Here is an 87,268-nt window from a genome sequence, read left to right as displayed (position 1 = left end):
GGGAATTACCTGTACCGAAAGTTGTGACCAAATCGGGGTTTAATTCTAATAATCTTTCAATATCAATATTGGCATTATTACCTACTTCCAGAATTTCACCTGCTTGGATTCTCTCTACCACTTCTGGAGTATTGACTTGTTTACTATTACTCACGCCAATTAATTTATCAACTACACCTAATTTGGCTAAATGAGGTAAATGAGTCGTAGAAAGAGTAACTATGGAATTAACGGGTACTGTAATTATTTGTGCTTGATTAAATCCTGGTGGTGGTGGAGTTCCACATTGAACTAAAACATATTGAAAGTTAGTTTTAGTATTTTGCCAGGGGTTTTTAACGGTGACTATTTTGTAGTTGTGATGATACTCTACTACCAATCCTGTGGCATGGTTAATTTGAATTTTATGGGGGAAGTAATCGGTATTCGGGTCATAGTTTTCGATACAAGCAGGGTTATGAGTGATTGTTGGGGTATGGTTGCAAGCGATGATTAGTGTGGTAATGAAGATTAATAGAAAAGAAATTAATTTTGAGTGGGGAAATTTTACCAGATTCATGGAATTTTGTCTCACGCAAAGACGCAAAGACGCAAAGACGCAGAGAGTATGAGGAGTGAAAAAGCAGGGCAAAGGGGAGAAAGCAGGGGAGAAAAACTACCCACAATTCTACTCGGTTTTAAACCTTATATTTTGGTAAATTAAGAACTACGAATTACAAATTATTCCCTTGGGGGATATAGGTTTTCGCTGACTTTTTTACCTTGTGCTAAGTGTTCGTTGACGATAATTTCAGCTACGTTTGGGTTAACGCGGGTGTACCAAGTTCTATCATCGGAATAAAAGACTACTGGCCCTTGTTGGCAAACTTCTAAGCAGCCGGATGTTCTTACTTCTACATCTACACCTGCTGTTTCTACTGCTGATTTTAAAGCATCAAATGTAGGTTGCCATTTACGGGAAGGAAGACAACGAGTAGAAGTACAAACTGAGATATAAGAATGTTTCAGAGGATTTTTAATAAATGGAATCGGTTTATTACCTAACACATAAATTTCTCTGAGTTCTTGATAAAGAGCTAATTTTGATAAATCAGGTTTACCCTCTGGTAATAAATTTTCCCCATCTACCAAAGGATTAGGTAGTAAAATCGTCATTAATTTTTCATCTGCACCATTCCAAAATTGAATCCCCCAACTTCTAGGATTTCCTTCTGGATTAAATCGCCGATAAAAAGCCGCACGACTAACTTGACGCTGCTTTCTTAATTCTTCAGGCGTTTTACAAAGCGGCCCACCTAAATTAGCCTCAATACATAAATGTAAATGCCAACCTTCAGTCGCTACTGTCAAATATCCATCATAGAGAATACAAAGCTTTGGTGGTGCATTAAACTCTAATTCTAAAACACTACCTTGAACAATATGAGCCACCCCTACCTGTTGCCAATTTTGCTCAAATAAAGTGTAAACCAGCGATGCCAAAACATCACTACCACAATCAAAATATTCATACTCAATATACCCCCCTGTAGATAACTCCTCAGTCACCACCTCATTCATCGATTTCACCCAACAATTAAACTCAGTCATAAAAACCTCCTTTCTACCTTTGCGTCTTTGCGTGAAACTTAAAACCGAGAACTCAACCCCACCTGAAAAACCCTCCCCCCATCAGGAAACCCCGGAAACAACTGATAACGCTGATTAAATATATTATCTACACCACCAGTCAATACCAAACCATCCGTGAGAGGTATACACATTTTCACATCAAAAGTAGTATAACCAGACAAAAACTCCGTATTAATATTATTAGTAGGATATCCACTCAAAGAATTCATCAACACCCCCAAATACAAACCCAAAGGATTTTCATAAGAAACACCTAAATTCAACTTATTCGCACCTGCAAACCTTAACTCCTTACCGATTTCTTCCGGATTAGTACTTTCTAAAATCTGTGGAGCATTCAACGTATAATTAACAAAACCATAGACATTCCTCGCTAATTGTAAATTTAAAGAAGCTTCCAATCCTGTAGTTCTGACCAACCCAATATTTTCAAATGTACCTGTATTTCCATTCACAGGCGGAATCAACCTTGTAAAAGCAATAGTGTCAGATACTCTGTTATGAAAATAAGTCAAACGTAATAAACCAAAATTACCTAACCTTTGGTCAACACCCACATCAAAACTATCACCTCTTTCTGGTCTGAGTTCTGGATTACCAATATTAGTCAGATTGTTGTTAAATAAATTGGCAATAGTCGGGGCGCGGAAATTTCGGATATAGTTAGCTCGTAGTGTCGTTGAATCTGCGACTGCTAACTTTGCACCTACAGACGGTGATGTAAATGAACCATTCACCAAACTACTAAAATCTTGTCGAATGCCTAAATTCACGTTGAAGCTAGGTGACAAATCCGTGTCATATCTGGCAAAAATTGCTCCTTGATTAATACCATTATTGTAATTTTCTCGCGTGAGATTTGTTCCAAAATTAAAAGTCGTATTTCGGACATTCACAGTCCGATAATCAAAGCCATAGACTAAAGTCTGATTATTAGTAATATTCCAACTATGTGTAGCTTGAAGTCCATACGACCTTTGTCTGGTATCAAATCTATTTTGTGATGCTAGTGCGCCACTACGATTATCAAAACGAGTCTTGAGAAAATCGGCGTAACCTCTAGCAATTAATAGGGAATCATTACCGTTTCCTAGTTGAGAATTCCAAGTTAAATCTGTGAGTACTTGGTCTGTGTATTTACGATTATTTTCCGTCAGATTGTTAAAAAATCCCTGACCGAATTGAGGTTCAGGAATGGGTACTCCGCCTGGTACTCCTTGCACTTTACTTAAATATAAGTTTGATAAAGTTAAAGTATTGCGTGTACCTAAATTCGCTTCTAGTTTGACATTAAAGTTATTGTAGAGAGCATCATTATTACTTCTCTCACCCTCAAAATTAGCTTCAGGTATTGTAAACGGATAATTATTTTGCGCTTGAGTGCGGTTGTAACCTACCACCCAGGAAAAATCGCCTGTTGTACCACTATTTTGAATACTTTGTTGGTTGAGTCCATAAGAACCAAGGTTAACTCTGGTATCTGTGGTAATTCTCTCGGTAGGACGACGAGTGACAATATTGATTACCCCTCCTATAGCATCAGAACCATAAAGAGTTGAACCGCCTCCGGGTAATACTTCTACTCTTTCAATATTGTTAGTAGTAAATTCGGATAGGTCAAAACTACCACTACCAACATTATTGATAGGTCTACCATTCAGTAAGATTAAGACCTGACTCGTATTAGAACCCCTGATAAATTGACCGCTTAAGGCGTTAACTTCCGTCCCCACTGTCCCATCACCCAAAATACCCGGAAGAAAACGTAGTGCTTCTCTGACAGTTCTTGCACCTTGCGCTTCCATTTCTTCGCCGGTAATGACGTAAACCGGACGGGTGGAATCTTGTACTGTTCCTTCACGACGAAAAGGGGAAAATACAGGTTCATTCAGTAACTTGTCAATGACTGTCAGTTCAATATCAACTTCTGAGGCGATGGCTTTGTATTCCCATAACATCCCTACAGTCAAACTCAAAATGATTAGTTGAATTCCTTTTCTGGTAATAAACTGATTACGCATCGGTAATTTAAGCCACCTGTATAACTAAAACTTGGTCGCCAGCAAAAATCTGAGCTTTTTTAGCAAAAAACTCTACGCCAGAAGGAATGGTATCGGACAGCAACTTGATAATGATTATTATTATCACATAATTTGGTAATTTACCAATTAACGACTTGAATAGAAAATTTAGTTTGCAATTCCCAATCTTGTGCAAGTTACTGAAATTGCTGTAATAATTGCTATCCGCCACTTGTACCAACTCGCTGGACGTCTTGCCATAAACTGGCACAGGTCGTGCAGACAAATATAGTATGGTGTTTGTTGTTCATTGATTTTCAATGCTTAAAAGGTATGAAGTCTGAAGCGCAGATATTGTCATAACCTGCGGTAACGCTAACGCTTATGTAATGAAGATGACTATATGTAATGTGAGTCTTTAGTTCTATGGCAAAACTGGTAGGCTAATACACCGTTAATTTGCCATGACAACTTGATCTCTGTGACATGCAAGTTAAATGTCTAAAAGCTGATGAGTAGACAAATATCTACAATCTCATAGAAACTTGTAGCGTGTCGTAAATTTCCAACACTATGAGACAATAGTTATATTTGATTGCGTCAATATTCATAGTTATATTCACCTGTACCTCGCAGATGGATGTGGGTTTGTCTGTTACTTGCGGCGGGCATTCTGACTTTGAAGCCGGAACTTCATTACAGCTGCGGGACAGCGCCGGATTTACACCGGACTTTCCCCCTTACGTCTGATGGCTGACACCCACCAGAACCGAATTTTTTACTGATGAAACAATACCACAGCAATGATGCTGAATTTCTGTGCTACTTAAAACGTAACGTAATCTGAAGCATACCAAAAACCGAGATCGCCTTTTAAGGACATCGCTAAAGGTTAGAATCAAGACTACAAGGGACTAATACTATAATTGTTGGTCAAAAATTAATTGGCGTTGAGGAGTGAGTCGATAACCTTGAGCATTGAATAATGTATTTAGTCATAATTTTAGGTGCAATGACGAGGTAATCGAAATAAATAATAAAGTAATATATAGGGTCTAGAAATATTACAAATTCACCAGTTTTATATTAGTTTGTGATTACTTTATGTATGTGCAAGTAAAAGTTCTGGTAACTTCTCTAAAATCATAGAATCAGCCATCGGCCCCAGAATAGTACCACCCCATAGTGTGTAATCCACAAAATAGACTCGACCTTCTTTCCAGGCTCGTGAATAATGCAAGAGGGGATTTTTAGCCCATTTTTGTTGGAGTGCGGCTAATGGCACGTTATAAGTAGATGTGCCATCCCAATTATCAACCCAGCTAGAGACAATGATAATATCTGCATCCAGTTGAGATAAGGTTTCAATGGTGACTTTGGGGTGTACTCCTGGCTTGCGTTCTACATTTTCCAGCAACACAGATTCAAATCCAATTTCTTCCAGGAGTTGAACGGAAGCTCCACTGTATCTAATGTCAATGTAATCCATTGATTGACTGCAAGCTACATTCAGCACTCGCGGATGAGTTTTGACAAGTGGGGTTAATTGGGTGCGAACTTCCGTAAGTTGTTTTTGATGTGAGTCAATGACTTGTTGTACATTGTCTTCACGATCAAGTGCTTGCGCCACAATGTGAATGTTGTCTTGCCAGTTTTCGATGTGATCTACTAGGACAGTCGGAGCAATAGCAGATAATAACTTATTCTCCTGCCATTTCATCCCCAAAATTAAATCTGGTTTGAGTAAAGTCAAAGTTTCTAGAGAAGGACGACTGCGATCGCCTACATTAATCGGTTGAGTTGTGACAAAATTACCCAAGTATGGAATTTGTTGACTAGGGTTGTCGAATTGGCGAGATTTCAGCAAATAAGTCTCCGCGTAAGCAAAAGGTTGGACATCCAGCGCCAGCACCATATCAAGCATTTTTGGTTCTAGTGCAACTACTTTCTGGGGTTGACCGCAAATAGTAGTTTCACCGCCAGCGTGTTGCACAACACGACAATCATTGGATGTTCCTTGTAAATGCTCCAATTTGGGGCTATTGGGAACACCACTTTGACAAGCCGTAATTAAGATAACTGTGACAATGACCAAGCCAATGTATTTATGCATAGTCAGTATTATCTGGCGGCGAATTTCAAGAAACAACTTACCAACTCCAACGGTAATTTAAAATAATTGGCTGTCACTTGCAGTCGCTGTTGCGAACCCAAATCAAAACCTAGCTTACCCAAAACGTTGATAGAAGCACTATCAGCTTCCGAAACTAATGGAATGCGATCGCCTTCCGCATCAAACGCTTGACCATAACTATCACGGGTGAAAGAAGCGGTAAAATCTACATCACCTTGTCTAGCGGAAATTCCATAGTTAATCAAATTGCCAAAACTACCAGATTTGAAGTTACCAACAGAACGCACTCTAATTTCTGCCTCGGAAACTACCCTATCTTGAATAGGTCGTCGGGTAATAATGTTAATTACCCCACCTGTTGCACCATCACCATAAATTGCACTCCGACCTCTTAGCACTGCCATAAATAGGAATTATTATTATTAAGCTCTATGGCTAGATTACCATGATCAGCGATGTCTTGGCAGTAAGCTTCTAAAGATCCTGAAGGCGAGAAATCTCTGATTCTGCCTATACAAGATGCAATCCCATCCTTAGCCGCTAGCTTCTAACTCCAACAAACCCAACAACTTCTCCTCCAACGCCAAATAAACCCGATTGAGCTTCCCCAGCGACTCCAAAGTTCAAGGTAGCCGCCAAGACGAGCTACAGCTTCAACAGCCCAGCTAACTGTTAGCACTTTGGGGAGTTTGGGAGACTTAGCTTTTAAAATCTTGAGTTCAAGGGGATTGAGAATTTCAATTGCGGGGGCTAAGGGCTGAGTACGGTGTAGATAAGTTAACTGCAACAGTTCTACCGCAATCACACTCAAAAAACCAATTAGGGTTTTCATACCCTCAGCAGCAAGCCTGTATTTTTCTACCTGACATCCCGTTTTATCTAATACAGGACTTACGCAACTGGCACAAGCAATGGTGCGCTTCGCGCACCGAGCGCCCAAAAACTACACAAAAGACATAGCAATATCTGGACGTTTTAGTTGCCCAATTAATAAGTAACAATATACTGAATCCAAAGTCATTCAAAATACTTAGCAACACCTTCAATACTTGAGTGTCTCAGTGAATAATTGTATAGATAATAATAATCGCGCTCCATTAAGATAGATCTAGATCGCATCTGGAATTTGCAGTTGGCTACCGAGGGCGGCAATGACTATACCACCCATCAAAAAGCCGAGTGTCGGGGACTTCCACTGAGACCCAAGTCCCGCAAGCAAGAAATACGGCTACTAAAAACCGGGGTCATGCCCCGGTTTTTTAGGTCTGTGTCGTCTCAATTCAACAGCCGTCTGGTCCACAGAAACTGTGCCCGTACAGTACCTCTGCGTCACAGATATAGATCATGCCCGCAAAATCGAGGAAAAACTTCACTGCGACCTGATCCGCAATATTCTCGGCCATATCCCGATCCGGGGTGAGCACCTCGAATTTTATATTCACCTGGGTGTCAGAAACGTTGGGTTGTCCCGTCGAGCGCACGTTGCGACTGCCTTTACCGCCAGTTTCCAGAACCGTATAACCGTTTGCCCCGGCTTCTTCAATGATCTTGGCGATCTTTTTCAGCAGAATCTTTTCCGTGACTATGACGAGCTTTTTGGCTGGCTTGGCCATGTTGCTTACCTCCTTACCGTAATTTATCTTATATATTGAGTCGCTTGGTCTGTCAGGTCAAGGGAGGGCCGACAGAACGCAACCTGTCTGGAATTAGCTGCCCATCAGCGCCTGGGCGAGTCCGATGTAGAGCGGTATTCCCAAGGCAATCGCAACTGGCGTGCCGACAGCTGTAGACGCGCCTATATAGGCGGAGGGATTGGCAGACGGGATACCAGCTCGTAAAGTGGGCGGCCCTGAGATATCTGAACTGGAGGCGGCAATGATGGCCAAAAGAGCTACACCGCCAGGGCTGAATCCCGTGGCGTAGTGGGCAATCATGCCGAGACCGAAGGCGATAAACCCATGCAGCAGCGGAGCCACCAAGGCATATACGGCGTACCACTGGGCTACTTTGCGTAGCTCGCCAATCCTTGACCAGGCCTCCATACCCATTACCAGCATCAGTATTGAAAGCAGTCCGCGGAAGAGGGGCTCATAAAAGCTTTCAAAGACACTTTCAGGACGGGTTATTATGCCTAGAGCAAGGCCGAGCAGCAGTGCCGATAGAGCAGATCCCTGGAGGCTTTCCTTGATGATGGGCCAGATCTCGACCCGCTTGCCTGCGTTACCGTGCTGCTGAGTGAGATACTCCTGCCTGGTGCTGGGATACTCCTGCTCGCTGGGATACTTACCTGCGGCAACCGGCTGCTGGCTGAGATACTCCTCCTGACTGAAATACTTGTCGCGCTGCTTGCTGGTATGGATGCTGGCCACGACGATCGCAGTCACGAGCGCTGGGATGTCCATGAAGGGATAAAGTGCGCCGGCCCAGGGTTCGTATGCCATACCTTGCGCTTCCATTACCGTTATGCCGGCGGCGAGGGTAGAGCCACTCACGGCACCGAACAAGCCCGCGGTCGCAAGGGCATCCACGGTTCTGACTTTTGGCAGCTTGCCCAACGTGTAGCGCCCGATGAACACGATCAGTATCCCCGTTACCACGGCGAACAGTGCGGGCAACAGCATCTCCGTCAGATTGGAATTGCGGATCGCAATGCCGCCGCTCAATCCAACTTTGATGAGCAGCATGAAGACGATGAACTTATAGATCGCATCTGGAATTTGCAGTTGGCTACCGAGGGCGGCAATGACTATACCACCCATCAAAAAGCCGAGTGTCGGGGACTGCAACTGCGCCCCGAATTTCGTCAAAAAATCGGATAAGAAATCCACGTTGTAATTCCTCCTTGATTCAGATATTAGGGGTTAAAACAATTCAAAATTATCAATTCAAAATTGCAATTATTAGGGGCTTGAACCTACTACTGATTGTTTGTGTAGCGTCCCGTAGGGAAGACCACTGAACGAATTTTAGTGGAGGCTTGTACCCAGAATTAATTCAAAATAAATCTTCTTCTTAATTTTGCATTTTGCATTTTGAATTCAAAAAACTCAGGAAGACAGACATGTGTTTAACTTTATCTTAAAGTCTGTACAAATTGGCGATCTCTCTACATGGATCTGCTAAGTAATTTCAAATTCAAATCATATCATAAGTTTTCCTTTTATTCTCAGAAAATTTATATATCTCTGGTCAATGTAAATAGCGATCGCAGAATTTTCTCTTTACGTTGTTGTTATTCAGAAATGGCTTTCTATGACTGCACTTTTTTGTCAAAGTTATCCTGGCTCGATCTGCGGGGGACTGCCCTGCTCCATCCTACTTGTCCAGTCGAACCGGCCAGCGTCTGCTTGTTTTCACCAGAGAACGGTATGGGGATGACCAAATCGGAAGAGTTGCGTGGGCACCACTCTTCTAGCAATGGCTGAGCTAATCAATCCACATTTCGGGGGGAGTTGTTGACTGCACATCAGTCGTGGACGGACTGTAACTGGCGAGGTTAAACCACCCCACAGCCAGTAGGAGACCGAACCCACAGCCCAACAAAAAAGTCCAGGCGTGAGACGAGTCGAGCACGCAGAGCAGGCGGCGGTCGCCGCTATATACCTGCACTAGCCAGCCTTCGCTGGTGTTGTCAAATTTGGTCGGCAGTTTAGTTGAGTCAAACTTGTTCATTGTGTACGCTCCATGCTGATCGAACGTGTGTGGCGGTGGCGGGCAATTGCCCGCCGCTACGGAAACACTTGTCAGAAATTCACCTGTGAATGGAAAGTGTCTCAAAGAGAAAGACTGAGTCGCTCAAACCTGACATTGATGTCGAACAGAAAACAGACATCTATGCTTTCACCTTGAATGATATTCTTAAGTTTATATTTAGAAGCGCATCAAGAAATCGGACAAAAAATCCATGTTGTAATTCCTCCTTGATTCAGATATTAGGGTTCCAAACAATTCAAAATTATCAATTCAAAATTGCACTTATTAGGGGCTTTTACCACTACTGATTGTTCGCGTAGCGTCCCTTAGGGAAGATCACTGAACGAATTTCAGTGGAGGCTTGTACCCAGAATTAATTCAAAATAAATCTTCTTCTTAATTTCGCATTTTGCATTTTGAATTCAAAAAAGGTTAGGAAGGCAGACATGTGTTTAACTTTATCTTAAAATTCGTACAAATTTGCCATTGCTCTACATGGATCTGCTAAGTAATTTCAAATTCAAATCATAAGTTTTCCTTTTATTTTCAGAAAACCTGTATATCTCTGGTTAATGTAAATAACGATCATAGAATTTTCTCTATACGTTGTTATCCTTTAAGAAGGGCTTTCTATGACTGCACTTCCCAAATTGCGAGGAGCATCCCAAAGGATAAGTGTTTTTTATAAAATACTTCCGCTAATCTGAGTCAATTTTTCTCAACAGAGGTTAGTAGATTCGCCGATCTTTAGCATAATTCTAAAGATATGATTCAAGGCAAAACCATAGAGTCTTACCTTGAATTGTCGTAATAGAACGTATCAGGAGGTAAACCACATGACCCAGAAAGCCAGTAAGCTCGTCATCGTCACGGAAAAGGTGCTGCTGAAAAAGGTCGCCAAGATCATCGACGAAGCCGGTGCTACCGGTTATACGGTGGTGCCCGCTGGAGGTAAAGGCAGTCGCGGCGTGCGCTCGTCGGGACAACCCAACGTTGGCGACATCTACACTAATGTAAAGTTCGAGGTGCTCACCCCCAATCGGGATATGGCCGTAAAGATTTCGGATGAGGTCGCAGCGAAGTTTTTCGACAATTATTCGGGCATCACCTATATCTGTGACGTGATGGAGGTACTGCACGCGCACAAGTTCTGACTCAAAACCCCAGCAATTCTCATTTTGGCAAGAAGCTGTTCAAGCACTGGGAATCTCGGTATTGTAATGACATCTGAGAGATCCAATACTTTTGTTGAGTTTTGCAATAGGCGCATAAAATTATGACAAAATCAACTTGTTAACTTTATATAGAACTTTGAATTTATCAACATTTAATATTATGAAAATAAATTATGGTTTCCTGATCTTAGTCTTATTAAATTGTGCTATTGCACCCCAAAAAGCTTTAGCTGATGAGGTTTGGACAACAGAAGAATACAATGTTGTCTATCAAGAAGATCGCAATAAAACTGCCGTGTGGCACTATGGTGAAGATGGAGTTATTTTCATTGATGGTTTAGCAGGAGTGTTTTCTGACCGGGGTTCATACAATGGCTATTGGGTACAGAATTCTTCATCGGTACGTTGCGATACCTATAGAGAAGGGGCTGATGGTAAACCTACTTATCATTGGGGCAGATTTGAAATCACTTTCATTGATTCAGATTTTCCCTCTCGTTGGAAAGCTAATATTAGTCTTTGCGATAGCGATCCCGTGATGACTTTAAACGGTATCCCTGTCACAAAGTAATTAGCTAGTTGACATTCTAAACGTTTATATTTTCAGGTAAGAAAAATATCTTGATTTCATATTTTTTATCTATGATTTATGGAGAAAAAAGCTACATATGATGCCCAAGATATTGAAAAGGTTGCTGACAAAATTAAAAAACTATTGTCCCTTTCTCAATCTCCTAATGAATCAGAAGCATTCGCAGCTTTCTCTAAAGCTCAAGAGATGCTAACTCGCCACAACTTGTCAATGGCAGACTTAGCAGATTCTACACCCCAAGAGATAGAAGAACAAATTCTCAACGAATCCCAAAGGCAAAGCTCTTGGAAAGGGATATTGCTAAATGCAGTTTGCAAAGCAAACTATTGTTTTGCTTATCGGGTTAAACAAAAAAACCGAATCAAGCAGATAATTTTTGGGCGACCTGTTAATAATGAATCAACCCGAATACAGTTTGAGTATTTAGCCGAAACAGTTGACCGACTGGCGAAACAGGTGAATGGCAACCGTACTTTCAAGAATGCTTTCAAGTTAGGTGCTGCACATCGGCTTCATGCCCGAATTTTGTCAGGCATAGAGAAACAAAAATGTGAGGGTGTAGCAGCTTCCGAAAATTCAGCAGCAATTTCAGCTATTGTTATGCGATCGCTCTATGAAAAGCTGGACGCAGAGTTAAAAGCATATTCTAAAAAATTGAATCTAAAAAGCCGAAATCAAAGGTTTTCTTGTAGTTCAGAAGACGGATTTATTGCTGGACAGATGGCGGGGGATAAAGTTTCGCTCAACAAGCAGATTGGTGGGCAAGGTCAACGTTATCTGCCCAAAAGTTGGTAAAATCTAATTTCAGAGCATCAATAAAAAAGGGTTTATGACTACCGCAGTCAAAAAACTTACCCTACTTGAACAGTACCTGGCTTATGGTAAATTTTTCATGCAGGTTCATCTGAAACTTTAATAATCAGTTTTCCCTTTTTGTTGCCATCGAAAAGTTTTAGGATCGCCTTGGGTGCATTTTCCAAGCCTTCGACAATCTCAACAGCATATTTAATTTTCCCCTGGTTTAGCCACTTTCCAATTTCCGCGATCGCTTCATGAAATCGGGGAATATAATCCAAGATAATAAATCCCTGGACGAGAGCGCGTTTCATGAGAATTTGGCTGTAATTATATGGGCCAGGAACAGGCTTTGAAGCATTATAAGTTGAGATTAAACCGCATAAAACCAAGCGTGCGTGCAGATTAATTTTGGTTAGCACGGTATCAAGGATTATTCCGCCAACATTGTCAAAATACACATCGATTCCATTGGAACAAGCTTGAGCTAATGCTTTTTCTAAATCCCCAGTTTTATAGTTAATTGCTGCATCAAAACCAAGTTCTTCTGTAAGCCAACGGCACTTTTCATCACTGCCAGTTATACCAACTACCCGACAACCCTTAATCTTGGCAATTTGTCCAACAATGGAACCAACTGCGCCGGATGCGGCTGAAACGACCACAGTTTCTCCAGCTTTTGGCTGTCCTATATCTAATAACCCAAAATAAGCTGTAAAACCAGTAGCTCCCAGTGGCCCGGTAAATGCGTTGAGCGGACAAGGTAGAGGATCAGGTAATCGCGTGATTGAAAAGCCGCTGTTTCCAAGGGCGATGGCGTAATCTTGCCAACCGAGCATCCCAGAAACCAAATCTCCCTTTTTAAAATTGGGATTTTTGGACTCTTCAACGACACCTATAATACCGCCACGCATAACTTCCCCAATTTCCACAGGAGGCATATACTGCTCGATATCGCTCATCCAGATCCGATTGGTAGGATCTAGTGACAGATATATAGTACGTACCAGCACTTCATCATCTTTGGGGCTGGGAATTAGCTCTTCTCGGTACTCAAAATCGCTTTCTTTAATGTCGCCAACTGGACGAGCAGCCAAGCGAAACTGTCGATTTATCGCTCTAGTCATAAGTTTTAATTGGATTTGACTGAGAGTTGATTAGAGACAATACAGGTTTCCTTGGAGTTTTTTGAGTTTTTTAGCATTATTTTATTTGGGTCGTTTACACTAGTTGCCATGTCATTTCCTGCCCCGCCCCCAAAGGTACAAGCCCAGATTCCATAAATGGAAGTTCATCAGGAACGCGCCAAGTCGTTTTGGACAAGGTAATTCGCTCGGTATTACGCGGCAGTTGATAAAAATCTGGGCCATAGAAGCTAGCGAATGCCTCCAGTTTATCCAGGGCTTTCACGCTTTCAAATGCTTCGGCATACAACTCAAGGGCGTGCAGAGCCGAAAAGCATCCCGCGCAGCCACAGGAACTTTCTTTGCTGGTGCGGGTATGGGGAGCGCTATCGGTACCTAGAAAAAACTTCGGATTCCCCGATGTCGCCGCTTGCAACAAAGCCTGACGATGCTCCTCCCGTTTCAAAATGGGCAGGCAATAAAAATGGGGGCGAAGGCCGCCTTTGAATAGGGCATTACGGTTAAACAACAAATGTTGGGGCGTAATTGTTGCCGCGATGGTGTTGGCAGACAGGACATACTGCACCGCATCGGAGGTGGTGATATGCTCAAGCACCACCCGCAGTTTGGGAAATCGTTGCTTGAGGGGGATTAAATATCGCTCGATAAACACCTTCTCGCGATCAAACGTATCAACATCGTTATCGGTCACTTCCCCGTGCAGTAATAACGGCATGTCCACCTGCTGCATTGCTTCAAAGACGCGATCGCTCTTTTGAATATCCGTCACACCGGAGTCTGAGTTAGTCGTTGCACCGGCTGGGTAGTACTTGACCGCTTTGATAAACTGGGATTCTTTCGCCCGCAGAATGTCGTCGGGGCTGGTGTTGTCGGTGAGGTAGAGCGTCATCAATGGCTCAAACTGTTGGCCCTCCGGAATGGCGGCGAGGATGCGATCGCGATAGGCTGCCGCATCTGCCACCGAGCGGATAGGGGGCTTCAAATTCGGCATGATGATCGCGCGGGCAAACTGACGCACCGTGTAGGGCAGAACCGCTTTCAGTGCTGCACCGTCGCGCAGATGCAGATGCCAATCGTCAGGTCGGGTGATGGTAAGCTTTTGCATCCTTTCATTATAAAACGGCAACCAGGTTCTCATGAGAATAGGGGCGATCATCACATATTTCAATTCAGACTCAGAGTAAGTGTAAACAACAAAATATCTTTGAAATTTTAATTCGAGCAGCCACACAAAGGGATAGTCTTGAAAAAATAACCAAGACTACATGACCAGGACTGAATTTTTCTCCTTTTTCCTCTCCTATTAATTCATTTATTGTTTCTACTAATCCTATCGCGTCTATGATTCGCTACTATCCGTGACATACTCCTACACTGATGCTATCGCATACAGTGTAGGCTTCTCACCAAATCCAGCTATGGCTTCGGATACTCGATGAGCTTTAAGAACCGGATGCCCCTCGGCTCTATTTTTTATATTTATTGCTGCGTTGTGGTCACGGTCAAGACTGCATCCGCAATGTGGACAATCGTGCCATCGTTCAGGCAATTTTTTTGGTACTTTTGCACCACAACTAGAGCATTCTTGACTTGTCCCAGATGCTTTAACAGGTATTACCAACAAACCAGCATTTTCGGCTTTGTTTGTCAGTATTGATAAAAAGTTACCCCATCCAGCATCATGTACAGACTTAGAAAGTCTAGACTTAGAAAGTCCTTTGATGTTTAAGTCTTCATGTGCAATTACATCATATTTTTTCAGTAAGTTATGAGCAGTTTTAAAGTGAAAGTCTTTACGTTTGTCAGCAATTTTTTTATGTTGTTTACCTAGTTGCTTGACAGCTTTATGCCTACGGTTACTACCTTTTTTACGTCGTGAAACACGCTTCTGAATAACTCTCAGGCGTTTTTGAGCCTTACGGTAATGTTGAGGAATAGCAACTGTTTCACCATCAGCAGTTGTCAAAAACTCTTTTAATCCCATGTCAATACCAGTTATTAATTCTGGATTAATATCTGGCTTGATTTCTGGAACTGTAGAATCTTCTAGGCTGAGAGTTAAATAATAACCATCTGCTTTTTTAGTAACAGAAGCAGTTTTAATCCTGAACCCGTCAGGTAATGGACGATGCAATATAACTTTAATCTGTCCCAGCTTTGGAAGATTGATTAAGCCATCTTGTAAACATCCATATTTCATCTGAGGATAAGTAAAAGTTTTGTATCTGCTACGAGATTTAAACCTTGGCTTACCGCTTCTTTTGCCATTGCTATCACCTTTGAGAAATCTATCAAAAGTTACCTTAACTCGTTTAACTACATCCTGGAAAACTTGTGAATAAATATCACCATAATGAGGATGAGTTTTCTTGAGTTCAGGTAATGTTTTCTTTTGAGAGTAATAGTCTGGATTATCTCTTAACTCTGGAAGATGACAAACAAGAGGACAAGCGTTAACCGAACAACGATTTTGCTCATACCAATTAAATCTATCAGCCAACAAATAATTATATTGAGCGCATAGCATAGACAGCCATCGGTCTATTGCTGCTGCTTGTTGTTTTGTTGGGCGTAATCTGTACTGGTATGCTGTTCTCAACTGTTTATCACCACCTTTGTAAATCAGTGTTATGTTTTTAGTATACACTGATTTTAATTTAAGTCTACATCCAATGAAAAATGACTTTGTTTCCAAAGGGAGGTCTGTTAGTGACCTGAAAGCTCACTTAGTTTTAACAACAAAATACAGACGCAGAGTATTTAACGCAGCAATGCTAGAACGCTTACATACTATCTTTGAGGAGTTGTTGGCAAAGTGGGATTGCAAGCTTGTTGAGTTCAATGGCGAAGATAATCATGTACATCTTCTTTTTCAGTACCACCCTGATCTAGAACTTAGCAAGTTGGTCAATAACTTAAAATCTATTTCGTCTAGAAAATTGAGGCAAGAATTTTCTGAACATTTAAAAACTTTTTATAGCAAAGATGTTTTTTGGAATGGGTCTTATTTTATCGCTAGTTGTGGTGGCGTTACCGTTTCAACTCTGAAAAAATACATTGAAAATCAGCAACAACCAGAGAATTAAAATTTGTTCGTTTCCTCCATATCTCCCTCCCTCGCTGTCGCATTGGTGAGGCAGTGCGTTGGGCGGCTCTGCCGACTTGTAGCAACTGCCGTCGGGAGATTGTCGTCAACTCACGCGCAATTCATCTCATCACTCAGTCCGAAAGGACGAGTGAGAGGCTTCTTGCTGTTCAAGCTAAATGATCTATGTTCTGAATTGCAATGTCTTTGGTATTCAAAATCACAACAGTATTCTCCATGACTTCTGTTGCAATTCTCTCATTCATCTTTTTGTTATCAATTAATTTTTTTCACTGGCGAGTGTCAAGGGACGGGCACTCAATGACCATTTGCTCGACACCTTTATTTCACAGGCGATCGCTTTTCCCAGGTCTATAGAAGTTGATTTTGTTGCTGGCAGGGTCTTTATTGTTAGGAAGTCTGCCAGAGCTGAGAAAGCAAACTCCCACTCACGTAAACAATATACAACTCGGTCAGGTATACTCTTTTCGAGGCTCACAAATCCGTTAATAAAATTATCACACAAGCTCCTCTAAAGTAGGAAATAATAGCTTCTCTGCTTGCTGGCGATCGCTAAAATCTTGCACTTTCACATCACAAATGCAAGTCACATCAGTAATCTGACCGCGCAAAGACTGTACACTCTGAATCACTAAATAGGCTGCAAATGTAGCTATCAACACTGCCACAATTAAACTGATAACACCATCAGCCCAAGTCCAATTGAGCCAGATCACTGCAATGGCTGCTAATACTGCTCCCACTGAACTGGCTATATCTGCTAGCAGATGCAGTAAAGCTCCTCTCATATTGAGGTCATGATGACTACATTTGTGCAAACACTTAGCGTTAAAACCGTTAACAAGTAGACCAATCAGGGCAGTTATTAACATCGGTACACCATGAATCTCTATGACGGGAGATTGCAAGCGCACCAGAGCTTCTTGAATAATCCAGCCAGCAACAGCCGCTAGACTGATGCCATTAATCAAGGCTGCTAGGACTTCTAAACGATAGCGTCCAAGTATGCTTTTCTGGGATATGAATTGAGATAACCAGGCTGTAACCAGTGCTAAACCTAACGCTACTACATCTGAAAAAATGTGTTCAGCATCAGCTAAAAGCGATAAGCTATGACTCCAAATTCCCGTCCCTAGTTCTATGCAAAAAAAAACACCAAGTAAAACTATGGCAGTCCAAAGAGCCTGAACTTTCTTCTGCACTGGGGTTGATGACATGAGATCTGACCCTCTGACTTGATTGGTGCTTAACTCCAACCTTGAGCGTTTCAATGAACGTCCTTGTGCTAACCGCACCATTCTCAATCCTGGAATATCTGTATTTTTCTGCATAAAAAGTCTGTTATCAAATTAGCTTTAACTTATCAATAGCTAATTTATACTATTCAAATTCACTTCTAGAAGTCCATCATGAAAGTAAAAGCTAAAACATCCATCGTGAGATAGATAATTTCTATATTCCTATTGCTAAGGCTAAAAATAAAGTTCTCAAAAATAAACTAGCTAATATTTATATCCAAATCATAAATTTTACTAATATAAAAAGATCTAGTGTAAATTAACAAATAGTCATACAATAGACTGTTAATTGCTGCTGGTAGCAATTCAGTTTTCATTGACTGAAATTTGAGAGTTATTAGGTTAAGTAAAGCGAAAGGTTAAAACTTTTGTTTGATATTTTCGATTTACTCCACCAAATAAACTTGGAGAACTATTAGGTATCAAGAAATAATGTTGAAACGTCGTGCAATACTAGCAGGTTTAGCTGTGCTTGGCTTAACGTTAGCTGTGAATACAAAAGTCTATGGTAGTTTCACTAGCGGGCCAGATGCTTGGGAGACTGTATACAATGATGCGGTTGCTGGGGCAACAACGACAATTTCAGTTCCACTTTTGGGCTTGTTGTTATCATCTATTTTGCAAATAGTCTACAGCTTAACAGGGTTTTGGGGCGGTTAATTCTTTACCTCAGATCTCAACAGAAAAATAGTCGAAATAGAGGCTTTTGCAGTGTAGTTTTTCGGTAATTTGTCTGCCTGTGTAGATGCTCTGCGTCTTTTCACCAGACATAGCCTCAACATATCTCGCATTCATTAACGCAGATTATCCCATAGCCAAATATTCCATAACCCGTGAGGACTTTTCTTCCTATGTTCAAACCTCGCACAGTTTTTAGTGCCTTAACTGCGATTATCCTTGCGTTTGCAATCAGCACACAGATATATATACAACCCGCAGTAGCTGTCGGAGTAACGTGTAATCCAACTGTAGGAAACCTACCTATATGCCCAAGTACTGCACCTTCCGAGTCAGCTAGTTTCGTTGACCCAACTGCAATCATCACCAATCCCACAAATATTACCTTGGGCGAAAAAGTCTATGTTGCACCATTTGCTCAGTTAGACGCTACTTATGCCCCCATTAGTATTGCCGCAGATTCTAATGCTCAAGACCAGGTAAAAATCATCGCTTCGGGAACAGGAGTACAGATTGGCGAGCGTGTGATTATGGCACACATGGCTGTTGTTAAAGGTGCAGCCACAATTGGTACTCAAGGCTCAACCGGGCCTTTTACCGACCCAGTTACCAATACTCAGTTCAGTAATACTACTCCAGAGACATTTCTTGCCTTCAACTGTGAAATAGATGGTGCAACCATACAAAGAAACACAGTGGTCAACTTTCTCTCGCGGGTTGGCCCTGGTGTTACTTTACCTGCGGGTAAAGTTGTGTTGCCTGGTAAAAATGTCACAACTAATTTACAAGCTAGTAGTGGCAGTTTGGGGAAAGTAGTCAACCTGACACAAGCAGACGTTGCATTGATGGAAGGCATTATCGAAGTCAATGAAGCATTTGCCAAAGGTTATACAGACTTAGCCAGAGCAGACTTGACCAACGTAACAGGAATTAATTACGCTCCAGTCACAGCTTTTAACCCTGGAGGTCTGCCGCAGATAGGTGGAAGTCCAACTCGTGATCCGAACTACCGTAACCGGATTATCGGCAATCTCACTTTTCAAGATTCTTTAGCAACGCTCAATCATAACCTAGCTAATAGAATTTCGCTACGTGCTGACGAGGGTGAACCTTTTAATGTTGGGTCAATTGCTGGGATGGCAAATGATGTTGTCTTTCACGCTTTAGAAACAACTAGTTTGACTCTGGGTAATGGAGTTGGTTATGGGCCTCGCACTCTAATTCATGGTGGTAGGCAAGTTGTAAATGGTGTTGCTAACGGCCCTGAGACCAGCTTAGGTGATGCCGTAGGGCTAGGGCCGAACTCTGTGATATTCCGCGCCAGCATTGGCAACAATTCAGCAGTTGGGCAAAGAAGCGCAGTCTTCAATTCGACATTAGCTCCTAGAACGCATATCCGTTCTCGCACAATCTATGCCGACAACGGCAGCCTGATTTTACCTGTGGAGTGGTAATCAATTTTGCATAATTTATGAATCGGAAAATCTTGTCGGTGCAGTTACAATGCCTACAATTGATTGTGCTTTTCACTTTGATATTTGGGCTGGTACTAAGTTTTGATGGCAGTTCATCTATAGCTGCTGACATATCCGCCAATCAGCCTCAAGTTGTACAACCTCCAATCACCGGACTTGTTTCTACATTGTCGGATGAAGTCGAGGAATTACCATCAGACTTAATTCGCTGGTCAACTTACTGGCAACTTTGCTGGGAACCATATCCCGAAGCTAAAGAATACGAACTACAAACGGTGTTGATGGAGGGAAAATCTCCAAAATTGAAACGTCAAAGCGATCGCTGTTTTCGTATACAAGCTGCATCTAATGAAAACCAAAAATCACAAGGATTACTCAATCGTGATTTAATCTTGTTAATGCACAAGATTCAGCTTGGTTATCGAGTGCGTGCTGTTTTAGATAGTAACCGTGTCAGTGAATGGTCTCAAGTAATGGCAGTTGGTGCAACGACTGTCTCTGAATGAAAATTTATCTCAGGAGCAAGTTCGACGGCATCATAGAGAGAAAATTGTCTGATGAGCGCAGCATTAATTCTAAAGCTAGCAACTCCTTTAACACTCTCTCGATAGTTTAAATTTCGCTGCGCTCATTTAAACAATTGGGGGATTCTTAAGAGTCCACAAACGAACTCTTAATAGCGTCGTCAATGCACCTCTACTGACTGATTTAATTAATTCAGGTTGCTAATTTCTCCAATCATTTAACTGTGTTACTAAAAAATAGTGTACATGATCAACGAAAGAAGAACCCCATTTATTCGTACTATGTCCCATACCAGGAACAACATAACAATCACCATCACTAAAGCACTTAGTACATTCAATAGCATCTCTAACGCTGACAATGATTTATGCAGATAAATACATGGTATTGATGCAACAAATAGTATAAGTTAAGCTGATTAAACATAAAAACTACTTATATTTCAATCCTATTTACATTTCCAAAAATTATCTATAAACTGCTTAATAGTAGTTTATAAATACAGACAAATGTTGAATTTAACCTGGTCTAAAGTTGATAATTTCGATATTCTTCAACCAATTCGCATCTGGCTTAATGGCATTGAAATAGATAATCCCCAAATTGCCCACCTTTTGTGTAGATTTATTCCAGTGCAGTGTCCATTTGCGCGAGATATTTACTTATTTGGTCAAAAAATTGCTCATATTCCCCCCTTGTGTAAACTCAATCCCTTGTATGAACAAATAATTAGTCTGCGGTTTCGTGCCCTTTGTTACCTTGCTGATGTCTGCGGTGAAGATGTGGGTTCTTATTGCTAGAACTTATCCCCATGTCGATATTTGCGTCTGACAAATTTGGGCAATATAGTTTCTAGTAATATTTCTATATATTTATTTGTGGCTTTTTTATGGTTTCCCTTCATCCTCTCATCTTTTAGGCTTTCTAGATTCTCTGTGTCTCCATGAACACAGCAATATAATACTTTCTTTAAAGAACAACCCAAAAAATCGAGCATCAAAATTACCAGAATCAAATGCGATCGCTTGCTTTAAATCCTTTAGTAGTTTATGCAAATAAAAACTGTGCAGTATTATCGGTTGCTAAATTCAAAGCAAGATTATCTGAAGTGAAGCCAGTTACACCGCGTAACTCTGCTAATAACTCACCGGAACCAAATCCAGTATTTCCAGTCACGCCATCACCCAAGTGGAAATAGGTATTGCGGCCATGCACCACGACATCGATCGCATCAATACCTTCAAATTGCAATAAATCGCCACCTTCACCACGCCGGAACTGATGGATCACATCACTGCCATCACCTTGGCGATATAATACTTTATCAATTTGGCGATCGCTTCCCAAATACAGCATATCGTTTCCCAGCCCACCTACAAGAATATCTGCACCAGTGCCACCATGAAGTGTGTCGTTACCTTCACCACCGCGCAAAATATCATCGCCACTCAAACCCCAAATAATGTCATCACCACCTTGACCGTTGATGACATCATCGGAGTTGTCAAAGCCACGTACATGATTATCTAAATCATTCAAAAAGGTGACTGTATTACGATTCCAAATTCTGTTTTGGGTGGAGTCAACGTTAAAAACATCAAAACTGTCTTGCAGGGTAGTGTCACCATCAAATATGATATTACCAATTTGACCGTGTTGACCACCAGGAATCGGCAAATTATCCAGGTTTTCTAGAGCAAAGTCCTTGAGAATCACTTGGGTATCATCAACCCCTTCAAAACTGACAACTAAATCATCACCAGTTTGGGTAAGGAGCAAGTTTTTGGCAACTAAACCCTCTCCTGTAAATATGAGTTCGTCAAAGGTTTCCTTCACTTCCACTGAGGGATTGCTTCCCCGACCTACACCTGTAAAGTCTTCTACCTCAATAGTGCGATCGCCTCGGTTGACTTTGACTGGATAGATATTGCTATCAGGATTCGCCGTTGATGCAGAATTTTGGATGAAACTTACTCCGCCCATATCCCGCAATGTACCACCTGACTGAACGAAGATTGCACCACCATGTCCTTGACCATTCTGAAAGCCAGTACCACCAGCGGCAGAATTGAAGAGAAATGAACTGTTCCTGACGTTGAAAGTGGCGTTGTTAGAGACAAAAACTGCACCGCCTAAACCTGCGCCACCGCCGCCTTGTCCTCCGACACCGCCGCTACCTGGACTGTCACCTGTAAAGGTGGCGCGACCATTACCCCCATTCGCTCCAGCGCGTCCAGCCCCAGCAAATGCGCCAGCTGCGCCCCCAATACCACCAGCACCACCAGGGCGAGCTTGTCCTCCCAACACATTGGCACCGCCGCCACCACCACCGCCGCCGCCACCTCCGCCACCGCCGTAGCTCCCAGAAGCACCACGGCCGCCGCCACCGCCACCAGTCGCATCTCGGAAAGCACCAGCACCACCAGCACCACCACCACCACCTCCTCCACTACCTCCACCAACACCAAAGCCTGCGAAGAAGGTACCACTAACACCGCCACCTGCTCCCAAGCCTGTAGTTCCGACTATCCGACCGCCAGCACCACCGCTACCGCCGCCACTTGGGACTATACCTCCAATGGCAAAGAAACTTGGTAAGCCACCACTACCACCCGGAAAGCCATTGCTTCCAGCCGAGGAATCATTGCCACCCCGTCCACCGTCGCCACGACCAGCGAAACTATTACCCCCGATTGCCCGGTTATCAAAAAACACGACATTATTTGCTGTGACATTAGCACCTGGATTCAGAAACAGGCCTCCTCCAGCGCCTAAACCGCCACCACCGCCTCGACTGCCGTTTCCTCCTTGAGCCAGACCCCTGTTAATATGCAAATTATTAAATATAACGGTGCTGTTATTAATGAGAAATAAGGAGGTGCGCCCCTGTCCATTAAAGCCAGTAAAGCTAGTCCCATTCCCCTGGAAGTTAATGTTATTGCCTGGTCTGATGACAATTGGGTTATTTAAGAGAGCAATACTATTGATGACGATGGTATCCGTTCCAGGTAGGGCTTCTGCTGCTGTGACAGCTTCTCGTAGGCTCAACAGCCCATCTGTGGAACTAACAACATCATTTAATGTAGTAACGGTGAAAGTTGCCATTTGAGTATCCTTTGATTAGTAAATTTAGGCAGAATAGGGAATACCACCGCCTTTGTGGAAGCGGCGTTACATTTAGTTTTAATTTGTGGATTTTAAGAAAAATTAAGAGTAAATCACACCACGATATTTTAAACTTCTCCGTGGTTGGGAAATTGTAGAGATAACTTGGTTTTTAATATAAAGTGCGCCACGATAAATTAGAGTTTGATATGTTGGTACATTTTGGTTAACAACTGAACAATTAATATTGTAAGCAGCACCACGATACTTTAAAGATACTTTCACTGCTGTTTCTTGAGATAAAGAATAATCGCACTCATAGGGGAATGATTGATAATTTATTTCCATTTTTCTAATCCTCATTGTAAGTGAATAAAATGCTAGCTTGCTGTAACATTTGATTGTGTGTTTCAGCAATGATTTATTTATAGGATTTCTAGAAATTAATGTCGATGTATAAAAGTTAAGGATTTAACACAGAGTCGATTTACTTAACTTTTCGCCCTCTTTCTCAGCTACAGAAGCAGTTTCTTGCTGTTTCACCCAATTAAGTTAAGTCAGTTAAGCCAGATAAGTCCTTAGCTTTTCTGTATCGACAATTATTTGCTCTCATTCCATTATGGAAATTGTGAAGCAGAGAGAATCAAGCTTCAACAAGCAAAAATAACTCAAAGTAGGATGTTAATGATGAATACTCAATCTGTAAAAAATTCCAATAACGACACTAAAATCAATATCCAAAATACTGTTAAGTACCCAGAACTTAACGACTCAGAATTAGAGGTTGTTTGCGGAGGTGGAAATTTGATTGGACGTAGAAGGGGTTTTTCAATTCATGTCAAGTAACTCAGTCATTGAAGTAGAGACTGAAGCAGCTTGACTGTCAAAGTAGATGATGACGTGAACTCTGATAAGTCAATAGGAACGGGAGTAAAGAATATGGGTAAAATTCCATGCGTTGAAACGGTGAAATCATATCAATTGACTTTGATTGATACAACCAATGCCTCTGTTTATGAAGAATTTACCTATCCTCACTTCCGTTCCCTGTTGCAGAACTTGACACCCGATGTCCCTGTTGTGGGCATTGGGGTTGAGTTAGAAGGAAATCCCATTGGGTTAGCTTTAGCTCGTTATAGTCCACAAGTTTATGGGCAAATACTTTCTTTATTTGTTGTCCCTACCCATCGTAGCCAGGGTGTGGGTACAGCATTAATGGCGCGAATGGAAACAGAACTTCAGCACCGAGGCTGTACTGAAATGGAGATTAACTATCTCACAAGTTCTAATTCTCCGGCTTTGGAAGGTATTCTCAGCCATCAAAAATGGTCTACACCCAAAGCTACAGCCTTGGTCTGCTACGCTTCCACAGATAGAGTTGAACAAACCAAGCAATCGCACTTGACGCAATATTTAGATCGTTTACTTACCAATCTCCCAGCAGATTACAGCCTTTTTCCTTGGAATACTTTGACAAATAAAGAACGAGAAGAAATCGCACAGCAAGTAGAAACTGATGCTTTGGTGCGTCGATTTAATCCATTTTCAGAAGAGAAGAAGCTAGAACCCCTAAATAGTTTGGGCTTACGCTATCAAAATCAAGTAGTTGGCTGGATAATTACCCATCGCACTGCACCTGATGCTATCCGCTACACCCAAATGTTTGTAAATCCCAAATCTCAACCTTTGAGCCGCAGTACTTTATTATTAGCTAGAGCAATTCAACTACAAGTGGAGAATCTTCCCCATACCAAAGGCACTTTTCGGGTGGATATAGACAATACCCCAATGGTGAAGTTTGTGCATCGTCGCCTCAAACCATATTTGGACGAGATTCGCTATGCCTGGAGTGCAACTAAGGTTTTGTCATGAAGTACCATTGGGTAAAACAACATAGTGGGGAAGACTGTGCAGCTGCCAGTTTAGCTATTGTCGCCAAACATTATGGCCGCTGTTTAAGAATTAACTATATTCGAGAATTGGTAGGCACTCGGCAAGGGGGAACTACCATGTTGGGGTTGAAATATGGCGCACAAGCTTTGGGATTTGAGACGAAAGCGATTAAGGCATCCCCCGACATTTTAGACGAACTGCACGAGCTAAGTTTACCTGCCATTCTTTACTGGAAAGGTTATCACTTTGTGGTGTTCTACGGGCAAAAAGGTAGGAAGTTTGTAATTTCCGATCCCGCAATGGGTATTCGCTATCTCACCCGCCAAGAACTCCTTAAAGACTGGCAAGGCTATATGATGTTATTGCTAGAACCAGAACCACAGCGTTTTGCAGCTCAAGCTGAAGACCCAACTCCGATTAATCCATTTGCCAGTTTGCTGCATCGTCTCTGGCAACAACGGGGAATTTTGCAGATTTTGCTACCTTTAAATTTAGGGGTGGGATTATTAGCTTTAGCTACTCCATTGTTGTTGCAATTCCTCACCGACCAAGTTTTGGTAGAAAATAATAGTCAACTGCTGACTCTGGTGGCTGTGGGAGTGATGGGGTTAACCCTAGTAAATAGTGGTTTGACTTGGACGCAATCGAATTTGGTGGCTGCATTTGCAGAAAAGTTGCAGAAAGAATTAAAACTGGATTTTGGTAAACAAGTGCTGCATTTGCCTTTGTCCTATCATGAAGCTCGTCGCAGTGGTACGGCAATTCGCCGTCTGGCTGATATTCAACAGATTAATTTACTAATTTCTCAATTGGTGATTGAGTTACCAATTAAAACTTTTATTGGCTTGGTTGCTGTTAGTTTTATTTTTGTTTATAGCTGGCAGTTGGGATTAGTGACTGTAGGATTAGGCATTGCCATGATCTTCGCAACCTTGGTTTTTCAACCGAAAATTAAACAAGTAACTAACCGTTCCTTTGCCGTTGCAGGTGAAAATGCTGGGGTATTATCTGAAGCATTTAATGGAGCATTAACCCTGAAAACAATGGCAGCTGCACCGCAACTATGGTCGGAAATTCAAGAGCGTTCACAACGAGAATCAAAATACAACTTACGTGCAGCGAAAATTCATGTTAGCAATCAGACAATTTCCGAAGCGATCGCAGGTGTCGGTACAGTTATTTTACTTTGGTTTGGTAGTTTGCTGGTTTTTCAGGATCACCTCACCATTGGCAGGTTAATTGCCATTTACGGCTTGAAAGAAGGCTTTTTGCAGTTTGCGATCGCATTTGTTAAATTCATCAGCGAGTGGACGGAAATTAAAGCCATCACCAGCTTACTGGCTGAACTGTTTGAATATATCCCCGAACATCAAGGTGATGCGGCTAAACCCTGGGTTCACTTGTCAGATACAGCCGACATTCAACTCAAAAACCTGACTTTTTACTATCCTGGTCGGTTAAAACTGCTAGAAAATTTATCCGTGACTATTCCTGGTGGTCAGGCGATCGCTCTTATGGGTAAATCTGGTTGTGGTAAAAGTACCATTGCTAAGTTACTCACTCGCCTTTATTATCTAAATTCTGGGGAAATTTTCATAGGGAATCATGCTTTGTCTGAGTTACCCCTCGATTGTTTACGTCAGCAAGTGGTTCTCGTTCCTCAAGATAGTTTCTTTTTACATCGTTCCATTATTGATAACTTCCGGCTGAGTGTCCCCAATGCCACTATTGAAGAAATTATAGAAGCTTGCCGAGTTGCGGGAGCCGATGAATTTATCTGTCAGTTTCCCCAACAATATGAAACAATCTTGGGAGTCGTGGGTGCAAACATCTCTGGTGGGCAAAAACAGCGAATTGCGATCGCACGCGCTGTTTTAAAGAATCCACCAATTCTGATTTTGGATGAATCTACGGCTAATCTCGATCCAGTTACCGAAACTGAAGTACTCGATCGCATATTAAATCATCGTCGGGGCAAAACTACTATTCTCATTAGCCATCGTCCCCAAGTTATTCTGCGTGCAGATTGGTTGGTGATGCTCAATCAAGGGCAGTTGCAATTTAATGGTAAACCCGAATATTTCCCAGCTGCTAATTTGCCTAATACAGCGTTTTGCATGTGTTTATAATTTCACCTGATAATGAAGTAACAAGACACCATTTTTATATATCTTGCTCTCAGTAAGTTCTAGATTAGTTTGCTGAATTACTCCAGAAAAAAGCGGAATACCTGAACCCATGAGAAATGGATTTACCTTGAGAATGAGCTGATCAAGGCTAAGGATCATACAACTGAAAGATGGATTAGTTTACCCACCAATGGGAGCAACTACCGCGTCTTCAAAGGCAGTATTAATTCCGATTTCTTTCCAAGACTGAAATTCCTCACGTTCCTCTGTCCGTTTTTGTTCCCACAAACCGTAAGCATCCGAGCCGAGTATCAACCTCAGTGGTGGATTCTCCGATTCAATAGCTTGAATCATTGCCAGTGCTGCCTTTTTCGGATCACCCGGCTGTTTGCCGTTACCACCATAGAGATATTCTCTAATGGGCTCAATCACTGCTTTGTAATCATCAATTTCCGTTTCTGGCTGCATATTGGCATCACCGGCAAAGTTGGTGCGAAACGCTCCCGGCTCGACAATTGTCACGTTAATACCCAGTGGTTTAACTTCATCACGCAAGCCTTCAGCAAAACCTTCGACTGCAAATTTGGTCGCGCAGTAGAGTGCAAATCCGCCTATCGAAGCCAAACCACCAATAGAAGTAATATTGACAATATGACCAGATCTTTGGCGGCGCATCACAGGTAAAACTGCGCGTGTCATTTCAATAACGCCGAAGCAGTTAACTTCAAACTGTTTTCTGATCTGCTCGGATGAAAAACTTTCTAAAGCACCGAGAGAACCTTGCCCTGCATTGTTTACTAGAACATCAATGCGGCCAAAGCGTTCTAAGGTGGCTTTCACAGCTGCGTCTCGTTCTTGGGCGTTTGTTACATCCAGCCGAACGGCAATTGCATTTTCCTGGTTAGCTTGTGCCAATTGTGCAACTTGTTCGGGTTTTCGTGCCGTCAACACAACTTTGTCGCCGCGCTCTAAAACTGCTTCTGCTAGGGCGCGACCGAATCCGGTTGATGTGCCGGTGATCAAATAAACTTTACTCATAGAGCTTTAAAGAGTAAATGGCTTTTGACTGAGTATAAACACTGGTATTGTCAAATTAAGACGGCTCAAAGTCAAGCAGCTAATATCTATCTTTTGGTAGAACTTTTCGATTTTATAGCAACAGATATATTGGTTAGGACATTATATTTTAATTTCTAGGGAACAGGGAACATAGATGGCTACTGCTATATAAGTTCAGTTTATTATGGCGTAGACGCAACGCAGCTTGTCATGAGATATCGCCAGCAATCTATTAGAAAAAGTTAACCCACTGCACCCAAAGATTGCAACGTCAAAATCGTCGCATCAGTTAACCCTTTCACACGAGCAATATTCATCCCTTCATAAAGTCTCTTCGCTCGCAAAATCTTTAAACACTCGCCTGTTTTTGCATCCCAAATTCTCACAGTTTGGTCTTGAGAACCACTAGCGACAACTTCCCCATGTGGACTAAAAGCTACGGAAGATACTAAATGTGTATGCCCAACGCAGATATGATGACATTCGTCTGTATTCACATCCCAAATTCTCACAGTTTGGTCATGGGAGGCACTAGCAAGGGTTTTACCATCAGGACTAAATGCAACTGCGAATACCCAATTGGTATGTCCAGTCAATGTTTTGAGGCATTTACCTGTCTTCCAGTTCCATATTTTTACTGTTTGGTCGGTGCTGCAAGTAGCGATAATTTCACCATTGGGACTAAAAATAGCTGAATAAACACGACTATCGTGTCCTTGTAATGTGTTGATGCAATCACCTTGACAATAATCCCACACTTTTACAGATTGGTCGGCACTGGCACTAGCTAAAACTTTCCCGTCTTGACTCCAAGCAATTCCCAGGATTTTATCGGTATGTTCACTCAAAGTTTTGAGACATTGACCTGTGCTAATATCCCATAGCTTAACTGTACAATCTGCGCTACCAGTAGCGAGAATTTTACCTTGGGGATGAAAAGCAACAGCATATAGCCAATCTGTATGTCCGAGTAAAATCTGGAAACATTTTCCTGTACTGATGTTCCACAATCTTACTGAGGAATCTGTACTCGCACTTGCTAAAATTTGTCCATCTGGGCTAAAGGCAATACCATAAATAAAATCTGTATGTCCTTGCAAGCTGCTAATGCAATTGCCAGTCTGCCAATCCCATAGCTTAACTGTTTTGTCGTTACTACCACTGGCTAAAATTAGCCCGTCAGAACTAAAAGCTACAGGTAAAGCCCAATCTGTATTTCCGTACCAAGTTTTTAAACATTGTCCAGTACGAGAATCCCAAAGTCTAACACTTTGGTCTAAACTAACACATACTAATATATGACCATCTGGACTAAAGGCGACGGAACAAACTTCATTGGTGTGACCATGTAGAGTTTTAATGCAAGTGTTGGTCTGACAATCCCAGAGTTTGATAGTGCGATCGCCACTACCACTGACTAAAATTTTACTATCAGAACTATAGGCAATAGAATAGATGCTGTTAGTATGTCCGGTGTAAGTTTGCAGACATTTACCTGTATGATAATTCCAGAGTTTGATGGTGCGATCGCCACTTGCACTAGCCAAGGTTTGCCCATCTGAACTAAACGCCACCGAACGTACCCATCCTGTATGTGCTTTTAAAGTTCTCAAACATTTACCCTGATGCACGTTCCACAGTTTAATTGTGTGGTCAGCACCACTACTCGCTAAGGTTTGCCCATCTGGACTAAAAGCAACGCAACGTACCCAATCTGTATGTTCTGTAAGGGTGTGCAAGCACGTACCACTGCGGATATCCCAAAGTTTTATAGTGCAATCCCCACTAGCACTGGCTAAAGTCTCACCCTTTGGATGAAACGTTACAGAAAATACTTCATGATCATGACCAGTAAACGTTTTTATACAAACACCATCTCGGACATTCCAAAGTTTAATCTTCTGGTCAGCACCGCAACTCGCCAAAATTTCCCCATCTGGACTAAACACGACAAAGCGCACCCAGTTAGTATGTCCTTGACAAATCAGCAATAATTTACCTGTTTTCACCTCCCATACACGAATATGACAATCAGTGTCGCAGGTTGCTAAAAGTTGAGCATTTGGACTAAAAGCAGCAGATAAAATATTACCTAATGTTTCCGTAAAAACACAGCGAGATAAATCTGAGCCGACAAAATTAACATCATGCAGGTTTACGCCCTGAAGATAAGCTTGCCATACAGTTAAACCCGAAAAGTCAAAGCCAGTAAGGTCAATTTCTGCTTGATGTAGCAGATTCAAAGCATTGCCACCAGCATAGCCCGTTACTTGAGGAGACTTATTACGTAGGTTGGAGAGAATTTGAGTGAGACAATTAGCTATATTTTCCAAACAGCCCACTTCTGTAATTAATTTATCGATAACAGGCTGAACAATCAGACTAATTTGTGTCTCCCGTACATAATCTTTAGCTTGTGCCTTAATGAGTGCATGAGTGGTAAATAAGGGAGTAGGGGAAGTCCCTTGCTTTTCTATTCCCCATTGCTTGATTTCCTCACAAACTTGCTCAATTAACTGATTAGTGACATACTCCATCACCACAGGTTGTTGAGTAAAGCCACCAGCATTTTTTTCAATTACAGAACGCCTTTGCAGTGACGAGAGTGATTCTAGCAATTCCCGAAGTGGAACATGAGCTACAAAATCTGCTTGTAACTCTCCTAAAGAAATAGGTTCGCGGTTGATGGCTAACCAGTACATAATCTCTCGTTCCAAGACTGTGAGACGATGGAACTGTTGGTCAAGCAGGTCACGAATATCGTCAAAGATAAATGTACCTTGCTGAGAAAGTGCTAAAAATTTGTCAACATTACCATCAAAAAAATCATGGATAGAAGAAGCTACAATCTTCAGAGCTAAAGGATTACCGCCATAGCGTGAAACTAAAACTTGCCATTGGTCTGGGGAGGCTGTAAATTTACCTTTAACATTAAATAATTCCCGTCCTTCTTTTTCTTGTAAACCTGTAAGTTGTAGAGAACGTACTGGTAAACTCTCCCCTTCATACTTAGCGAGTCCTTGGGGTTTTTCCCGCGAAGTAAGTATTAAACAACTTTGATGAGAAGTTTCGGCTACACATTGCAGGAGTTGACCGTAACCTTCACATCCAGCACGATAACGACCAGTGCGATCGCCTGCTTGTAAAATTGACTCAGCATTATCCAGAATTATGAGACAGCGCGACGAACGTAAATACTTGAGTAAAAGCAAGATTTTCCCATTTAACTGATTTGGTAAACTTGTTTCTTGCTGTTGAGATACAAATTGAATCAATTGAGCCAAAATATCTTCCACTGGCGGCGCATTGCGGAGACTACGCCAAATGATGTATTGAACTGGAGATGAGGAAGATAAAATTCCCCCTTGTTCCCTTGTCCCATTCTCCCCTCGACTGCCAATAATTGCTTGTGCCAGCTTAACTGATAGAGTCGTTTTACCAATTCCACCCATTCCCAGCAACGTCACTAGGCGACAGTTGTCCTGCGTCACCCATCGCTTCACAGTTTCCAGTTCTTCACTGCGACCGTAAAAAATAGATACATCTGGTGCTTCACCCCAATCTTTGGAAGGATTAAGTATAAAGAATGAAGTATGAAGTGAATTATTTTCATCCTTGATCCTTTTACCTTCAATCTTTGTCTCGGCCACCTCTTCCCAATTCAGCCCAAGCACCTGACAATAGGCTTTAAACGCCTCAGCATTAATTGCTTGCTTTCCGGCTAAGAAACGTTTCCATGTTCCTTCTGATACACCAACAGCGAGAACACCATGTTCTTGCCAAGAGACACCTAAAACTTCACTGGCTAATTCCATCCATCTGAAATCATCAACAGACCAACCCTTTTCACTTCTAGCTTGTTTAATGCTTGCGAGTCCCTGTGGAGAAGCTTTGAGAGTAGCCACAATTTTTGAGTGCGTCTTGCTCTGAATCATTTATAGATATATTTGCAGAATGACAAGGTTTTTTGCAATAGCATAAAATTTTGCGATCGCCAAGATCATTTATCCTTGTTGCAGTAACTCCGAAACTGATCTTGAAAATTTAAGACTATATAACGAATATTAAATAAATGTATAGAAATTATACAATATCATTTCTTAATTACGAATTAATACAATGTCTTTCCATTCTGGAGAAATTAGAGTCCAAACTCAGGCGGGAGTGCGAGAAGAGGCGCAACGTCTTTGTAATGTTATTAGTAGTACAATCAAATCATCTGCTAAAGAATTCCTGCATACGCAACAATTAGCAATTGCTAGTACAGTTGATAGTAAAGCTAGAGTTTGGGCATCTTTGTTAACAGGAAACCCTGGTTTTGTAGAGATATTAAACACGCAAACTATACAGATTAATACTACTCCCATACAAACCGATCCATTACACCAAAATCTGCAAACTAACAATGATATTGGGCTATTGGTAATTGATTTAGCAAACCGCAGGCGCTTGCGTTTGAATGGCAAAGCAGAGGTAAATCAGGAGAACATAAAAGTACAAATTCAGCAGGTATTTTTTAACTGTCCTAAATATATTCAGATACGTCATATAGAAAAAACTATAATTGATTCACTAAAACTACCTGAAACTTTTATCAGAGATGCTTTGAGCGAGACAAAGCAACTTTGGATAACTCAAGCTGATACCTTTTTTATCGCTAGTTATCATCCAGAAAGTGGGGCTGATACTTCCCACAGAGGAGGACTTCCGGGATTTGTACAAGTTTTGAATAGTAATAAGCTTGTGTTTCCCGATTACTCTGGTAATAATATGTTTCAGACCTTCGGTAACTTGATTGTAAATCCCAATGCAGGTTTATTATTTATCGATTTTGAACAAGGTCACACATTACAACTGACGGGAAAAGCAAAGGTGATTTGGGATGTAGAAAGATTAAATGAGTTTGCTGGGGCGCAGCGTATAGTAGAGTTTGATATTGAGCAAGTTTTGGAAATTAGAAATGCTTGTTCTCTGCGTTGGCACTTTGGCGAATATTCTCCAGCGAACCCAAGATAAGCTGTTGATAAGTTCGTACTAGGAACTTTAGCTCTAACTCAACCACCACCAAATCTTGTCAACAACTCCTCACGGGATAATTCGAGTAAGAAGCGGCTATACTCTTGCGGTGGTAATTGTAGTAAAGGCTCAATTACTTGTTCTAATTCTTCATCTAGCGAACCAAATCGGACACGCAACAAATTTTCTACCACTTGGCGACGTTCATCTTTTTGCCCTTCTTGTAAGGTAGCTTCCCGCCATTCTAAGTAAGCTTGCGATAAGTTCATAATCACCTCTTGGTCATCTTCCGTAAGATTTTCCTGGTTTATAACAGTTATCCGCCAACTGGTAATCAGTTCTTGGATATCTCGCCGTAATGGGTTGTTTTGAGGAAGTGAAAGTAATTCGCTGACGGCTTGACGTTGGGTTTCTCCTTTTCCTAAAATCCTCAGCCATAGGGTTTCAACAGTCAATGGTAACTGGTTAATTGCTACTATTGCTGTTTTGAAAGAGTCCGGTAGAAAGTAAACACCTGCTAGCCAATTATCTGTATCTAATCTAGCGCCAAAACTCTCAAGTAAACTCGTTGAAGCTGTAGTTGCCAAAATCCATAAGCGCGGTAAGTTATTCTCTGGTAAAGATGTATTTTCACGCTTGGCTTTACGTTGTAATTCTCCATACACAGAAAATAGCTTCAGCAGGCAATTACGCACCTCAGTTGGCTCAGAAATGGCGGCTGAGACTGAAATAATTGGATCTTAGGTATGGTACGGCAAATATACACATATTTATAATTTCGTCAAGACCAGTTTTCCAAGTGCTGCTGCGCTACAAAACTGATCTTTCGTCATGTGGTGCGATCGCCTAATTTGAGAAAGATATAGATCCAAACACTCCCCACATAGACGTTGATGACATGGAGTAAATCATGCCCCAACATCCCCTTGATATCAGTTACGAAGCAGTCACCGTTAAAATTGTTAACTTCACTGCTTTCAAAAATGCAGGTAGTAATAATGTTCTCATGCCTTTTCCTGCCAGACTAGCCCGGAATCAGGTAAAACACAAAACTCAGTCTTACTTGCGAAATACCGAAAAGACTTTAAGAGCAGAAGTTGTTGCTTTGCAACAGGAATTGGCAATTGTACAACAGGAAAAAGCTGAATTAGAAAGTCTATTGAAACAGCAGCAAGAGACTAGAAAACTTCAACTCCAAGAGATGCAAATCGAAATTGATTTACATAAAGTCGCACATCAGGTAGCAGAAATTACTCAAACTGATTATTTTCAACAATTACAAATAGAAATTGCATCCCTTCGTAATACCAAGACATCTTAATTACGAATTACGAATTACTCCTCTATGTCTAAAATTATCGCGATTCACTCATTCCGTGGCGGAACAGGTAAATCTAACTTAACAGCAAATTTAGCGGTAACAATGGCACTACAAAATAAGCGAGTGGCCATTGTAGATACTGACCTGCAATCTCCTGGAATTCATGCTCTATTTGCTATTAATGAAACAACTACAGGTAAGACATTAAACGATTATTTATGGCATCGTAATTCCATTGCTGATACTGCCTGTGATGTGACTTCTGATCTAGCGATCGCGCAAGGGAAGGTTTTCCTCATACCTTCAAGTATCAATGCTGATGAAATTGCCAAAATAATCAGCGAAGGATACAACGTTAGTTTACTTAATAGTGGATTACAAAGATTAATTAGAGAGCTAGAATTAGATTACTTATTTATTGATACTCACCCCGGACTTAGCCGAGAAACTTTACTATCTATAGTTATTTCTGACCTTTTAATTGTGATTATCCGTCCAGATCGCCAAGACTTTCAAGGTACTGCGGTAACAGTTAATATTGCTCGTCAACTTCAAGTCAGCAAAATGATGATGATCGTGAATAAAACACCCAGTCGCATGGACTTTTCATCGCTACAGCAAAAAGTAGAAAAAACTTATAACGTCCCAGTTGCAGGGATATTTCCACTTTCAGAAGACATGGCACAACTCGGTAGTAGTGGAATATTTTGTTTGCAATACCCTGAACATACATTGACTCAAATGGTACAACAGGTGGCAGAAAAAGCCAGTTGAAAATTTTAAAACTCAAATTTAGATAAATTAAAATATTCAGATAACTTAGTTAAATAAACTTAAGATAATGACTGAAAGTATTCAAGAACAAACACTAACATTCGAGACAGCTTTAAAAGTAGCAAATAAAGCAGTTTTTGCTAAGAATCAAAGACATCTAAAAAATATTGAAGTAGCTGTATTGCGCGGAGCTTTACTAGGGCAAAAATATGACAAAATTGCCGCAGAATGTGACTATGCTCCAGAATATATTAAGCATGATGTGGGGCCAAAGTTATGGCAGATACTATCAGCTAGTTTAGGAGAAAAAGTCAGTAAAACTAATTTGATGGCTGTTTTAGCACAACGAGCCTTTGAAGAACTTACAATTCAAGAGTTTTCTTCTTCTCTCTCAGCAACCAGTCCCCAACCCCTAGAATTAGAATCACCAGTTGGAGTCATACCATTGAACTCTGCTTTGTATATGGAACGTCCTCCGGTAGAGTCTCGCTGTTATGAGGAAATTACCAGAGATGGGGCATTGATTCGTATTAAAGCATCCAGTCAAATGGGTAAGACTTCTTTAATGGTAAGAATTTTAGCCCATGCTCAACAACAAAATTCATCAGTACGTACTGTAGCTTTGAGCTTACAGCGAGCTGAAAGTGCTATTTTTAATGACTTAGATAAATTCTTGCGTTGGTTTTGTGCTGCGATTACTCGTAAGCTTCAGTTACCCCATCGAGTCGAGGATTATTGGAGCGCAACTTTTGGCAGTAAAAGCAATTGCACCGCTTATTTTGAAGACTGTGTGCTACCAGATATTAATGGTGTTTTGGTCTTAGCTTTAGATCAAGTTGATGAGGTGTTTTTACATCCAGAAATTGCTGATGATTTCTTCACTTTATTGCGTTCTTGGTATGAAGAAGCTGCTTATGGAGATATCGGTAATCCTCTGTGGCAAAATTTGCGTTTGGTAATTGTTCATTCCACAGAAGTATATATTCCTCTAGATATTAACAAATCACCATTTAATGTGGGTTTAGCAATTGAATTGCAAACATTTACACCTGTGCAGGTATGCAATTTAGCTCAGTGCTATGGAATTCATTTATCTGAAAATGAGTTATCAGAATTGATGCAGCTTGTGGATGGACATCCGTATCTAATACAGCAAGCTTTGTATCATTTAGCGCAACAAGACTTGACTTTCAAGCAGTTAATCCAAACAGCAGTTACAGATGCAGGTATTTATGACAATCACTTACATCGTCATTTACGTAGCCTACAAGAACATCCTCAATTAGCAGCAGCGTATGAAGAGGTAATCAAGTCATCAACTCCTGTAGAATTAGAACAGACTGTAGCATTTAAGTTGCACAGCATGGGCTTAGTCAAGCTGCAAGGAAATCAGGTTATATCCAGTTGTGAGCTGTATCGACAGTATTTTGAAGAAGCCTTGCGACCTACTGCTACACGTAATATGTAGATACGTGATTAGATTCACTGGCGTTAGCGTTAGCAATTATGCTTCATGCACCATCTCTAAAATCTGATTGTATAGAAGCCGTTTAACAGCATTACGATTCATAACTTGTTTGACTTCCAGCCAAGAAGCAGCTTAAACTTCGAGGGTTTCTGGAACAGGGGATCAATGTCTGCAAGTTCAAGATATACTACTTCGGGCTATGTAATTTGCGATCGCCCTCGGATTTTATCCCAGAAATCTATTGTATTTTTAGTAGGCGATCGCTCACAGCAAAGAATAACTCAACCTTAACCACGGAAGCGAGTGTATGTTAGCCAAGCAAACATGGTTGTATGCGGTAGTGTTACCGGAACCTTCATTAATGCGCCATTCACCGGCTAATTTATTGCGATCGCTATTGAGATGCCAGCCCCTCTACGTATCATTCTCACCTGGGAAGAAGACTTGACCTTAAATGAACTGCGTCATGCTGGATATGTTCCTAAACGAACCCGTGACCGGGCGCAAATGTTGCGATTGAATGCCAAAGGCTGGAAAGTAGCAGTAATTGCCAAGATATTTGAGTGTCATCAACATACACAGGACTTACGCAAGTGGCACAGTTGCGTAAGTCCTGAGAGTTATGGGAGAGGGTTAGGGTTGATAGCTTGAGAATCTTCCGGGACAATTATGGGCAAGTCGGGAAATTAGCCAGTAAAACAGGCTGTTGGCACAGATGAAAAAATTCTCCAACCACAGAGTGGAAACAAATCCCCCATTTCATGGCATAAAACTCTTGAGTACAGATGATATATAAACAGCAGCATTGATCCCTGAAGATTGAATCATGACTAACATCACTTCTTGGCTAGAAAATTTTGCAGTACCATTGCCTATTTCCCAAGCAGCCCGAACCACAGCACAGTTATTTGCCGACCAACAGCCAACTCTAGCAAAAGCAGAACAAGTCCGGCTAAATACGCTAGCTGTATTAACAGTCAATGACTACTTACAGATGATGGAAATTCCTACTGACCTCAGCGGTAGTGATAGTTGGAATTTAATTGTGCGACTCTGTGCCAATGTAGCTGACCTAGAAATCCCCTCAGTTGGTCGTTTAGAATGTCGTCCTGTGAGGTTACATGAACAGGCGTGTATAATTCCCGCAGAAACTTGGGAAGAACGAGTAGGTTATGTAGTGGTGCAAATTGATGAATCGCTTCATGAAGCAAAGCTGCTGGGATTTATTAAAAATGCCACAACTGAGACATTACCTTTAAATAAATTACAACCCCCAGAAACATTAATTGATTGTTTAGCAGAACTCAAAACATCCCCAGTTAAAACGCTAGTGAATTTGAGTCAGTGGTTTGTTGGTCAATGTGAGGCTGGTTGGCAAACCTTGGAATCTTTGTGGAACTCTCTAGGATCTATACCCGCCTATGGCTTTCGTAGTGCAGTAATGACGGAAAACACACCTCTTAACCAAGCAGAAACGGTTACCAGAAGGGCGAAACTGATGGACTTGGGTATTCAAATAGATAACCAACCCGTGATGTTACTTGTAGAAATTAACCCTGAGGCTAACCAACAAACCAGTATTCGTCTACAGTTACATGCCACAGGTAATCAAATTTATTTACCCGAAAACGTCCAACTCACAGTTTTAGATCAATCGGGATCAGTATTTTTAAAAGCGGCTGCTAGAAGTGCAGATAACTACATTCAATTGCAATTTAGAGGTGAAATTAAAGAACAATTTAGCGTTCAGGTATCATTCGATGATATGAGTATTACAGAACACTTTATAATCTAGAACCAATATTTATTGAAATTTTTTAGATTTTAGAGAGGTGAGATAGGCATTATTGAGGCGTACGCAGCGCAGCAAATATTTTAAATTGTCAATTAAAATTTGACTGGGAGTGACATAACAGTCATGACTAAATTAGTAGTTTTAAAAATCGGAGATAGTAGTTTTGAACAGGGGTTTACCGTCACTCTGCAAATAGGTGAAGAAGGCGATCGCCCCTTTACAGAAATTACGGGAAAACTGCCACCATGCGCGGAAATGCCGCTTTATTATGACCGTTGGCAATCTAGCTATTTACAATTGGGTAACCAATATCGCCTAGATGCTGAAAAAATACAGGTGACGAATGTGTCCATCACCCAGGATTGCCACAGTATGTCCCATCTGTTACGGGCACGTTTTAATACCTGGCTACGTGCTGAGGAATTTCGCCCCCTGAGAGAAAAATGGTTGGAAAAATTGTCATCTACCGACGAAATCCGCGTAATTTTACAATCAGAAAATAACCAATTGCAGAGATTACCTTGGCACTCGTGGGATTTACTAGACCGCTACCCCAAGGCAGAAATTGCTTTAGCATCGCCAACCTACGAGTATATTATTCAGCCACGCACATCCAAACCAGTGGTGAATATTTTGGCGATTTTGGGTAGTAGTCAGGGCATTGATATCCAGGCTGACCAAGCTTTATTAGAGAAATGTCCTCATGCCGATGTCAGCTTTTTAGTAGAACCACAACGCCAGGAATTAACAGATTATTTGTGGAAAAAAAACTGGGATATTTTATTTTTTGCTGGGCATAGTTCTAGTCAACAGCATGATAGCTGTGGTCGCATTTACTTAAATAAAACTGATAGCCTCAGCATCGGCGAATTAAAATATGCCTTACGAAAAGCCATTGAACGCGGCTTACAATTGGCAATTTTCAACTCTTGTGATGGTTTAGGACTGGCGCGAGAACTGGCTGATTTGCACATTCCCCAAATGATTGTCATGCGCGAACCTGTGCCAGATCAAGTGGCCCAGCAATTCTTGAAATATTTTCTCGAAGGCTTTGCCAATGGAGAGTCTTTATATCAAGCAGTACGACAAGGACGAGAACGATTGCAGGGAATGGAAGATCGATTTCCTTGCGCCACTTGGCTACCAATAATTTGCCAAAATCCAGCACAGATACCACCCACTTGGCAAGATTTAGTCCAAATCCAAAAACCAGAACCAGATTTACATCAGTCATTGCGACCCAAAATTAACAAAGCTTTGTTATCCAGTTTGGCGATTACTGCCTTAGTTTGTGGAATCAGGTGGTTAGGAATTTTGCAAAGTAGTGAACTCCAAGCTTATAACCAAATGATGCGATCGCGTCCTGATGAGGGAACAGATCAGCGTCTATTGGTGGTGACAATTGATGATACCGATTTAATGAATCAACGACGCAATCAGGAGTTATTAAAAGGTACTTCTATTTCTGATACATATCTCGATAAACTACTCACAAAATTACAACAATACAAACCCCTAGCCATTGGGTTAGATATTTATCGTGATTTTCCTGCCGAAAACCCAGATTTAATTTCCCGTCTACAAAAAAGTAATAACTTAATTGGTGTTTGTAAAGGTAGTGATACTAAAACCGAGAATAAAGGTATCCAACCACCGCCAGAAATTCCCCAACAACGCTTAGGATTCAGTGACTTTATTCACGATGCTGATGATGTAGTGCGGCGGCATTTGTTATATATGAACCAAGAAACTGCATCTGTGTGTTCTGCTAATTATGCACTGAGTACACAACTGGCATTTCGTTATCTCTTATCTAAAGGAATTGAACCGAAGTTTACATCAACAGGAAATTTACAGCTAGGTAAGACTGTTTTTTCTCGCCTTTCATCCCGCGCTGGTGGTTATCAAAGTATTGACGCTAATGGTGGTCAAGTTTTACTTAACTACCGTTCCACAAAACAAATTGCCGAACAAATATCACTCACCCAACTATTATCTAATCCCATTAATCCTAAAGCAATTCAAAACCGGATTGTTTTAATTGGTGTAGTCGCCAAAGGAGATTTACCAGACTACTGGGCTACTCCCTATGGCACTCGGTTAGATGAACAAATGTCAGGAGTTTTGGTACATGCCCATAAAGTTAGCCAAATTCTCAGTGCTGTTTTAGATGGGCGACCCTTGCTGCGAGTTTGGTCACCTTGGTTGGAAGTGATTTGGATTGGAAGTTGGTCTGTAGTCGGTGGTGTACTTGCTTGGCAATGGCGTTTACTTCCTCGATTAGCTTTGACTTTGGGTGTAGCTTCTGGTGTTTTGTATTTACTATGTTTTGGTCTTTTAATTGGAGGTCTTTGGGTACCATTTGTACCGTCAGTTTTATCTTTAGTAGCCAGTGCTGGTGTGATATCAAAATTCACAATTAACTACAATCAAAAAACATAAATATAACTATGTTACACAAAGTAAAACTATTTTTAGTCTTAGCTTTTAGCTACACAGGTTTTGTTACTTACCAGACTTTAGGTTTAGCAACTCCAGCACCTACATATATTGCCCAAACTATTAACTTTATCCCGCCACCACCACCAGCAGATCCGCCACCTGGAGGACGCCTACGTGGGGGAGCAAGACGCGATACTTGTCCCGCAATCAAACCCGAACTCACTGCCCTGGTACCATCGAATCAGGAACCGCCTTCAGTCACAAATGTGTGGGGGTTAGCTACAGAAACACATCCTACTTTCTGGTTTTATATGCCATACACCAAAGATGTTGATTACCCCACAGAATTTATCTTACAAGATAAAGATTTAAACCCAATTTATCAGCAGGCGATCGCCCTACCAAATCAACCAGGAATTATCAGTATTTCTCTACCTAGTAATGCTCCCCCATTAGCTTTAGAAACACGATATCGATGGTTTTTAACTATTAATTGTAACCAGCAAAAGCAATCTCCTCCCATATATGTAGAAGGGGTAATTAAACGCATTAACTTAAATCAGAAGATTACCCAACAGATAAAAACAGCAACACCTTTACAACAGGTTGCTATTTATGCCGAAAATGGCATTTGGCATGAAGCACTTACAACCTTAGCTAAATTGCGGCAGCAAAATCTTCAAGATGTCACACTTAAAACTCAGTGGCGAGATTTACTCAACAGCATTGGCTTGGATGACATTGCCGAAGAACCGATTCTTGGGGAAAAAAATTAGATGATGTTTGTCCTGTGAAATCTTCCTAATTCTTCTGCCTGGGATACCGGGGACGACAAGGACTACCAAAACACACCTGTCCAGATGGCAAATCAGTAAAAACACTGCTGCGAGCGCCAATCACGGCATTAGCCCCAATTTGTACACCCGGCCCCACAAAACAATCGGCTGCTACCCATACCCCATTATCAATGGTGACACTCCCAGTTTTCAAACCAAAAGCCGGGTCATGCATATCATGATTACCAGTACACAGATAACTTTTCTGGGAAATTACGCAATTATTACCGATAGTAATTTCATCCAGACTGTATAAAACTACATCATCACCAATCCAACTGTAGTCACCAATGGTGATTTTCCACGGGTAAGTAAAACGGGCAGTAGGTCGAATTAACACACCTTGGCCAATGTTAGCGCCAAAGAGACGCAAAATAGCACAACGCAGTCCACTAAAAGGATGAGGAGTTAGAGGAAAAGCGATCGCCTGTACAAACCACCACCACAAAATATACCAACCAGGTCTTCCCCGATCAAACCACGATTGGTCATACTTACGTAAATCTACAAAAGATTCGTCATTAATCATTGGTCATTTTTTTAACATAAAATTATGGTTTCTTATTTGGGGATATTAAGCCTTGAATAGCCGCATTTAAGTAACCTATTTGACCATAAGCATAAACAAGATTGTCAAAGCGTTCTGCTGGATGAGAAAAATATTGTAATGCCTTATATAAACCCCGTAGCAGTCGCTCACTACCCCGTTGCAATTGACCAATATCGGCTTTACCAGCTAGTTGTTCCCGATAGCATTCACTTATACCTTGCCACCAGCCTCGATTTAAAAACCAGGAGCGTTTAAGACGTTCTGGGGCAACATTGTGAGCTACTAAAGCATCGGGAAGGTATGCAACTTGCCAACCCCGTTGGAGGGCTAATTCTGTCATTTGCAATTCTTCATTAGATAATAAGTTTTTTCCGACTCTACCGAGATGGGGATCAAAACCACCAATTTCCTCTAAGAAACTGCGGCGGATGGAGTAATTCAAACCTCTGGGAGTCAAACCTGGTTTCTCAATGTAGATCATACTGTCGCCCAAGTCGTATGCGCCTAAATTGCTAGCTAACCCAGTAGATAGCCACTGTGGTGGTTGGATATCTGGAGGCCATAAAAGAGTAACTTTGCCACCGGCGATGGCCAGTTGAGAATTATCCTCATAGGCAGCATACAAGACTTGCAGCCAAGAAGTACTGGCAACGGCATCGTCATCTAAATAAGCCAAAATTTCCGCCCTAGCAACTTTGGCACCAGTGTTACGGGCCACCGATAACCCAAGGGTGGGTTCAAAGAAGTACTTGACACGGGTATCGCCAAGTCTTTGTTCTACAACTTCACGGGTGCGATCGCTAGATCCATTATCTATGACCACAACTTCAAACTCAGCGGCAAAATCTTGTGCCAACAAGCTATCAATCGCGGCGCCTAAATAGGTATCTCGATTATGAGTGCAGATAATGGCAGAGATTTGGGTGTCGGGCATAGGACGAATGGTAAATTCGGTGGTTTTTGAGTTATTTCGGAAATAATCGGCCAAACTTCAAGTTTGCTGGATATTGCTATGTAAAACTACCAAAGTTTCAGCCAATTGACTAAGACGAGTTTCTAAATATTGCTTGCGTCCCAAAAGTTGACGCAACTTTTGATGCCGGGCAATGGCCATACTGACAATGGGTAATTGTTCTGGGGGACAAGGACGTGACCAGACTTTACCCGCAGCATCCAAACCACAAAGGCGATAACCAGTATGAGCAGATTTATAAGAGACTTTGCCACTAGTTGTGCAAATTTCTTCTACATAATCCATCAAACGGTCAACTTCCGCATGGCGTAGTGTAGCAGTTCCTCCCTGTTCTGGTTCCTGATCCTTATCCTGAATATTAATATTGGATTCTAGCCAGCCATTAACTATGGGGCCTTCTAGGTAAATATCTTGAATTTGCTGCATGATTGTCTGTAGTTCTATTTGCCAACCTGCAACATGTTCTTGAATTTCTTGTAAAATATTCATTGCTAGTGCCGGATTAGCACCGTGGCGATGGCTACTGAAGCTAGGATTTTTAAACTTGGGTAAGCTAGGTGTTTTACCATCTATTTCTTGTGCTGGGAATGTCTGCACAGATTGATGTTGCGGAAATAAATTTTGCTCTACCCCATGCCCACTTTGGTATTCTGTATCCAGTTCAGTTGTCTGTTTCTCAGATGATGTCTGAGTAACTGCTGTAGATTCTGTGGCGCCAACACTAATTCTAAAGGAGAAAGACTGCTTGATGGGATCGCCGCCTTCAGTGGGGACAGTACTACGATTCCCTAAATCATGTAAAGTTGCTTCAATCCGTTTTAAACCTGTTTTCATAACAATATCCTGATGTTTGCTGTCCCCAAAGGTGTGGTATGGGGTTGTTGGGATTTATCGCTTTTGCCAATTTTGGCATAAATAATCTGATGATGGTGCTAATTTTATCTCGTTAAAGTTATTCGTCTCAACAGTCGCAAGAAGGAACAAGTTTTGGGTAAAGTTATTTTAGTCACAGGCCCCGCCAGATCTGGTAAAAGTGAATGGGCAGAAACTTTGGCGATACAGTCAGCAAAAGCTGTTGTTTACGTGGCCACAGCTACGGAAAACCCCAGTGATGCCGAGTGGCAACAGCGCATTCAACAACACCAAGAACGCCGTCCTCAAGATTGGGTGACACTGTTAGTACCTGTGGAATTATCTGCTACCCTTGCTGATGCCAAGCCTAATAGCTGTCTTGTGGTTGATTCTTTGGGAACTTGGGTAGCTAATCTTCTAGAACAAGATGAAGATATGTGGAAAAATACTCTGGCAGAATTGTTAGAGACAGTGCAATTAGTGGCTGCTGATATGATATTTGTCGCCGAAGAAACAGGTTGGGGCGTAGTTCCAGCTTATCCTTTAGGCCGGGAGTTTCGCGATCGCTTGGGTACTTTAGTCCGCCAGTTAGGTAGGTTGTGCGAATCTGTTTATTTAGTCACTGGCGGTCATGTTTTGAATCTCAGTGTTTTGGGCGCACCATTACCCGCACCCAAAATTTAATTTAAAATTAGGTATTCAACCGAAAAAATAGCCTGGCAAAACTTTAGAATTGTGGTATGGCAAGCAAACAAGAAGTTAAACAGTATTTAGCCTACTGGTTTCAGTTAGGTAAAAAAGTGGTGACGAGCAATGGGAAGGAAAGCTTTTTGCCCCAACCAGTGCTACAAGGCGATCGCTATAGTGCCGAATTTGAAGAATGTTGGCAAAAGATCCTCTCACAACCCACAGGTGATTCCTACCTAGAAGGCACTCATGAAACCATTCACGAACTGTTAACCCCTGCTTGGGAAATGTCCCCTTGTGGTCGTTGTGATATGCCAGTACCTATCCGCAGCTTGGGGATGCCAGCTTTGTCTTGTCCCTGCAATAATTTACCCAACTGGCCTAATACCGAACTCCCATCCCCACGTTCCCCCATCAGTAACGAAGAGCAATTGATGGTTATTCGGGCAAGGTTGCAAAATGCTCATGACATTTCAGTAACCTCTAAGGAACAAGAATTAAATAACACGCAAGTCTAGTTTTTGACCTCACCCCGCCTTTGACTTGCGTCAAAATCTCCCCTCTCCTTGGTAAGGGTGAGGTTCTGTATTTTACTAAATCCATATTCCTAAGTAGGCTTTTGAATCTTATCTAAGTGGAGCGCCTAACTCATGACTAGAAGTCACGCGTGTTCGGCTTGCAGTCAAAAAAAAACACATACATTTTCTTGAAAAACGCGGTTTTGGGCAAAGTCTCAGACTGCGTTTTTTCGCTTTTTCTCGCCGCAGAACTGGAGATTCAATATTCAAGAAGGATTATTATTACTGTTGCCTGCTGTGAAATCAGTAACCTCCCTAGGATGATGATTACGTTTTGTTACTAGCAATTGGCGAATCGATGATTGATGACATTATGATTAATCATTTTCATGGGAAAATACTCACAAATTGTTGATTGAATCCTTCATATTCATTTACAAACAGTGTCTTAAGAAGGTATTAAATTCTTCAAATTCGGTTGATATAATTTGAATTGTATAGCATGATGCAATTATCGCTTTACTATCTAAATATTTCCCGGATTTAATTTAATAAGGCAACTGAAATTTGTTGGCTGCTGTTTATTTGTTCTTGGTAACAATTTGTTAAAAATCATAATTTTTCCGGAATAGATTTCTGTGACTGTGTGGTGAAACAACATAGCTCAGGTTCAAAATTTAGTTCCTTGGGAATAGATGGAATCAAGGAATATTGAATATTTGTATAGCCTTGATTCTCAAATTGACAGAAAAAAGAAAAATTATCAGGAGATATAGTCATGTTTGGAATCCCGTGGCATAAACTACCGACTCCTCTGGCACTTTTAAAATTAGTTCAATTCCGTGGCAAGCTACGTAAAGACAACCTCCACGATACGGCACAATTACCCGACACTAGCAAGTTACCACAGCCTACTCCTAGTCTCGACGGCAAGCATTTAAAGGTTCGCACAGCAGATGGCAGCTATAACGACCTCCAGAAACCAGAAATGGGTATGGCAGGAACTCGGTTTGGGCGCAATGTGCCACTGCAAGATGCCAAAGCAAATGAAAAAGATTTACTCACACCCAACCCCCGGACTGTTAGCCGAATTTTATTAGCACGCGATGAATTTCAGCCCGCGACAATTTTGAATTTGATGGCTGCTTCATGGATTCAATTTCAGACTCATGATTGGTTCAGTCATGGTAATAATCAGCCGAATAAAAAAATTGATATTCCGGTAGAAAAGGATGACCCCTGGTCAGAAGAACATGGGGAAATGCCAGTTAAGAAAACTTTAGATGACCCTACTCGCACAGGAGATACAAAAAAACCTGCCAGTTTTATTAATGAAGTGACTCACTGGTGGGATGCTTCGCAAGTTTATGGCAGTAACCAAGAAACTATTGACAAACTACGTTCCCATGTTGACGGTAAATTACGCGTTAGTGATAATGGCTTATTACCCACCGAAAATGGCATTGAGGAACAAGTAGGCTTTGCTGGTGCTTGGTGGATAGGACTCAGCATGTTGCATACTTTATTTGTCAAAGAACATAACCATATCTGCGAACAATTACAGAAAATATATCCAGAGTGGACAGATGACGAATTATTCGACCATGCGCGACTAATTAACGCTGCTTTGATGGCGAAAATCCACACTGTAGAATGGACTCCAGCTATTCTTCCCCATCCAGCTACAGACATAGCCTTAAATGCCAACTGGTGGGGGTTACTGGGACAAGATGTTAAACGGCGCTGGGGGCGAATTGGTGATAGTGAATTGTTGAGTGGGATTGTTGGTTCAGCTACTGACCATCATGCTGCACCTTATTATCTTACCGAAGAATTTGTCTCTGTATATCGGATGCATCCATTAATTCCCGATGATTTGGAGTTTCATGCAGTCAGCGACGGTAAGTTAATCAATACCAAAGAATTTCCCGAAGTAGCGGGTAAGAACACTCGCAAATTTCTAGAAGAAATGCAGATGGAGGATTTATTTTACTCCTTTGGTGTTAGTTACCCCGGTGCTGTGCGGTTACATAACTATCCCCGCTTTTTGCGACAACTGTCGGGAGACTTGCTAGGAGACGACACAAAAGCCTTTGATTTAGCCGCTATTGATATTTTGCGGGATAGAGAAAGAGGTGTTCCTCGTTATAATCGTTTCCGGGAATTGTTAGGTCGTGGTAAGGTCAAATCTTTTGACGAAATTACCAGTAACCCACAATGGGCGAAGGAACTCAAAGAAGTTTATAACAACGATATTGACAGTGTAGATCTGATGGTGGGTTTATTTGCTGAAGATCTACCAGATGGCTTTGGTTTTAGTGATACAGCATTTCGGGTGTTTATCTTAATGGCATCCCGGCGTTTAAAGAGCGATCGCTTCTTTACGAAAGATTATACATCTGAGGTTTACACTCAATTTGGCTTGGATTGGATTGACAACAATACTATTTTGACAATTCTCCGTCGTCACTATCCTCAGTTAGCGCCAGCTTTGCTTGGTGTGAGTAATGGTTTTGCCCCTTGGAGAAAGGTACGTTAACAATTTTAGTCCTGGTAATGTTTCCTAATTATCTAGGAAGAGGAGACGAACCACACAAGACACTAAGAAAACAGAGAAAGAAGATATGGAGAGTTTTATGGTTACGCCAACTCCATGAACTCTGTGTCTTTGTGGTTCAAGCATTAACTTTACCAGGACTAGTTAATCATATTTTAGGAAATTTCAGATGTATTCACTTGTTCTCATTGAGGGAGGATATTATGCAACATTTAGCAGAGATTCAGCAATTTTGGCATCATGCCCAAGATTTGGGTGTCTTACCTGAAGATTATCAATCATGGTCGGCTGAGAAAAAACAAGATTATTTATGGAACTATAGAATTTTAAAATCTCGCTATGAGCAACTTCCTCCCCTAAAAAAAATTGATATTATTGGTTTATTTTTGACTGCCCTAAAAGCTAAAATGGATCGTCAAGAGGATGAAGTACCTATTAATTGGAAAAAGGCGATTCATGCTCATGGTAGTGTGGCAAAAATTAAGTTTATTCCTACAAATGATACACCATTTACAGGATTGTTTAAAAAAGCAGATTATGGACTTTTACGCTTATCTGTAACTGGAGATCCAGCAGACCGAGGTTTTGCACCAGGTTTGGCTATGAAGTTATTTGTCGATGGTAAACCATCAGCTAATTTTTCTGCTTTAGTATCTTTAGTGGGGCAAGAGCAAAATTATAATTTCTTTGCCAATGAATTATCTAATATAGTGCCAGTGGTGAAGAGTTTTGGCCCTGTTATTATCAACTTAATTTTTAGTCGCGTGACGCGGTATCCCACAAAGCTTTATTTAGAGCAGTTAGGAGAAATAAACCAGCAGGGACAACCAGAAACTCAGGCTTATTATCCGGCGCAGATTTTTTTGGTTCCTCATCCTGATTTGCAGTTTCCTGAAAGTCCTCCCCATGATTTTAGAAACGACTTAGCAACAATTCCTCAGGGGACAGTTTTATATTCTGTTTATGGAGTGAAGCCGGAAGAAGTTGCAGATAATAAGTTGAGTCAAGGGGAAATTCGTGAGCGATCGCAATTGATTGGACATATTGAAACTACATCGGAATTTGCCTCTTCATTTTACGGTGATAGTCAGCTATTTTTTAGACATCAGCGTTTTCGTAATCGTTAACATAGCAGAGAGTGGGGAGTAGGGGCAAACCTTTTGATTTTGTACTAAGGCTGTTCATCAATCAAATAGGAATCCTCTACAGAGGTACAAGTTCATCGGCGTTTATCTGCGTTCATCTTATTCTATCGGCGGTTAATTCTTTTTTGTTGTACCTCACCAAATGAAAGAATTTTCTTCAACTAACCACAGAGGACACAGAGAATGAATAATAAAGAAGCTGAGTATGATTATATTGTTGTTGGTTCGGGTGCTGGAGGTGGCCCTTTAGCGGCAAATTTAGCTAAAGCAGGTTATAAGGTTTTACTGTTGGAAGCAGGTGGTGATCCTTTGCGTGACGAGGGAGAAACTCAAGACAAGGAACGTTACACTTACTCGGTACCAGCATTGCACGCACGAGCCACAGAAGACAAAGATTTACGTTGGGATTTCTTTGTTAAACACTATTCTGATGAGACACAGCAACGGCGTGATTCTAAGTTTAGCCCGGAGCATCAAGGAATTTTATATCCACGGGCGGGGACGCTGGGGGGATGTACGGCTCACAATGCCATGATTACGGTGTATCCCCACAATAGTGACTGGGACAAAATCGCGGAAATTACCGGGGATGCTTCCTGGAACAGCGATCAAATGCGGAAATATTTTGAAAGGTTGGAACGCTGTAATTATCTTGACCGCCCGATTAATCCCAATAGTAATCCGAGTCGGCACGGCTTTGATGGCTGGCTGACAACTAATTTAGCAGATCCCAAGTTAGTAGTGCGCGATCGCCAACTCTTAAAAGTGATTTTAAAGTCAGCTTTGCAAGCTTTGGGGGAACAAGGTAAAAGTTTACTGCAAATTATTAAGGTAGTTTTCCAGAGTTTTTTGGCTAATGTCTTAAATTTACTGAAATTAGGACAGGGTGATCCTTTAGAGTTCATTGATCAACTTTTAGACCCCAATGATTGGCGAGTTGTCAAAAGTAGTGGTCAAGGAGTGTTTTCTGTACCACTAGCTGTGAAAGACGGTAAGCGGACGGGAACGCGAGAATATATCCGCGAAATCGAACGCCAGTATCCTGAGCGATTAATTGTCAAAACCCATGCTTTGGTGACCAAGGTAGTTTTGGATGAGCAAAATCAGGCGATCGCAGTGGAGTATCTTGAAGGTAAACACCTCTATCGTGCTGATCCGAGAGCAAATCAAACTGATAACTCTCAAGTTAAACACACAGTTCCGGTAAAAAGAGAAATCATCCTCGCTGGGGGTGCTTTCAATACTCCTCAATTACTTAAGTTATCGGGAATTGGCCCCAAAGAAGAATTATCACAGTTAGGAATAGCAGTGCGGGTAGATTTACCTGGGGTGGGTGCAAATTTACAAGACCGTTACGAAGTGGGTGTAGTCAATGAAATGAATGAAAATTTTACCATTCTGGATAATTGTACATTCACAGAACCCCAACCAGGACAGAAAATTACTGATTCTTGTTTATTAGAATGGAATCGTTCTAAAACAGGTGTCTATACTACTAATGGTGCGGTGTTAGGTATTATTAAAAAATCACACCGCGAGCGACCAGAACCAGACTTATTTATTTTTGGTTTACCTGCTTATTTTAAAGGTTATTTTCTCAAATATTCTGAAGAAATTGCCACCAATAAAAACTTATTTACTTGGGCCGTACTGAAAGCCCATACCAATAATACAGCTGGTACAGTTACCTTGAAAAGTGCTGATCCGCAAGATGTACCAGAAATCAATTTTCGCTACTTTGACGAAGGTAATGATGTCAATGAAGAAGACTTATTATCTGTAGTCGAAGGTGTAGAATTTGTCAGACGTATGACCCAACGTACTCGCTTGTTTAAAAAATCAGAAATGCTACCTGGAAAAAGTATAGATGAGCCGCAAAAAATTAAGCAGTTCATTAAAGATGAAGCCTGGGGACATCATGCTTGCGGTACTTGTAAAATTGGTCGCCCTGAAGATAAAATGGCAGTCCTAGATAGTGAATTTCGCGTCTACGGCACACAAAATTTACGTGTGGTAGATGCATCAGTATTTCCTTTCATTCCTGGCTTCTTTATAGTGACCTCCATATACATGATTAGTGAAAAAGCTAGCGATGTAATTTTGCAACACGCGGCCACTCATCCAGTTGCTTTATAAAGTAAAGCTAAACTCTCTATATCTCATATCTTTATGTACTTTGCGTTCTTTAAGGAACAAAAAAAATGGCAGAAAAACACCCACCTTTTGAGATTGGTTTAGTCATGGCTGGCGCTGTCTCTGCTGGTGCTTATACCTCTGGTGTCATTGATTTTTTATTTGAAGCTTTAGATCAGTGGTATCTGCAAAAAAATGCCCAGCAGCAGCAGTATGGTGATGATTTTGCCCAATGGGAAATTCCCCCACATGATGTTTCAATTAAAGCTATGTCTGGGGCGTCAGCTGGTGCGATCGTTGCTTCTTTAACGGCATCTTCATTGTATGGTGAAATGGTTCCTGTAATTGAAGATCCAAAAAATCAATCAGTTAAGAATCAACTATATACAAGTTGGGTACAAAGAATTGATATTTCTCATTTTTTAAAAGCACATGATTTAGAAAATCCCCAATCCCCAGTGTTGTCATTTCTCGATTCCACCATCTTGAAAGATATTGCTCAAGACGTTCTCAAGCGGGAACCTCTGCGTGCGCCAAGACCTTACGTTGCTGATCCTTTACATATCTATTTGTGTGTTACCAACCTGCGTGGTGTTCCTTATGTAATTCAGGCGCAGACAGCCAATGCCAACATCCCAGGACATCTGATGATTAAACATGCCGATTATATGCACTTTACTATAGGGCAAAATCGGACGACAGCAAACGGTGCGATCGCTCTCAATCCCGATAAAAGTGACACTGATAATTGGCAATTACTGATTAATGCTGCATTAGCCAGTAGTGCCTTTCCCATAGGGTTAGCTCCTCAACAACTAGAAAGGGATAGTATTAATTACTACGATAACCGTCTGTGGGAAATGCTGGTTTGTGGTGGGGATGCCAATCAATCTTCCAAGTCTGGTTTTCGCACCATCATTCCTAATAAAAAAGACTTAGTTAGTGAAGTCCCTTATAAGTTTACAAGTGTGGATGGCGGCATTATTAGCAATGAACCCATAGAACTTGTTCGTGCTGCACTCAGAGGTAATGAAGAACGTAATCCACAAGATGCACGGCAAGCAAAACGCGCAACTTTGTTGATAGATCCATTTCCCAATGATGTGAATGCAGTTAATCCCGACAATAATTTACTCAGTTTAGTGTCGCGGATGTTTAGGAGTTTAGTCAATCAAGTAAGATTCAAGCCTGATGAGTTAATTTTAGCGATGGAGGAAAATATTTACAGCCGCTTTTTAATTGCACCTGAACGCAGTGGTCGGCCTGTTGACAAACCTTTAGCTTGTGGTAGCGTTAATGCCTTTGGTGGTTTTCTTTCACATGAATTTCGACATCATGACTACATACTTGGTCGTCGTAATTGTCAAAGATTCTTACAGAAGCATTTCGTGTTATCTGCTGATAATCCATTATTTAATTCTTGGTCTGAATCACTAAAAAATAATCCTAAATGGCAAGTGCAAGCAGCAGGTGAAACAGATAGTTTTTTGCCAATTATTCCTCTTGTAGGTTCGGCTACAAAGGTAGTCAATTTACCAGCTTGGCCTCAGTATCGTCACGACAATTTAAGAGTTCTAGAACAACAAATTGAAAAACGAATGCAGGTGATTATCCCGCGCCTGATCAATCTATCCATTAATGATGGATTCACCCGTAATGTGCTTAATTTTCTCTGGTTCATGAAACGTGGACGTTTAGTAAATACAATTAAATCTCAGATAGAGGCAAATTTGCGGAAATACGGTCAGTTGTAGGGAATGACAGCATATCATTAAAAGCTTGCTGAAACGGAATAGATCGAGTTTAACAGAGTAGATGAAAAACCACCCCAGGTAAACCTAGAGCAGTTTTATACTGACACTCTGACGCTCACCCAATGATGCAAGTTATATAACTTGGTGTGCAAAGCATCAGCAATGTGACATGGCCAGTCAGCCGAGAGAGGGATAGGACTAAACTTGAAGCGGCTAAGTGGTGCTGTGACAACTGCAAGGCAAATTAACACACACAATCATTGCCGAATTTTAATTATGAGAGTTTCTTGTTCACTTTGAAGCGATCGCCGCTAAACGTAGTCTTAAATACAGATACAGTACCAAAAAAGTGTTTATCCTGGATTAACATCTATCTAAAGAGATAAATATTGTCGTCTGCCCAATTTTATCTTATAAATAAAAAATTACTCGGAAACTCAATTACCTTTGGTTTTCTTGTTCCCCATTCCCCTACCCTTCCTTCGGGAAGCTACGCTAACGGCTGACACTCACGGCGAAGCCTGCTCTAAAGGATGAAATATTGGATCACAAAGTTAGTCATCTTAATAGTATTATTGTCTAATTTAATACTAAATATTGATTACGCAGCAGCCAGCCAGCGTACTACTGCTGATGTGCAGCAATTCAACGTAATTGCAGAAATTGAGAACTTTGGCAGACAGAGAAAGGAAGATTTTTCCCGATGGCGTGAGGTGATCAAAGCCACAGATAAACTAGAGGGACTGTTCACACTTTATAGCAGCGAAGAATCAGGCAAGGTTTACTTAGAAATTAAACCAGAGCAACTGAATCAAAACTACTTGGCTACGGTGACATTAGAATCGGGTATTGGGGAAAGTGGTATTTATAGTGGACTACCACTGAATGATTTTCTCTTTTACTTCCGGCGAGTCAATCATAATTTGCACTTTGTGGTGCGTAATGTAAAATTTCGGACACAACCTAGTGAACCAGAACAGCGATCGCTTGATCGTTCATTTAGCGATTCTGTGCTATTTTCGCTACCAATAGAGAGAGTTAATCCTGACAATCAAAATATGATTATTGATCTGGATCATCTGCTCATGCAGGATTTTCCCGGATTAACACCTTTATTAAAATACTCATTGCAGGCTGATTACCGCCTCGATAATAGCAAGTCATATTTTGGTGGTATTAACAGCTTTGCAGAGAATCTAGAAATTGATGCGATTTACGGCTTTTACTCACAAGATCCAGCAAATTTAATTACTTTACCTGATAGCCGGGCACTGAGCTTGAAGGTACACTACAGCTTTTCCCTGCTGAGAGAAAACAATAATTATATTCCCAGACTTGCCGATGACCGAGTAGGATATTTTATTACCGCCTTCCAAAATTTTGCTGATCACAACGCGCCAGAATTATTTGTCAGATACATCAATCGTTGGCATCTAGAACCATCTGATATTAATGCACCTTTGTCTCCACCCAAAAAGCCAATTGTGTTTTGGATTGAAAATGCTGTACCTTTATCTTACCGCGATGCCATTCGTGAAGGCGTTTTGATGTGGAATCAAGCATTTGAAAAGGCAGGATTCCAAAATGCCATTGAAGTGCGGCAAATGCCAGATAATGCTGATTGGCAACCCGCAGATATTCGCTACAACACTATTCGGTGGTTTAATTCTGTGGATGCAGGTTTTGCGAGAGGGCCAATGCGCGTCAACCCCTTCACTGGGGAAATATTGGATGCAGATATCATCGTCGATGCCAATATGGTGCGCTCAATTCAGCATGAATATCGTGCCATGATGGAAACACATGCACAAACAAACCAGTGTCACAGTTCTATATCTGCAAAAGACACACAAAATTTACTAGCAGACAGTGAAATTTGCTATGGGATGGAGTCTACAGAACAAGTAGCAATGGGAGCGCTAGCATTATCACTTTTGCAAAACACTACACCGAGTAGTGAAGTGATGCAGGAGTATATACATCAATATTTACGTTCCTTGATTGCCCATGAAGTCGGACATACCCTCGGTTTACGTCACAACTTTCATGGCAGCAGTATGTTAGCACCCGCAGATTTAAATAATCCGCAAATTACCCACACCAAAGGGTTAGTAGGTTCAGTCATGGACTATTTACCTGTGAATATAGCACCACAGGGAGTCCAGCAAGGCGATTATTTTCCAGAGATTATTGGCCCTTATGATGAATGGGCGATTATGTATGGTTATAAACCCAACTCAAATCTAGAAATAGAAAAAAGCTTTTTAGAACAAATCGTCTTAGCCTCGCCTCAACCCGAATTATTTTACGCCACTGATGAAGATATTTGGGATATTAATCCTTTAGCAAATCTTTGGGATATGAGTAGCGATGTCTTGCTGTATTCCCAATGGCAAATGGATAATGCTCGTGTAATGTGGCAAAAGCTTGATCAGCATTATCTCGCACCAGGAGAGAGTTATAGTCATCTCCGCATCTTATTTAATAAAATACTCAAATATTATTTTCGTAACGCCAACTTAATTGTTCAATATATTGGCGGACAATCATTTCAACGGTTGCATGTCAGTGATGAGCCTTCCTGGACATTTGTACCTGTTACTCTGACAGAACAACGTCAAGCATTAGCCAAATTACAAGAATATGTATTTGCCGAAGATGCTTTTAATTTTTCATCGCAATTACTCAATCAATTAGCACCATCCCGTTGGCAACATTGGGGTAGCTTAGTTCCCCAGAACCGTCTAGATTATCCCATTCACGAAAGAATTATCAGATTTCAAAGCCAAATATTACATTCATTACTAGACAGCGATCGCCTAAATCGGTTAAGAGATATAGAGTTTAAAACTCAACCCGGACAAGCACTCTCTATGCCAGAATTATTTGACACCCTACAACAAAGCATCTGGACAGAAGTTATAGCCCCAAACACACCAAAATTAATTTCTAGTCTCCGCCGTTCATTGCAACAAGAACATTTAGACATTTTGCTAGAAATTATTAAGCATCCCACAGAGACAACCAACGATAGTCAAACCCTTGCTTGGTACCAATTGCGCCAACTGCAAAACGCCATCGATGTCCAACTCCAGCAATTTCGAGAACAACTAGATACTTACACCATAGCCCACCTAGAATTTACAAGCGATCGCATCAGCAAAACATTCAAAGAATAAGGTTTGCGCCTTTCTGCGCACCAGTTGCTACAAGTCGGGGAACCCGCCCAACGCACTGGCTTGACTTTGCGTGAGATATAATCCTCTATCAAAAACCTTCCAACCCCACCGCCACCTCATCAGCGAGTAACTTTTCCGCCGCCTCCAACATCAAGCCAGCAATATCCCGCAAATCTTCCCGATTATTTAAATAAGTTTGCAAAGCCGTGCGAGGATCAATACTACTACTAGCAGTCAACTCAGGAATACGTGGCCGAGCCAACTGACTCACTAATTCTGCTTGAATAGTATAGTTGTGCGCTGGACTTAAAGCAGCATGGATAGCAGCAGTATCAATCGTATCCATTTGTTCTGATTGCAGTTTATAAATTAACCGCACCACCGCATCTTCAAGATTATACTTAGCGATCGCCTGCATTAAAACAGCTTGCGGCTCATCTGTTTTAGAAACATCCACATCAATTGTCCGAAACACCCGCACCTCTAAAGGACAAAATTCCCAATTAGCACTACCCCGCGCCAGTTCGATCATCACATAACCCTTGTCTTCTTTTTCTTCGCTAAAATCCACCCGTTCAATACTTCCGGGATAAATTACAGGGGGGTTATTAGATTTATTTAAATTTTGGTGGCGATGCACATGTCCTAATGCTACATAATCAAAACAAGGCCGAATCAGCAAAGACAAAGGTAGAGTAAACCCTTTACCCACAGCCAAAAAGCGTTCAGCGCCTAAAGTTGCATTATCAGCCATCAAATGCGCCAAAAGCACAGTTGGTACATCAGGATCAAGACGGCGAATTTCTCCTTCTAAAACAACTTGTAGGCGATCGGTTAACAGTTGATTGACTTCCGCTAAAGACAAACTTTCAGTTTCCTGACGAGTCATCAAAGTTGAACGAGTCAGCCAAGGTAGGGTAATTACTTGCACCTTACCATTGCGAGTATTGATGTTGTGCGTGGTTAACGTATCACCTACAACAAAACCCCTAACTCCCAAAGTACGGTAAATATTTAAACTTGCGCCTCCCATTCCTTGGGAATGTTGGTCATGGTTACCTACCAATAGTACTGTAGGGATATCTGCATCAACCAGCCGCCGAAACTGACTTGCAAAAGCTTCTTGCACATATGGCGGTGGGGTAGCATCTGGGAAAGCATCGCCACCGAAGATTACCAAATCCACTGGATCTGTCAACGCCCGGTCAATACATCGAGATAATGTCTTGACAAAATCCTCTAAGCGTGTATTCAAGCCCGTAGCTGGATTCATGCGTCCGTGGGAGAAACCGCTTCCCATATGGATGTCAGATAAGTGGAGGATTTTAATCATATTGATTTATCAGGTTTCAGTATATCTGTGTTTAACATACTAATGATTAATTGGCTGGAAATTACCTACCTTTCCTCGCCAGTCTCTGGCATTTTTATCTTCTTTTCTACATTGGTTATTGCAGAAAATTATGTAATTTATACAAAACTTTGCCAGTAACAAGAAAATTTACTTAAAATAGATAGTATAAAAAAACGCCTATTTTGATTAGCTGCTAGTAATCGGAAGCCAATGAGTAACAGCATGAATCTGGCAATTTTGGAAAAGATCAAGGTTTGGAAGGATAAACTTGCAGATTTCAGTAGCAGTAACCCTCTGCTTAATTTTAGTGAAAAGAGCAAAAAACCAAGGGTTAATATTTTTACACCACCTCTAATCCTATTTCAAAAATTTGTAGAAAGCGACTCTGGTGAATTTTCTGTCAAAGATTTGAGAACTGAACAAACAGATATTGACCTCATCAAGCTGCTTGATAAACTATGTGGTGAAGCCAAGAAAACAGTAGAGGAAAAGGGTTTTGTTAGTTTATTCTTAGTCCTGGGTACTTTAACTTGGTTTGATACTGCAAATCATCAGGACAGGGGGGAAAAGCTAGTTTCCCCTCTGTTGTTGATTCCCTTAGAATTACAGAAAAAAGGTAAAAAAACACCAGAATATACACTTTATATTGCTGATCAGGAAATTTCTGTTAACTTTATTTTAGCAAATAAGTTACGGGATGAATTTAATATCATATTACCTGAGTCTGAAACAATTCAAGACTTAGGATACGAAGGATTTATGAATACGGTACGTTCTATAGCTGAAAAACAGGATTGGGAATTAGAAGAAATCGCTTATATTACCTTGTTCGAGTCCTTCAAAACAGCGATGATAAAGGACTTAGAACAACATCAAGAACTCATTGCTAGTCATCCTATTCTGCAAGGAATTGCTCTGAAAGAACCATTAGAAAATCGCGTTGCTTTCACCAAGACCACCATAGACAAGGAACTGGATACAATTAATCCTGAATTAGTCTATCAAATATGTGATGCTGATTCTAGCCAGCAAGTAGTAATCGAAGCTGCCAAAGCAGGATTTAGTTTTGTAGTTCAAGGCCCGCCAGGAACCGGTAAAAGTCAAACTATCGCTAACATCGTTGCTGAATTAATCGGAAAAGACAAAAAAATTCTGTTAGTTGCTGAAAAGCAAACTGCTCTTGATGCTGTATATAAAAAATTACTGGAATCTCAGCCTTCTCTTAAAGAGGTCTGTTTAAATTTGCATCATAGAGGTACAAACAAGATACATGATTTGCTAAAAGAATTAAATAAAACCAAAAGTCTGCTATCGCAAAGAAATGAATCAAAATCACAAAATTCTAATGGGGTTTTTTTTCAAGAATTGCAAGATTGCCGATCAACTATAAATAAACACAATGAAATGTTACATAAAACATATCAGCCAATTAATAAATCGGCTTTTGAAATATATGGAGAAATTATTAGGCTAGAAAATGAAAAAGTTCCAACATTAGATTTTAATATTTATAACTTAGAAGATTGGTCAGAAAAACTTTTACTGGTGCAAGCAACTCCCTTAGTTAATGAGCTGCGGCAATTTGAGTCTATTTTTATGGGAACACAAAACACTATCTGGTCAAATAGTGGAATAAAAATCTGGAACGCTGATGTTAGCAGTAATTTACGTCAAAGTATTAATGCGCTTCGTGATGCAATTAATCTGGCGCTCAATACAATAAATGATGTACAGAAATTATTACAAATAGAATCTAATTATAAAATATTTGATTTAAATTTACTAGGTTTAGATATGCTTCAACCAGTAATAGCACATCTTGCTGAGGTTCCTCAAAATTTTCCGCTGTGCTGGTTAGAAGACACAAATTTAAGTTATTTGCAACACAATTTTTCTGAACTTGAAAAGGATATTTCTTATTTTAAATATATAATGAGTGATTTAAATAATACTTACTTTAAAGAGTTCTTCAATTTAAATTTATCTAAATTGCAAGAATTTAAGCAAAGATTAGAAACTCATAAAAGCATCTGGGGATATTTTAAATGTGTTTATTGGCGCACTCGGAAAAACATAATCAAATTTCGATACCATAAGAAATGGATGACAAAAAAAGAATTAGTTGAGGATATTAATAAAGCAATTAAATGTCAAGAAATTTTACAAAAATTAAGGAATTTAGAGCATCCATATAATCAAAACTTTGGCTTGTATTTTGATGATGAAGAGATGCCAGATTTAAATGCTATTCAACAAGCATTAAATTGGTTAAAACAACTACAAAATTATGGGTTAAATTTTCAGACAGTAGCAGCAGTTATTTGTTCACAAGATAATTCAAAAGAACTGAGCAGGTTGCTAAAAGATTTAGTAAAATCTCAAAATTCAATTAAAGATGGCTTCAAATTTATTAGGCAACATTTTCCACAGCATCCAATGATAAAAGTAGGCGACTTGGAAGAAAATCTTTTACCAAAGGTAGAAGATTTTATTAATAAAGCACAGAGTGAACTAAGTATTTTTCAACAATATTTAGATTGTCAGCAACTAATAGAAAAACTTCAGGATATTGGAGCTAAAGATTTTTTATCAAAACTGAAACATTCTACGATAGTAGCAGATTTTTGGGTTTCAACATTACAAAAAGGCGTTTATCATAACTGGCTACAATACATATATGATAGTTGTGAACTGCGAAACTTTAATCCAAAAATGTATGAAGAGAAAATAGAAAAATTTTGTAACCTTGATGTTCAACAATACCCAGTAGCAATAGAACGACTACAACAACTCCATGCTAAACGTTGGCAGCAATGGTCTATTCAGCCAGAGGCGAGAAAACAAATTCAATCTCTTGAAAGCCAAAGTAAATTAAAAAAAGGTCATCAAAAAATTCGTCAATTCATCAAAAACGCCCCTCAACTTATTACTACCCTCAAGCCTTTTTGGCTAATGAGTCCACTAGCCGTTAGCCAGTATATAGATCCAGATGCGGTAAAGTTTGATGTTGTAATCTTTGATGAAGCTTCCCAGATATGTACTGAAGATGCGGTAACCGCAATTATGCGAGCAAAGCAGGTAATTGTGGTTGGTGATGATAAGCAACTACCACCAACCTTTAATCCTAAAGGTAACGCTTCTGGTAAGTCAGATGAGGAACAAGAAGTATATGAAAGTTTGCTCAATGAATCTTCGATTGTTCTAGAAAAATTTACTTTAAAATGGCATTATCGTAGCAAACATGAAAGCTTAATTGCTTTTTCAAACCAAAAATTTTATGACTCAGAGCTTTTAACTTTCCCAAACCCGCTCAAAGATTCTAATCTTGGTGTTCATTTCCATTATGTTGAAGAGGGTATATATACACCTGGTGATAATGGGCGAAATAATATCCGTGAAGCACAAATTGTAGCCGAAATTGCACTAAAGCATTTGGAGGAAAATAAACAAAACCCCAATTTTTCTCTAGGAATTGTTACTTTAAATGATCAACAGGCAGAAACTATCCAGGAACAACTAAAAGAACTTATTTTAAAACATCCAGAAATAGAAGAATCTGGTAAATATTTTATTAAACCACTGGAACGGGTTCAAGGTGACCAACAAGAAGTAATTCTTTTCAGTTTCGGATATGGATTTAATGCTGAAAAGAAGTTAAGTTTCAATTTTGGACCTTTATCTAAACCAGGAGGGAGACGGCGCTTAAATGTAGCAATAACTCGCGCTCGAACTAAGTTTGTGTTAGTAGCTTCCATACAAGCAGCTGATTTGCAACCGACAAAAGAAAACGCAGAAACAACGCTGGTGAAAGAGTATTTTGAATACGCTCATAGTAAGGGTGAAAAATTAGAAAAACAGAATCATTTTTATTTTTCAGATTCTGATTTTCTTTTTGAAGAATATATATATCAAGCCTTAACTGAACAAGGATACAAAGTGAAAAAACGGGTAGGTCGTTCAGCCTTTCCTATTGATTTAGCAGTGATAAATCACCGAAATACAGAGACAGAAGAGTTTATTTTAGGTATTGTCTGTGATGGGAAAATTTACCATAAATATTCTACAGCAAGAGATCGAGATCGCCTGCGTATTCAAATTCTCAAAGATTTGAAATGGAATATTTACAGAGTTTGGTCTAGTGAATGGTTTCATGACCGAAATGGTCAAATAGAAAAGCTTGTGGGACACATAGAAAATCTACTGAATCCGAAATAGCTACAGATGTTAGTCTAATCCTTAAATACAAAGTTGCCAGGAAATTACAATTTCTGAAATGGAATCTACAGAATTAGAAGAACTTTTAACAAATATTCAAAAACTCCAATCGGTAATGATTGGAGTTGCTACTAATCAACAGGAATATCGGATTCAAGATTATGAGGAGGAATACAAAGAACTTTATGGAGAAATAGTATCGCAAATAGAAGATTTTCAATCTGAGGGACTATCTATCGAAAATCCTAACAATTTTCATTCCCTCTGGGATTGGTCTAAGCATTGGAAAGCTAATTTAAGCACATTAGCTTGGCGAGGAGCATATATTCACAACCTTTATCAAAATATTTATCATCAAATCAACGTTATTGTATGCAAAAACTATATCAAACTAACTTCGCTAGAAATGTTAGATCATGAGATAGAACCTTCACCAATAGAAGAACTAAAAGTCAAAATAAAGACTATACAATCTATGATGATAGAGGTTGCTAGCGAAGGAAATGCTATTTCTTTAATTCAGTATTATGAAGAAAACTATAATCAAATATATAGAAAAATTTATTTTAAGATAGAAATTCTTAAAGCAAGAGGAATATCAGTTTGTAATCCCAATCAATTTTGGTCACTTTGGCAATGGTACAGTTTTTATTCAGAACAGTTAGAGAATGTAATATCTGTCCGCCAAGAATACATAGATAACCTTTATGTAAATGTTCTCAAACCGATAGAGAGAGCATTAAAACAACACCGGAAAAAAACAAGTTCTATTCAAGAATTTACTCAAGATTTACAGCGTCGATTTAACCAACCAAATGCTATTCAACCTATTAATTGCACAGAAATAAGTACAAATTTTAGGAAAACTGTAGAAACATTTAGCCAGAGCATCGATACTTGCTTGCAGGAACAAGGTTCAAAACAGATTCTCAATACATTCTCTGTTGCACCTACTCAATCTGAGGACAATGTGTTACTGGAAATTGTAAATAATACTTCAATCTGGAGAGATGAAAATATTATGAATCCGGAAATATTTTTAGATGATCAAGATGTTATACCCTTAATTAAAGCAGTAAATAGTTTTGCTCTCAAATTTAATGGAGCCAGTGATCGCCAAGATGTGTTGGAAAATTCTGGTATTGATACTGCATTTTTGAGTAGTTTAAAATGTGATGAGCAACCTAATAAATTTGCCCAAGCATTAGTCTCAAGATTCAAAACTTATCAAATATCTAAGAATCAATTTAATTATCATCCATTAGTAAATTTACTTAAACATCTAAGCAATTTAACACCTATCTATGGATTCTCAGACCCAGAGGTAGAATTATTTATGAGATTAGTGGAAAAAGGTCAAGAAAACTTCAAAGCCTTAGCTGCTAGGAATGCAGTTGCTAGAATCGAATCCCCTATAGGAAATGCGATAGGTACAGGGCTATTAATTAAAAATAATTTCTTATTAACTTGTAATCATATTTTCACCAAGAGCCAAATAACAAAAGTATGGGTACGCCTTGGCTACAAAGCTAGTAATTACGAATCAGAAAAAGATGTATTAGAAGTAGAAATTATTAAGATAAATTCTCGTTTTGATTATGCTTTACTGAAAATCAACACTCCAACACAACATAAAGCTATTTCTATTAATGAAATTTCGATATTAGATAGCGGACAAGAAATTCGTATTATTCATCATCCGCAGGGAAATCCTGTAGTAATTTCGGGCTTGGGACAGATTATGCAAGTAGGAGATGATTACATTGACCATAATGTGAAAACAGATCATGGCTCCTCTGGCGCACCAATTTTGAATCGCCAATGGGAACTGATTGCAATTCATCAAGGAAATCCCGGTATAGGACGTGCCGTGACTCCAGGTTCAACAGGAGGTATTCCCATTCGCGCTATTTGGAATGAAATATCAACATATTTAGGTTAATTGAACAGAGAAATAAATTTATGAATTTTCCCCAAAGCTTATTTGAAACTTTTAGCCGTGAGGCTCCAAAATATAAAGCCCTTTTCTTGCCAAAATATCGAGTAGATGTGGATTATGATGACAACCCCATCGTTGCAGGTGAAGCCTATTGTCGGATTTGGCTAGTGGAGATGTGCTTGGCGAAAGATATGGAATGGCTCAAGCAACGGTATCCCCTTGTTCATGTGGCTGTTCGATTCAATCATGCTGGTGAATGCGTAATAATTCCTTATCTAGCTGCACCGGGGCAATTAGAAAAATCAATAAAAGATAATTTGGATAGAGTCATTCAGTGCAACTATCCTGTGACATCCTTATTTCCTTTCAATAGTGGCTTAGTCGAGTTACAGGCAGGTTTATTTAGTGTAGCTAGTCATGACTCCATCGGAAAATTTATTAAGGCGATGGGTAGATTTTCTGAATTGCTACCTGTGCCAGAACTTTCAAGCGTTATCAAGCTAGCAGAACCAGTATATCGAGGTATTGAGGATTTACTCGATATTGGCGAGCGTCGCCTAGAACTAGGCTATCAACAAACTTTTTCTGAAGCTAATGGAGGTGGTAGCAATTCCCTGAAGGCGGGTTATTTTGCCGCGATCTTAGCACAGGAACACAAAATTAATAGTGATAACCTTTGTATTGTCAATGATAGCCTTTGTCTTGGTTCACCTGGTACTACAAAAACTTTTGTACGTGACCGCAAACCCCTAGAAGGTTACAGCTATATGTTATTTCGTATAGAAAAGCGCAAAGACCAAGATTGGGAGTCATTAAAAAGTATAAAAGAGCTAGTAATTAAAGCTCAAAATGCTATTTATTCAGGAGAATATGAGCAAGTAAGGAAATTTATTTTACCTGCTATTGAAATAGCTATTCGCCAAAGTCCTGATGTAACTAAAGCAGACAAACGCAATATGATATTAAAAATTCGAGAAGAATTTAAAGAACTTGGTTTGCAGTCTACACAAGTGCAAAAGCGATCTCTTTATTCAATTATGCAGCGACCCTTGCCAGAAATTGATCCAACAACAGAAGCCGAATTAGCTTCCCTAGAGCAGCTTTTTAAGTAAAATCATATGGATAATGCTTGTCAACCGTAATTACATAAAGGCTAAATTCAGCTTTTCCTACTCAGGCAGATTCCTCAACAATTTTCTAGCCAATAATAAAATTATTGTTAAGAAAATTTACAAAATTTTAAGTTTTACCGTACTTTTATAGATATTTATACGGTAACTGATAATCTTATAAAATCATAAAAAACAAGGATTTTATTAAAAATGAATAACTCAAAACTTCCCAACCAACTTGGTGTATCTATGGCTATGGGTGCTTTAATCATGTTGACCAGTGTCAGCATCATTGCCATCATGAATTTTTTCTAGCTATAACTAGAAATCAAAGTTGCTCATTTTACTAAATAAATCTTTACAAAACCCTACCCAATAATGAGTGGGGTTTTGGTTTTGGCATGGAGCGCGCTTGGGGTTTCTATTCAGTTTGGTAAGGTAAATATTGATATCGTGTTAAACCTGGTTTGAGTTTTTCTGCCATATCGAAATCAGCAATAAATTCATTGATATTAGCCAACTAAAAATGAACTATACCCCTTTGCACATAAGCTCTGGGGTCATGGGGACGGTTGGAAATAATATCATCCCCACAAGCAATTTTTAATCTTTAATCGTCCCATAAATTCATCAATGCGTGCAATTCCGGGTCGTTTGATTCTGATAGTTGATGCTGTAACTCTAATATTTGTTGCTTTAAGACTTCCGATGCATAGAGCATATTAGATGTTTGGGCAATTTTTAATTGATCTTCTTTGATTCTAATTTTTCTTAATAATTCATCTACAGCATTAATTGAGTCATAATCTTGAGAAATCATCGCCTTACACCCATTTGAGATATAAAGTTAAATTTGCGAAATCTAAATAAGACTTACGCACTGGCCACGAAAATCAAGGCTTTGAGATTGCTTCCCTACGGTCGCAATGACGGAAATACGTAAGTCCTGATAAATTATCTCGCTTCAGTGAAATTTTAAGTAAAAATTATACATGCAATTGACTCAGATTGGTGGAAAACAAAAAGTGAATTTACTTATCTTGGTACCGGAAGATTTACTAGTCAACACAAAACATTAATCTATAAGTGGGTGATCATTTTTCCAAGACACAGGAGTGATTCGATTGGTTCAGCCACCAGACCTCCAGGAAACTTCCTCGATGCAGCCAATCCAGCGGGTACTAGGAAGTTTAAGCACTTACCGATGGACTTCGCTGGGAGCATTAGTGAGCCTTTTGCTTTTAACAGCAGCTAATGCACTGACTCCCCAACTGTTTCGCTGGGGAATAGATCAAGGTATTGTCAACCAAAACTTACAAATTGTATTCTACAGCGCTGCTTGGTTGGTAGTAGCGGCCATCGCCCGTGGTTTATTTAACTTTGGGCAAAGTTATTTAGCAGAAACGGCATCTCAAGGTGTAGCCTATCAACTGCGTAACCAGATTTTCAGTAAAATTCAACATCTCAGTTTTAGCTATCATGACCAATCACAGACTTCGCAATTACTTACCCGTGTAACTAATGATATTGAGCAGATTCGCACATTTGTCGGTACGAGCTTGATTCAAGTCATCAGTGGAGTTGTAACTTTAGTCACTGTCGCCATAGTTTTGCTAGTGATGAACTGGCAACTGGCGCTGATTTCACTGACAGTAGTACCAATGACTGCATGGTTGATGGCACAATTTCTCATCCGCAATACTACGTTATTTGGGCAGATACAAGAACGACTTAGTGAACTTAATGCCGTATTGCAAGAAAACTTACTAGGGGTCAGGGTAGTCAAAGCTTTTGTGCGGGAACCAGTGGAAACTATACGTTACACGAATCTTAACGATGGCCTGATTAAAGCCAACATGAAAACGATTCAGGCTATCCGCAATACCTTCCCGTTTATTTTTTTGCTGAGTAATTTGATCACTTTGGCAGTATTTGCCTTTGGAGGCGCACAGGTAATAGGTGGTAATTTCTCCATTGGTGAACTAGTAGCATTTAATTCCTATCTCACCTTAATTTTGCAACCAATATTATTAATTGGATTTGCCGCTCCGTCCATCGCCCAGGCCATAGCTTCTGCGGAACGGGTTTATGAAATTGTCGATGCTGAAGTAGAAATCCGCGATCGCCCCCATGCTATCCCATTTAGTACCTGTGGTGGCAGAATTACATTTGAGAACGTTTGTTTTCGCTATCCGGGAGCCACAACTGAAGCTTTAACTAGAGTTTCCTTTGAAACGAAACCCAATGAATTAATCGCCGTTTTAGGCATGACAGCTTCGGGAAAAAGCACCATTATGAATTTGATTCCCCGCTTTTACGATGTCACCCACGGGGCGGTTCGCATTGATGGCCGAGATATCAGGGATTTTACCCTTAAAAGTCTCAGGTCGAGAATTGGCATTGTCTTTCAGGAAACCACGCTGTTTTCTGGTACTATTCGGGAAAACATCGCCTATGCCGAACCGAATGCCAGTCTAGAAGCAGTCATCAAAGCGGCGAAAACTGCACAAATTCACGATTTTATTAACAGCTTACCCGATGGCTACCAAACCATTGTCGGGGAACGAGGCGTAGGTTTATCTGGTGGACAGAAACAAAGAATTGCGATCGCCCGTACCTTACTCACCAATTACAGTATTCTCATCTTGGATGATAGTACCTCAGCCGTAGATGCCAAAACTGCTGCCGAAATTCAAGCCGCGTTGGATGACTTGATGTATCGCAAGGCTTGTACAACCTTTGTGGTGGCTCAACGTATTAGCACCGTTAAAACCGCCGACCGAATTTTTCTCCTTGATAAAGGTCAATTAATCGCCCAAGGAACCCATGAGGAATTAATGCAAACCAGTCCTTTGTATGGTGTAATTCTCGAATCTCAGGTCCTAAAAACCCCCAATCTAGATGGATTCGCAGAACCTAATTTCCCATCAAAAATCTAAAATCTCACATCCAAAATCATATGAGAGGCACAGCTCCCTTAGTTACATCAGAGCAAACACCGAGTCACCAACTCTCGACTCTGCGGCGCTTATTACAATATCTGCGACCCTATAAAAAAGAAATTCCCTTTGCTATCTCATTAGTCATGGTCGGTGCTGCTACCCAAGCCATCGGGCCGTTTTTGCTGGGTTGGTCGGTTGATAACCTAATTGCCCCAGGTAATCTATCTGGACTGTGGTTATTATTGGGACTACTGGCACTAATTTACTTCATTGGTATCTGGGCAATCCGGGGGCAAATTATCCGCGTGGGCTGGATAGTACAGCGAGTTTTAGCACAATTACGCCAAGATATTTTTACTAAAATCCAAAGTTTACCACTCAGCTTTTTTGACCGCAGTGAAGCCGGTGATTTAATGAGTCGCCTACTCAATGATGTGAATACGGTGAATCAAGCCTTTGGACAAACAATTCCCCAAATGCTGGGTAATACTTTCAGTTTGGTGGGTATTGTCATCGCCATGCTGGCTATTAATTTACAACTTGGCTTGTTAAGTAACTTAGTTATACCCTTAATGATTGTCATCACCAGCTTGTTTGCGCGTTGGGCGAGAGCGAGATTTCGGGTTACACGACAAACCATTGGGGAATTGTCCGCCAAATTAGAAGAAGACATTGGGAGTGTGCGGGAAGCACAGGCATTTAATCGTGTACAAATGAACATTGAAGAATTTGATATTCTCAATGCTGCCAATCGTGATGCTAATGTCGAAGCTGTGGCCATTACCTCGGCATTTTTGCCATCAATCGATTTTCTCAACACCTTAACCACTGGCGGTGTGCTGGCTTATGGTGGCTATCTCGCCGTTACGGGAGCAGCTACGGTGGGTGTAGTTACATCTTTTTTACTTTATATTCAGTTGTTCTTTCGACCTATTCAGATCCTCAGTCAGTTTTATACTCAATCCCAGTCAGCCTTCGCGGGTTTAGAGCGCATATTTCTCCTTTTAGATGAAACCTCCCACCTCAACGATGCGCCTGATGCGACAGAAATGCCACCAATTCAGGGGGAAGTTACATTTAACAACGTCAATTTTGGCTATAAGCCCCATCAACTCGTTCTCAAACAAGTGAACTTACACGCTGATCCAGGACAAATGGTGGCTTTAGTCGGAGCAACGGGATCAGGAAAAAGTACAATTATTAATTTGATTTTACGCTTCTACGATGTATCTAGTGGGTCCGTAAAAATAGATAGCATTGATGTCAGAAGTGTGACTCAAGCTAGCTTGCGCCGTCAAATTGGCATTGTGCTGCAAGATAATATTTTGTTTAGCGGTACTGTGGCGGAAAATATTGCTTTTGGCGCTCCCTATGCTACCCAAGCTGAAATTGAAGCGGCTGCACAACTGGCTAATGTACATGATTTTGTTACCTCACTGCCACAGGGATACGCCACTAAATTAGGGGAAAGGGGTGCGCCTCTTAGCCAAGGACAGCGACAACTGGTAAGTATTGCCCGTGCGGTATTGATTAATCCTCGGATTCTGATTCTCGATGAAGCAACTAGTAGTATTGATACCAGAACAGAATTACTAGTACAAGAGGCGATCGCTCGTTTGCTCAAAAATCGTACTAGCTTTGTTATTGCTCATAGACTAAGTACAGTTACCCAAGCCGATCAGGTATTGGTGATTCAGCAAGGACAAGTGGTAGAACAAGGTACTCATGCAGAACTGATTCATCAACAAGGAGTATATGCAAATCTCTATGCCCTACATCTGGGTGCAACAACTATTTAATGCCAATTTTTAGATTAAGTAGGACGAAGTAAATAATTAAAGGTTTGTAGTGAGGACTTTAGTCCTCAAATAAGAGCTAGAGCCGCTGACTACGAAATGAATTTTAATTAGGGTTTGCTGAAATTTGATAGGCGATCGCTCTTTATGGAATACCCGCTTGTTGGAAAATTTGTTCTGGTGTAATTTGCAACTCTGGCAAGAGAGAATCTGCTAAACTATCTTCACCAGTTTTTGTTTGCGGTCTGGTGTCAGGATAAAAAACTGTCACAGTTTTCGCTTTTGCATCCACAACCCAAACTCGCATCACCCCAGCATCTAGGTAATCTGTGGCTTTAGCGCTCATTTGTCCAAAGCTTTGGTCAGGTGAGATGATTTCAATGGCTAAGTCTGGCGGTATGGGACAAGGTTCATCTTCGATGACATCACTGGCAAGGCGAGAGTAAGAGATATAAAGTAAGTCTGGCACGGGAACCCAATCACGGCCTTGGCGTTTTAAAGTTATTGCCCATTCGATACCAACTTCGCCACGATTTTGCGCCCACAGTGATAAAAGAGTATAGATTACGCCTGTTAATCGTGAATGGAATCTTTTTGGTGCCATTTTGGGTTTTGCTTCTCCATTAACTAATTCGTATGTGATGTCATCCAAAGGTAGGGCCAGAAATTCTTGTAGGGTAAGTTGAGGCTTAAGTTGAGTCATGGCATGAGTGTAGCGTACAGTGGGTTTGTCTCTATTGTGATCGAGAATAACTAAGCTATCAATTGATTGAGAAGATGCAATTAATTTTATACAGCAAGCCGGGATGTCATTTGTGTGAGGGTTTGCAGGAGAAGTTACAACAAATTTCCCATCTCAGTTTTGAGTTGGAAGTTCGGGATATTACGACTCGTGAAGATTGGTTTTTGGCGTATCAGTATGAAGTGCCGGTGCTTTATTTAGCAAACCACAAAGGCCCAGAGGACACAGAGAATGAGGTGATTGAGGAGCGTTTACCGCGTCCTTCTCCTCGTGCTAGTGTGCAGCAGTTGGCGCAAATGTTGGCTAAGTATTTAACCAATTAGGAAAAAATAATGCAGAATAAGCGCAAGAGAATTGTGTGATGAGGTTCACTACATGAAATTGCGGGAATTATTAGCTGCGTTAGATAATGTTGACTGTTCGGGTGTGCCTGATGTGGAAATTCAGGGTCTGAAGACCAATTCCCATGCTTGTAGTCTGGGTGATTTGTTTATTGGGATGCCTGGTACGCGGGTAGATGGTGGTGATTTTTGGCCCAGTGCGATCGCATCGGGGGCTGTGGCGTCAGTTGTCTCTGTGGAAGCGCTACAAAAAAATCCACCTACAGATGAGGCTGTGGTCATGAGTGCAGCGGATATGACTAAAGCCTGCGCCCAGTTAGCAGGGGCTTTTTACGGCTATCCTGGTCAAAAACTGAAGTTGGTTGGTGTGACCGGTACTAATGGCAAAACTACTACTACTCACTTAATTGAGTTTCTGCTGAGTCAGGTAAATTTGCCGACGGCTTTGATGGGAACTCTCTACACACGTTGGCCTGGTTTTGAGGAAACGGCTATTCACACTACTCCCTTTGCGGTGGAACTCCAACAGCAGTTAGCCGCAGCTGTGGATGCTGGTTGTGAGTTCGGAGTGATGGAAGTTAGTTCTCATGCTTTGGCACAAGGTCGGGTGTTGGGGTGTACTTTTGAGGTGGGGGTTTTCAGTAATCTCACTCAAGACCACTTGGATTATCACAGCGATATGGAGGATTATTTTGCAGCCAAGGCGCTGTTGTTTAGTCCTGATTATCTCAAGGGTCGGGCGATAATTAATGCTGATGATGCTTATGGTCAGCGCTTGATTGCATCCTTAAGTCCAGAACGCGTTTGGAGTTACAGTGTCAATGATCGCAACACTGATTTATGGATGAGTAATTTAAGTTATGAACCCAATGGTGTCAGCGGTAGGTTGCATACACCAAAGGGTGAAGTGGCTTTTCGTTCACCTCTGGTGGGACAATACAATTTAGAAAATCTCTTGGCGGCTGTGGGTGCAGTTTTACACTTGGGGCTAGATTTACAGTTGGTGGCTACAGCCATATCTGAGTTTCCTGGGGTTCCCGGACGCATGGAACGAGTACAAATTAGCCCCGACCAAGATATCAGTGTGATTGTCGATTATGCCCACACACCAGATAGTTTGGAAAATTTACTCAAAGCTGCACGGCCGTTTATTCCTGGGAAGATGATTTGTGTGTTTGGCTGTGGAGGCGATCGCGATCGCACTAAGCGCCCAAAAATGGGTAAAATCGCTGCTGATTTAGCTGACGTGGCTGTGGTGACTTCGGATAATCCCCGCACTGAAGACCCAGAACGAATTTTGCAAGATGTTTTGTCAGGAATACCTGATAATATCCAACCCACGGTTATTTGCGATCGCGCCACAGCTATTCGGACTGCCATCTTACAAGCAAAACCAGGTGATGGGGTTTTATTAGCTGGAAAGGGTCACGAAGATTACCAAATTCTCGGCACTGAAAAAATTCATTTTGACGACCGAGAACACGCAAGAGATGCTTTACAAGAAAAACTGAATATCCCCAATTAAAACCTGGTTTATTTTGCTAGTGGAGATGCAACACTTGTATTTCTACTAGCTGAATTAATCATCATTGAACCCAAAAAACCAGCTAACTTTTCATGTCATGTAGAAAAGTCAACGGAAAATCTCAAGGACTTCAAAGTCTCTAACGCCACTTGCTACAACGCGGCAGCACTTCCTTTAAGTCGGCAAAGCCGCCCAACGGAGTGCCTTGGGAACCCACGCAACTCAGTGGCTCCTCCTCGCAGGAGAGAGATTTAGAGAGAGGTTTTCCAGATACCACGAAAAGTTAGAAAAAACTAGGGATTATTGGTGTTGGGTTTTGTTCCTCAAATGCTACTTGCTACAAGTTTGGGAAACCTCTCCATGTATTGGCTCACCAACCTATACCTAGCTTCATCAAAATCTATAAATAGCAATGGTTCTAATTTTTATTTAATAAGAGTAATAGCAAAATGTTAACCAATACATGTATATTTTTATAACTCAGTGTGCTGTAATTTAGATGATATAGCAGTCTCTATGCATCTGTTTATATTTAAATTATCAGTACTTTTACTATAGCTAAATATCGATAAGTTGAAATAGTATATAGTCAGTTTTCTTGTACTTCACTACTCTACAAAATTATAGAGTCATGAAACTGTTAGATTTAACTTTTTCCCAATATTCCTGGTATCGTCGCCTCCGCGGGAAGACATGGTGGCAAGTGGAAATTCCTTTGTTTGATGGTAATACTACTGTCTGGGTCAATCACACACCAGAATGTAATTGTTATATTATCAAAACAGAAAAATACTGAAAGTAAATTATTTTTAAATGACATCGGATTAATGAAGTCGAAATTTATCTCACAGTATTTTGTTAAGTCTCATAAATAAAGAAAAACCCCATATAAGAATCAACATTATACGTTGAAAATACTCCCTTTAATCTACCTTTTGAGATAGATTTTTTTGTGATTTTGTCATAAAAATAACAATTGTATATTTCAAGAATCTCTGAAAATATATTAAAATATACCTTGGGATCTTATCTGTCGTTGCTAGACATGAGTCTTCGAGACAAAAAACCCAACCGCATGGTGATTATAGACATCAGATGAGGGGGTTAAAAACCAAGATTCGTACTTTCAAATACATAATTTATATTTTTTTTGGAATCTTTTTGTGCAAAAGGTACGGATAAGGGCGAGAATCGATGACATAACTATTTTTTCTTGTTTTTGTTGTGCTTGACTCATGAATGATTCTCAGCGTAAGAATCTGTCTGTTTATCGGCTGGCTTTGGGGGTGCATAAACCACCTCAAGTTTTGTCCCTCAATGTTGCTACTCTCTTATCACTGGTAAGGTCACATATAGACTTACTAGTTGAGCAGCAGATCACCGCTACTTTGTGGGTTAAGTTACCACCGGGCAAAATCTGGCACGCAGAATTATTGCGTTATCAGTCGGCGATGGGTGAATCTGGTGTCATCTATAATTGCCAAACTGGGAAAATAGGCAAATCAGGAGATAAGCAAGCATTTTCTGCCTCATCCCCTGATCATATCTGCATCCAATTACCAATAAATAGGCAATTGCAACGAGAATACTTTCTCATAGTGTTGTCGCCCCAATTTTGTAGTTTAATTCTGGGCCATAGACCACTCAAAAGAAGCCAAACCTCAGGAGCGGGAAAGGTGAATGCCCAGAAAAAACCACCAATACTTGCTATTACTAGCCATGAAGGCAGAATCATTCAGCCAATTGTCGATGGTATCAAACAGGCGATGGCGCCAGAATCAACCATAATTTCGTCTACTAATTTTATTTGCCCCAGTGCATCCGAACCAGCACTGTTGAGTCAGTTGTTGATTCGACAACTGACTCAACAGAATGAAATTAATCACTACATCTCAAATAAACGTATCATCAAATTACAGCAGCAAAATAATCAGCGACAAAACGACGAGCAACGTAAGGACGAATATTTACGTAGTGTGTGTCAAGAACTACGTACGCCTTTAACACATATGAAGACAGCGCTATCGTTGTTAAATTCACCGAATCTGAAGCCCCCACAACGACAACGTTATTTACAGATGCTGAATACTCAGTGCGATCGCCAAAGTACTTTAATTACAGGATTATTGGATTTGGTAGATCTAGAGCATAATTTAGCAAAAACAGCTTTAGAGTTGGTAAACCTTGCAGATATTGTACCTGGGGTAGTAAGTACCTATCAGCCTGTAGCCCAAGAAAAAGGCATTATGCTAGCCTATAACTTACCCAATGAATTACCAGATGTTTGGTGTGTCATCGGTGGACTAAGACAGATAGTAATAAATTTGTTACATAACAGCATTAAGTTTACCCCCAATGGTGGTCAGGTATGGATAAAGGCCCGTGTTCAAGGCGATTATGTGCAATTAGAATTTCGTGACACAGGCATTGGTATTAATGAAAACGAAATATCCAAAATCTTTGATTGCTTTTATCGAGTACGTTCAGGAATCACAGAAGATATGGGTGGCGCTGGCTTGGGCTTAACCATTGTCAAGCGGTTGTTGTGGCGTTGTGGTGGTGCTATTTATGTTAAAAGCAAGGTGGATGAAGGGACTACTTTTATCGTGAATTTGCCCAGAGTCCGTAAAATACCAAGAGCGATCGCTTGAAAATAGAAACTAAAACCTAAAATTGTTTGACTTCAAACGCCTAATTTTTGCTTGCTGCTGACTTCTAAGGGCAAGAAAATAGTTAACACTTCCCCGTAGTGTGGGCGTTGACGGACAATCAGTTTGCCTCCAATAGCTTGAAACAAATGCTTGGTTGCGGCAATATTTAAACTAATCGTACCTGTTTCTGGTTGAAACATGAGTAACTGACCAAGAGCTTTACGAATTGGTGGTGTTACGGATTGATTGGTGTCTTGGCAGTGGAGATGGGGAGATAATTGTAACTTAAGTTGGTCACCAGCAGGAATTACCTGCACTTGTATATGACTTCCTGATGGTAAGCTCCGAGTAAAATTTTCCATCAAACCAGTCAGTACCTGATCTAACATATTGGGATTACTGACAACTGTTGGCAGTTGCTGTGGTAAAACCACATCTAAGGTCAAATTTCGTCGCTGGGCTGCTTGTTGCCAACGGGGAATACTCTGGTGCAACACCTGATCTAATGACATCGGTGTCAGTTGAGTCTTAGGAGATTTCACCGAAGTAGAAGTTTCTAATTCTGCTGCCTTAAACAGTAACTCCATCCGATTAATTTGCTCGGTACATTCGTGATCGATGATTTCTAAGCGATTAGTAACGGTAGTTGGTAAGTCTCGCCGCTTCAGCAGTAGGCGAGTCAAAGTCCGAATAGTTGTCAAGGGTGTGCGAACTTCATGAGCAAAAGCTTGGAGTAGTTCGACATCGGGGACTGGTGATTGGTGACTGGTGACTGAGTAATGGGGATTAGGGAATAAGGATTGATGATTTGCCTCAGTTTGCTGTTTGCCATCTCCAGTGTTTTCTAATGTTTCTCTAGTGGAGTAGGAACGACAAGCCGGATTTTCTGTACTCCAATCCCTAGTCTCTTCTGGTTCGGTCAATTCCTGAAGTAAAAACTGGCTGAATTGAACCACCATGCGGTAGTCTGGGGCGATGGGGTAATATTTTTGGACAATCTTATCCAGTTCCGCAAAAAATTCGGGATTAGTCAGCATTACCCGCGCACCTAGCGATCGCCACGCCTGCTGAACTACTTCTGGCTCAAAGGAAAATGAAAATGCTTTGTGACCATTTTTGTCTTCTTTTAACACCAGTACTAATCTAAATTTTTCTGTAAAAACCAAGCAAAATCGCTCTGTAGTCAGTGGATCAGCCGGTAGTAAAGGCAGCACTGACTCGTGGGGAACCATTTCTTCTGCCGCCGAAGCTATGGCATCTGGCATATGAAATGGCATCAGCGCTAAGGGGTTAAATGGCTTGGCCGTAAAAGTGACAGTTTGCAAGCTTTGAGTCAGTGTTGGCTGGCTAAATAGAGGTGCTGGTGCTGTTAGCACTAATCCTTGGGTTACATCAGGCGAAGCGGCTGCTAAAGTGTTCATTAACAGTTGCTCCGTTGCTGCTAGACTGACACACCACTGCCGCTCTGCTTTGGTTGGTGAGCATTCAGCCCCAGTTGATTGACTTGCGGCTAAAACTTCACTCAGACTTGGCAATATCCATTGATACACAGGTTTTTACCCCTTGGCTGAAAAGCAACTGACAGCGTTTTTAAATTAAATAAGCATCTTAATTACTACGAGGTTATAATTTTTTGTGTCCTGGCGACAGTGGTAGAACCGAACCTAATAGGTGCAATTTCCCCTGTTGTGAGTTTAAATTGAGCGATCGCCCAACATGTTGAGCAATTTATTTAAATTTTTCTGACATCACCCATAAGTATGTCAAAACAAAGTATTCGATTAAGAGCCAGACGTGATACACTGATTGATCATAAATTTACGTTTAGCAAAAAGCATATCGTCAAAATAAAGTCAATAACATGAATCAAAAGATTACCTTGAAGATTCGGGCTAATCTTAAATTTCAAACTGCAATTCATAAAAAAATCAATGCAGTTATTTTCAGTATCTAAAATTACTTATTTATCAAAATATAAGGTTATGCTTCGATAGTTAAGTAATGTCTATCAGTTATGCAATTGAGTCAGATGAAACCTCAAACTATCACTTCGTAATTTTTGCTGCTTTTTTAGATAATTAGTCTAGAAAAGAACCAGTTTAGAACCAGACGCAATCCTCCTTGAGGCTGAATTTAGAGGAAAATTTACATTGTATAAGCTGGATGGATGAATACTTTAATTGATAATTTATTAGTTAAAACATCAAGCTATTGACTGCATATACATACTAGTGTTAATTGATTGGTGAAAATCCAGAGACTGGAAAACCCTGTTTTATTTGAGAAATTAGGGTTATCGCCTTCATGAATGATTGATAATTGCTATATTAATTAACTTTGATATCATTAGTTACATAAAAATATGATTTTATCGTCAGAACTAGTTAAGAAGAAGTGCGCCCGTTCTACAATAAGTGAGGGGAGTGTCAAAACCCAAGACAAATTAGATGAATGCTGACAACTTTTTCAATCAAGGATTCCATAAACATTTGCAAGGTGACTATCAAGGAGCCATAGCAGATTATACCCAGGCGATTAATCTGCATCCTGACTGTGCGGAAGCCTATTACAACCGGGGTGCTATTTTTAGTGGTGAATTTAAAGATTATTACAGAGCGATCGCGGACTTTAATCGGGCAGTACAGAGTAATCCCCAGTTTGCAGAAGCATACTGCAACCGTGCCAATGCTCATTACTGTTTAGAAGATTTTGAGGAAGCCATCGCTGATTATCAACAGGCATTACAAATTAATCCTGGTTTGGCTGCATCCTACCACGGTCTGGGCAATACCTACCTGGCGCTGCAAGACTATGACAAAGCCATCGCCGCTTATCAACAAGCTATAGAAAATAGTACCGATTTAGCTACACATATTCATTTTGATATTGCCAAGGCATTCCACAATCGGGGTGTTGCTCGTTGCAATTGTGGGGATAATCAAGGAGCAATTACAGACTTTCAGCAAGCTTTACAATGGCATCCCCATTTCGCCCCAGCTTACAGTAGTCGGGGTAATATTTATTATATTTTAGGAGAATATCAGCAAGCGATCGCCGATCATGATCGCGCTTTACAGTTAGATCCCAACTTCGCCGAAGCTTACCATAACCGGGGTAATGCCCGCTATGCTTTACAAGACCTCCAGGGTGCCATTGAAGACTATAATCACACAATAAAAATTAATCCTATCTTCTCGGCGGCTTATCACAATCGGGGCCTGGTTTATTCCACCCTCAAAGATTACGAGCAAGCCCTAGCAGACTTTAACCAAGCCCTGCAATTAAATCCTGATGATGTACAAGCATATTATCAGCGGGGTTTGGTACGAGACACCCTAGGAGATTATCAAGGAGCGATCGCAGATTACAATCAGGCATTACAAGAAAACCCGACATTAGATATAGTTTATGGCTTTCGGGCTAACGTTCTGCGGCGATTAGGAGATTATCAAGGAGCAATTGAGGATAGTAATCGGCTATTACAACTTAATCCTTGTCTAGCTGAAGGATACTGCGATCGCGCTACAGCTCGCCGCTGTTTAGGAGATTATCAAAAAGCGATTCAGGATTACGATTTAGCATTACAACTTAATCCTAATTTAGCTGAAGCTTACTACGGCCGCGCCATTACCTACGAAATTCTCCAAGATTTTCTCGCAGCCATAGCCGATAATACCCAAGCAATCCGGCTGTCACCTAACTTTTCTCAAGCTTACTGCAACCGGGGTAACGCCCGCCGTTTTCTCGGAGATCGCAAAGGGGCAATGGCAGACTACAATCAAGCATTACAAATTAATCCTCATCTTATAGAAGCTCATTACAATCGGGGTTCTCTGCGCTATGCTCTCGAAGACTATGAAGGCGCAATTGTTGACTATACTTCAGCCTTACAACTAAATCCCCAATCTGCTACCTTTTATAGCGATCGCGCCAATGCTCATTACGCTCTAGAAGACTATCAAAGAGCAACAGAAGATTATAATCAAGCACTAGCTATTGATCCCAGCCTAGCAGAAGACTGGTATAACCGAGGTCGTAGCCGTTCTATGCTGGGAGATTTAAAAGGTGCAGTGGCTGATTTGAACCAAGCTTTACAACGTCGGCCTTATTTAGCCTCAGCCTACATGTTGCGAGCTGATATCCGCCGAAAACTCAAAGACTATCAAGGCGCAATTGCTGATTTCCAAACATCTGCTGACATCCATCACCGAGAAGGAAATACACAGCATTATCAACAAATCCTCCAAGCGATCGCCCAGCTGCAAGAATACTCATATCTGGTACCAGAATGATTAGGGCTAGGGGCTAGATATAATCTTCCAGTCCCCATTGCCCCTGATCCCCCTAAATCCACGCCACTTGCTACAAGTCGAGAAACCCGCCCAACGCAGTGGCTCCCCTTAAAAAGGGGGACTTTAATTCTTGATCCCCCGTTTTTCAAGGCTAGGGGGGATCAAAACGCTGTTAGACAACTTGATACGACTTGTGTGTACACCGTAGCTTATCCCCTGAGGGGAACCCAACCTACATCTGACGTACCAAAGGCTTACCGTCCTTAACTTCACCAACTAAAACTACATCTGCACAATTGACGAAAATCCCATTTTCCAAAACACCGGGAATATTATTTAGGGTTTTCTCTAGGTTTACGGGATCATCAATTGAGTCAAATCTGACATCTAATACAAAATTGCCTTGATCTGTGATCACTGGCCCGGCTTTTTTCACACCCATACGTAGTTCAGGTTTACCGCCAAGTTGTTTAATGGCATTGGTAACAGGGGTAATGGCCATGGGTATGACTTCCACAGGTACTGCAAATGTAGAACCCAAACGCTCCACTAACTTACCACTGTCTACCACGACGATGAATTGTGCTGCCAAGTAATCAACAACTTTTTCGCGGGTATGTGCTGCACCGCCGCCTTTGATCAAGTTTTTGTGGGGATCAACTTCATCAGCCCCATCAATGGCAATATCTATATGGTCAACAGCGTCTAAGGTTGTCAGAGGAACACCGTATTCCTTCGCCAGCACTTCTGATTGAAAAGAAGTAGGAATACCCACAATATCTTTAAGTTCACCAGACTTGAGGCGATCGCCTAAAAATTGAATTGTATAGGCTGTAGTTGACCCTGTACCTAATCCGACAATTGAGCCTGATTTTACTAACAGGGCGGCGGCTTTGCCAACTTCTTGCTTCATCAACTTTGTCGGGTCTGCTGTTGCGCTCATTTTTCCCAAAGCTCCTGAAATATCGACTAAATGGTCTATTACGGCCGACTATACTACATGATCACAGGCCATTCCTTAACTAATTTCCTTTAACTGATTGCATTAAGGAACATGAATTAAATAACATGCAAGTCTAGTTTTTGACCTCACCCCGCCTTTGACTTGCGTCAAAGTCTCCCCTCTCCTTACCAATGAGAGGGGTTGGGGGTGAGGTTCTGTATTTTATTAAATCCACATTCCTAACATCATTGCTAAACTATTTACGTTTTATTGTGGGGCATTTACAAGTGAAATTAGCACTCATCATAATTTTGATAGCTGTCGGGTTATTTTTGGTAATTGAAGCAGGATTGCGATCGCTATTTGGTTTTGGTAATCCACTGACTTACATTGCTGATGAGCAAATTGGTTATTTATTAGCCCCCAACCAGCGCACCCGCCGTTTTGGTAATCGCATTGTCATTAACGAGTATTCCATGAGAAGTATGGCAATTCAAAAAACACCCGCACCTTCTACACTACGAGTGCTAATTATCGGCGATTCTATTGCTAATGGTGGCTGGTGGACAGACCAAGACAATACAATATCCAGCTTGATGACTCGTTCTTTAAAATCATTGATTATTAGTAAATATAATGAAGCAGAAGTGCTTAATGCTTCAGCAAATTCTTGGGGCCCCAGAAACGAATTAGCCTATTTACAAAAATTTGGCGACTTTAATGCTCAAATAGTAGTGTTATTAATTAATACTGATGATTTATTTGCTACGGCTCCCACCTCTTTACCTGTAGGACGCGATCGCAACTACCCAGATCAAAAACCTCCTCTAGCATTGGTGGAAGTGTGGCAACGGTATATTATCAAACCCCAAGCGATTCCCGAACTGAAAGCAGTGCATCAAGAACCAGGCGATCGCGTAGGAATTAACCTAGAAGCAATTAAGCAAATTCAAGGGTTGACTCAAAAAACCAACAGTCAATTCTTGTTAGTCATGACTCCCTTATTGCGAGAAATTGGAGAACCAGGCCCCCGCGATTACGAAATTAAAGCACGTCAAAGACTGCTGGACTTTACCAAAGCACAGCAAATTACCTATATAGATTTTTTACCATTATTCAACTCAACCCCAAACCCTCAAGCCTTATACCAAGACCATATACATCTCAACTTGCAAGGAAATCAGTTTGTGCGCCAAATCATCGAGCGATCGCTTTTAGAAATCCTGGATGTTCCAACAACACAAAACGACTCCAAAGTCAATCATTTATAGGATTAACTGGGGATTACCCTAATCCCCCAGTCCTAAAGAGTATCCATAAACTGCTTTACTTTATCCAAGAGTGGCTGACATTCGATTCCTTTGGCTAAATCTTGGGCCTTGTTATAGCAAGATAGGGCTGATTTTTTGCGTTTTGTCGTAGCGTAAAGACTACCCATATTCAGCAGCGTGGAAATTTCTCCTAGACAATCATTAATTTCTTGAGAAACGGCGATCGCTTGCTTGTAATACTTGAGAGCCTGGCGGTTATTGGCGAGAATATTGTAGGTAAAACCAAGGTTATTTAACGTTGTCGCCTCACCAAAGCGATCGTTTATTGCCCGACGTGTCAACAAAACTTGATAGTAAAGTAATAGTGCTTTTTTAGGTTCTCCCAAATCACCATAAACAGAGGCAATATTATTCAATGTAGTAGCTTCGCCAACCAAATTTTTAGCAGCTCGTTGAATTGGTAATGCTGCTTGCAAAAATTCTAAGGCTTGATCAAACTGTCCTAAGCTGCTGTAAGCAAAGCCAATACCATTCAGTGTAGTTGCTTCACCCGAAAAGTCTCCTAGCAAGCGACGCATTGACAGAATTTGGAACTGTAATAATAGCGATCGCTTTGGTTCTCCCAATTTGGTGTAAATTAGCGCCATATCATTGAGAGTAGAAGCTTCGCTGGGAATATCCTGTAATTTTCTGAAGATTTCCAATCCTTGGTTAAAAAACTTCAGTGCTTGCGAAAACTGCCCCAAACGGCTGTAGGTAGCACCCAGATTGCTAAGTGCAGTAGCTTCGGCGCGCTTTTCGCCTATTTCCACAGCCACCACAAGTGCTTGGTGAAAACACTCTAATGCTTTTTGAGGTTGGCAAAAACTGAGATAAGCCAAACCGATATCGTTTAGGGTATGACCTTCTCTGGCTCGATCTTGAATTGTTCTGGCTAAATGTAAATTCTCGCTGGCAAAATTGAGATATTCTTGAAACCTACCCTGCTTGTAATAGCGGCTGGCTTCGTCACGACGTTGTTCCCACTCTTGCACTGGATTGAAAGCTTGCGTCATCTGACCTCGGTTGCACTCTGCAATGAATAAGCAGGTTATTTTTGGGAAGTCCCTTATCTAAGAGTTCCCAAATTTGAGTTAACCGTTATTGTCTACCTTTAGAAATAAAATGTAAATAGAGAAATATATCTCTAGACAGAAGACATAAGTAGAAAAACCTAGAGATGTGGTACATCTATCAAGCCACAGTCATGTTTTTGGCTAATTCCACTCCATAGCCCCCCACCATAAAATTTTGCACTTTATTTCTCACGCATCCAAAGTGCTAGTCCTCCACCACGTCCACGAGCGGCGATAAAATCTTCTGTAATTAAGAAGAACGCAAAAAAGGGTAGCTTCGCTATGGGCTGGGTGTAAAAATCCTCTGCGTGAACTTTACCAGAGCGAATTGGCCTGCTATAAACACCCCGACCAAACAAACTGATAAACATATGGTTAAAGTCAAACGCCAATAAATTTTTCTTACCCAAATATTGTGCTGGTCCCGTCAGCTTCAGCAACACTGGGCCCACGTGCACCTGATTAGCAATTTCGCCTTGACTCGCATCTGGTGTGACATTCGCACTAAAAGAAATATGAATAATAGCCAATTTGGGGACATACAACCCCTTACCCAAAACAATACCGCCACGCTCTCTAGCTTTTTTAGTTCCAGTTGCAAAGCAAAGCCGCCATTGGCCCACAAGAGACTCAAAGTTATAATTTAGCCGTTGTTGCTTGGCCGCTTTTTCTGCTTGTAGCAATGCATTTACCACTACTTCAGCCCCAGTACGTGCGCTTCTTTGACCTCGATATGCAGCCACCGTTTGGGATAGCACATGCACAAAATCGGATGTAGCCGTGGAGGTAAAATCAACCATGAGGAAGTTATTTTGAATTGATCACCGTTTTCATTGTGATACGAAAAACACTGTTAAGTATATTTCCATTAAGTACTAGTAAAAAGAAAGGAAAAATATAGCACAATCAAGGTGATAAGTTTTAATCAAAATCCTGTTTGCTAGCAACTCGATAAATTGTCTTTGGTGTGGTTTGAGTAGAGTGCAACTCATAACTCGACTGGCTGGCCTTTAGACATTGCGAGGTGATAATCATGGATGCAAATAAACTCCTAGATCTTTATACGGCAGGAGAACGCAAATTTAATCAAGCAAATCTACATCAAGTCAATCTTTGTGGATCTGACCTCAGAAATGCCAACTTTTCTGAAACAGACCTCAGTGGAGCAGACCTCAGTCAAGCTAACTTAAGTGGATGTAACTTTAGCCGGGCAAATCTGACCGATGCTGATTTAAGTGGAGCTATATTGAATGGTGCCAATTTAAGTGAAATAAACTTGATTGGTGCTGATTTAACTGGAGTCAACCTAGAGGAAACTAACCTAAGTCGTGCTGATTTGCGGGGTGCAAATTTAATCATGGCTAACTTGCAAGGAGCAAATCTCAGTGAAGCGGAAATGAGTGGGGCAGATTTAAGAAATGCTAATCTCAGGAAGGCCAACTTAATTGGTTGCAATATTAATGAAGCAGAACTCAGTGGCGCAGACTTTAAAGGAGCGATCGTTACAGAACAAGAAATGAATGGAGGAATATTGCATATAGGTTTATCCCATAAATGGGTAACTTGGGCTGGTAGCTACTCCTATTCTTAAATCATGAAGTGATTTGGATTCAACACAGAGTAATTATACTTAACCCAATTGCCGGAAGATTTTTGTGAGAAATTATACCAATCTAGCAAGTAAATCTTCTCAGAGAGACTTATGGCGAAGAAACAGCAAAACAACATAGAATCATCTGAAGATGTCAGAGTAATGGCTACTCAAAAAATATGGGGATATACCGTTGGTATTTTGGCGCTGTGTATCCCCCTTTCATCTGTGACTAGAAGCGGCCCGGTTCTTCCTTTAGCTGCCCTTGGGGGTGCAGCAGTTAGTACTGTAGCTATCTGGCGTTCTGATGATAAAAAATCAAAATCTCACTATTTACCACCACAGCAGCTAGAAATGTTGCAACAAAGAGTAGCCGATTTGGAAACAATAGTTAGTAGCGACGAATTTGACCTACAAATGAAAATTAAACAGTTAGAAACACGTAACATCAATAAGCCTAGCAATAATGACAAAAAAACTAAAAATTAGCCATTATTCAACATTTATGGCAATTGCTGTTTATTTGCACCTGTATTTGTTATCCTAGCTGCTCCGCTAATATCTTAGTTTTTCTCAAACCTGACTTTTTTTTGCAGATAGAAGTGTTTCCCTAGAAACAGTATCTTGTGCTTGAGGTTAGTTAGAATTGACGGACATCATCGAATTGACCATACATCAGTCAATTAATAGTTTGATTGCTGCCTAGATATATGCCGACACGAACATATAACTATAAATGTGTTCTATTAGACTGAGAGGTTAACGTAATTTTTAATTAACTAGAGGTTGTAAACTTGAGTAATTGTGTTGGTATAGCTTACCTTAGGTATGCAATAATGTCGTGCCACTGGAATGCAGATGGATTGGATTAGCTTACTAAAAGCTCAACAAGCTGATTTCCTGCAACGTGTAAAAAAACCAAAAACTTACGATTTATCTTTGCTGGAAAGTCAAGTTAAAGGATGCCACAGCGAAATTATGGCATTTTCCGGTGATCCGTTGGTGAAAATCTTGGAGTTTTCGCGTCAACAAGCCGAAATTATCGCCAGAAATCCGCCCCCCATACCACCTGAATACCCTGAACCTCCTGACTGGGTAATTCCTTTTCCTAAATTTTTTCAGCAGCAAGCAGAAGATTATCTTTTGCGAGAACAAATTGTGGGACAGGTAATGGCTGAACGTCTAGGCAAGTTGGTGAAAAAATTGCCCCAGGATGTTCTGCGAAACATGGTATTAGATGATGAAGGAAATTTGCGCGGGGAAAGTAAATTTACTTATGTGCTGGCAGATAACCCTAAGTTGAGTATTCAAGTTTACGCGGCTGATGGAGAAAGTTTTAATGGTATTAAGAAAAATAAAATTAGGTGGACAGTTACTCAAGAGGATTTAAGAAATCACCAAGTATTAATTTTTCTGTGTTTATTTTATCCATCTAGTAGTAAATTAGGTTACGAAAAACACGCTGTTATTACAGGATTTTTACCTAGTAATCAAGTTGAATTTACAGAATATAAACTAAATATTACTCCGAGTAACTTATTGTATGCGGGAGGATTGAGTTGGTATTTAGAATCATTAATTACCCAAAAGAATGCGGCAAAAGAGACACAGTTATTCGGTGATGAAAAAATTATTGCCGAAACAATTGATACTTTACCGCCAGAACATCCCCGCAAAGAAATAATTGGTGATTGGGAATGTTGGCAAACTCTGAAAGGTCATACTAGAGGAATCAATTGCCTAGCCTTTAGTTCCAGATGTAACAATGGTCAAAATTTGCCCATCTTAGCTAGTGGTAGTCGTGGCGAGACAAAGCTATGGGATTTAACTAAGGGCGAGTTAATCGAGACATTATCAGAATACCCTTGGGTGATGTCTGGGCTAGTAGATGAAGTAAATTCTCTCGCCTTTAATGCCGATGGACAAACTTTAGTTAGTGGCGGTGCAGATTCTACAATTAAGATTTGGCATGTAGGGGCGCTAGATTTAATAGATATCCTGCACAAACATAATGGCATGGTGCGGTGCGTGGCTTTTACACCCAATGGACGGATGTTAGTCACTGGTGGGGACGATCGCAAAGTTTTGTTTTGGGATTTGATGCAACGTCAAGTAGCGATCGCCTTATCTCTAGATGATACAGCAGCTCATTCTCTGGTTCTCAGTCGAGACGGGCAAACTCTAGTTACAGGTAGCTATCGCAAAATCAAAGTTTGGCAAACCCCACATCCCACCAGAGGCAAAATTCTCAAAGATACAGAACCACTGTACACCCTCACTGGTCATTCTCACATCGTGCGTTCCTTAGCACTCAGTGCAGATGGTAAACTGCTAGTTAGTGGCAGTTGGGATCAAACAATTAAACTTTGGCACTTGGAAACTGGGAAATTAATTCGCACCCTGAAAGGCCATACAGATCAAGTATGTGCCATCGCTCTGAGTCCTGATGAACAAATTATCGCCAGTGGTAGTGCTGATAAAACTATCAAGTTGTGGTATTTAGAAACAGGTGAATTGTTAGGTACTTTTACTGGTCATGGTAATACAGTTACAGCTTTAGCCTTCACTGATTCCGGGGAAATTTTGGTGAGTGCTAGCTTGGATAAGACTATCAAAATTTGGCAGAGGAGTTAACAGAGTTTTAGGCGATCGCACATAATTAAACTATTGCCTCTAACTTTACCCACTGATTTATCTATTTCCCGGTATACGAATTATCTATGACTGTAGCTAGTAAACCCAAACTCACTTTAGCCGAGTTTCTCAAACTACCAGAAACTAAGCCAGCATCAGAATTTGTTAATGGTGAAGTTATTCAAAAACCTATGCCCCAAGGTGAACATAGTCTACTTCAGACGACTCTCTGCGAAGTGGTCAACGGCGTAGCGAAAAATCAGAAAATTGCTATGGCGTTTGCTGAATTACGCTGTACTTTTGGCGGTGCTTCCATTGTCCCCGATGTCACCGTCTTCCGGTGGGAGAGA

General features: G+C 40.7%; 67 protein-coding genes, 1 pseudogene and 1 riboswitch (1 of these 69 running past the window's edge). Of the genes and pseudogenes, 41 read left to right on the top strand and 27 right to left on the bottom strand.

What is annotated here, in order from left to right; all coding sequences use genetic code 11:
- The 8 genes and pseudogenes from ACM0OT_RS17225 to ACM0OT_RS17190 all read right to left on the bottom strand — a co-directional run.
- Positions 1 to 559 (bottom strand): ABC transporter substrate-binding protein (locus ACM0OT_RS17225; RefSeq protein ID WP_414565643.1); only part of this gene is annotated, 559 nt, incomplete at its 3' end.
- A gap of 161 nt (positions 560 to 720) precedes the next feature.
- Positions 721 to 1,590: a (2Fe-2S) ferredoxin domain-containing protein gene (locus tag ACM0OT_RS17220; RefSeq protein ID WP_414565642.1), complete on the bottom strand. Its 870-nt coding sequence runs from the start codon at positions 1,588 to 1,590 to the stop codon at positions 721 to 723.
- 38 nt (positions 1,591 to 1,628) lie between these two features.
- Positions 1,629 to 3,653: a TonB-dependent receptor plug domain-containing protein gene (locus ACM0OT_RS17215; RefSeq protein WP_414565641.1), complete on the bottom strand. Its 2,025-nt coding sequence runs from the start codon at positions 3,651 to 3,653 to the stop codon at positions 1,629 to 1,631.
- A 645-nt stretch (positions 3,654 to 4,298) separates the two neighbouring features.
- Positions 4,299 to 4,442, bottom strand: a riboswitch (cobalamin riboswitch).
- Between the two features lie 313 nt (positions 4,443 to 4,755).
- Positions 4,756 to 5,766, bottom strand: a complete 1,011-nt coding sequence (locus ACM0OT_RS17210) for an iron-siderophore ABC transporter substrate-binding protein (RefSeq protein ID WP_414565640.1) — start codon at positions 5,764 to 5,766, stop codon at positions 4,756 to 4,758.
- An 8-nt stretch (positions 5,767 to 5,774) separates the two neighbouring features.
- Positions 5,775 to 6,191 (bottom strand): hypothetical protein, encoded by a 417-nt coding sequence (locus ACM0OT_RS17205; RefSeq protein ID WP_414565639.1) that lies wholly within the window; start codon positions 6,189 to 6,191, stop codon positions 5,775 to 5,777.
- Positions 6,192 to 6,334: 143 nt separating this feature from the next.
- Positions 6,335 to 6,664, bottom strand: a pseudogene (locus ACM0OT_RS17200) (IS4 family transposase); the annotation flags it as partial.
- A 403-nt stretch (positions 6,665 to 7,067) separates the two neighbouring features.
- Complete coding sequence (locus ACM0OT_RS17195) at positions 7,068 to 7,400, bottom strand: P-II family nitrogen regulator (RefSeq protein WP_414565638.1); 333 nt, start codon at positions 7,398 to 7,400, stop codon at positions 7,068 to 7,070.
- Between the two features lie 93 nt (positions 7,401 to 7,493).
- Positions 7,494 to 8,615: a sodium-dependent bicarbonate transport family permease gene (locus ACM0OT_RS17190; RefSeq protein ID WP_414565637.1), complete on the bottom strand. Its 1,122-nt coding sequence runs from the start codon at positions 8,613 to 8,615 to the stop codon at positions 7,494 to 7,496.
- A 1,701-nt stretch (positions 8,616 to 10,316) separates the two neighbouring features.
- Between ACM0OT_RS17190 and ACM0OT_RS17185 the strand changes: the two genes are divergently transcribed.
- The 3 genes from ACM0OT_RS17185 (at position 10,317) to ACM0OT_RS17175 (ending at position 12,042) form a co-directional block, all read left to right on the top strand.
- Positions 10,317 to 10,634: a P-II family nitrogen regulator gene (locus ACM0OT_RS17185; RefSeq protein WP_414565636.1), complete on the top strand. Its 318-nt coding sequence runs from the start codon at positions 10,317 to 10,319 to the stop codon at positions 10,632 to 10,634.
- 181 nt (positions 10,635 to 10,815) lie between these two features.
- Positions 10,816 to 11,226 (top strand): hypothetical protein, encoded by a 411-nt coding sequence (locus tag ACM0OT_RS17180; protein ID WP_414565635.1) that lies wholly within the window; start codon positions 10,816 to 10,818, stop codon positions 11,224 to 11,226.
- A 78-nt stretch (positions 11,227 to 11,304) separates the two neighbouring features.
- Complete coding sequence (locus tag ACM0OT_RS17175) at positions 11,305 to 12,042, top strand: DUF2786 domain-containing protein (RefSeq protein ID WP_414565634.1); 738 nt, start codon at positions 11,305 to 11,307, stop codon at positions 12,040 to 12,042.
- Positions 12,043 to 12,137: 95 nt separating this feature from the next.
- Here ACM0OT_RS17175 and ACM0OT_RS17170 read toward each other — a convergent pair whose 3' ends face one another.
- The 3 genes from ACM0OT_RS17170 to ACM0OT_RS17160 all read right to left on the bottom strand — a co-directional run bounded on the left by ACM0OT_RS17170 (position 12,138) and on the right by ACM0OT_RS17160 (position 15,786).
- Positions 12,138 to 13,169 carry an NADP-dependent oxidoreductase gene (locus tag ACM0OT_RS17170; protein ID WP_414565633.1) on the bottom strand — a complete coding sequence of 344 codons (1,032 nt, stop codon included), beginning with the start codon at positions 13,167 to 13,169 and terminating at the stop codon, positions 12,138 to 12,140.
- Between the two features lie 94 nt (positions 13,170 to 13,263).
- Positions 13,264 to 14,418 carry a dihydroorotase gene (gene pyrC / locus ACM0OT_RS17165; RefSeq protein WP_414565632.1) on the bottom strand — a complete coding sequence of 385 codons (1,155 nt, stop codon included), beginning with the start codon at positions 14,416 to 14,418 and terminating at the stop codon, positions 13,264 to 13,266.
- A gap of 138 nt (positions 14,419 to 14,556) precedes the next feature.
- A complete protein-coding gene (locus tag ACM0OT_RS17160) occupies positions 14,557 to 15,786 on the bottom strand; it encodes an RNA-guided endonuclease InsQ/TnpB family protein (RefSeq protein ID WP_414565631.1) in 1,230 nt (409 codons plus the stop codon).
- Positions 15,787 to 15,859: 73 nt separating this feature from the next.
- Here ACM0OT_RS17160 and tnpA point away from each other — a divergent pair, with 73 nt between their 5' ends.
- Complete coding sequence (gene tnpA, locus ACM0OT_RS17155) at positions 15,860 to 16,273, top strand: IS200/IS605 family transposase (RefSeq protein ID WP_414565647.1); 414 nt, start codon at positions 15,860 to 15,862, stop codon at positions 16,271 to 16,273.
- 517 nt (positions 16,274 to 16,790) lie between these two features.
- On the opposite strand, the gene ACM0OT_RS17150 is transcribed toward tnpA, so the two are convergent.
- Positions 16,791 to 17,624 carry a cation diffusion facilitator family transporter gene (locus ACM0OT_RS17150; RefSeq protein ID WP_414565630.1) on the bottom strand — a complete coding sequence of 278 codons (834 nt, stop codon included), beginning with the start codon at positions 17,622 to 17,624 and terminating at the stop codon, positions 16,791 to 16,793.
- 399 nt (positions 17,625 to 18,023) lie between these two features.
- Here ACM0OT_RS17150 and ACM0OT_RS17145 point away from each other — a divergent pair, with 399 nt between their 5' ends.
- From ACM0OT_RS17145 to ACM0OT_RS17130, 4 genes are all read left to right on the top strand, one after another.
- On the top strand, positions 18,024 to 18,251 hold the full coding sequence (locus ACM0OT_RS17145) for a hypothetical protein (RefSeq protein ID WP_414565629.1): 228 nt from the start codon (positions 18,024 to 18,026) through the stop codon (positions 18,249 to 18,251).
- A gap of 191 nt (positions 18,252 to 18,442) precedes the next feature.
- Entirely contained in the window at positions 18,443 to 19,723 is a 1,281-nt protein-coding gene (locus tag ACM0OT_RS17140) for an acetyltransferase (RefSeq protein ID WP_414565628.1), read from the top strand.
- 17 nt (positions 19,724 to 19,740) lie between these two features.
- Positions 19,741 to 20,250: a hypothetical protein gene (locus tag ACM0OT_RS17135; RefSeq protein ID WP_414565627.1), complete on the top strand. Its 510-nt coding sequence runs from the start codon at positions 19,741 to 19,743 to the stop codon at positions 20,248 to 20,250.
- Positions 20,251 to 20,778: 528 nt separating this feature from the next.
- Positions 20,779 to 21,069 carry a Mo-dependent nitrogenase C-terminal domain-containing protein gene (locus ACM0OT_RS17130; RefSeq protein WP_414565626.1) on the top strand — a complete coding sequence of 97 codons (291 nt, stop codon included), beginning with the start codon at positions 20,779 to 20,781 and terminating at the stop codon, positions 21,067 to 21,069.
- A 247-nt stretch (positions 21,070 to 21,316) separates the two neighbouring features.
- Here ACM0OT_RS17130 and ACM0OT_RS17125 read toward each other — a convergent pair whose 3' ends face one another.
- Together ACM0OT_RS17125 and ACM0OT_RS17120 are read right to left on the bottom strand one after the other, a co-directional pair.
- Positions 21,317 to 23,374 carry a calcium-binding protein gene (locus ACM0OT_RS17125; protein ID WP_414565625.1) on the bottom strand — a complete coding sequence of 686 codons (2,058 nt, stop codon included), beginning with the start codon at positions 23,372 to 23,374 and terminating at the stop codon, positions 21,317 to 21,319.
- Positions 23,375 to 23,476: 102 nt separating this feature from the next.
- The gene (locus ACM0OT_RS17120; RefSeq protein ID WP_414565624.1) at positions 23,477 to 23,722 is read right to left on the bottom strand and encodes a DUF4278 domain-containing protein; all 246 of its coding nucleotides are present in this window, start codon (positions 23,720 to 23,722) and stop codon (positions 23,477 to 23,479) included.
- A 591-nt stretch (positions 23,723 to 24,313) separates the two neighbouring features.
- Between ACM0OT_RS17120 and ACM0OT_RS17115 the strand changes: the two genes are divergently transcribed.
- Both ACM0OT_RS17115 and ACM0OT_RS17110 read left to right on the top strand, forming a co-directional pair.
- A complete protein-coding gene (locus ACM0OT_RS17115; RefSeq protein WP_414565623.1) occupies positions 24,314 to 25,246 on the top strand; it encodes a GNAT family N-acetyltransferase in 933 nt (310 codons plus the stop codon).
- Complete coding sequence (locus tag ACM0OT_RS17110) at positions 25,243 to 27,396, top strand: peptidase domain-containing ABC transporter (RefSeq protein WP_414565622.1); 2,154 nt, start codon at positions 25,243 to 25,245, stop codon at positions 27,394 to 27,396. Before ACM0OT_RS17115 ends, ACM0OT_RS17110 begins: the two co-directional genes overlap by 4 nt.
- Positions 27,397 to 27,576: 180 nt before the next feature.
- Here the strand turns inward: ACM0OT_RS17110 and ACM0OT_RS17105 are convergent, their stop codons facing one another.
- Positions 27,577 to 28,434 (bottom strand): oxidoreductase, encoded by an 858-nt coding sequence (locus tag ACM0OT_RS17105; RefSeq protein ID WP_414565621.1) that lies wholly within the window; start codon positions 28,432 to 28,434, stop codon positions 27,577 to 27,579.
- A 263-nt stretch (positions 28,435 to 28,697) separates the two neighbouring features.
- Positions 28,698 to 32,360, bottom strand: a complete 3,663-nt coding sequence (locus ACM0OT_RS17100; protein WP_414565620.1) for an NB-ARC domain-containing protein — start codon at positions 32,358 to 32,360, stop codon at positions 28,698 to 28,700.
- A 214-nt stretch (positions 32,361 to 32,574) separates the two neighbouring features.
- Here ACM0OT_RS17100 and ACM0OT_RS17095 point away from each other — a divergent pair, with 214 nt between their 5' ends.
- The gene (locus ACM0OT_RS17095; RefSeq protein WP_414565619.1) at positions 32,575 to 33,471 is read left to right on the top strand and encodes a pyridoxamine 5'-phosphate oxidase family protein; all 897 of its coding nucleotides are present in this window, start codon (positions 32,575 to 32,577) and stop codon (positions 33,469 to 33,471) included.
- A 38-nt stretch (positions 33,472 to 33,509) separates the two neighbouring features.
- On the opposite strand, the gene ACM0OT_RS17090 is transcribed toward ACM0OT_RS17095, so the two are convergent.
- Positions 33,510 to 34,166 carry a hypothetical protein gene (locus ACM0OT_RS17090; RefSeq protein WP_414565618.1) on the bottom strand — a complete coding sequence of 219 codons (657 nt, stop codon included), beginning with the start codon at positions 34,164 to 34,166 and terminating at the stop codon, positions 33,510 to 33,512.
- 215 nt (positions 34,167 to 34,381) lie between these two features.
- On the opposite strand from ACM0OT_RS17090, the gene ACM0OT_RS17085 reads away from it, so the two are divergent.
- The 8 genes from ACM0OT_RS17085 (at position 34,382) to ACM0OT_RS17050 (ending at position 42,047) form a co-directional block, all read left to right on the top strand.
- Complete coding sequence (locus ACM0OT_RS17085; protein ID WP_414565617.1) at positions 34,382 to 34,792, top strand: hypothetical protein; 411 nt, start codon at positions 34,382 to 34,384, stop codon at positions 34,790 to 34,792.
- A gap of 24 nt (positions 34,793 to 34,816) precedes the next feature.
- Positions 34,817 to 35,566: a MinD/ParA family ATP-binding protein gene (locus tag ACM0OT_RS17080; RefSeq protein ID WP_414565616.1), complete on the top strand. Its 750-nt coding sequence runs from the start codon at positions 34,817 to 34,819 to the stop codon at positions 35,564 to 35,566.
- 67 nt (positions 35,567 to 35,633) lie between these two features.
- Positions 35,634 to 37,034: an AAA-like domain-containing protein gene (locus ACM0OT_RS17075; protein WP_414565615.1), complete on the top strand. Its 1,401-nt coding sequence runs from the start codon at positions 35,634 to 35,636 to the stop codon at positions 37,032 to 37,034.
- A 165-nt stretch (positions 37,035 to 37,199) separates the two neighbouring features.
- Positions 37,200 to 37,325, top strand: coding sequence for a hypothetical protein (locus ACM0OT_RS17070; protein ID WP_414565614.1), 126 nt, complete (start codon positions 37,200 to 37,202; stop codon positions 37,323 to 37,325).
- A gap of 111 nt (positions 37,326 to 37,436) precedes the next feature.
- On the top strand, positions 37,437 to 37,685 hold the full coding sequence (locus ACM0OT_RS17065; protein WP_414565613.1) for a helix-turn-helix domain-containing protein: 249 nt from the start codon (positions 37,437 to 37,439) through the stop codon (positions 37,683 to 37,685).
- 175 nt (positions 37,686 to 37,860) lie between these two features.
- Positions 37,861 to 38,829, top strand: a complete 969-nt coding sequence (locus ACM0OT_RS17060) for a DUF1822 family protein (protein ID WP_414565612.1) — start codon at positions 37,861 to 37,863, stop codon at positions 38,827 to 38,829.
- A 123-nt stretch (positions 38,830 to 38,952) separates the two neighbouring features.
- Positions 38,953 to 41,271 carry a CHASE2 domain-containing protein gene (locus tag ACM0OT_RS17055; protein ID WP_414565611.1) on the top strand — a complete coding sequence of 773 codons (2,319 nt, stop codon included), beginning with the start codon at positions 38,953 to 38,955 and terminating at the stop codon, positions 41,269 to 41,271.
- 8 nt (positions 41,272 to 41,279) lie between these two features.
- Positions 41,280 to 42,047, top strand: a complete 768-nt coding sequence (locus tag ACM0OT_RS17050; RefSeq protein WP_414565610.1) for a DUF928 domain-containing protein — start codon at positions 41,280 to 41,282, stop codon at positions 42,045 to 42,047.
- A gap of 25 nt (positions 42,048 to 42,072) precedes the next feature.
- On the opposite strand, the gene hpsU is transcribed toward ACM0OT_RS17050, so the two are convergent.
- The 3 genes from hpsU to ACM0OT_RS17035 are packed head-to-tail and all read right to left on the bottom strand — an operon-like array spanning position 42,073 to position 44,464.
- Complete coding sequence (hpsU, locus tag ACM0OT_RS17045; RefSeq protein WP_414565609.1) at positions 42,073 to 42,636, bottom strand: hormogonium polysaccharide biosynthesis acetyltransferase HpsU; 564 nt, start codon at positions 42,634 to 42,636, stop codon at positions 42,073 to 42,075.
- Between the two features lie 22 nt (positions 42,637 to 42,658).
- Positions 42,659 to 43,591, bottom strand: coding sequence for a glycosyltransferase (locus ACM0OT_RS17040; protein WP_414565646.1), 933 nt, complete (start codon positions 43,589 to 43,591; stop codon positions 42,659 to 42,661).
- A gap of 57 nt (positions 43,592 to 43,648) precedes the next feature.
- A complete protein-coding gene (locus tag ACM0OT_RS17035; protein ID WP_414565608.1) occupies positions 43,649 to 44,464 on the bottom strand; it encodes a hypothetical protein in 816 nt (271 codons plus the stop codon).
- Positions 44,465 to 44,617: 153 nt separating this feature from the next.
- Between ACM0OT_RS17035 and cobU the strand changes: the two genes are divergently transcribed.
- The 7 genes from cobU (at position 44,618) to ACM0OT_RS17000 (ending at position 56,455) form a co-directional block, all read left to right on the top strand.
- The gene (gene cobU / locus ACM0OT_RS17030; RefSeq protein ID WP_414565607.1) at positions 44,618 to 45,166 is read left to right on the top strand and encodes a bifunctional adenosylcobinamide kinase/adenosylcobinamide-phosphate guanylyltransferase; all 549 of its coding nucleotides are present in this window, start codon (positions 44,618 to 44,620) and stop codon (positions 45,164 to 45,166) included.
- A gap of 56 nt (positions 45,167 to 45,222) precedes the next feature.
- Positions 45,223 to 45,687, top strand: a complete 465-nt coding sequence (locus tag ACM0OT_RS17025) for a hypothetical protein (protein WP_414565606.1) — start codon at positions 45,223 to 45,225, stop codon at positions 45,685 to 45,687.
- Positions 45,688 to 46,465: 778 nt separating this feature from the next.
- On the top strand, positions 46,466 to 48,226 hold the full coding sequence (locus tag ACM0OT_RS17020; protein WP_414565605.1) for a peroxidase family protein: 1,761 nt from the start codon (positions 46,466 to 46,468) through the stop codon (positions 48,224 to 48,226).
- Between the two features lie 221 nt (positions 48,227 to 48,447).
- Entirely contained in the window at positions 48,448 to 49,371 is a 924-nt protein-coding gene (locus ACM0OT_RS17015; RefSeq protein WP_414565604.1) for a hypothetical protein, read from the top strand.
- Between the two features lie 201 nt (positions 49,372 to 49,572).
- On the top strand, positions 49,573 to 51,525 hold the full coding sequence (locus ACM0OT_RS17010; RefSeq protein WP_414565603.1) for a GMC family oxidoreductase: 1,953 nt from the start codon (positions 49,573 to 49,575) through the stop codon (positions 51,523 to 51,525).
- Between the two features lie 65 nt (positions 51,526 to 51,590).
- Entirely contained in the window at positions 51,591 to 53,276 is a 1,686-nt protein-coding gene (locus ACM0OT_RS17005; RefSeq protein WP_414565602.1) for a patatin-like phospholipase family protein, read from the top strand.
- Positions 53,277 to 53,809: 533 nt separating this feature from the next.
- A complete protein-coding gene (locus ACM0OT_RS17000; RefSeq protein ID WP_414565601.1) occupies positions 53,810 to 56,455 on the top strand; it encodes a zinc-dependent metalloprotease in 2,646 nt (881 codons plus the stop codon).
- Positions 56,456 to 56,543: 88 nt separating this feature from the next.
- Here ACM0OT_RS17000 and sbcD read toward each other — a convergent pair whose 3' ends face one another.
- Positions 56,544 to 57,788, bottom strand: coding sequence for an exonuclease subunit SbcD (gene sbcD, locus ACM0OT_RS16995; RefSeq protein ID WP_414565600.1), 1,245 nt, complete (start codon positions 57,786 to 57,788; stop codon positions 56,544 to 56,546).
- Positions 57,789 to 58,031: 243 nt separating this feature from the next.
- Between sbcD and ACM0OT_RS16990 the strand changes: the two genes are divergently transcribed.
- The 3 genes from ACM0OT_RS16990 to ACM0OT_RS16980 are packed head-to-tail and all read left to right on the top strand — an operon-like array spanning position 58,032 to position 65,075.
- The gene (locus ACM0OT_RS16990) at positions 58,032 to 62,024 is read left to right on the top strand and encodes an AAA domain-containing protein (RefSeq protein WP_414565599.1); all 3,993 of its coding nucleotides are present in this window, start codon (positions 58,032 to 58,034) and stop codon (positions 62,022 to 62,024) included.
- Positions 62,025 to 62,082: 58 nt separating this feature from the next.
- Positions 62,083 to 63,966, top strand: coding sequence for a trypsin-like peptidase domain-containing protein (locus ACM0OT_RS16985; RefSeq protein WP_414565598.1), 1,884 nt, complete (start codon positions 62,083 to 62,085; stop codon positions 63,964 to 63,966).
- Between the two features lie 20 nt (positions 63,967 to 63,986).
- Entirely contained in the window at positions 63,987 to 65,075 is a 1,089-nt protein-coding gene (locus tag ACM0OT_RS16980; protein ID WP_414565597.1) for a hypothetical protein, read from the top strand.
- Positions 65,076 to 65,685: 610 nt separating this feature from the next.
- Here the strand turns inward: ACM0OT_RS16980 and ACM0OT_RS16975 are convergent.
- On the bottom strand, positions 65,686 to 65,895 hold the full coding sequence (locus ACM0OT_RS16975) for a hypothetical protein (protein WP_414565596.1): 210 nt from the start codon (positions 65,893 to 65,895) through the stop codon (positions 65,686 to 65,688).
- A gap of 340 nt (positions 65,896 to 66,235) precedes the next feature.
- Between ACM0OT_RS16975 and ACM0OT_RS16970 the strand changes: the two genes are divergently transcribed.
- Both ACM0OT_RS16970 and ACM0OT_RS16965 read left to right on the top strand, forming a co-directional pair.
- Positions 66,236 to 68,014: an ABC transporter ATP-binding protein gene (locus ACM0OT_RS16970; RefSeq protein WP_414565645.1), complete on the top strand. Its 1,779-nt coding sequence runs from the start codon at positions 66,236 to 66,238 to the stop codon at positions 68,012 to 68,014.
- A gap of 20 nt (positions 68,015 to 68,034) precedes the next feature.
- A complete protein-coding gene (locus ACM0OT_RS16965; protein ID WP_414565595.1) occupies positions 68,035 to 69,816 on the top strand; it encodes an ABC transporter ATP-binding protein in 1,782 nt (593 codons plus the stop codon).
- 142 nt (positions 69,817 to 69,958) lie between these two features.
- Here the strand turns inward: ACM0OT_RS16965 and ACM0OT_RS16960 are convergent, their stop codons facing one another.
- On the bottom strand, positions 69,959 to 70,516 hold the full coding sequence (locus tag ACM0OT_RS16960; RefSeq protein WP_414565594.1) for a Uma2 family endonuclease: 558 nt from the start codon (positions 70,514 to 70,516) through the stop codon (positions 69,959 to 69,961).
- A gap of 74 nt (positions 70,517 to 70,590) precedes the next feature.
- Between ACM0OT_RS16960 and ACM0OT_RS16955 the strand changes: the two genes are divergently transcribed.
- The 4 genes from ACM0OT_RS16955 to ACM0OT_RS16940 all read left to right on the top strand — a co-directional run bounded on the left by ACM0OT_RS16955 (position 70,591) and on the right by ACM0OT_RS16940 (position 75,072).
- Positions 70,591 to 70,878 carry a glutaredoxin family protein gene (locus tag ACM0OT_RS16955; RefSeq protein WP_414565593.1) on the top strand — a complete coding sequence of 96 codons (288 nt, stop codon included), beginning with the start codon at positions 70,591 to 70,593 and terminating at the stop codon, positions 70,876 to 70,878.
- Positions 70,879 to 70,930: 52 nt separating this feature from the next.
- Positions 70,931 to 72,421, top strand: a complete 1,491-nt coding sequence (locus ACM0OT_RS16950) for a UDP-N-acetylmuramoyl-L-alanyl-D-glutamate--2,6-diaminopimelate ligase (protein WP_414565592.1) — start codon at positions 70,931 to 70,933, stop codon at positions 72,419 to 72,421.
- A 631-nt stretch (positions 72,422 to 73,052) separates the two neighbouring features.
- A complete protein-coding gene (locus ACM0OT_RS16945; RefSeq protein ID WP_414565591.1) occupies positions 73,053 to 73,217 on the top strand; it encodes a hypothetical protein in 165 nt (54 codons plus the stop codon).
- A gap of 439 nt (positions 73,218 to 73,656) precedes the next feature.
- Positions 73,657 to 75,072, top strand: coding sequence for a DICT sensory domain-containing protein (locus ACM0OT_RS16940; RefSeq protein ID WP_414565590.1), 1,416 nt, complete (start codon positions 73,657 to 73,659; stop codon positions 75,070 to 75,072).
- 32 nt (positions 75,073 to 75,104) lie between these two features.
- On the opposite strand, the gene ACM0OT_RS16935 is transcribed toward ACM0OT_RS16940, so the two are convergent.
- Positions 75,105 to 76,622 carry a sensor histidine kinase gene (locus ACM0OT_RS16935; protein ID WP_414565589.1) on the bottom strand — a complete coding sequence of 506 codons (1,518 nt, stop codon included), beginning with the start codon at positions 76,620 to 76,622 and terminating at the stop codon, positions 75,105 to 75,107.
- Positions 76,623 to 77,519: 897 nt separating this feature from the next.
- Here ACM0OT_RS16935 and ACM0OT_RS16930 point away from each other — a divergent pair.
- Positions 77,520 to 79,364 (top strand): tetratricopeptide repeat protein, encoded by a 1,845-nt coding sequence (locus ACM0OT_RS16930; protein WP_414565588.1) that lies wholly within the window; start codon positions 77,520 to 77,522, stop codon positions 79,362 to 79,364.
- Positions 79,365 to 79,596: 232 nt separating this feature from the next.
- Here ACM0OT_RS16930 and rpiA read toward each other — a convergent pair whose 3' ends face one another.
- A complete protein-coding gene (rpiA, locus tag ACM0OT_RS16925; protein WP_414565587.1) occupies positions 79,597 to 80,307 on the bottom strand; it encodes a ribose-5-phosphate isomerase RpiA in 711 nt (236 codons plus the stop codon).
- Positions 80,308 to 80,594: 287 nt separating this feature from the next.
- Here rpiA and ACM0OT_RS16920 point away from each other — a divergent pair, with 287 nt between their 5' ends.
- On the top strand, positions 80,595 to 81,578 hold the full coding sequence (locus ACM0OT_RS16920) for an SGNH/GDSL hydrolase family protein (RefSeq protein WP_414565586.1): 984 nt from the start codon (positions 80,595 to 80,597) through the stop codon (positions 81,576 to 81,578).
- A gap of 32 nt (positions 81,579 to 81,610) precedes the next feature.
- Here ACM0OT_RS16920 and ACM0OT_RS16915 read toward each other — a convergent pair whose 3' ends face one another.
- Positions 81,611 to 82,633, bottom strand: a complete 1,023-nt coding sequence (locus tag ACM0OT_RS16915; RefSeq protein ID WP_414565585.1) for a tetratricopeptide repeat protein — start codon at positions 82,631 to 82,633, stop codon at positions 81,611 to 81,613.
- A gap of 242 nt (positions 82,634 to 82,875) precedes the next feature.
- The gene (locus ACM0OT_RS16910) at positions 82,876 to 83,493 is read right to left on the bottom strand and encodes a hypothetical protein (RefSeq protein ID WP_414565584.1); all 618 of its coding nucleotides are present in this window, start codon (positions 83,491 to 83,493) and stop codon (positions 82,876 to 82,878) included.
- A 233-nt stretch (positions 83,494 to 83,726) separates the two neighbouring features.
- Here ACM0OT_RS16910 and ACM0OT_RS16905 point away from each other — a divergent pair, with 233 nt between their 5' ends.
- The 4 genes from ACM0OT_RS16905 to ACM0OT_RS16890 form a co-directional block, all read left to right on the top strand.
- Positions 83,727 to 84,284, top strand: coding sequence for a pentapeptide repeat-containing protein (locus ACM0OT_RS16905; protein WP_414565583.1), 558 nt, complete (start codon positions 83,727 to 83,729; stop codon positions 84,282 to 84,284).
- A gap of 111 nt (positions 84,285 to 84,395) precedes the next feature.
- Complete coding sequence (locus ACM0OT_RS16900; protein ID WP_414565582.1) at positions 84,396 to 84,773, top strand: hypothetical protein; 378 nt, start codon at positions 84,396 to 84,398, stop codon at positions 84,771 to 84,773.
- Between the two features lie 363 nt (positions 84,774 to 85,136).
- Positions 85,137 to 86,918: a WD40 repeat domain-containing protein gene (locus tag ACM0OT_RS16895; RefSeq protein WP_414565581.1), complete on the top strand. Its 1,782-nt coding sequence runs from the start codon at positions 85,137 to 85,139 to the stop codon at positions 86,916 to 86,918.
- Positions 86,919 to 87,004: 86 nt separating this feature from the next.
- On the top strand, positions 87,005 to 87,268 hold the 5' portion of the coding sequence (locus ACM0OT_RS16890; RefSeq protein WP_414565580.1) for a Uma2 family endonuclease. Its footprint extends 297 nt past the window's final position; only the first 264 of its 561 coding nucleotides appear in the window; it begins with the start codon at positions 87,005 to 87,007; its stop codon lies off the right edge, out of view.

Origin of the sequence: Anabaena sp. CCY 9613, assembly GCF_963920895.1 — a bacterium.
GTDB lineage: Bacteria > Cyanobacteriota > Cyanobacteriia > Cyanobacteriales > Nostocaceae > Cyanocohniella.
Note: the sequence above shows the minus strand (reverse complement) of the source record. Positions and strands in the feature narration are given on the sequence as shown.

What these genes read in the sequence shown, in the direction of transcription:
- ACM0OT_RS17220 (WP_414565642.1), bottom strand. Translation starts at nt 1,590, where the DNA reads ATGACTGAGTTTAATTGTTGGGTGAAATCGATGAATGAGGTGGTGACT.
- ACM0OT_RS17215 (WP_414565641.1), bottom strand. Translation starts at nt 3,653, where the DNA reads ATGCGTAATCAGTTTATTACCAGAAAAGGAATTCAACTAATCATTTTG.
- ACM0OT_RS17210 (WP_414565640.1), bottom strand. Translation starts at nt 5,766, where the DNA reads ATGCATAAATACATTGGCTTGGTCATTGTCACAGTTATCTTAATTACG.
- ACM0OT_RS17205 (WP_414565639.1), bottom strand. Translation starts at nt 6,191, where the DNA reads ATGGCAGTGCTAAGAGGTCGGAGTGCAATTTATGGTGATGGTGCAACA.
- ACM0OT_RS17195 (WP_414565638.1), bottom strand. Translation starts at nt 7,400, where the DNA reads ATGGCCAAGCCAGCCAAAAAGCTCGTCATAGTCACGGAAAAGATTCTG.
- ACM0OT_RS17185 (WP_414565636.1), top strand. Translation starts at nt 10,317, where the DNA reads ATGACCCAGAAAGCCAGTAAGCTCGTCATCGTCACGGAAAAGGTGCTG.
- ACM0OT_RS17180 (WP_414565635.1), top strand. Translation starts at nt 10,816, where the DNA reads ATGAAAATAAATTATGGTTTCCTGATCTTAGTCTTATTAAATTGTGCT.
- ACM0OT_RS17175 (WP_414565634.1), top strand. Translation starts at nt 11,305, where the DNA reads ATGGAGAAAAAAGCTACATATGATGCCCAAGATATTGAAAAGGTTGCT.
- ACM0OT_RS17170 (WP_414565633.1), bottom strand. Translation starts at nt 13,169, where the DNA reads ATGACTAGAGCGATAAATCGACAGTTTCGCTTGGCTGCTCGTCCAGTT.
- tnpA (WP_414565647.1), top strand. Translation starts at nt 15,860, where the DNA reads ATGAAAAATGACTTTGTTTCCAAAGGGAGGTCTGTTAGTGACCTGAAA.
- ACM0OT_RS17150 (WP_414565630.1), bottom strand. Translation starts at nt 17,624, where the DNA reads ATGCAGAAAAATACAGATATTCCAGGATTGAGAATGGTGCGGTTAGCA.
- ACM0OT_RS17145 (WP_414565629.1), top strand. Translation starts at nt 18,024, where the DNA reads ATGTTGAAACGTCGTGCAATACTAGCAGGTTTAGCTGTGCTTGGCTTA.
- ACM0OT_RS17140 (WP_414565628.1), top strand. Translation starts at nt 18,443, where the DNA reads ATGTTCAAACCTCGCACAGTTTTTAGTGCCTTAACTGCGATTATCCTT.
- ACM0OT_RS17135 (WP_414565627.1), top strand. Translation starts at nt 19,741, where the DNA reads ATGAATCGGAAAATCTTGTCGGTGCAGTTACAATGCCTACAATTGATT.
- ACM0OT_RS17130 (WP_414565626.1), top strand. Translation starts at nt 20,779, where the DNA reads ATGTTGAATTTAACCTGGTCTAAAGTTGATAATTTCGATATTCTTCAA.
- ACM0OT_RS17125 (WP_414565625.1), bottom strand. Translation starts at nt 23,374, where the DNA reads ATGGCAACTTTCACCGTTACTACATTAAATGATGTTGTTAGTTCCACA.
- ACM0OT_RS17120 (WP_414565624.1), bottom strand. Translation starts at nt 23,722, where the DNA reads ATGGAAATAAATTATCAATCATTCCCCTATGAGTGCGATTATTCTTTA.
- ACM0OT_RS17115 (WP_414565623.1), top strand. Translation starts at nt 24,314, where the DNA reads ATGGGTAAAATTCCATGCGTTGAAACGGTGAAATCATATCAATTGACT.
- ACM0OT_RS17110 (WP_414565622.1), top strand. Translation starts at nt 25,243, where the DNA reads ATGAAGTACCATTGGGTAAAACAACATAGTGGGGAAGACTGTGCAGCT.
- ACM0OT_RS17105 (WP_414565621.1), bottom strand. Translation starts at nt 28,434, where the DNA reads ATGAGTAAAGTTTATTTGATCACCGGCACATCAACCGGATTCGGTCGC.
- ACM0OT_RS17095 (WP_414565619.1), top strand. Translation starts at nt 32,575, where the DNA reads ATGTCTTTCCATTCTGGAGAAATTAGAGTCCAAACTCAGGCGGGAGTG.
- ACM0OT_RS17085 (WP_414565617.1), top strand. Translation starts at nt 34,382, where the DNA reads ATGCCCCAACATCCCCTTGATATCAGTTACGAAGCAGTCACCGTTAAA.
- ACM0OT_RS17080 (WP_414565616.1), top strand. Translation starts at nt 34,817, where the DNA reads ATGTCTAAAATTATCGCGATTCACTCATTCCGTGGCGGAACAGGTAAA.
- ACM0OT_RS17075 (WP_414565615.1), top strand. Translation starts at nt 35,634, where the DNA reads ATGACTGAAAGTATTCAAGAACAAACACTAACATTCGAGACAGCTTTA.
- ACM0OT_RS17070 (WP_414565614.1), top strand. Translation starts at nt 37,200, where the DNA reads ATGTCTGCAAGTTCAAGATATACTACTTCGGGCTATGTAATTTGCGAT.
- ACM0OT_RS17065 (WP_414565613.1), top strand. Translation starts at nt 37,437, where the DNA reads ATGCCAGCCCCTCTACGTATCATTCTCACCTGGGAAGAAGACTTGACC.
- ACM0OT_RS17060 (WP_414565612.1), top strand. Translation starts at nt 37,861, where the DNA reads ATGACTAACATCACTTCTTGGCTAGAAAATTTTGCAGTACCATTGCCT.
- ACM0OT_RS17055 (WP_414565611.1), top strand. Translation starts at nt 38,953, where the DNA reads ATGACTAAATTAGTAGTTTTAAAAATCGGAGATAGTAGTTTTGAACAG.
- ACM0OT_RS17050 (WP_414565610.1), top strand. Translation starts at nt 41,280, where the DNA reads ATGTTACACAAAGTAAAACTATTTTTAGTCTTAGCTTTTAGCTACACA.
- hpsU (WP_414565609.1), bottom strand. Translation starts at nt 42,636, where the DNA reads ATGATTAATGACGAATCTTTTGTAGATTTACGTAAGTATGACCAATCG.
- ACM0OT_RS17040 (WP_414565646.1), bottom strand. Translation starts at nt 43,591, where the DNA reads ATGCCCGACACCCAAATCTCTGCCATTATCTGCACTCATAATCGAGAT.
- ACM0OT_RS17035 (WP_414565608.1), bottom strand. Translation starts at nt 44,464, where the DNA reads ATGAAAACAGGTTTAAAACGGATTGAAGCAACTTTACATGATTTAGGG.
- ACM0OT_RS17025 (WP_414565606.1), top strand. Translation starts at nt 45,223, where the DNA reads ATGGCAAGCAAACAAGAAGTTAAACAGTATTTAGCCTACTGGTTTCAG.
- ACM0OT_RS17020 (WP_414565605.1), top strand. Translation starts at nt 46,466, where the DNA reads ATGTTTGGAATCCCGTGGCATAAACTACCGACTCCTCTGGCACTTTTA.
- ACM0OT_RS17015 (WP_414565604.1), top strand. Translation starts at nt 48,448, where the DNA reads ATGCAACATTTAGCAGAGATTCAGCAATTTTGGCATCATGCCCAAGAT.
- ACM0OT_RS17010 (WP_414565603.1), top strand. Translation starts at nt 49,573, where the DNA reads ATGAATAATAAAGAAGCTGAGTATGATTATATTGTTGTTGGTTCGGGT.
- ACM0OT_RS17005 (WP_414565602.1), top strand. Translation starts at nt 51,591, where the DNA reads ATGGCAGAAAAACACCCACCTTTTGAGATTGGTTTAGTCATGGCTGGC.
- ACM0OT_RS17000 (WP_414565601.1), top strand. Translation starts at nt 53,810, where the DNA reads ATGAAATATTGGATCACAAAGTTAGTCATCTTAATAGTATTATTGTCT.
- sbcD (WP_414565600.1), bottom strand. Translation starts at nt 57,788, where the DNA reads ATGATTAAAATCCTCCACTTATCTGACATCCATATGGGAAGCGGTTTC.
- ACM0OT_RS16990 (WP_414565599.1), top strand. Translation starts at nt 58,032, where the DNA reads ATGAATCTGGCAATTTTGGAAAAGATCAAGGTTTGGAAGGATAAACTT.
- ACM0OT_RS16985 (WP_414565598.1), top strand. Translation starts at nt 62,083, where the DNA reads ATGGAATCTACAGAATTAGAAGAACTTTTAACAAATATTCAAAAACTC.
- ACM0OT_RS16980 (WP_414565597.1), top strand. Translation starts at nt 63,987, where the DNA reads ATGAATTTTCCCCAAAGCTTATTTGAAACTTTTAGCCGTGAGGCTCCA.
- ACM0OT_RS16975 (WP_414565596.1), bottom strand. Translation starts at nt 65,895, where the DNA reads ATGATTTCTCAAGATTATGACTCAATTAATGCTGTAGATGAATTATTA.
- ACM0OT_RS16970 (WP_414565645.1), top strand. Translation starts at nt 66,236, where the DNA reads ATGCAGCCAATCCAGCGGGTACTAGGAAGTTTAAGCACTTACCGATGG.
- ACM0OT_RS16965 (WP_414565595.1), top strand. Translation starts at nt 68,035, where the DNA reads ATGAGAGGCACAGCTCCCTTAGTTACATCAGAGCAAACACCGAGTCAC.
- ACM0OT_RS16960 (WP_414565594.1), bottom strand. Translation starts at nt 70,516, where the DNA reads ATGACTCAACTTAAGCCTCAACTTACCCTACAAGAATTTCTGGCCCTA.
- ACM0OT_RS16955 (WP_414565593.1), top strand. Translation starts at nt 70,591, where the DNA reads ATGCAATTAATTTTATACAGCAAGCCGGGATGTCATTTGTGTGAGGGT.
- ACM0OT_RS16950 (WP_414565592.1), top strand. Translation starts at nt 70,931, where the DNA reads ATGAAATTGCGGGAATTATTAGCTGCGTTAGATAATGTTGACTGTTCG.
- ACM0OT_RS16945 (WP_414565591.1), top strand. Translation starts at nt 73,053, where the DNA reads ATGAAACTGTTAGATTTAACTTTTTCCCAATATTCCTGGTATCGTCGC.
- ACM0OT_RS16940 (WP_414565590.1), top strand. Translation starts at nt 73,657, where the DNA reads ATGAATGATTCTCAGCGTAAGAATCTGTCTGTTTATCGGCTGGCTTTG.
- ACM0OT_RS16930 (WP_414565588.1), top strand. Translation starts at nt 77,520, where the DNA reads ATGAATGCTGACAACTTTTTCAATCAAGGATTCCATAAACATTTGCAA.
- rpiA (WP_414565587.1), bottom strand. Translation starts at nt 80,307, where the DNA reads ATGAGCGCAACAGCAGACCCGACAAAGTTGATGAAGCAAGAAGTTGGC.
- ACM0OT_RS16915 (WP_414565585.1), bottom strand. Translation starts at nt 82,633, where the DNA reads ATGACGCAAGCTTTCAATCCAGTGCAAGAGTGGGAACAACGTCGTGAC.
- ACM0OT_RS16910 (WP_414565584.1), bottom strand. Translation starts at nt 83,493, where the DNA reads ATGGTTGATTTTACCTCCACGGCTACATCCGATTTTGTGCATGTGCTA.
- ACM0OT_RS16905 (WP_414565583.1), top strand. Translation starts at nt 83,727, where the DNA reads ATGGATGCAAATAAACTCCTAGATCTTTATACGGCAGGAGAACGCAAA.
- ACM0OT_RS16900 (WP_414565582.1), top strand. Translation starts at nt 84,396, where the DNA reads ATGGCGAAGAAACAGCAAAACAACATAGAATCATCTGAAGATGTCAGA.
- ACM0OT_RS16895 (WP_414565581.1), top strand. Translation starts at nt 85,137, where the DNA reads ATGCAGATGGATTGGATTAGCTTACTAAAAGCTCAACAAGCTGATTTC.